Genomic DNA, 115343 nt, shown 5'->3' with positions numbered 1-115343 from the left:
AATTTTTGTAAATAATTGCTGAATAGTGAATTTACATAAATGCTTTTAGAAGTTCTTGAATTAATGGGATTGCTCCACCTATAAATTTTAAAACTGCCATTGCGATTTCCATATTATTCTCTCCTCTTTTTTCGTATTAGGATATGATAAATCTTTATAAATTCATTATAGTAAGCGCTTACAATTATTACAATACATTTTCGTATGCAATATTGCATATTTATACATTAGATCTCTATCATTCATTTTTTAATGGTACTATAGCGAGGTGAGAGTCTTTAAGGGTTCTCCTTAATAGGAGGAAATATGGAAAGAGTGCAAGCGATTTACAGTAATCAAAAATTTAAGAGTTGGGTTAAACAGGTATTAGCTGTAGGAGGAGTAATAGGGTGCTGTTATTTGGTGTTATATGTTTTCTGCTTCTTAGTTATCATGTAAATATTATACAACGAAACTAGTAGAGTCTTACCTAGAGAGGTAAGGCTCTTTTATTGTAGTACCTCGAGATGAGCAAACTACATACAATATCTATCAGGTTTTTCAGATCACTTTGTATGGTTCCTTGTTTAGAACAATAATTCCTATCATTGAAATTAAATAAACTTCTATTTAAAAGTTTGAATTTATATTGAAAACAGAATTCTATTGATAAAAAATATGTTTTTACTAGATACATATTAAAAAGACAAGTATAAATTATATTAGATTTTGGCAAAGTCTTTTTGACTTGGAAAAGGATTTAAATATTACTTGTAGATTTGATTCCTTTTTACATACTATAATCCTTATATTGCTACGTAAACATAATACAGTAATAATGATTTAAAAGCAAGAATTTTAGTAGCGGTACGTTCACACATCCATCAACTTAAGATTTTAAAGTAGCTCTTAAACAAAAAACTTCTTTTTTTAATTGATTCATAGTAAACAAGAAAGGTTGGCAAATTAACAACTAAAGAGATTTCTTCAGGTAAGCTAATAAGTAATCTATCAAAAGGTCCTTTACAAAATTTATACATAAGTCAATTATAAGATCATGTAAAATTTAAAATTATGTAAATGTTATACATTTTTGTAAAAGACATTCATTGACACTTGCGTATATAAGTAACTATACTCGTTACATCAAATTGAATGTGTGATAATACGATTTTATTATTATTACAAACATGTAAATATAAAAATAGAAAATCCCAATTTGATAAATACAATGGTAGAGGTGTTTATTTTAATGAAGCACAAATTAATTGCAACAGGTATCCTTGCAGGATCTATATTATCCTATTCTTCTAATATTTTAGCAGATACTCATAAATTCCCTGATGTTCCTGTATGGGCTGATAAATCTGTTAATTATTTAGTTGATAAACAGGTATTGAATGGTTATCCAGATGGAACTTTTGGTTCAAATGACTCATTAGACAGAGCTTCGGCTACAAAAATTATGACAAAAGTTTTAGGGATACAAATTGATCCTAATGCAAAACCATCTTTTACAGATTCACAAAACCACTGGGCTACTCCTTATATTGCTGCTGCTGAAAGAGCTGGTATTGTTAAAGGTGAAGGTAATGGAATCTTCAATCCATCCGGAAAAGTAACTCGCGCTGCTATGGCTACGATGCTAGTAAATGCATATAAACTACAAAACACACCAAATTATAACGAGCAGGTTAGATTTGAAGATTTAAAAGGGCATTGGGGAGAAAAATATGCCAATATTTTAATAGATTTAAAAATTTCTAATGGTACTGAGAACGGTTGGCAACCAAATAGATTTATAACACGTGCTGAAGCTGCTCAACTTACTGCAAAAACAGATATGTTACAACAAAATTCAAACGATGAAAAAGAGATTATTACTGCTACTTCATATGAAGATTTAAATTTAACAGTGGCTTCGAAAATTACAGCTCAAGAGATTGATAGTTTTATTGCGAAATATCATTCGGATAGTCCTTTAGTTGGACATGGGCAAGATTTTATCAATGCGCAAAATCAATATGGCGTGAGTGCTCATTATTTAGCAGCGCATGCGATTTTAGAATCTGGATACGGAAAATCAGAAATCGCATATCAAAAACATAATCTATTCGGTCTACGTGCATATGATGGAGATCCGTTTAAATATGCGAAATATTTACCAAGCTACGGCGATAGCATTGCTTATAACGCTAATTATGTACGAGAAAGATATTTAGAAGAAAGTGGTATGTATTATAACGGGCCAACATTAACTGGCATGAACGTGAAATATGCATCAGATAAAGGTTGGGCTAAGAAAATTGCGGGTATTATGGAACGTATTAAACCGTTTCGTGTAGAAGACTATACATATGCAAAAAAATTACCAAAGAATCCTGAAACATTAGATGTCGACGCATTATCTAATGAAATTCCATATAAAATGTATGCAGACGGTTCAAGCTCAAATGTTGTATCATCAGCTACTTACTATCAGGTACCTTATCCATTTAATTTAAAAATTAAAAGTAGACCAGATGTAGCTGTCGAGGAGAATAAAGTTGGTACAGTAACTTCTGGAACAACCATCTTTATTTATCGTGAAGATCCAAATGGATGGGTAGAATTCTCTTTTGAAGCGAATGGAGAAAAATACTGGACATTAAAAAGTAAATTAAGTATGTAATTAAAAAGATCTATTTCACTACTTTTAATCGATTAGATTATAATCTCATATAATTGAGAGACAATTTTTTTACTTTCTTAAAATAAAGTTATGTATACAAGAAAAGTTAGAGGATTATTTTCTCTAACTTTTCTTCGCTAGTATTTGAAATTAAAAAGATGGTGGAGTTACTCCAAATATAACAGTGACCTTGTTTAAAGAAGTGTTTTCCCATTTATGCTTTGCATAAGGTGGGATTTTAACACTATCACCTGTATTGAGAAGTAAAACCTCATCATTTAGATATAGTTTTACTTGTCCTTCCATAATAAATGCTATTTCTTCCCCTTTATGTGCCACAGGCTCCATAGATGAAGCAGTTTGAGGTAACAGATTCATTAAAGCCAATTCTAGTGATCCATCTAAATTAGGAGATAATAGCTCATACGAAACATTGCCGCTTTCAGGAAAAGTTATTTTTTTTCTTTGGTTAGCTCTTACAACTAATTCTTCTGTACTGGTATCCTCTAAGAAAAAATTAAACAATGGAATATTTAATGCTACAGAAATTAATTTTAGTGTTTGTAATGATGGATTTGTGATTCCTTTCTCAATTTGACTTAACATGGAAGGTGTTATATCAGCTAACTCTGCTAAACGTTTACTGGTTAATCCGGCACCTTTTCTAAATGCCATAATTTTTTGACCAACATTAATATTGTTCATATATGTAATCCCCTTTAAATAAGTAAATGAAATTAAATTATTATTAATTTTATTTACTTATACTTAATATATTGTTAATATATACTTAATTATAATAAATTATGATTAATTTTAAAATATCGTATGTACATATGGCAGCAGCTGCGAAAAAGTGGGAAAAAGATTTACTTAGAAATAAAGGGGCTACTATTTTTGAATATACAGCTGGTTATAGTAAAGCAGTAGAAGAAGGAGGAACATAAGTTAATAAGAATCAAATGTGCTATTTTATTAACGATGAAAAATCAAAGCATGTATTTTAAGGTAATGCAGTAGTTGCTACTCGTCTGAATAATTGATATACAAATAAAAGTTGATGGATCGCATCCTCTATTTGTATATCTACCATGTGGAGTAGGATTTGGTGGAGCTTCGTTTAGTTTAAAAATTATGGTATGGGATCATGTACATGTAATTTTTGCTGGGCTATCCATTCTTCGTATATGCTAATAGGTATGATGACCGGATTATATGATGGGATTCCCATACAAGATTTTTAATGAAAAGGATTCTAATAAGTAAAGGACAACTTAAGAGTAGACTTCAATGCTGTATTGTAAAATTTTTAAGGAAGTGAAAAAAGTATGAAATCAGCTTTAAATAGTATTATGATCTCCTCGATTTTTGCAGTAGGAGGGATCCTTTCGCTTTTGTTTAATTTAATGGGGGATCAAGATTGGATCTGGAATTGGGTAGGGCTATTACTAGCATATCTATCTTTGGGCATTTTAATCGGTTTATATAATAAAACTGTGGATCACAAAACATTTCCTAAAATACTAAAAAGAACTTTGTTTATTTCCTTTAATGTTACTATATTAGGGATAATAATAGGGGTAACATACCAACTATTAGGAAAGTGGAATCTTACTATAATGATGTATTATTGGCTGATAATTTTATTACTACATTTAATTACTGTAATAACATTAGTCATCCTAGTATTCGAAAACGGTAATAGTAAAAATTACAGCTTACTATATAGTTTTATTATACTTTTAAACATTGTCCTTACCTTAGGACCAGTATTATTTCCAGTAGTTCTAACTATTATAGGAAATGCCATGAACGTTAGTGCAGGGCACTAATTTTCACCTATATAGATTATTAAAATGATTAGTCCAAAATTGAGATTGGTTAAGTTAAAAAACTTAATAAGCTAATAGGATAGTAAAACTAAACGACATAAAGTGGAATGATTTGATAGAAAGAAGATTATAATATGAAAATTAAGCTTAAGAAAAAAAGAATTATAAGTGTATTGTTAGCTATTACATTAGTAGCAATAGGGTATTACATGTTTCAATCTATTACAAATCCTAAGCTGGTAAATGCGGAAGAGGGAAACAGTGTTCAACAAGTGAGCAGTCTACCTAAAAATGAATTAAAAAAACCAATACCTAATCGTTTTGATGGTAAAGAAAGAAAAGTTGCATATTTAACTTTTGATGATGGACCAGGAAAATATACAGCTAACCTATTAGAGGTATTAAAGAAAAATGATGTGAAAGCAACATTCTTTTTAATTGGCGATAATGTGAAAAGGTTCCCAGATTTAGTGAAACGAGAGCATGTAGAGAACCATTATGTGGGTATGCATAGTATGACACATGATTTTAAAAATTTATACACCAATCAGGAATATGTGAAGGAAATGAAAGAGGATCAATCTTTAATTAGAAATGCTATTGGAAACTCCCCGAAATTAACACGCCCACCATATGGATCAATGCCTGGATTAAATGAATCACTTCGAAATGAAGTAGTCAGAAATAATTTAAAAGTATGGGATTGGACAATTGACTCTCTAGATTGGAAATATAATAAACTACCTGTGGATGTAGCGGCCGCAAAAATTGTTCAAAATGTCTTAGCAGGTGCGACGTCTTCAAAGGAAATTGTTTTAATGCACGATATTCATCCACAATCTGTTGCGGCAGTTCCAGCAATTATAAAAGGATTAAGAGAAAAAGGGTATGAATTTGAAGCTTATGATGAGAACAATCATTTTCCAATAAACTTCTGGCATGATAGCCGGATATAAAAGTATTTATGAGTTAAATGAATGGAATAAGAAATTGATATAGGGTTTAAATATATGTAAGAGCGCGTTGATCTAAATATATACCAACACGCTCTTTATTTATTATTTAAATGTAAGTATAGGGTTTTTATCGTATATAAATAATTAAATATCTTTTATTTTTATACAATAAAAGATATTTAATTGTTATATAAATATTGAATGAATTTAATTGTCGTTTTTAAAAAACAGTAAAATTGGCACAACACTAAACGTAATGGTAGTTATAGCAAGTGTCTCTTGTATCATATTATCTATACTAGGATTTTGGGGCCTTAATAAAGGGGAGCATTGTGAAGTCTTTTAATAGTATGCTGGATAACTTGCAAAAATTAATTGGAGAAGTAAAAAACACAACACAAGAAGTTACTTTTTCTACTGATGGGATGTTACAAGTTACTAAACGAGCATCTCATATATCAAGAGAGGTTGTTCATACTTATATTTGTTATCTATCTTGTCTCTTATTACTTGTATCTTCCAACCACTTAGAAACATATTCTTGCATACGAGATTCTAATGATTGAATCGTTTCATTTGATATAGCAAGTGCTTGATCCGCATACTTATTCGGGAACATGTTGCGCAAAGTAGGTTCATTTTCAGCACCATCTCCTGGTTCACGGTAATCTTCAATGATGTAATCATCGCCATTTTTTGTGACTGTCACACGGACTGGAAGTAAATGTCCTGCTTGAGGAACTGTCTGTGTTTCGCGGTTATATCCTTGCATGAGGGAATGGAGATAGACATACATTTTTTCATCCTTCATCTCAGTTCCATAGATTACATGCGTCTCAAATTGTTTTTTTGTATGATTTAATTTGTCTTGATTCCAGGCAATGATACTTTCTGAAATAAGGGAATCTAGTTTGCTGTTTAGCGGAATCTCCGTTACATCCTTTGCATCATTTTGGACTGAATCACACCCTGTTGTAATGAAAACGAGTGTGATAATGCTTACGGTAATCATTATCTTTCTCAAAATCTTATTTTCATATGTTAATGCAAAACGTCTGCTCATCAATTCACTCCATTTCTCTTCGTGCTAATCATCCACTGACATAAATATTTTATATAACAATAGTAAAATCGTCTTCAAACTAGAAACTTATTCTATCCAAGGGAATATAATACATACTATACCATTCTTACACATAACGGGAGAGACTCTATGAGAAAAGTTATAATGTATTGTGGGATCTTTAGTATGATTCTTTTAAGCGGTTGTATCCGATTCGGAAAAGACACTACAGATACCATTTATCTCATTCCAGAAGCATACGAAGGAGACCTTTTGGTTCTATACAATGTTCCAGGAGCTGAGTTGTTGCCAGAAGAAGATGGGTTTCGTGTTGTTACTTTTTCTGCAGACGGGACCGCAGTAACATCAACACCTAATATGAAATATGGGGAAGTCAACGATACCTATTACACGGTTAACAAGGAAGGAAAGCGCACCAAACTTGACGAAAGCTGCATACGCGTTGGTTCAAATGGAAGCACTACTGAAAACATCGGTGAAGAAAATGAGCATACTTTCTCATACGCGAAATTGGAAGTCACACCTAGTGCATGCTCACAAAGCTTCTCATCATACGGGAGAGAAGTACCAGAAAATCAAGAACATCCTGTAGAGAAGAAACTGAGGGACTTACTGGTGCGTGTAAAAGAGCAGTATATGAAAGTGAAGAGCTAAATTTTAAAATTCTAAAAAGGGTGAATGGATGGATGATGTTAGGGATAGGGCTAATTGTATTAGGCATTTTACTTGTCAGCATAGTATCATACCGAGAAATAAAGAAAGCAGGGGGCGTTACCTGGATTGAAATTCTAGTCTATCCCTTTTTATTATTAATATGCGCGCTACTCGAGCATATTGATTTGCCAGGGTTTTTAATATTTTTAGGTTTGGTATGTATTGTTTTTGGTAGCTGTATGGTCATGTGCGTCAATATTCTATAACATTAAGAGCAAAGCATCTAGTTCAGTTGCTTTTTTATTTTATTTTGTAATTTTTATTTTTAATGTCTATCACACTAGTTACCCAGACATACAGGGTTCCAAGTGCTGGTAAAAAACTTAGCAAGTTGAATGTATTCTCTATAATATAGAATGAAATAAAAATGGAGGAAAAATAAATAGACAATGGAAGAAAAATGTATACGTCACGTTTTAAAGATTTTAAACTTTGCACTTTATTCACCTCAGCTTTTCTGGCATTATGTTTTAAATAAGAACCCGTAAATTTGCAGATTCTCCTGGTGATGATTTTAAAATATGTAACTCAGTTTTAATCATAGAATGTATTGAGTCACTATAAAAATCAAATATTAATTTTCTAAAGAATCCTATACAAACCTTATTGCGTTAGAAATACAGACCTAATTATAACCGTTGTAAATGGATCCAATTAGATTTCGGCCATCCCAGTATCCGCATCATAACTAGTAACACTTCCTGTCATCCCTTTTAAAATACCAACATGGACTGTTGCATCCGCACTAACTGTTACAATTTTCATCACATTCAGCTCCGTTTCGATAATATGCTTTGAATTCCCGCGTGATCATTTATTCGTTAGATAACAAAAACGCACCGTAACCCAGTGCGTTTCAGACAAATATACCTATATGTTTTACTTTGTAATTTGGAAGGAGCCACCATAATAATATGAAGTGTCTATCTTCAGTACTGCTACATATGTACCTGGTGTGTAAACCGTTGTAATTGGTGTTGTGAACCTAGAATAGTAGTGGTGTCCAGCCTCACCTGCAGAAATGGTTTTGTAGCGCTGTAATTCACCATCTCCGTTCAATCGATAAATCTTTACAACACCCACATCTTTTCCGCCTATATATACCGTCGTATCAAACGTACCACCCTGTTTTAACGTACTAGGGGCTAATTCTTGTAGATAGTCCGCATTGTGATGCAATAAGAAATACGTTTGCCATGGCCAATCATCCACAACAGCTGAAGCTTGCTTAATCGTATTTACTTCAGCGCGCGCTTTATCAGGTAGCGTACTGTCTAAAACGATAAAACCCGAAAAGGTTAAGGTACCAATTAAAGCAAATGAACATAATTTTTTCATATTAAATTCCTCCCGTTTATCTGACATTTTCATAGTCTACTTACAGGTATTAGGTTGTCATCCATTAATTGGATTGTTATTATAAAATCAATATATCACTTTCTTTTAATTTAATCAAATTAGAATTTTCTAACAAATTATGAGAATAGATAAAATTCTACCTTTCTCCGTTTTTTCTATCATACAGAAGAAAGAACAGAGGCGATAAAGAAATTTTATTCCTCTCTCTTTTCAAATTAACAACATTTCCCGTTTGTACGGTACGAGACTATATTAAACATAAAATAGACACGAAAGGGGATTGGAATTAGCGAATATTTACATGGAATCTAGGAGATGCAAGCTCAACATTTCATAACGGATCGATGGTTCCATTTCAACAGACTCCTAATCCGACAGTAATTTTGTTCTGTTTATTCATGAGGTAACGGAAGAGAATTTAGAAAAACTTGCTACAATTGCTCATCAGTATATAGAGGAGACCATCCATTGTTACAATTACGGCATTGTAGAAGAAATAGGTTAAAAGAATAAAACATACTGTTCCAAATTAATATTCCGTGTGTTTTTTGAACATATATCCCTTACTTTTATGTATATATTGAATATATAAATATATTGTGTTATGATGTTAATTAGAAACTCGCGTGTTTCAAATACAACATTTTTATCTTCTTGATGACCTCTTATCTTTCCGTAAGAGGTCTTTTTTTTATCCCTTCGTATTGCATAGCCGCTAAAATACTATGAAAAGATACTAGAGATTACTCCACTGTGATATTCTCTAGTATCTTTTCTTTATCTATATTATCTATTGTTGGGTAAACGATGAATTATTACCTTTTGTATAATTTTTATACATCCTGCAAATACGTTATTTTTTTAGTAGGCAATTAAAATTTATATACATAATGCATAGAACAGTAGTGAGGAGATAACAGGAAGTAATAAATATAAGTTTGGATGACTTCTTATTTTGTAAAACTAGGGTGTAGAAAGGATGAAACAGATGGAAGAAAAACGAATTGCGATTTTTGTAGTGGATGGCAATGTCAAAGTCGCGAGCAAACTCCGTGATGTTGTGTTAGATATTGTTGATTTTGATAATTTAGGAGAATACGTAGAGCCTGCTTTTACAGGGATATTGTATTAAGAACAGGAGGGAGTATGATTCCAAAAGAAGTAATGGTAGAATACGTCTCAATTTCCTGATTTAGCAAATCTGCTACCAACTGAAATTGTTGTTTATCCGGCTATTTGCCGCGCAGCCCGATTGGTGAGGGCTGATTAAAGTTTCACTTTATTAAATTGGATTAAGAGATTCTTGAAATGAGGTAGAAACAAAACAGCTTTGTGGGAATTAAACAAAAGGCTGTTAAAACAATTAAAGTGTTAGTTAAAAAAAGCTGATAGCTGAGCGAGAAGTAAACAATTAAAAAACTTTACTACATATGTAGCAAGTTTTTTCTTAACGTACGAAAATCTCATTATGCATTACTATTAACTTAAGATCATGTATCTTATGATGAAATTCTATCTCTCTATTCATTTATTCGAAGATTCTTAAAACTCTTGCGATAAAACGTGGATGTATTTATAATTATAGTTAGTTAAGCTAACTAATTATAGTTGGATTTTCAACACAGGAATAGTTCAATAAAAAACAAGAATCTGAAGCAAATTTGTTAATCTATAGGGCGATTCCTCAAAGAATAGAGCTGTACGCAGAATGAATTTAAAAAAACGGTAGCGAAGGGAAACTAATTAAATGGCAGCTAAGCTTGGTTTATTTATGTTATGAGTATCTGATAATGCACGAGACAAAGAAATGGTATGTCGCTAATTACTTGCTTTCTGTGCTTCTTGTGCATCATTAATTGAGAAGTAAAGTTATTAAATAAAATACATGTAAGTATAAAAGATAAAGTTGGAGAAGGTAGATAAATACGTTGGATTATTAAATTCAACGTATTTTTACAGAATAAAAGTTAGTCTAACTTATTATAAGTTAAGCTAATTTAATTAGAAGGAGGTGAAAATTGTTTACAACTTGTCTTAGTAATAACACAAATTACTTAAATATACTGATTTCTATGGAACTTAAGAAATTTGGAACAAATAACAAGGAGGGTTTAATTAATGAATAGTTCTAAAGAAAATAATCCTATTTTGGCGGTCGTTAGCTCCAGCGGTAATCAAATTCATTTCTTCAATACGAAAAATTTTGAAAGAATAGGGGTTATAGATTCTCCAGTTACAGAACCTCATGAATTATGTTTCGATTCTAAGCGTCAATTGTTATATGTAAGTATTACTTATCGCTCAGGTTTTTATAGAAATAATCCGGAAAAAAGCCATGAAATTTTAGTTATCGATATTGATCAATTTAAAGTAATTGATATCATTGATATTTCGCCGGAATTTGCACCACATGGTTTAGTTTATAATGAAAAAAAAGACTTATTGTATGTAAGTGTTGAATCTGGTGAAGGAGGAATTTTAATTATTAATCTTAACACAAGAAAAGTGCTAGATAGAATCTCTACAGAAGCAACAGGTCCACATTGGTTTGTGACGAATCCAGATGGTACAAAAGGATATTCCTCTAATAAAGAGGCGCCCTTTATATCGGTTTTAGATACACATAATAAGGAGTTAATTGGAAAAGTATCTATGCCCTATGGTAGTGAAGAACTAGCTATTTCTCCTAAAGGTAATCGAGTTTATATCCCTTCACCATGTTTACTTGGAGACTACAAAGAGGAGCAACCTACACTTAGCATCATTAATACAGAAACCGATAAAATTATAAAGACAAAATCATTTTCAGATTTAATTACTCCGGTTCATGTAACGAATGATGGGAAAGTATTGGTAGGACATACGCGTTTTCAGAATAAGAATGGAGAGAGAACAAGAAGTATGTTTTCTCCAGCACCAGGGTATGTTTCTGTTCTTGATGGAGAATCGTTAAATGTGTTAGGTACAATAGAAGTAGATTTACTCCCAATTACAATGCGTTCTTCTACGGACGGAACGGTTGGATATGTTTCTAACCTTAGATCAGGGACAATAAGTGTATTAGATTTAGTTAATTACAAGAATGTTCATACCATTGAAGTTGATCCAGGAGATCGAAATGCAGATCCTTCTGTAAATCAAGGAGCTCACGGTATAGCATATATAGAAAGGTAAAATAAGAAAACGCTATTCTTTTTGTAGAAATTTACAGAAAGTATGGCGTTTTTTATGTATCTATTAATTTCTGATGAATTCCAATTAGGTCTATTTTTTTTGCTGGTTAGGAGCGCCTGTTATTCATTATTGACTTCTGATAAATAGATTATGTTTCCATGTTAAAAGAGTAGGCAAAGTTTTTTAATGCTCGTTATTAGCTTTTGTATGAAATTAACTTTGGATAATTGATTATTGTATTCTTCTAATTGGATTAGATATTCATAATTAATTTGCAACAACCAAACTTCTTTGAAAACGAACTAAAAGGTATTTTAAATGTATGTTTTAAAACACCACTAATAATGATAACGTTTGCTAAATATAGGAGCTCCTTAAGTTTGTAAGAAGCTTACAAACCTCCTTCTTCCAATGCAACTTAAGCGTAAATTAATTTTTTGTAAATATGGAACAATGTCCTTACTTACACTGTCTATTAAGCGTTAAACATTTTTTATTAAATAAATTAAGAAAGGAATCATCATTTTTAACTAAGGGAGAAGATTGAATTGAAAAAATTATGGATGCTGCTTTTCGTTTGTTTCGCAGTTATGTTGGTAGGATGTAATAAAAACGAACCGCCAAAACAAGCATTTGAAGAATATATCAACTTATGGAATGATAGAAAATTTGCAAATATGTATGATCATTTATCAGATCATGCCAAAAAATCGATTTCTAAAAAAGAATTCACAGAAAAATATCAAAAAATCTATGAGGGGATTGGAGCTAAAAATTTAAAAGTTAAAATGAAAGGAGAGAATACGAAAGATAAAGAGCTTTTTCTTTTTGAAGTTAAAATGGATACGGATGTAGGATCAGTTTCATTCATCCACGAAGCAAAACTTGTGAAAGATAAAGAATCTTGGAAAATAGATTGGACACCGGACTTCATTTTCCCAGGAATGAAAAAAGATTACAAAGTACGTATGCAAATAGAGCAAGGAAAACGAGGAGAAATATATGATCGAAATGGAAAAGGGCTTGCAACGAATGGTAAAGCAACTGAGGTTGGAATTATTCCAGAGAAACTAGGCGAAGCAGCAGCGCAAACGAAAGGAATAGTAGCGCAATTACTTGATATGTCTATAGAAGAGGTCGAACAAAAGCTCACAGCGAAATGGATAAAACCAGACTCCTTTGTACCAATTGGCGTTTTAAAAGAGGGAACTAGACAGAATGATTATATTGAATTAGAAGGAGTTTCATCTCGCCCAGTAAATATTCGTACGTATCCATTAGGTGAAGCAGCGGCACACTTAACTGGATATATAGGAAAGGTGAATGCGGAGGAGTTAAAATCACTTCAAAAACAAGGTTATCAAGCAGATGATTTAGTAGGTAAGACCGGTTTAGAGAAAGTGTTAGAAAATAAATTGCGTGGTGAAAAGGGTGGACGCGTATTTATAGAAGATGAGAATGGGAAAGAGATTAAAAACGTAACAAAAAAAGAAGCAAAAGAAGGAGAAAATGTTACGTTAACAATTGATGCTGCAATTCAAGAAAAAATCTTTAATGAGATGAAAACTGAAGCAGGATCTAGTGCAGCGGTCAATCCTAAAACAGGTGAAACAATCGCACTTGTAAGTAGCCCTGCTTATAATCCAAATATAATAGTTAGAGGAGCATCGAAAGCCCAACGAGAAGCATGGAGTAACGACTCGAAACTACCAATGATGAATCGCTTCACACAAGCATTTGTACCAGGTTCCGTATTTAAAACGATTACAGGTGCAATTGGTTTGGAAACAAACACAATAAATCCGAAGGAAGAATTTAAAATTCAAGGATTGAAGTGGACAAAAGATTCATCTTGGGGAAATTACTATGTAACGCGTGTAAAGGATGCAAGTCCAATTGATTTTGATAAGGCAATGAAGTACTCTGATAATATTTATTTTGCTCAACAAGCTTTGAAAATGGGAAAAGATCAGTATATAAATGAATTTAAAAAGTACGGATTTCATGAAAAATTACCAATCGAATACGAATTTCCTATTTCAATCATTGCAAAAGATGGGATAAAAAATGATATTCAACTAGCAGACACGGGCTATGGACAAGGACAAGTATTAATGACGCCACTTCATTTAGCATTAACATATGCACCGATTGTGAATGAAGGGAATATTCCGTCGCCACATCTTTTAAAAGAAGCAAAAGTAGCGGGGAATTGGAAAGAAAATGTGATTTCTAAAAAGAATCAAGAAATATTAAAGAGTGCATTAATCAAAGTCATTAATGACCCTGATGGCGCAGGGAGAATTGCAAAGGTTGATGGTGTAACGCTTGCTGGTAAAACTGGTACAGCAGAACTGAAAGAGTCGAAAGAAGCAGACGGAAAAGAACTGGGATGGTTCGCAGCTTTCGATGCAAATGCACCAGACATGATTGTTACAATGATGATTGAAGATGTAAAAGGAAGAGGAGGAAGTAACGTTCCAGGTGAAAAAGTAAAACATGTATTTCAGAAATAATACTTAATTATAAGGTGAATTTTTTCACTAAATTTATTACATGTTTGCTTAACTCAAAGATATAAATTGGGAAAAATATAGAACAATTAAATTTCAAAAAAGCATTCTTTCTAATCGAGAATGCTTTTTTGCTGTGATTCTAGAAAAGTTGGCATTGCTAATGGTAAATAGAAGGGGATAGCAAATTGAAATGGACAAGTGGAGTTTTACGTTAAATTCAAAAAAACAGATTTTTATGAGTGGATTTTTATCATTGTATGCTTTACTTGTTTTTTAGTAGTATTATACTGCCTGAAAAAAGATAAACAATGGAACAAATGAAACTTGTATCTTGTCTATATATTGAAACCATAATAAAAGTGAGGGCAGTTTTATGTTTATTCAAATAAGTTTGAGGTGTGGAAATGGAACAGACGTTTATTGAAAAGTGTAATCATGATGAGCTGGACTATGTTATAAAAGACTATTGGCAAGATGTATGGAATTATTCATTTATTATTACGAAAGATCCACACTTATCAGATGATATCACGCAAGATGTATTTATAAAGGTGTTTAAAAATTGGAATTCATTTCGAAAGGAGTCATCTATTAAAACGTGGATATTAAAAATCACAAGAAATACGGCAATAAACTATTTGAAATCCTCCTATTTTAAAAGGATATCTTTAATAGGATTTTTTAGTGACGATAAGCAATCCCTGTCAGCAGAACAAGAATTTTTTAAGCAAGAAGAAATGAATGATGTGTGGAAGGTTGTATTAGAACTACCTAAAAAGCACCGTGAAATAATTATATTGGACGCAAAATATGAATTATCTTATGAAGAAATGGCTGAAACATTAGGAGTATCCATTGGAACTGTAAAATCGAGATTAAGTAGAGCGAGAAGTAAGGTTTCAAAATTAATAGGGGAGGGTAGTAGTGATGAACAATAAACAAAATCCTGACTGGTATAGAAAAATAAAAAAAGGGCCAATGGAGAATCGTAAAGATGAAGAAGAATTTATTTCTAAAATAAAGCAGTCTATATATGAAAATAATGAAGTGGATTTTGTAAAACATAAAAGACCATTTCGTAAAAAAGCATTACCTATTGTAGTTGTTTTAGTTTGTACAATGTTATTTTTCATTGTTCAACAACCTTGGCTTGATGATAATAAATCACCGGTACAAAGTAGTACTCAAATTAAGCCTAAAACAAAAGATGAGTCTGCTCAAGATCCATCATTAAAACAATTTATGAATGAACTATATCAAAGTACGAACTCGAAAAATGAAAATGAGCTGTACAAAGCGTTAAATGATGAAGTTCTATTTAAAGGGAAGAGTTATAAGAAGGATGAACTGAAGTTTGATGAAGATATTTTTCATGAGTTGCAAGTCGCTCTTACAATGGGGGGAGAGTTTGCAAATGATACAAAAAAAGTATACAAAGTACCAAGTGGATTGACAGAAAGTAACCAACCAAAGCAAGCGCATTTTATATATGCAACGGTTACTGGAAATAAAACGAAAATTTTAGCTGAACCAAAACGAGAATCACAAGTTTTATATGAAGTATCTAATGAAATGGTAAAAGCTTGGATTCCAGAAAAAGTAAATAATGATGGATATATAAAAATTTCGACAATTGATGGTAATACTGGATATGTACAGAAAGAGTACATTTTAACTGATATTAAATATTCATTTATGTTCGAAAAGAATAATGAAGGTATATGGAAAATAATAAATGTAGATTCTATATGGTAAAAGAGGAAGGTTCACTTTAATGAACCTTCCTCTTTGTTTTTATTCTCTTTTTGAAGTGTATGCCAAGACTCTAAAATTTCTGATGTAACGAGAGCGGCAATGTTTTTTTCTGAATTACTACCAGGAATAACGACAGAAACGGCAATTTGTGGATCTTCAGTAGGAGCATATGCAATGAAAAGAGAATGATTTATCATTCTTTCTTGCTCATTTGGAAAGCCTGTAATACCTGTTTTACCTGCGACGTCAAAAGGCAACTTTTTAATTTCCTCTATATTTTGACTCATTCCACCTTGCACGACACTCCAAAAGTTCATCGGGTAACGATTTGAACTTTCTAAAATTGGTTTAAACTTTTTTGTTTCCTTACCGTCCGGACTAATAATTGCACTTACAGTTTGAGGTTTATATTTATCACCTTTACTTGCCAAAGTTGCTGCATATTGAGCGAGTTGAAGAGGGGTATGCACTTCATTTCCTCCCCAAGAGGCGTTTAATAAAGCGGAGATTCCATTTTCAAACTTATTAGATGGAAGGAATTCATATTGTCCGTCTTCTTCAAAGGGTAAATCAATCCCGGTTTTAGAACGTAGGCCGAATTGTATTAAATAATCTGTCCATATATGTGCCACTTTTTCTATATTCCCATTATTTTGGTTGAATAGGGGCAGAGCTACTTTTGCTGTCATAAATGTGTTAGATGAATTAATGATAGCCTGCCTCGGTGTAATCTCACCTGTTGGCGTTCCAGGTGCATTCGTAATGTTATTTTGATTATCATACTGAAAAGTCCCTTTATCTAAATAAGTATCTTCGGGTTGGAAAAGCTTTTCGTTTAATCCAATTAAAATAGTGAGTGGTTTTATAGTAGAAGCCATATTTACATAAGATTCACCATACTTTAATTTTTGAATTGCTTTATTTTGCGAAAGAGAGTTAATGTTTTCTTTTCTAGAAGATACACGTGTATTTAATATATTTGGATCAAAAACTGCCGTGTTGGCCATAGTTAAAATTGCGCCAGTTTTTGCATCGCTTACTACAGCATAACCAGCTTTAGCATCAGGTGTTTTCTTAATTTGAGATCTTAATGCTTCTTCTGCCTTTTGCTGCAACTCAGAGTCTAAAGCTAGCCGTACATCTTTACCTTTTTGTACTTTTTGAATATTCCATAAGAATTTTTTATTATTCAATTTAAAAATAAGAGTTTTACCTGGTTTTCCTTTTAAATCATTTTCATATTGCAACTCAATCCCGCTTTTTCCAACAGCCTTATGCTTTGAATTAAGGTCATTTTCTACATACCCAATTACTTGTGAACCAATTTCGTGTTTAGGATAATATCGAATCCATTCATTTTTAATTATTACATTATTGGGTTTGTTTTTGTTTATGAATGCAAGTTCATTTTCAGTTATATCAGAGTATAACGGTATATCATTCATAGTCTGCTTTTTACAAGATTGTTGTAATTGAGATTTTATGTTCTCTGTAGAAATATCATGTTGAAATTCGCTTGAAAATTGATTAAAAAAAGCTAATGTGTTTGATGTATCTTGTTTCGATAGCTTTTCGTCATTAGAAGTGCAATATAGAGACTTAACTTTCTTATTTGTAGCTAGTATTACACCATTTTGATCAAAAATCTTTCCTCTTTCAGCTAAAGAAGTTGCGATAGTAATTGAAATGAAGTTGATTTTTAATAAAATTAGTAAAATCAAACCTACGATAGAAAAAACCGCAAAAAATCTCCATCTTTTTATATGTAACATATAACCCTCCCTTATGTAGCCTATTTCATCTTATATTTAATTATTTTTTTTGTAAATGTGGAACAACTTTATTGTTTAGGTTGTCTATTAAGTATTACAGCATGAAGAAAGGAATAATTAGCATGAAAATTTACTAGCAAGTTTATATGTAAGTTTAATAAGAGTCATTATACAGTTTAGCACTTCTAATGCAAGTGGCAAAAAAATAGAGAGAAAACAGGAAGGGAGAGTTATTAATTCCGTATCTAAACGAAAAGAAATGGTTGCTTACAAGGATTAAGCAAAAAATTGAGGCGATATTTATAACCGATTATCGGTATCTAATATATAAGGAATGCTTTTAGTATTTGTAGCAATTTCTGAAAGGATTAAATGGAGGATTTATGAAAGAACAAAAAGGCAAGAAGCAGAAGACATATATATCTATTCGATTAAATATAATGTTCCTTTGCATATTTGTACTATTCTCAGCTATAATTATGCAGCTAGGAAAGGTACAAATCGTTGAGGGAGAGGCTTATAAGAACCAAGTGGAAAGTAGTCAAAATGCAATAACTAGTATTCCAGTTCCACGTGGACAAATTTTAGATCGAGAAGGGAACACAGTTGTTAATAATAAATCTCTTCGCACAATTACGTATACAAGGGTGAAGGGAATTACGAGTGAAGATATTTTAAAAACAGCAAAAGACTTGGCGAAAGTACTTGAAATGCCTGAACAAGATATAAATAAATTAACAGATATCGATAAAAAAGATTTTTGGATGCAGTTGAATTCGAAACGTGCGGAGACAAAGATTACTAAGAAAGATATAGAAAAGTTTAAAGAAAAGGGTATAGAGGGAAAAGAGTTAGATAAAAAAATAGAAGACTTAAGACGAGGTCGTGTTACAGAGGTAGAATTAGCAGAATTAACAGCACAAGATTTAAAGGTGTTAGCTATTAAAAGTAAAATGAGTTCAGGTTATCAACTAACACCACAAATCATTAAAAAAGATGTAACAGATGAAGAGTATGCGCGGATAAGCGAAAATCTTGCGAATTTTCCAGGAGTAGATGCAACTGTTGATTGGGAACGTAATTATGTAAACGGTAATTTATTTCGTTCTGTATTAGGAAATATTACGAGTAGTGAAGAAGGATTACCGAAAGAAAATTTAGATTCTTATTTAGTACGTGGATATAACCGTAATGATCGTGTTGGAAAAAGTTATATTGAACAACGATATGAAGATGTATTACACGGTACAAAAGAAGAAGTGAAAAATATTACTGATAAATCAGGAAACATTGTTAGCACAGAAATAATCTCTAAAGGAAAAAGTGGTAATAGTTTAACATTAACGATTGATATGGAATTACAAAAGAAAGTGGAAGAAAGTATAGAGAAAAACTTGAGAGCTTTTAAGAGTTCAGAGCCACTGCTCGATCGAGCTTTTGTTGTCATGACTAATCCAAATAACGGACAAATTTTATCAATGGCAGGCAAAAAGATTGTAGAAAAAGAAGGGAAAATAGAAGTTGAGGATTTGGCATTAGGAAACATGACAACTTCGTATGAGCTAGGGTCAGCTGTAAAAGGTGCTACTTTATTAACTGGATATGAGACAGGCGCAATACATCCAGGAGATCAATTTTATGACGCGCCGATGAAATTTAAAGGTACACAAGCTAAGAAATCGTGGAATGTATCCGGATTTGGTAATATTAATGATTTACGGGCTTTACAAGTATCTTCGAATGTATACATGTTCCAGACAGCTTTAAAAATTGCGGGAGTTAATTACGTACCAAATGGCTCATTGGATATTAAACAAGGAGCATTTGATACGATGCGCTATTATTTCAAGCAATTTGGTTTAGGTGTCCCAACAGGTATTGATTTACCGAATGAAATAATTGGACAAACGAGAAAAGTAGATAGTCAACCTGGGTTTTTACTAGATTTTTCTATCGGTCAGTATGATACGTATACGCCGTTGCAATTAGCGCAATATATTTCAACGATTGCGAATGGTGGTTATAGAATGCAACCTCAAATTGTACAAGAAATACGAGAACAATCAATAAAAGAAGAGGTTGGCAAAGTTATACGTTCCATAGAGCCTGTCGTATTAAATCGAATTGATATGAAGAAAGAACATATTGATCGGATAAAAGAAGGGTTTAGATGGGTATTCCAAGAAGGTGATGGAACTGGCGTGAAATATTTCAAAAACGCGCCATATAAACCAGCAGGAAAGACAGGAACAGCCCAAACTGTATATGGTGGAGATGACCCGATTGGTAGAAATGCAAAAGGAGAACGTATGGAATGTTACAACTTAACGTTAGTTGGATATGCTCCATATGATAATCCAGAAGTAGCATTTTCCGTAGTAGTTCCATGGCTTCATGATGATAAAAATGGAATTAATTCTATAATCGGAAAGGAAGTATTAGATGTATACTTTGATTTAAAACAGCAACGCATACATGGTGAAGCTACTAGTACAAGTAGTTCTAAGCAAAATTAGAGTACTTTTCTCAGGGAAAGACCCTGTTCATATAAAGCCATTTATAAGTAAAAAAATGAAATATGAAATAAGAGATAGAGGCGTCGTAGCTACTATCTCTTATTTTGTTAATAACTCTCATACTAGCTATAATTTTTTTAGTTTATGGAACAAATTTGGTTCGGTGATTGTCTATTATGTGTACGTATAAAAAGGTGCTAAAAATTTGGAAGGAATGATGATTTTGAAAAATAAGAGGATGCTAAAAATAGGAATATGCGTTGGTATATTAGGTTTAAGTATTACAAGCCTAGAAGCTTTTACAGGAGGGGCACTGCAAGTTGAAGCGAAAGAAAAGACTGGACAAGTGAAACATAAAAATCAGGCGACGCATAAAGAGTTCTCTCAACTTGAGAAAAAATTTGATGCTCGATTAGGTGTATATGCGATTGATACTGGTACAAATCAAACAATCTCTTATCGACCTAACGAAAGATTTGCCTTCGCATCAACCTACAAGGCTTTAGCTGCAGGAGTATTACTACAGCAAAACTCAATTGATACATTAAATGAAGTAATCACATTTACGAAAGAAGACTTAGTGGATTATTCACCTGTTACAGAGAAACATGTAGATACTGGAATGAAACTAGGAGAAATTGCTGAGGCTGCTGTTCGTTCAAGTGATAATACTGCAGGGAACATTTTATTTAATAAAATAGGCGGACCGAAAGGATATGAAAAAACGCTTAGGCATATGGGGGATCGGATTACTATGTCTGATCGCTTTGAAACAGAATTAAACGAAGCTATTCCAGGAGACATTCGTGACACTAGTACAGCGAAAGCTATTGCTACGAATCTTAAAGCTTTTACGGTCGGAAATGCACTTCCAGCTGAAAAACGTAAAATTCTTACAGAGTGGATGAAAGGAAATGCTACAGGGGACAAACTTATTCGTGCAGGCGTACCAACTGACTGGGTAGTTGGAGATAAATCAGGTGCTGGTAGTTACGGGACAAGAAATGATATTGCTATCGTTTGGCCTCCAAATAGAGCACCAATTATCATCGCAATTTTATCTAGTAAAGATGAGAAAGAGGCTACCTATGATAATCAACTCATTGCAGAGGCAACTGAAGTTATAGTTAAGGCTCTTAGGTAATAGTATTTTAGTTTTCGCATTTTTAACATAAAAGTATTAAAAGTGTAAAGTTAGAAAACGACTCTTTTCGTGTGATAAGAGTCGTTTTTGTGTTCTTATTATTAAAAAGGTAAAAGTAAAAATATAACGAATATATATGACGTATCTCATATGAAATTTTATGTACTGTATTATTTTATTAATTTAAATAAATTTCAAGAAAGTATAATATAATTCAGTTAGCATATAGAAGTGTTTGATGAGAATATAAAGGAGAAAATATGAAAAAAAAGATTAATAGAATCGTAATGATTATTTGTATATTAGTAGGTTTTACAATCTTTTTATATTTACAGAACAATTTAATAAGTATAACTGAGGTTAAAATAACCTCTAGTAAAATACCATCCTCTTTTAAAGGGTATAAAATTCTACAAATTTCAGACTTACACAATAAAAAATTTGGCGATAATCAAGATGTGTTAATTCAAAAAATAAAAAGTATAGACCCAGATATTATTGCGATTACGGGTGATTTAATTGACAGTAAATCATACGATGCAGAAGTTAGTATGCAATTAATACGAGAAATTGTAAAGAAGTATCCTGTATATTTTGTGACAGGAAACCATGAACAATGGTCTGGAAAGTATAACAATTTAGAAAAAGAGTTGAAGAAATATGATGTCAATGTTTTAAGGAATGAACATGTAGGCATTCGAAAGGGTGAGCAAGAAATAAACTTGCTAGGTATTGATGATCCAGAGTTTGTTACTGGAAACCGTGATGAAGGAAATATTATAATAGATGAAATTAAAAAAGCGAAAATTGAAATGCAGCCAGATAAATATAATGTATTATTATCCCATCGGCCTGAATTTATAAAGGAATATACGAATGAGAGGTTGGATTTGGTTTTATCGGGACATGCTCATGGAGGGCAAGTTAGATTGCCATTTATCGGTGGATTAGTTGCGCCAAATCAAGGTGTTTTACCTAAATATACAGCAGGTTTATATGTAGAACAAAATACATTAATGGTAGTGAGTAGAGGATTAGGAAATAGTATCATTCCGCAAAGAATTTTGAATAGGCCAGAGATTGTAGTCGTGCAGCTAAATTAAGCTGTACGATTTTTTTATACAATAATGAGTAAAGGGGCTTTATGTATTTTGCAGGAGTTAACATTACAATTTTGTTAAAAATTTTCTACGTTACATAAAGTAACAAAATTTGACCCTGAGTGTTTGTTATAGTGTAAATAATCAAAAAACTTAAAATTTGTCGAGTGAAAATTGTGATAAGTAATTCATGTAAAAAACTTAAAGGGGTGTACACATGCATAAAGAATATGAAATTGAAGAATACACGGCGATTGAGGAACAAATACATTATTATTGTAAATGTTTATTAGTAAGTCATCCTGATCAAATAATAAAATATTTAGAAAAAAGGTTAGAAAAATATGCAGAAACATTACAATATGCCCATTTATATCCTGACACAGTTATTTTACCGTTACAGCAATTAGTTATTGAATATTCTTTAGACGTTGCTAGAATTCGGAAGTATATGAATTTAAAAACGTAAAGTGAAATTTATAGTTTAAATGAAACAGAGTCGACTTTAGGAAATGAAATTCTAATGTCGACTCTGTTTCATTGTTTAATATCGTTGATTGAACATACATACTAATCAATGAAGTTTGACATATAATTAAGCAAGGGTAAAATAAAAGTGAGTACTCACTCATTTTATTGGAAAAGGAGGATGAAACGTGCAACAACCTTCAATTATTTTACGGACTGTATCAAAAAGTTTTGGGAAAAAAGAAGTGTTACACAATCTTTCATTACAAGTTGAAAAAGCAGAGATTTTTGGTTTTGTTGGACCTTCTGGATCGGGGAAAACAACGCTCATTAAAATGATTGCAGGTATTAATGAGGCAACGAAAGGTGAAGTGCTTGTTAATAATACTAATATGCCTAATTTAAATGAAATGAAACGAATTGGTTATATGGCCCAGGCGGATGCATTATATGAAGAATTGTCAGCATATGAAAATGCAGATTTTATAGCAACGATGTATGGATTAAAGGGAAAAAGTAAAAAGACAAGAATTGCAGAGGTTTTTGAACTTGTACAATTGTCACAGTATATGAAAAAGCAAGTACAACAATTTTCAGGTGGAATGAAAAAACGCTTATCATTAGCAATAGCACTCCTCCATGAACCAGAAATATTAATTTTAGATGAGCCTACAGTGGGGATAGATCCGCTTCTTAGGAAAACGATTTGGGAAAAATTTTATGATCTTAAAAAGAAAGGCACAACGATTATTGTAACGACGCACATTATGGATGAAGCTGAATTTTGTGAGCGTCTAGGATTAATTAGAGAAGGGAAACTAGTTGCGGTTGGAACAACTGAAGAATTGAAAAAACGCGTGTCATCTGGACGGATTGAAGATGTCTTTTTGCTGGAAGAGGTGGTGCCATCATGAGAGTTACTGGTGTAATTATACGTATTATTCGTCAATTTTTTCGAGATAAGCGTTCGTTAGCAATGATGTTTGGAGCACCGATGTTATTACTTTGGCTTTTGTCACTAGTGTTTACACAGAAAGACTATATACCGCAAATTGCTGTTGTTGATATGCCTGCTCAAATAGTAAAAATGATGAAAAATCAAGAAGCGTCAATTTATGAATACAGTAAGGAAAAGGCGATTTCTGAGTTGGAAAAACAAAAGGTAGATGCAGTATTTCGTATAGAGAATGGAAAAATGAAACTTCTGTTGGAAGGTAGTGATTCGTCAAAAAATCGTGCTGTACTTCAAGTATTGCAAAAAAGCACAGAGAAGAATGATGTATCGATTATGAAACCTGAAGTAAATTATTTACATGGCTCTAAAGACTTTACGATGTTTGATGGGCTTGGTCCTGTATTAATTGGTTTCTTTACATTTTTCTTTGTATTTATATTATCAGGTGTATCTTTCGTAAGAGAACGTTTAAGTGGTACGCTAGAAAGGTTATTATCCACCCCAGTAAGAAGATGGGAAATAGTCGCAGGTTATATTATTGGTTTTGGAATCTTTGCCTTTATACAATCCATTATTATCGTAAGCTTTTCCGTTTATATTTTAGATTTATACGTAGCTGGCTCCATATGGCTAACGCTACTTATTACATGTATGCTCTCTTTAACTGCACTAACATTAGGTACGTTTTTATCGGCATACGCAAATAATGAATTTCAAATGATTCAATTTATACCGCTTGTTATTGTGCCACAAATCTTCTTTTCTGGATTGTTTCCATTGGAATCTATGAACAAGTGGCTACAAATGTTAGGGAAAGTATTTCCACTCACATACGGCGCTGACGCAATGAGACAAGTGATGATTCGGAATCAAGGGTTTACAGAGATTGCATTAGATCTTACTGTATTATTACTTTTTTCAATATTATTTGCAGTAGGAAATGTATTTGCTTTAAAGAAACATCGCAAAATATAATAATGACAAAAAGGAGCTTTATAAATGCAGAAGGATTGGCTGGAGGAATTAATAGCTGCAACTAATACGGATAAACGAAATGAACGTCAAATGCGAATATTAGAGGCGGCTGTTGATATGTTTGGAGAAAAAGGATACGCTTCAACTTCAACAAGTGAAATTGCAAAACGGGCTGGTGTAGCGGAAGGAACAATCTTCCGCTACTATAAGACGAAAAAAGATTTATTACTAGCGGTCGTAATGCCAACTTTAACTAAGTTCGCTGCACCATTTTTCGTACAAACCTTTGCAAAAGAAATATTTAAATCGGAGTATGAATCATACGAAGGACTTTTAAGGGTTGTAATTCATAATAGGTTTAAATTTGCTCAAAAACACTTTCCTATGATAAAAATATTAATTCAAGAGGTGCCATTCCAACCAGAACTGAAAAATGAAATACAGCAATTAGTAGAAACAGAACTGTTTTCACATTTCAAAAAGTTGATTGTGAAATTTCAAGAAGAAGGGGAAATTATTGAGATACCACCATCTTCCGTACTACGTCTTACTTTATCAGCTGTATTAGGTTTATTATTAACACGATTTTTATTATTGCCTGAAGAAAAATGGAATGATGAAGCGGAAATTGAAAATACGATTCAATTTATATTGTATGGATTAACTCCACGAATTTAATCGTTGAAGTGTGAATTACATACATTACTTTTAAGTAAAAATAAATCGCCTTTAAAAAGGCGATTTATTTTCATTATATATTTTTGATAAATAAGTGCTTGTTTACTAAAAACATTCTAAATCAGCGTGTTTCTTTGTCTCTTCTTCTAAGACCTAATAATCCTGCTAGTCCTAATAAACCAAGCCAAGCCCAATTATTATTTTTATCACGATTATCATTTAAATCATTTGTTGTATTTACATTTCGAGTTCTTACATCATTATTAACTCTGTCTAAGTTATTGTCATTTACTCGAGTTGAAATATCAGTGTTATTAACTCTATTCATATTATTTCCATCGTATTCAGCTTGCGCAGATGTACCTAAAAACATAATAGAGAGTGCTAAAACACTTAAAATAGATGATAATTTCTTTTTCATAACAATTCCCTCCTTTCTTAATCATTAATTTCTCCGAAGCATGTGTGTATTATTCATTTCACAATATCTAAACCCTCATTAATAGGGCGCACATTTATAGAAAATAGAGTTGAATGATTGTTAATGTATCATTGGATTTATATTTCTCATAAAAATAACTGAATCAAACTTTGCTTAAAATGTTAATCTTAGTACAATTTATATTATACGGACTAGTAATAAGGAGGTAATAAGATGCGACAATTTGCAAAACCTACAATCGTCGTAAGTAAATGTTTAGAATTTGATGCTTGTCGTTATAATGGAGAGATGATTCCAGATGTAACAATACGAAATTTGCAGCCATTTGTTACATTTATACCTGTTTGTCCAGAAGTCGAGATTGGATTGGGGACTCCTCGTGAAACGATACGAATTGTAGAAGAAAATGGTGAGAATAGACTTGTGCAACCGTCGACACGAGAAGATGTAACTGAAAAAATGGAGCAGTTTTCAAATGACTTTTTACAAATGATACCGGATGTGGATGGTTTTATTTTAAAGAATCGTTCACCAAGTTGTGGTACGCGTGATGTGAAAATTTATTCTGGTTTTGAAAAAGCGCCAGCAAAGGGAAAAGGAGCTGGCTTATTTGGCGGAGCAGTAGTAAAAAAATTTTCGCATCTTCCTATTGAAGAGGAAGGTAGATTGTCGAATTTTATTATTAGAGAGCATTTTTTTACAAGGCTATTTACAATCGCATATTACAAAATGATTAAACACAATAAAAATATGAAAGAACTTGTATCGTTTCAGTCGGATAATAAATATTTATTTATGGCATATAATCAGGTGAAACAAAAGGAATTAGGTCGTATAATTGCAAATCACAAAAATGAAAAGATTGAAGTGGTATTTGAAAACTATGAGAAGACTTTATATGAATTATTTATGCGTGCGCCCCGTTATACATCGAATGTAAATGTATGCGAGCACATTTTTGGATATTTTAAAACAAAGTTAAAAAAACAAGAAAAAGATCATTTTATAGAACTGTTACAAAAGTATGCAGAAAAGAAAATACCACTTAGTAGTTTACTTACAATTTTAAAATCATGGGCTATTCGATTTGATGAAAAGTATTTATTAAGACAAACATATTTCGAACCATATCCTGAAGCATTAGTAGAAATTTCTGATTCCGGAAAAGGTAGAGATTATTAAACAATAAATTACATAATTCGACACAAAACCTCCTATGTTGTTGTAGAACAATGTAGGAATTTTTTTGTGCATTAGTACAGAATCTGTTTTAAAATTAAGTTATGACAGAATTATAGCAATTATCTAACTAATGTTCTTGTCTTTTAAGTTGTTATGTTTGTAGTAGAAACTCGCACGCTGTCGAAACTCAATATTCGATAAGGGGTGTGTAGCGGAATGGAATTTACTCTAACTCGCGAAAAACAAATGATTAAAGAAATGGTACGTGACTTTGCTGAAAAGGAAATCGCACCGAAAGCTGTATATTATGACAAAACTGCAGAGTTTCCATATGAAACATTTCAAAAAATGGGCGAACTAGGATTACTAGGCATCCCATTCCCAGAAGAGTATGGAGGTTCAGGTGGCGATACGGTATCGTATGCGTTAGCAGTTGAAGAAATTGGTCGCGCTTGTGGTGGCACTGGTTTAAGCTATGCTGCAACAATTTCATTAGGTGCTTCTCCAATTTATTATTTCGGTACAGAAGAACAAAAACAAAAGTATTTAGTTCCAATGGCGTCAGGTAAAACATTAGGTGCCTTCGGATTAACGGAGCCGAATGCTGGATCTGATGCAGGTGGTACTCAAACGAAAGCGGTATTAGATGGCGATGAGTATGTAATCAGTGGTGAGAAGTGTTGGATTACAAACGCAGAGTATGCAAATACAATTATTGTAACCGCTGTCAATGGCGTTGAAGAGAATGGTAGAAAACGTATTTCTGCATTTATCGTGCCTACTACTAGTGAAGGATTAACGATTTCAAGTCCATACGATAAGATGGGTGTTCGTGCTTCTAATACTTGTGAAATCGTACTTGATGGTGTGCGTGTACCGAAAGAAAATATTCTTGGTGATGTAAATAAAGGTTTTAAACAATTTTTATATACACTTGATGGAGGGCGTATTTCAATCGCAGCATTGGCAGTTGGTATTGCGCAATCAGCCTTTGAACGTGCATTGCAATATGCGAAAGAACGTCAACAATTTGGAAAGTCAATCTCTAATTTCCAAGCGATTCAATTTAAATTAGCTGATATGGCGACTGAAGTAGAGCTAGCACGCAATTTAGTACATAAAGCAGCTTGGTTAAAAGATAACGATAAACCTTTCGGCAAAGAAGCGGCAATGGCAAAACTATTTGCATCGGAAGCAGCAAGCCGTATTGCGAATCAAGCAGTACAGATTCATGGTGGATATGGTTATATGCGTGAATATGAAGTTGAACGACATATTCGTGATGCGAAGCTATTAGAAATTGGTGAAGGAACTTCTGAAATTCAACGTCTCGTAATTGCTAGACATTTAGGATGTAGATAAAAGGGAGGAATCACTATGTTTCAAAAAATATTAATTGCGAATCGCGGGGAAATTGCTGTTCGTATTATGAAAACTTGTCAAAAAATTGGCATACGCACTGTTGCTATTTATTCTGAAGCAGATGAAAATGCCCTTCATGTGAAGATGGCAAATGAAGCTTACTTAGTAGGTGGACCGCGTGTTCAAGAAAGTTATTTAAACCTTGAAAAAATTATTGAAATAGCTAAGAAGACAAATGCAGAAGCGATTCATCCAGGTTATGGTTTATTATCAGAGAATCCGTCTTTTCCGGTTCGTTGCAAAGAAGAAGGAATCGTATTTATCGGTCCTTCAGAAGAAATCATTACGAAGATGGGAAGTAAAATCGAATCACGTATCGCAATGCAAGCAGCAGATGTCCCAGTAGTCCCAGGTATTACTACAAATATTGAAACTGCTGAAGAAGCAATTGAAATTGCAAAACAAATTGGTTATCCATTAATGCTTAAGGCATCCGCAGGCGGCGGAGGCATTGGTATGCAGTTGATGGAAACTGAGCAAACGCTCACCAAAGCGTTTGAAAGTAATAAAACAAGAGCGCAAAACTTTTTTGGTAACGGAGAAATGTATTTAGAGCGATATATAGCAGACGCGCATCATATTGAAATTCAGCTTTTAGCAGATACACATGGTAACACAGTGTATTTATGGGAGCGTGAATGTTCGGTGCAGCGCCGAAATCAAAAAGTAATCGAAGAAGCACCTTCACCATTTTTAGATGAAGGTACACGAAAGGCAATGGGAGAAGTTGCTGTACAAGCTGCCAAAGCACTTGGCTATACAAATGCAGGTACAGTTGAGTTTCTTGTAGATGATCAGAAGAACTTCTATTTCTTAGAGATGAATACGAGATTACAAGTAGAGCATCCAGTGACAGAAGAAATTACGGGATTAGACCTTGTAGAACAGCAACTTCTTATCGCAAGTGGAGAGAAACTATCATTTACTCAGGATGATGTAAAACGTAGTGGTCATGCCATTGAAGCTCGTATTTATGCAGAAGATCCGAAAACATTCTTCCCATCACCTGGGAAAATTACAAATTTAACATTACCGTCAAATGTACGGATCGATCACTTCTTAGAAAATCATGTAACGATTACACCTTTCTATGATCCAATGATTGCGAAAGTCATTGCACATGGCGAGACTCGTGAAGAAGCAATTTCGAAATTACATGATGCTCTAGAAGAATTAAAAGTAGAAGGTATTAAAACGAACACGCCAATGCTACTGCAAGTTTTGGAAGACGAAGTGTTCAAAGAGGGTATTTATACAACGGGTTTTGTAACGAAACAACTCGTTAAAAAATAAGATTTAACAATATTAAGGGGGAAAAAATGATGACGAAAGTATACGCATCGATGGCAGGAAACGTTTGGAAGATTGTTGTAGGAGTAGGAGATACAGTAGAGGAAGAGCAGGATGTCGTCATTTTGGAATCTATGAAAATGGAAATTCCAATCATTTCAGAAGAAGTCGGCACAGTTATGAAAATTAATGTGCAAGAAGGCGATTTTGTAAATGAAGGAGATGTATTATTAGAAATTGAATAGGGAGATATAGGGGGAAGCGAATTGAAACTACCTAATTTTGCTGTCATTAAAGAAGTCGGGCCACGTGATGGCTTACAAAATGAAAAAAAGATTGTTGGCACAAAAGATAAAGTAAAATGGATTCAACTACTTACAGAAGCAGGATTGTCGTATGTTGAAGTTTCCTCATTCGTTCACCCAAAATGGGTCCCTGCATTAGCAGATGCAAATGATGTATTTTCTGAGCTGAAAAGGGATCCAAATGTTACATATGCTGCGCTTGTTCCGAATCAAAATGGTTTGGAACGAGCTTTTTTGCAAAATGTAGATGAGGTGAATGTTTTTTTATCAGCAAGTGAATCTCATAATAAAAGTAATATTAATAAATCGATTAAAGAAGCATTAGTTGTAATTGAAGATATAACAAAACAGGCATTATTCGAAGGGAAAAAGGTAAGAGGCTATGTTTCTACTGTATTTGGATGTCCTTATGAAGGGGATATAAGTGCTACAGCAGTTGACGAATTATGTAATCAACTGTTTTCATACGGCATTTATGAAGTTTCTCTTGGGGATACAATCGGTGTAGCGAATCCATTACAAGTAGAACAAGTATTAGAACACCTATTAAAGAAGTATGATGCTTCGCAGTTTGCAATGCATTTTCATAATACGTATGGAATGGCTCTAGCGAATGTAGTTAAATCATTAGAATACGGTATTACAACGTTTGATAGTTCTTGTGGTGGACTCGGGGGCTGCCCTTATGCACCAGGAGCATCAGGTAATGTTGCTACTGATGACCTAGTACATATGCTCCATAAATTAGGAGTCCAAACGAATATAGACGAAGAAAAGTTATTGAGAGCTAGTCAATTTATTCAAAGTAAGTTAAATATCCAATTACCGAGTCATGTGTATAGAGCGCTTCAACATAAAACGATAAGTAGGTGAGTAGATGCTACAATTACAAAACATTTCCGTTGATTACGTAACACCTCACGTAGTAAAGATTTCGTTAAATCGTGCGAGACAAGCAAACTCATTATCTTTGGCATTATTAGATGAATTACAAACTATATTAACTCAAATAAGTGAAGATTCAAGCGCACGTGTAGTTATTTTGACTGGTGCTGGTGAAAAAGCATTTTGTGCTGGTGCAGATTTAAAAGAGCGTGCCGATATGAATGAAGAACAAGTTCGTCATGCTGTTAGTATGATTCGCACTACTATGGAGATGGTTGAACAATTACCACAGCCAGTTATTGCTGCTATAAATGGAATCGCACTTGGTGGTGGTACGGAATTAAGTTTAGCTTGTGATTTTAGAATTGCTGCTGAATCTGCAAGTCTTGGTCTTACTGAAACGACACTTGCAATTATACCAGGAGCAGGTGGTACACAGCGCTTACCAAGATTAATTGGAGTTGGTAGAGCGAAAGAATTAATTTATACAGGTAGACGTATTTCAGCGCAAGAAGCAAAAGAATATGGTTTAGTAGAATTTGTTGTACCAGCTAATTTACTTGAAGAGAAAGCGATTGAAATAGCAGAGAAAATTGCTAGTAATGGACCTATTGCTGTTCGATTAGCAAAAGAGGCAATTTCAAATGGTATTCAAGTTGATTTACATACCGGATTACAAATGGAAAAACAAGCGTATGAAGGTGTAATCCATACGAAAGATCGAATAGAAGGATTACAGGCATTCAAAGAAAAACGTAAACCGATGTATAAGGGGGAGTAAATATGTTAGACCAAAAACAACAATCTAATTCATTTGAAGAACGTGTTGAAACGATTAAACAAGGCGGGGCACCGAAATATCATGAACAAAATAAAGCAAAAGGAAAATTATTTGTTCGAGATCGTTTAGCGCTTCTATTTGATAATGGCGAATATGTAGAAGATGCATTATTTGCTAACTGTGAACAAACAGGCTTACCTGCGGACGGCGTTGTAACTGCAACGGGTAAAATACATGGTCGTACTGCGTGTGTAATGGCTAATGATTCTACTGTAAAAGCTGGATCATGGGGATCACGCACAGTTGAAAAGATTTTACGTATTCAAGAAACAGCTGAAAAATTACGTGTTCCGTTATTTTATTTAGTCGACTCTGCTGGAGCGCGTATTACAGATCAAGTAGAAATGTTCCCAGGGCGCCGCGGTGCAGGAAGAATCTTCTATAATCAAGTGAAATTATCAGGTAAAGTTCCTCAAGTATGTTTATTATTTGGACCTTCTGCTGCTGGTGGTGCATATATTCCAGCCTTTTGTGACGTTGTAATGATGGTAGAAGGAAATGCATCTATGTATTTAGGATCTCCTCGTATGGCTGAGATGGTTATCGGTGAGAAGGTAACTTTAGAAGAGATGGGCGGAGCTCGTATGCATTGCTCTGTATCAGGATGCGGAGATGTTTTATGTAAGACAGAAGAAGATGCGATTACACAAGCAAGACAATACATTTCATATTTTCCAAACAACTACTTAGAAAAGACTCCATTGGTTACACCTCAAGAACCGAAACAATTCGATAAAACATTAGAACAAATCATTCCAGAAAATCAAAATGCTCCTTTCAATATGAAAGATCTCATTAATAGAGTTATTGATGAAGGTTCATTCTATGAAGTAAAAAAATTATTTGCTCAAGAGCTAATTACAGGCTTAGCACGTATTGATGGTAAGCCAGTTGGTATTATTGCAAATCAGCCGCGTATGAAGGGCGGTGTATTATTTCACGATTCAGCTGATAAAGCTGCTAAGTTTATTAATTTATGCGATGCATATCATATTCCATTATTATTCCTTGCGGATGTACCAGGATTTATGATTGGTACAAAAGTAGAGCGTGCTGGTATTATTCGCCACGGTGCAAAAATGATTTCTGCAATGAGTGAAGCAACTGTACCGAAGATTTCTATCGTTGTTCGTAAAGCATATGGCGCTGGTTTATATGCGATGGCAGGTCCAGCATTTGAACCAGATTGCTGCCTGGCATTACCGACAGCCTCTATTGCGGTAATGGGTCCAGAAGCTGCGGTTAATGCTGTATATGCAAATAAAATTGCAGCTTTACCAGAAGAAGAGCGCGCTAGCTTCATTGCTGAAAAACGTGAAGAGTATAAGAAAGATATTGATATATACCACTTAGCATCAGAGATGGTGATTGATGGTATTGTTCATCCAAACAATTTACGTGAAGAGTTAAAAGGACGTTTCGAAATGTATATGAGTAAATATCAATTATTCACGGATCGTAAACATCCTGTATATCCAGTTTAAAAGCCCTATTTAGGGCTTTCTTGCTCAAAAAGTTAAGGAGGGGAAAACATTGAAACAAGCAGTTTGGTTTCCAACAGAAGAGTATAAGGAAAAAACACGTTTATATGGTTGGATGAAATCATTGGGATATGAAGACTATGAAACTTTTTATAATAAATCTATTGAGGAAACAGCTTGGTTTTGGGGAGAGGCAGAAAAAGCAGTAGGCTATCAATGGATGAAACCTTATACAGAAGTGTTAGATTTAGAAAATGGTACACCGTTTGCACAGTGGTATAATGGCGGAACATGTAACGTTGTAGAATCAGCTTTATCCCGCTGGCTTGCGGATGAAGAAACGAGAATACAGCCAGCGCTTCAGTACGAAGGGGAAAATGGAACTTCAAAATCATTTACATATGAAGAGCTTGATAACTGGGTAAGCCGTGTTGCAAATGGTTTGAAACACGCGGGTATTGAGAAAGGTGACCGTGTAACAATTTATATGCCGATGATTCCAGAAACAGTTGTTGCGATGCTAGCTGTAATGAAAATCGGTGCAATTATTTCACCAATATTCTCAGGCTTTGCGTCTGATGCAGTCATGACACGTGTGCAAGCGGCAGGTTCAAAAATGATTATTACCGCAGATGGATTTTCACGCCGAGGAAAAATTGTTTCTTTAAAAGATGAAGTAGATAAAGCTTGTGAACATTGCCCAACTGTTGAAAAAGTGGTAATCGTTCGTCATGCAGGAAATGATTTTACACCACATAACTATGACTTTTCGTGGAGTACGCTAGAAAAAGAAAAACCATTCATACATGCCGAAGAAATGCAAAGTGATGATCCATTAATGCTCATTTATACATCAGGAACGACTGGTAAGCCGAAAGGAACAGTACACACGCATGCAGGATTTCCTTTGAAAGCAGCTTTTGATGCAGGATTTGGAATGAATATTAAACAAGGTGATCGTGTATTATGGGTAACTGATATGGGCTGGATGATGGGGCCATTTCTATTATTCGGTTCACTCATTAATGGAGCAACGATGGTTATGTACGAAGGTGTTCCAGACTTCCCAGAAGCAGACCGGTTATGGGAGACAGTTGATAAATATGAAATTACTCATCTAGGTATTTCACCAACGTTAATACGAGCATTAATGGCAAAAGGTGATAAGTATGTCAATAAACATTCTTTAAAGAGTTTGGAAGTATTTGCATCAACAGGAGAACCTTGGAATCCTGATCCATGGATGTGGCTGTTTGAAACAGTTGGAAAAGGAAATGTACCAATCTGTAACTACTCAGGTGGAACTGAAATCTCTGGTGGGATTTTCGGTAATGTTCTTATTAAGCCAATAGCACCGATTAGTTTTAATGCATCTTTACCAGGAATGGCAGCTGTCGTACTGGATGATCAAGGTAAACCAATTCGAGATGAAGTCGGAGAATTATGCTTAGAGAAACCTTGGGTAGGTATGACGAAAAGCTTCTGGGAAGATGATGAACGTTACGTAAACACATATTGGTCGCGTTTTGAAAATAAATGGGTCCACGGTGACTGGGTCATTTACGATGGTGAACAATATATCATCACAGGGCGTTCAGACGATACGTTAAATATTGCAGGTAAACGTATTGGACCTGCTGAATATGAATCTATTCTTGTGAAACATAACGATGTAATCGAAGCTGCTGCAATTGGTGTACCTGATGAAGTAAAAGGTGAAGTTTGTCATTGTTTCGTAGTATTAAGAGACCATGTAACATTCACAGGAGAATTAAAGAAAGAATTAATGAGTTTAGTAAACTCTCATATTGGAAAAGCGTTGTGTCCTAAAGACATCCACGTTGTAGAAGATTTGCCGAAAACACGTAATTCTAAAGTGATGCGCCGTGTTATTAAAGCAGCTTATTTAGGAAAAGAATTAGGTGATTTGTCTTCACTTGTAAATCCTGAAGTAGTTCCGTTTATTCAGGGGTTACAGTCTAGTAAATTATAAACATAAGAAAGGATCTCTATATAAATAGAGATCCTTTCTTATGTTTATAAAAAGAGAAAAAGTGAAGTTGATGAAGAAAAATTCTACTATTAGTGTTAAGTATGTTTTATAGTTTTAATCAAAATACGATATTATGGAATGTCTACTCAATGGAGAAATACTAATTTACAACAAGGTGATAACAAAGCGTGCCTGCTTTATATGTCTGTTAAAACTTTTACGTGTTAATATATAAAAAGCTGACTATACTCAGTCAGCTTTTTATATATTACATTCTAGTATTTATTTCACTATTTGCCGGGCAGTAATGCCCCCACCTAAAAATTCAGCGAAAGTAAGGAAGTAGGTGTGGGATTAACTTTCCGGAAAAGCCCGATTGGTTCCAAAAGCCATATTCTTTCCTTTACGTTGACATTAAAAAAATTACCAATTTTTTCTTTTACAATGGCAACAAATAAAGAAACATTTACAACGACACTTATTTCGTTTAGAACCCCAATCATCATCACGATGACACTTTTCTTTAGATTTCCACCAATCATCGTCACGATGACACTTTTCTTTAGATTTCCACCAATCATCATTACAATGCTTTTTCTGAGAACTCCAATCATCATCACAATGATGCTTTTCTTTAGATTTCCACCAATCATCACAACAATGCTTTTTCTGAGAACTCCAGCAATCATTTTTCCAAGACATTCATTTCTACCTCCTTTCAATAGTGTTCATATTATTCTATGTTTTAATAAAAAAATGGCTTGTTTATTAACCTACTATTTTATCTTTATATGATAGAGTGTTTTCTACTCGATATAGAGTTCATACAAACCATGCTAATTTTTAAGAGATAGTGGAGAGAACTACTACTAGTTATGGTGTTTTCCAATAAACATTTGTTGAAGAAAGCGTTCTGATTAGAAATAATATCTTATTTTCGAGTACGCTTTTTTAAATGTATATTTCACAATGAAAAATGGGAAATCCACAAATAAAGTCTATGTATATGTGAGTTAATGGAAAAATCTAGTGTGTTTTTAAGGAGCGTCTTATTTAAAAGAAAAAAGATTTGTTTTAGAAAGTGGTGTCTAAACATTAAATGGAGTAGGACTAAATTCACGGCCGCTCATTAAACAAGCTTTTAATTAGGAGAAGTCTGTTTTTATAATGAATAATGAAAAGAAAGTATAGTACAATTGTTTGTTTTTTTCTTTTTATGTGTTTGCCTCGTACCCTTTTAAGCTAGTGGACATACTTTACTAATAGAAAGGATTAGGGGGTGAGGTATTGGGTTCTCGATTTAATAATTGTAAAAAGAAGTGTACATGTAAACAAGATGATTGTTGGGAAGTATTCGAAGAGTGTAAAAAAGAACAGCATGAGAAATGTGATAATTCTTGTGTACAAGGAATTAGAGATGAACTTAAGAAATTAATTAATCGAACAGTTCAAATTAATACAGAGGGACGTACTTATGTAGGTACTGTTTCGTCTGTAAGTTGTGATCTAGTTAGGCTTGCGGCTATTCCTGGATCGGTTGGAGTAATTATTTCCATTTGTAAAATTGAAGCAATTTTCCCACCTGTTACAACGGTTACTGCTGACTTTGATTTTAATGGTATTGATGTAGCAAACAAAGCATAATTATGCTGCTTTTTTGTAAAGCCATTCACATGAATGGCTTTATTTTAATTTCATATAAAAGGAGAATATATTCTTTATATAGAAATAAGTTTCAGGTTATAAAGCATGATGTATGAAAGGAGCAAGGAAGTGATTAAACTAGAAAGCTTTAAGAAATCTGATTTTAAACAATTAATAAATTGGATTAACTCCGAAGAATTTCTAATACAATGGTCAGGAAATGCATTCACATTCCCTTTAGACGAACAGCAATTAGAGAAGTATATAGAAAGTGCAAATACACTCGCTTTCAAAGTGGTAGATGAAGTGACCTCAGACGTTATTGGTCATATTTCGCTTGGGCAAATAGATAATATTAATAAGTCCGCTAGAATTGGAAAAGTATTAGTTGGTAATACGAAGATGAGAGGACGTTCTATAGGAAAACATATGATGAAAGCAGTACTTCATATTGCTTTTGACGAATTAAAACTACATAGGGTAACTCTTGGTGTGTACGATTTTAATACATCGGCCATTTTCTGTTACGAAAAAATAGGGTTTGTAAAAGAAGGCTTATTAAGAGAGTCAAAAAGAGTAGGAGAAACGTATTGGAATTTATGGGAAATGAGTATGTTAGAATATGAATGGAAGAAGTAGCAACAATAGTTATTTATAATTATATTATGTTAACAAAAGGGGCTTGGTGGGTATAGTGGATAATAAAACAAAAATAATTTCAATTGCAGCTGTTTCAGGGGGAGAGCTAGTATATTAAAACTGACAAAGAAACCATTTTTGAAAAAGGCCCACCTGCATTGTTTCTGAGGAATAAGAGGGTGAGCCCTAATTAAACGAAACTGAATGAATCTGTAAAAATTGTAACTAAAGTATGCATCAACAAGGTATTGAAAGGGATGAATAGTAAACTTTACAAATTATTCCATATGTAACAAAACTGGTTAGCTTCTGATTTAAGCGCTACTAAATGATTATTATTAATAGAGTTATTCGTATACATTCTGTTCTTTTGGATGTTAAGTACCGTATAATTCACATCGTTTCGTTCATTTGAAAATGTTGATTCATTTAATAGTGTAAGTGTCGAGTTAATGTTGTATTTATCAATTCGCTCTTTTTTTCCTTTGAAAAACAGTTTGATAAGATGTGGCTCATTATTAATGAATAAGCCAAGTTCAGGTGATGAACGGACGATTAAATCATCTGATTTCCAATGTGATTTACCTGGATCAAACCAGGAGATGTCTTTATTTTTAATGAATTTTTTGAATTGCTTTATAACATCAATGTAGTTTTGTTTTTTTTTCTGATCAACCGTTTGTACTAATGTTTCGAAACATTCAAAAGGTAGTTTGTTTTGATGAAATTTAATAACAGTTTCTCGTAATTGTTTCCAGTAATCAAAAGCTGGTTGATATTCAGGTTGGGATTTTAGATTTTTTATAAAGTTTGTTTTAGCTGTACTACCTTTCAGTGTGAAGTCTAAAAATTGTGTAAGCCCTACTTTAATTTCTGTCATATTACATCACCCTTCCAAACATTATTCATATAATAATAGACGAAATACCCTACATTTTTAAAGAAATGAGCTAGATGCTAGAAAACCTAATGTCCATGCACAATAGATACGGGAAAGCCAATCCGTAAGTATAAATGATGGACCATCCAATTGAAGATAAATTAGATAATGGTTACCAGGTGATAGGTTATTAATATAATCGGATAGTGAGGCGAGTTTAAAAGATAACAATATAGATTATTTAGCTTGGATTTGAGAAAAAAGTGCATGGGAATAAAGAGGGATATAGGGAAATGGGCTCTCATCAAAAAATATAAGTTGGTATCAGTATACCGTAGAGAATGAGTGTATAGAACATACAAGTAAAAGTATTGGCTAGCACACTTAAAATAAGCCGTATAAAAAGTTAATCATCGTGTGCTTTGATTATATAATGTCGGCGAAATAAATAGTGTGAAGGACAGCGATCTTAACAAGTGTTTCATGTAACGTTCATGTACTTTAATTTTTTATAATTAATCAAATTTGAATTTTGTTTGTTGTTAAGAAAAGGTGAGAAGAAAATAAAAAAAGAGGGCTAATGCCCTCTTTTTTTATTAATTTGGTAATTAATCACAGATTGGTATCCCAAGCACTCTTAGAGCTAATGCTACTTGAAGGGAAATCTCTAATCTAGCAATTTCAATACCAGCTACTGAAAGAACTAAAAAAGGTTGTCCGTTTACAAATACAACGCAACTATCCATAGTTAAGCCTCCTTTCTAGTAATCTACTATAGTATATGAATAGAACTTTAATATGTAATAGTTAAATTGTTGGATTTAATAGAATTAATAGATTAACCCATTTAAACTAAACAAACGAACACAACGAACGGAAACAGAGATGGATGTATGCCTCGAAAAACATAGGTTTTAAGACATGGGATATGAAATTCATCATATTGGTCAGCTGTCTATATGGGCGAGGCAGTTAAACTTGCAACCAGTTTCAGCAAATTTAATTGGAAGAGGATGATAGAATTAAAAACCGACTTGCATCTCAAACGCAAGTCGGTTTTTATATATAAGAAGATTTCTTAATTGAAATCCTCGGATTTTTTCTGACGTATATGTAAAAACATTAAGGTGGTAATGATTAAAAAAATCATTATAGTTTGTATAATTAAATTTTTAAACTGAAGCAATATTGTCCACGATGTAAGGGTGTCTTTAAAAGCTTGGAGTGCAGAGTACGAGGAAGGATCAAAACCATACTGTAGCAACTTTTTTGTTTCAATAAATGAAATGTTTTCTTCATCTGCATCTAATATTACTGAAATTAGTCTAGTATCTTCAAGTTTTGCTGTACTGACAAAACTATAATTACCATTAGTTGAAAAACTAGTTTGTAAGCCATCAACACCTTGAAGTTTAATGTTTTCATTAAGGGAATATATCATTTTATTCGTATTGAAAACCTGGGAATCTTTGAAGGAAAATTGGTAAGAGGTTAGTTTCGTAATATTCAATACATCTGGAAAATCTTTTATTAATCGTGCTGCTAATTTAGCTGCGTCTATTGCTGTTGTAGTTGATTGTTTATTTGTATCATTATTATTTCCAGTAGAGTTTAGAAATGGAGATGGTTGTAATAACTTTAGTTCTTTTGCTTTTTTATTCATTAATACTGTAAAGTTATCTTCATTTCCAGCAATGTGTTCTGCAAGAGCGAGTGCAGAACGATTATTCCCTGCCAGTAGCAATGCATGAAGTAAATCACGAACCGTTGTTTTATCATTCGATGTTACTTGTATAGGGCTTGTTTCTACTCGGAAAACTTCGTTACTTATTTGTACGAAGTCATCTAACTGTATTTTTCTATCATTTAGTTGCTCCAATACGATATATTCTGTCATTAATTTAGATAAAGCAGCTGATTGTACTGGAGTTTCTTCATTTTTTTTATAAACAATTTCACCTGAATTAGCATTTATTAAGATAGCTGATTTAGCTTGAATAATCGGACCATTTACATAAAGGTAAAAATATAAAACGATAAGTGCAGTAATGAAAAAAGATAATAATAAAATAGCGAATTTTTTTAAGAATTGCATAAGCGATCCTCCTATTATGACATCAATAATAGTATTGTAAAAAAGAATGCTTAATTAGGAAGAAAGAAAAGGTAAAGAATTTCTAAAGAATTATAAAGGATTATTATTTTTTGTAATTAATGGAAAAAGTTCAATTTCTTATATGATAAGAAATTGAACTTTTTATTTGTGATATTAACCTTTGTAGGGGAGTAGTTTTACAGTGAAAGTAGTTTTTTCGTCATCACTATATACTTCAATTGTTCCTTTATGCAATTCGACTATACTTTTTGCAATTGCTAATCCAAGTCCAGATCCACCAGTGTTTGTAGAGCGCGATTTTTCAACGCGATAAAAACGTTCAAAAATATGAGGTAAATCCGTACTAGGAATAGGTTGTCCGTAATTTGTTATATCAATTGTAATCATATTATTGCTTTCATAAGCAGTAAGGTCAATATAGCGACCTTCGCTTCCATAAGCGATAGCGTTTATAATAAGATTTTCAAACACACGCACTAATTTGTCACCATCAGCTAATACCATGAGCTTTTGAGATGGGAAAGAAGGTCTACATTCTATATTAGCTTCTTGAACCTGTATTCGGAATTGAACAGTTAATTGTCCAAGTAACTCTACAATATCAATGGGGACAGAATACAAGCTTAACTCTTTATTTTGAACACGTGTATATTCGAACAAGTCATTCATTAATGCATTAAGACGAGTTACTTTATCATAAATGACTTGAATATAGTATCGCAATTCCACTTCATCTCTATAATTATCATGATGAATTAAATTTACGTATCCAACTATAGAAGTAAGGGGAGTACGTAAATCATGTGATACATTTGTAATAAGTTCACTCTTTGCTTGTTCCGCTTGTCTTTCTTCATCAATTGAGACTTTTAATTGTTCAACAATTTCATTGACCCCGATTGCTAACTCTTCCAAATAATTATGATTTACAACAGAAACTTTATGATTGAAGTTTCCATTTGCAATGTAACGAATTTCTTCTATCATTTTTTTTATACAAGTTTCATAGTAAAGTTTTCTCTCGTGACGATAAAAAATGTAAAGATAGGATGAAAAAATAGAAAATAAAAACAAATAAGAAACAATCATCATCCATAAAGATTCTTTAACCCCTTTATACTTTTCATAACCAAAAATTCGAATGAATTCTTTACCGAGTTCGGTTAGAGTAAGTGAACTTTCAATTACACTCGTAACGAGGCGATAAATAATTAATTCAGTAATAGGAGTGAGTGTGATAGCTAGTAAGAGCCAAAAAATAAGTTTCCATTTAGGGATATCTTTTAATATATCAAATGCTTCATTTCTCAATTTTATAGCCAACTCCCCAAACAGTGTGAATAAATTTTTCTCCATTCATTACCGTTTCAAGTTTATCCCGTAAGTTGCTAATATGGACCATTACCGTCTTATTTGAACCATAACCATCTTCATTCCAAACGCGTTCGAAAATTTCTTCTGAACTAAATACTCTTCCTGTATTACTCGCAAGTAAATATAAAATATCGAATTCAATAGAGGTTAGTTTAATATACTCTCCATTTACTTTAACAGTATGATTATGTTTGTGTATTTCAACAGAGCGAATACGAATAATACCATCTTCATTCTTTTGCGAAGTAGCATTTTGGAAAGATGATCTTCGTAATAAAGCTTTCACTCTAGCTACTAATTCTAATGGATTGAATGGTTTGATCATATAATCATCGGCACCTGTCATAAGACCTAATATTTTATCCATATCTTCTGCTTTTGCACTAAGCATTAGAATTGGTACAGTATTATTTTCACGTACTTCCTGACAAACTTCTAATCCGTTTCGTTTTGGCATCATAATATCCAAAATCATAAGGTCAACTTCATATGTAGAAACCTTCTGCAATGCTTCATCGCCATCATAAGCTTTATAAATGTTATAGCCTTCATTTCGCAAATAAACAGCAAGTAATTCAACAATTTCTTTATCATCATCAATAATTAATATGTTTTTATTCATTTTGTAGTTCCTTTCCTTACAAATCATCAACATTACTATAATATCAAACATTTATGTACTTGTAGCAATGATTCTGTATAAAATTTCATGTAACGTATTAAAAAGGAGTAAAAAGATTAATAACGAATATAAAATAACAAAGATATTTAAATTCTGCATTATACTGAAAGTTAGTTATAAGGGGGATTTTCTATGTTATATAATGATATATATTCATTTGCTCCAACTGGAAAAATAGACAATGATATTAAAGATTTTCTACTAAAATATAATAAAGAGTTTACATATAAACATTCAATTCGTGTGGCAAATGAGGCAAAAAAGATTGCAGAAAAGTTTCACGTAGATAAAGAAAAAGCAGCAATTGCAGGATATTTACATGATATTAGTGGCATTTTTCCGAACGAGGAGCGGATTGCAGTTGCTGAAGAATTTGGGGTAGAAATAGAGGAAGCAGAAAGAAAGTTTCCTATGATTATTCATCAAAAACTATCGAGAGTAATCGCAAAAGAAATATTTAAAGTAGAAGATGAAGACGTATTAGATGCAATTTGTTGTCATACTACACTGCGTAAACACCCAACAAAGATGGATTTAGTTTTATTTGTTGCAGATAAAATAGAATGGGATCAAAAGGGGACACCACCATATTTAATAGAAATAAAAAAAGGATTGGAAAAATCTTTGGAAAAAGCTGCTTTTGTATATATTTCATATTTGTGGGAAAGGAAAGATACATTGAAAGTTATACATCCGTGGCTAGAAGAAGCATATTGGTATTTAAAAAGAATTGTACAGTAGAAGGGACAAGGAAATGCAATTAAAAGAATATATGAATCAAACATTTCCAGGAGTTACATTAGTACCGTACTTATATTCTCAGTGGGGAAATCATTTGTATTTTGATTTTGGAAAAGATAAATATCAAATTGTAGAAGGAACCGACGATTTAAATATGGAATACTTTTCTCAGCTATATACATATAATAAATTCTTATTTGAAGACATATTTTCAAAAGAAGATGTAGTGTTTGTAGTGACAAATGTTTATAGATTTAAAAAGGAAAACACAAAAACTCCACAGAAAATAAATGTATACAATAAATATATTAAGAAAAGAGATTTAAGATTTCATATAAGACAAGAAACGTTACCGTTTCTATTTGAAGATGAAGAGGCAGATTTATCTCGCTATTTGCCGGGCAGTAAGACCCCCACCTCAAAATTCAGCGAAAGCAAAGAAGATAGGTGGGGGGCGGGCTGCCCCTAAAAGCCCGATTGGTGAGGGCTGATAATCAGTGGGGGATGAACTGATTAAAGTTTCACATTATATTGTACATATCAATTTTCTTTAAAATGTCTTGCGGAAGATATTAAATATGAATCGCTTATACAAGCTGCTAATCATGAGGATTTCTCTATTTTGTATCCTCGATTTGGACGGAAAAAAGAAATTTCTTATCCAGATGTATTTCTCATAAATGCAACGAAAGATATTGTCATGTTTATGTATGATGATAGAGGATGTGAAGTAATTGCGAAGAATAAAGAAATAATACGAGATTTATATAAGAAATATAAAGAATGGATTCCAGATTATGAACGAGAAAGTATAGATAACTTATTTAAATGACAATAGGGGAAGTGAAGCGTGTAATGAAACGTATTGCAATTGTATCTGCATGGGAACCAGAACTGACGTATTTGCATCAACATTATCCGAGTGAACGTGTTGAAAAAAGAGCAGCTTGGGAATTTCATTTTCATACTATCAATGAGCTGGAAATTATATCAGTTGTAACTGGTGTCGGTAAAGTAAGCTGCGCTAGTTGTGTACAATTGTTAATTAGTGAGTTTCAGCCAGATGAGTTGTTTATGACAGGAATATGCGGAAGTTTATCAAACAAAGTGAAAAACGGTCATATTGTAGTAGCACTAAACGCAATACAACACGATGTTACTGCTGCTGGCTCAGGAGAAGATGTTTTTAATTTATATAACGGTAGAACAGCACCTATTGAAACAACAAAATCACTTGTAAGAAGAATAAAAAAAATACGATTGTATGATCCGATACATTTCGGTACATTTTTATCTGGAGATCAACGTATTCGTAGTTCAGAAATGAGATATTTACTTCATACTGTATACGGAGCATTGGCAGTTGATCAAGAAGTAGCAGCTTTCGCCTATGTGTGTCAAATAAATAAAAAACCATTTTTATGTTTAAAAGCTGCTTCAGATCAAGCAAATGATAAAACGAAAGAAGAACAAAAAATCTTTAAAATGCTAGCATGCGAAAGAGCATGTGAGCATTTAATTGCTTTTTTACGTGTTTATGAGATTAATGTAGTAAATAATAGATAGTTTGTTATAAAACAAATTAATAGTAAGTTATATGTAGGGAAATGTCCGTTCATTTCAAATTAAGAGCTGAAATTTATAATAGATGGAATATATTATATGGGTACATGTTGAGGTTAATACAAGCAATTGGAGGGCAATTTTATATGATTCAATATAAAAGGTGTAGTGAAGTAAATATTGATTTAGTATATGAAGCTTTTAAAGATGGATTTTCCGATTATATTATTAAGATGGAAGTTTCAAAAGAGGGTTTTATACAACGTTTTTTTGGACCAGAAGGTAATTTGCTAGAACATTCTTTTCTTGCTTTAGACGGTGACAAATCAGTTGGCGTAATATTAGGTGGTATAAAGGATTATGAAAGTATAAAGACTATGCGCTGTGGAACATTAGCGGTTCATCCTAATTACCGCGGTATTGGTGTGAGTCAAAAATTATTTGAACTGCATAAAGAAGAGGCGATTCAACATGGATGTAAGCAACTTTTTCTCGAAGTCATTGTAGGAAACGACCGAGCGATTCATTTTTATAATAAGTTGGGCTATGAAAAAGTGTACGATCTTTCTTATTATAATTTAAATGATTTGACTAAAATAATGAATAAAGATTGTAAGGATATTGAAGTAAAACAATTAGAATTTCCAACTTTTAAAGATGAAATTCAGAAATGGTTAAACTTCCATATAAATTGGCAAAATGATGTTGATTATATCGAAAAAACAAATAATGTATTTTATGGTGCATATGTCGATAATGACTTAAAAGGCTCTCTATGTGTAAATGAACAAGGTAAAATTAGTTTTATTTTCGTAGACAAAGTTTATAGAAATATTGGTGTTGGGATGAAATTATTAGAAGTAGCAAGAGAAGAATTAAATTTATCAAGTTTATCAATTGGGTTTCCTAACAATAATTTACTGGAGGGTTTTTTTAAGAAATGTGGATTTGAAAAGAATTCTTTAGCGCAATATGAAATGTATTTATTACTCTAAAAGCGGAAGGGATTTTTTCTGTTAAGTTGGTAAATGCTTCGCAACTATAATTTGTAATGAGAGGAATTTGTTTATCCTTAAGTTATCTTTTTAATTGTCAATTTCATGCTAATAATTTTCTTTGTATAATATTCTAATTTTATGTAGAATAGATACGATGGGAGGGGATGAAATGAATAATGGATTAAAGTTTAAGATTTTTGAATTGCATTGTCTTGTTCAAAAGACTTATTCTGATATTAAAATAGCGTGTGATATTGCTATTTATCAAGAAAACACTTCTAAATATTTAATTTCATTAGGATTTTTAAATAAATCATATATGACTTATATAGAAGCAAAAAGATTCTATCGCGAAAATGAAGAGCTTGTAAGTGTAGAATTTGATAATTTCTTTGATATGTATGATAAATTAGAAAACGAATTAAAACAAGTTATTTCAACTGAAGATAAAAATCCTTCATTGCTACATAGCAGACTTGATCAGTTTCAACAGAAAGTTGAAAATATAAATGACCTAATAAAAGTATTGCAAAATGCTCGTTAATGAGTGCTTTTTTCTTTTTTGTATAGAAATTATGTATTAAAAACATTTTAGGGATATTACATATTAAAGAGGTGGCTTTTGTTGATTACAAAAGTCATCTTTTTATGTTAGGAATAGATTGTATACATTTTAGCAGTTTCATATAAATAATAGGAATTTATACGAGGGGAATATCATGGGAAATAAAAAAGAAATAGCTATAGTTGCATTAACAACAGGATTCGTTTTAACAAGTGTAACGCCATATGGATTAGGTCATGCAGAGGAAACTGGTCAAATGCAAGTAGAAATTCAAGAGGATTCGTTCCGTACAGGTGATCTTACACAACCATCAAAAAAGGCGCCAGAGAATGTAGTGAAAGATGCACTTAAGGAAAATACGGAGCATGCTTTGTCTCCAAAACAAGTTAGTGCAGAAACAGGAGTAGATTACAAGGTTCTTCAAAAACGTGGTTCTTATGATGGAACTACACTTGTGCGCATGCAACAAATATATGAAGGAAAAGAAGTATATGGTCACCAGTTGACTGCTCACGTAGATAAAAAAGGTATTATTAAAAGTATTTCAGGAGATAGCGCACAAAATTTAACACAAGAAGGTTTAAAGAAACCTATTAATTTATCAAAAGAAGAAGCAAAACAATATATTTATAAAAAGTACGGAAACGATACTAAATTTATTTCTGAGCCAGAAGTTAAGGCAGTTATTTTTGTTGATGAAAATCATGGACAGGCTAGCAATGCATATCAAGTTACATTTGCTGCTACAACACCAAATTATGTATCTGGAACTTATTTAGTGAATGCTCATAATGGTGAAATGTTAAAAGATATGGTACAAGAATCAAGTTTGAAAATAAGTGAAGAGTATGTTCAATCCGTTAAGGAAAATAAAACTAGCAATTTTACATCATTAACTGGAACAGGAAAAGATGATTTAGGCGTAACTCGTACATTTGGTATTTCTAAACAGACCAGTGGGAATTATGCGCTTGCTGATTACACAAGAGGACAAGGAATTGAGACATATGATGTAAATTATAGAGATATTACAAATGAAGAAAGTTATTATCCTGGTATACTAGCAACTAGCGTTTCAACAACATTTAATGATCCAAAGGCGGTAAGCGCTCATTTCTTAGCAACAAAGGTATACGATTTTTATAAAGAAAAATATAAGCGTAATAGTTTTGATAATAAAGGAAACAAAGTAGTTTCAGTTGTACATGCATGGGATTCTGGAGGAACAAATGATCCTGAAAATTGGGAAAATGCATTTAGTACTAATATTAATAACATTAGTATGCTTTTATATGGAGATCCTATGGTAAAAGCGTTCGATATAGCCGGTCATGAATTTACACATGCAGTTACATCAAGTGAATCTAACCTTGAATTTTCAGGAGAATCTGGGGCAATTAATGAGGCATTATCGGATATTATGGGAACGGCTATAGAGAAATACATAAATAATGGGGAATTTAACTGGACAATAGGAGAACAAACTGGATCGATTTTTCGTAATATGAAAAATCCAACTGCAATTAATTTTTCAGATGGACTACCGTATCCTGATGATTATAGTAAATATAATGATTTAAATGGAGAGGATTATGGAGGCGTTCATTTTAACTCAAGTATTATTAATAAAGTTGCGTATTTAATTGCACAAGGTGGTACTCATAACGGTGTAAATGTAAATGGCATTGGTGAAGATAAAATGTTTGATATTTTCTATTATGCAAATACTGATGAATTAAACATGACTTCTAATTTTTCTGAATTGAAATTGGCATGCCTTAAAGTGGCAACTAATAAATATGGAACGAACTCAATTGAAGTTCAAGCAGTCCAAAATGCTTTTGATGCTGCAAAAATTATAGAAAAAGTGAAAGAAAACGAAAAAACAGCAGAAAACCAAGCTCCAGAGTTAACTGTACCGTTTACGATTACACTACGTGTAGGAGATACGTTTGATCCAATGAGAAATGTAAAAGCTGTTGATAAAGAAGATGGTGATTTAACAAATAAAGTAAAGCATAAAGGCGATGTAAATACTTCAAAACCAGGTACATACATTGTGGAATACTTGGTTGTTGATTCTAAAGGCGGGAATGCAACGGCTATACAGACTGTAATTGTAGAGGGAAATGGAGAAATATCAGATTTAGAACCTAAATTAACAGTGCCTGTTGGAGCGATACTTCATGTAGGAGATTCATTTGTTCCAATGGCAGAAGTATTAGCTATCGATAAAGAAGACGGTGATCTCACTTCTAAAATTAAAGTTGATGGTGAAGTAGATACATCAAAAGCCGGTACTTACGTATTAACGTACACGGTTACAGATTCTAAAGGTCATGAAGTAACGGCGAAGCAAACTGTAACGGTCAAAGTTAGAGAAGAAATTAAAAATGAAAAACCAATACTAAAAGTACCTGCTACAACTTCGATTACTGAGGGTGATCAATTTGATCCGTTGATAGGAGTATCGGCTACTGACAAAGAAGACGGTGATCTTACTTCTAAAGTAGCGTATAAAGGAACTATAGATACAACTAAAGCTGGTATTTATGAAATAATATATAGTGTCAGAGATTCCGTGGGTAATGAGGTAAATACAATACAAAAAGTATTAGTGAAACATAAAGAAACTAGCAAAGCAAATGGCCTTGCTAATAAGACAAATAAGAGTAATATTTCAAACAACAGTAATAGCGATAAAAAAGAATATACATATAAGGAGCTTCCAAAGACGGGTGTAAGTACAAATAACAACAGTGCAGAAATCGGCATATTGATGATTATTTCGAGTACAGTACTTACTTTGGTTCGCAAATTTAGAAAGATGCAAAAATAATAGTAGGGATTATTCGTTTGAAGAAAAGAGTTCATTATCCAGAAGAAATAAAGTAGAAAGTAAGTAAAACAAAATATGGATTTTTTACTTAATAAGATTTTAGTAGTTAAGCGGTGCATTTGGCTTCTATAAAAATTTGTAGTTGGATTATGTTCTGTCTACAAAACTACATTACATAAAAAACACGTTATTATTCTCATTAAAATAAAAGAATAGTAACGTGTTTTTTGGTTTGGAAAAAGCATAAATCCTATAGTTCATGAATCTGGGAGTGCTTCTAATCTGCCATTGATGAGTTACTGAAAACATTTTGTTTTAATGGAAGTTTCATTCTAAATGACAACATGAGAATTTCGATATTTACCAGGTGTTTCATTTGTGAATTTTTTGAAAATTTTAGTGAAATAACTTTGGTCGCTAAAATTAAGCGAAGCGCATATGTCTGATAAGGGATAGGTGGTGAAAGTTAATAATTTCTTTGCTTCTTCGATTCGTTCACGTTGAATGTACTCAATTAATGAAATACCGACTTCTTTTTTAAATAATATAGATAAATAATCTGAATTTACATTTGCAAATTTAGCAAGTTGTTTAACAGATATTGGATTGTAAATATTTTTTAAAATATAGTTTTTGCAAATAGCAATAGTCTGTGAATATTGCTGTGTTTTTTGTGCCTTTACACGGTCTGCAAAGGTACAAAAAGCATTTTTTAATAAATCCCAAACAGATTTTTTATCTTTTAAATCTTCTGTTCTTTGAATGTGTAAATCATAAATTTTGTAAGCAATCCCAGATGGAAGTCCCCCTTTTATCGCATATCTAGTAGCGAGCGTGATGGATGAAATACAAATGTTTTTATGACGTCTTAATTGATGGAATGAAGATAAAGATGAAAGAGTCTCTTGTTGGAATTCGTAATAATATTTGAGTACGGTTTCTTTATCCCCGTTTTCTATAGATCTAAGTAGTTGCTGCTCTATATATAAATTATGATAAATGGATTCGTCTTTTTGCATTGAAATATATACATCTTCGTTTAAGATTCTGCTATGACTTATATGAAGTGAGTCACTATTATTTGAAAAGGTGCTTACATCTGAATTTTTTGTATAGAGAATGTTATAGAACAATATTGCTATATTTATAAAGAATTTTTGATCTTTGACTGACAATGAAAAATAATGGTCTCTTGTTCTTTTATAATTCGGAATAAAATTAAGGTTACTATCCGCTTTACTTGTAGAAAAGTTTACATGTGCCAAGGGCCCGATAATAACAGTACCGTTTACCATATAATCGCTCTTTATGTGAATTAAAATGAAGTGCCCTAGATGTTCGTGAGTTCTGAAGATGGGGGAATTATATGTATCATTTCTCTGAAAAAGCACATGTAACTGTTCTATTTTTGATGTATACAACGAGTGTGAATCATTTTTTGATGTAAATTCTAAAAGAATATTTTTGTTACAATCTAAAAAACAAACTGGAATTTCAAAAGATTGGAAAAACATATTGCAAATGTACTCTATCTCAACTAGACTGAGCTTTTTAGTCATATTCTTCCTCCTTACAGTTATGCGTAATAGTTAAATAAACATATATTCCTTTTTTCATAAGTAGAAACGGAAAACCTTTATTAATAAAAAATATAAATAAAAGTTATAAACTTCTAAGAATAATACCATAATTTAACATGAATAGCACATATTATTTGAATATACAGGTAATAGTTTTGGACAGTAGCGTAAAATATGAATCGTCACACTTATTTGTTGGTTATTACTTATATGTATTAAAAATGATTAAGGTTGGATTTTAAATAGGGATAGGAAGTGAGAAATTAATAGATTGACAGTAAGTGACTAGTCGAAATTAGCAGTGAAAGCTATTATGTAACAAATGTAATGATTTTTGAAGTAGAGATATAAGTGTAATTTAGGGGCGAAAATTACATATATCATGTGGAGAGACAACGTAATAATAGAAGATAAGAAATGTGAATAAGTGATTGTAAACAATGGATTGTTGGACGACTATGTTTTATGTTATTCGTTTAAATCTGATACTTGGCACACTATTGCTTTTAAGAAGGTAATAGTAATAAAGAGATTTTTAAAATGATAGAAGTAGTAAAGGGGATAAGAGAAATGAAAAAAATATTTAGTGTGCTTTTAGTGTTATTCTTAACATTTTCTACATGGTCTAGTGTATTAGTAAAGGCAGATTCACCATCTAAAGGTACTTTAACGATTCATAAGTATGAACAAGAAAAAGATGGAGCGCAGGGACTAGAAGGTGACGGTTCTGCAAATCAAGAGGTGCCAAAAGATGCGAAACCATTAAAAGGTGTAACGTTTGAAGTGAAAAAGGTTGCGTCTTTTGAAAAAATTTCAAACGATGGGAAAATCGTGAAAGAAGATGTGAAACCTGTAATGGGAGCAACTCCAACGCAAGTAGTAACAGATGATAACGGACAAGCTGTATTAAAAGATCTTCCGCTAGGACGTTATGAGGTGAAAGAAGTGGCAGGACCTCCACATGTTAATCTAAATCCCAATACGTATACAGTGGATATCCCATTAACGAATAAAGAGGGTAAGGTGCTAAACTATGATGTTCACATGTATCCTAAAAATGAGGTTAAACGTGGTGCAGTGGATTTAATAAAAACTGGTGTAAATGAAAAAGCATTAGCAGGTGCAGTATTCTCTTTATTTAAAAAAGACGGTACAGAAGTGAAAAAAGAGTTAGTAACAGATGCTAATGGTCATATTCGCGTGCAAGGATTGGTGTATGGAGAATACTATTTCCAAGAAACAAAAGCTCCGAAAGGCTATGTAATAGATCCAACTAAACGTGAGTTTTTTGTTAAGAACTCCGGAACAATTAATGAAGATGGAACTATTACTTCTGGTACAGTAGTTAAATTAGAAGTGAAAAACTATGAAGAACCAATAATTGATAAAAAGATTAACGGAAAATTGGAAGCGTTACCAATCAATCCGTTAACTAATTATAATTATGATATTAAAACATTAATTCCAGAAGACATTAAGGAATACAAAAAATATGTGGTAACAGATACTTTGGATAATCGTTTAGTGATTCAAGGAAAGCCAATCGTGAAAATTGATGGAGCAGAAGTAAATGCAAGCATTGTAGAGGTAGCTATAGAAGGTCAAAAAGTAACAGCTACAGTAAAAGATTTCACAAAATTAGATGGTAAAAAAGAATTTCATTTGCAAATTAAATCTCAAGTAAAAGAAGGAGTACCATCTGGTTCGGAAATTTTAAATACAGCAAAAATTGATTTTACAAATAAAAATGATGTAATTGGAGAAAAGGAATCTAAGCCTGTAATTGTTGTTCCAACAACTGGAATAATTGAGTTAACAAAAATTGATGGTGCTAATAAGAATAAATTAAAAGGTGCAGAGTTTGTACTTAAAGATAAAAACGGAAAAATAGTTGTTGTAGCAGGAAAAGAAGTAACAGGTGTATCAGATGAAAATGGTGTTATTAAATGGTCTAACATTCCATATGGAGACTATCAAATTTTTGAAACGAAAGCACCAACATATACAAAAGAAGATGGTACAAAAGCTTCTTATCAATTATTAAAAGACCCCATTGATGTAAAGATTAGCGAAAATAATCAAACGGTTAAATTAACAATTGAAAATAATAAAAGTGGATGGGTTCTTCCGGTAACGGGTGGCATAGGAACGACTCTTTTTACTGTAATAGGTCTTACGTTAATGGTTACAGCGGCATTTGTTTTCTTTAGAAAAAAGTCTGCTAATAATTAAGATTTTAGGAACATGTAACTATGGGAAAAGGGGAGAAGCAAAATGCTTCCCTCTTTTCGATATTTAAGCATATACAGAGGTGGAGATATGAAACGAAATCTTGTTTTGGGAGGTATTTTTTTATTTGGATTAGGAGTTTTTTTATATCCTACTATTAGTAATTGGTTGGCGACTCGTGCACATTATTCTGAGATTAGCTCTTACGATAAGAAGATCAAAGCGCTACAAAAGAAAGAAGTCGAACGTAGGGAAAAAGAAGCAGCCGAATATAATAAACAAGTTCACACTTCCACGAAAACATTTACTGATCCATTTTCTGAAAAAAAAAGTAATCATCAAGCATATGCTGATGCGTTAAATTTAGGAGATGTAATGGGGTATATTGAAATATCGAAAATTAATATAAAACTGCCAATCTATCAAGGGACATCTGAGGAAGTATTGAGCCGCGGGATAGGTCATTTAGATTTTTCTTCGCTCCCGATAGGTGGAGAAAATACGCACACTATTTTAACAGGGCATCGTGGTTTACCATCAGCAAAATTATTTACAGATTTAGATAAGTTGAGCGAAGGAGATCTTTTTTATATTCATTCTTTAGACAAAGTTCTTGCTTATAAAGTAGATCAAATTAAAGTAGTGTTACCACACGAAACGGACGATCTACAAATTGTAGAAAATAAAGATTATACAACTTTAATTACGTGTACGCCTTATGGAGTAAACACTAATAGATTGCTAGTTCGAGGTGTGCGTGTGGAGTTAAACGAGAAAGAAAAACAAAAAGTGAGTACAGAGATATTTATATTTAATAAGTGGACTGTAATAGTTCCAATCCTATTGTTATGTGTGTTTCTAGTCGCAATTTATAAGAAAAGGTTAACTCGATAGAATGTATTTATTTATCCTGCATTAATAGGCAGTGGGACAAGTATATAGGGGATGAAGTAAATCCTCATTGATAAACATGTCATTATATTCGACTATAGAAAAAACATGGTAAAGGTGGGAACAAAGGAATTGAGGCTACGATTAAAGCTGGTAAGTATTCATTTTATTGTTTTGTTAATATTAAGTGTAAGTTTTGTCGTATATGTACCACAAGAAGCATATGGATCCACGACAAACTTAGAAGGTCTAGGTGATATATCGCGTTATAATGCTGTTGTCTTTGGTAACCATAAAGCAATAGGTGGCGACATTGAAGGAGCAATCGCAGTTCAAGGTGATATGGATGCATCGGGGTATACGATTGTAGGTGCTGCTGCGGGAACATCTAATATAGTAGGTGGAAAATGGGTTGATGAGGGATATCCATCCTTGTTATTGTCTGGGAAATTTAAGAAATCAAGAGAAGAATCTTTTATCATTCAAAACGGAATAGCCGTAATGACAAAAGAGAGTGATCCAGATCGCATCATACAATCTTCTTATAATCGTATCGTCTATAAAGAAAAACTAGAAATTGACGCGAGATTTAATGAATTTCGCAATATAGTGAACCAAGTCAGTAAAAATGCAGGTCAATATAAAACGAATACCCCAATTCCAAATATGAGTCATGGAATCGGAAAAGATATAAACAATCCTAATATTTATGTTTCATCAGAATTGACAGGGAAAATCAATTTAGATATAAGAGATGTATTTTTACCGAGTGCTAAGGACAAAGATTTTATTATTATGTATTCGGATGCAACAGAGGTTACATTTAAAAATGGGTCTATTCTATATGACACGGACAATATTGGAAGGGCTACAGATATAGTTCCTACATCACAACCATATTCTCCTAATTCCCCGTTTACTGAACTATACGGGAAAGTGATTTGGGTTTTTCCAAATGCGAAAAAAATTACAACAGAAGGATATGGTGTTGTTGGAAGTGTGATTGCTCCCAATGCTGTATTAGAAACAAAAGGCGGTTCGATTAATGGACAAGTATTTGTAGGTGCGGTACAACAAACTGGTGGATTTGAATTTCACAATTTCAAATTTAACTGGCAACATTGGAACAAGCCTAGTACAGGAAAAGTAAAAATAAAAAAAGTTGATAGTAATAATGATAATAAAAAATTGGTGGGAGCAAAGTTTAAAATTGAAGATTCAAAAGGAAAAATAGTTGGAGAACTAGTAACAAATGAAGAAGGAGAAGCGATATCAAAAGACTTACCAATAGGAAACTATACCCTTGTAGAAATAGAAGCACCAAAAGACTATGAATTATTAAAAGATGATATAACTGTAAAAATAGAAAAAGATGTAGTAGTAGAAATTAAAATAGGAAATAAGAAATTGCCCGATCCAATGGGGAAAATGAAGTTAGTGAAAGTAGACATAAGTGATAAAAATAAAAAGCTAGCAGGGGCAAAGTTTCATATAGAAGATTCAAAAGGAAAAATAGTTGGAGAACTAGTAACAAATGAAGAAGGAGAAGTAATATCAAAAGACTTACCAATAGGAAACTATACCTTGGTGGAAGTAGAAGCACCTAAAGGTTACGAATTATTAAAAGATAAAATAGCTGTAAAAGTAGAAAAAGATGCAGTAGTAGAAATTAAAATAGGAAATAAGAAATTGCCCGATCCAATGGGGAAAATGAAGCTTTTGAAAGTAGACATAAGTGATAAAAATAAAAAACTAGCAGGGGCAAAGTTTCATATAGAAGATTCAAAAGGAAAAGTAGTTGGAGAGTTAATAACAGATGAAAAAGGAGAAATGATATCAAAGGACTTACCAATAGGAAACTATACCTTAGTGGAAGTAGAAGCGCCTAAAGGTTATGAATTATTAAAAGATAAAGTAGCTGTAAAAATAGAAAAAGACACAGTAATAGAAATTAAAATAGGAAATAAGAAATTGCCCGATCCGACTGGGCAATTTGAAATTGAGAAAGTTGATGATAGGGATAGTGAATTAAAACTAAAAGGTGCTATATTTCAAGTGTTAGATAAAGAAGGGAAAGAAGTTAGTAGATTAACAACGGATGAAAAAGGAAAGGTGATTTCCAAGCAATTAGCAATTGGAAAGTATACAATTAAAGAAATAAAAGCACCAAATGGATACATGTTACTTAGAGATCCAATAGAAATAGAAATTACAGAAGCGGTAAGGGTACAAAAAATAACAGTGAAAAATATGAAAAATAATTGGGTGATCCCTAATACTGGTGGGAGCGGAACAATAATTTTTTACGTGATTGGTATTATGCTAATGTTTGGTGTGCTATATTTCTGTAAGAAAAATCGTATATTATGAACTAATTTTATAGAGTTAGACAGATCGTTGCGTCAGAGAGTTTTTAGGGCATGAGTTCGGTATTGTACTGGACTCATGTTACTAAATTTGTTGAAGGAGGAAGGATAATAGTAAACATAGAATATATTAATGAATTAAAATGTTTAAGAGGTGAACATGGTGGCAATAAAACAAGACGAAATTAAAGTAGTTGTCGGGGCTGGAGTGTTTAATAATAATCCGGGTTGGATTCAAACGCAAGAAGATGAACTTAACTTACTAGATAAAGCTACGTGGAAAGAAAGATTTGAATACAACTCTATTTCAGCTATTTTAGCTGAGCATGTATGGGAACACCTTACTTTTGAAGAAGGTGTAAGAGCAGCTGAAATTTGTTATGCATTTTTAAAACCATCTGGTCATATTCGGTGCGGAGTCCCTGATGCATTCTTTCAGGATGAGGCATATCAAAATATAGTTCAAATAGGGGGACCCGGTCCGAAAGATCATCCAGCAGCAAGTCATAAAATCGTTCATAATTATATAACATTAACGGAAATGTTTGAAACTGCTGGATTCGAGGTAGTTTTACTTGAATATTGTGATGAAAATGGTCGGTTTTATTACAACAAATGGGATGCAAACGACGGTGTTATTTTCCGTTCGAAAAGGTATGATTCTAGAAATAAAGGCGATAAACTTGGTTTTCCATCGCTAATTGTCGATGCGATTAAGCGTTAATCATTCAACAAAACAGGAGTTAATCCTATGATTTCATAAGTCGCAAATGCGGCTTTTTTATTTGTACGTAAATCTATATTTAATTTTTAATATTATATAACTGGATTTAGAAAATATTTAAGTTTTTCTCAGCACCATTCACTTTAAATTAACACTTCGTTGTCATAAATATTTATTTTATATTTATATTCGTGTAAAATGAAGTGAGAACATATATTCTGTATAAGGAGGCAATCAAAATGATAGCTGAAATTGGGAAACTAACTGATGGATATATTGTAAAATTTGAACGTGAATTTCCATATACGGTAGAGGAAGTTTGGTCTGTATTAACAGAAAACAGTAAGCTGAAAAAATGGATGTCCAATTTACAGATTGAAAGCCTTAAAACTGGTGGAATAATAAAGTTCGACATGATGGACGGTTCATTCATAAACATTGATATTTTAGAATGTCAACTAAACTCAGTACTTGAATTTACTTGGGATAAAGACCGTGTCCGATTTGAAATACATAAAGAGGAAAATGGTACTCTTTTACTTCTTAAAGAGTACATTCATGAATTAACAGATCATACACCGAGAGATATAGCTGGTTGGCATATTTGTTTAAATCTTTTTTCTTACGTTTTAAAAGGAGAAGAGAAAGAATTTTCTAAAGATGAATGGCAACAATGGTTTGAAATATACAAGGATAAGATTCATGAAGCGAGAGGATAATTGCATAATAGGTGATATTCATTATGTAATTATTATATTGTAAAAATGCTTTTGTGAATAAATAAGAATAGAGGTTAATATGAAAGTAAATCAATTAATTGCTAATAACATAAATAAATTAGATGCAACTATACCGTTTAATAAATCGTTTGGAATTGCTGGTTTATCTGGATCGGGTAAAACAACTTTTTGCCAAACAATTGGTGAAGAATCAAAAAAACGATTAGTTTCTTTATTGCCAAAGGCTGAATATCAATATTTATTTCCTAACATTATGGAAACAAATTTTAGTGCCATTAAGATGGAAGAAATACCTTTAGTACTTTTTCTAGGAAAATCATCGATTTCGTCTAATCCGCGTTCAACGATTGGTACTCATACTGGTGTTTTTACAGAGGTTCGGGAAAAACTTGCTGAGGTATTTAATCTTTCTCCAGAGGTCTTTTCATTTAATAATCAATTAGGCTGGTGTACTGGTTGTAAAGGCCGTGGTACTACAAAAAATGTTGAGTGTAAAAAATGTAAGGGAAAACGTTATAGTGAAGAAATTGAACAACATGAAATTGATTTGTTGGACAAGCCACATTCAATCTCAAATATTAATGATTTAAGTATTGAATCTATTCTTTCACTAGCAAAAGAGTTAAATATTAGTGAAGAAAAACAGCATATACTGCAAAATATTATTAATATGAACATTGGTTATTTAACATTAAATCGAATTATGGGTACGTTATCAGGTGGAGAGTTAACACGACTTTATTTGGCCGAATTCATGGCAGTAAGTGAAAATGCTGTAATTATTATTGATGAGATTTCAGTTGGACTTGATCATGAAACTTTATTACAAATTTTAGAAGAGATTAAACGATTAGGGTGTAAAAATCAAATTTGGCTTATTGATCATTCAGATACAGTACTAGATACAACTGATGAGCAATTGTTCTTTGGACCTGGTAGCGGAAAATATGGCGGGAAAATTGTGGAAGAATCACCAAGACCAAAGTCAATACTGTGGGATCGAAATAAAGAAATACCAACAGAATATTATACATTCTATGATTTATATTGCCGTAATATCCAAATGGCTGAGTTTCAAATACCTAAAAACAGGCTTGTAACAGTTACAGGAGAATCAGGATGTGGGAAATCTACACTTGTCAACGAATGTCTAGCTACAGATTTTTTGAAACGATATCCAAAAGATAAATTAGTTATGGTAGGACAAGACCGAAATCAATCAATTACAAGTCGATCAACTGTAGCAACTTTCCTAGATATTAAAAAGAAACTGACAAAGTATAGTGAAGACATTGATGATATTTTTGAGCGCTCGATTGAGGATATTATTGATGAACTTCCAAATGAAGATATCGCTTATAAACGTTTGAGCCTACTAATTAAATTAGGGCTTGGCTATTTAACATTAGAGAGAAAAACACAAACATTATCGACAGGTGAGTTTCAATGTGTTCATTTAGTTTCGGAATTATTTGCAAACACTAGAAATCCACATACATTATTTATTTTTGATGAGCCTTCAAAAGGTTTATCACAAAATATTTTAAATCAATTTATCGATAGTATTAGAGGTATTCTGCAAGATGAATCAGTTTCGATCATTATGATTGAGCATAATCGTTACATGTTAGAAAGCTCTGATTATATAGTTGATTTTGGAAAAAGGCAGAATGAATCTATAGAGCATTTGGATGTTGTCAATCATGAGGATTACTATCGTCAAAAAAGTAATGTGAATAGCACAGAGAAAATACACATCTCTTCAATGCTTAAGCAGAAAAAAGGGGTTCACTATTTAGAAGAAAATCATATTAACTATTTTAAAAATGCCGAAAATATTTATAAGGGCGGTATTTTTAAAAGTTTATCATCAATGGCTAGGTTAATTTATGGTGAATATGAATCTGATACAATCGCACCTGCTATTGCTATTGATCTTGAAAGACATTTATATAGTCAATATAGTTTCTTATATGAGATTGGTGGATTAATTAATCATATTGTAGCTGCTCATCCAATTAATAAAGATACGAGAAGTTTTGATTTCTATTCACAGGACAATCATTGTCCATCTTGTTCTGGACGTCTTCAAATTGAAGTTTTTGATAAAGATATTGCCATTCAAGATAAAAGTGTTCCATTTTGGGATGGGCTATTCGATCCAGAAATCATGAAGGTATTAAAATTTTATCAGCATGAAAAAATAGAATTTCTATTCGAAGAAATAAAAAATGAGCTTGATCACGATTTGTCAAAGAGCTATAATGATATGTCAGAAGAAGAAAAGCATACGTTTTGGTACGGGTATTTTGAAAAATCATTTTATGATAAAAAAGGAAAGACACGCAGAACATGGGTAGGATTTAATACAATTATTGGTGGATATATTGTTATTTCAAAAGCACCTATTAAAGAAGAAATTAAAAGTTCAAAAAAAATGATGAAATGTCCAATTTGCGAGGGGACGGTTTTAAATCATCATAAACCACTTAAATTTGATAACGTAGATATTCGTGAAATAATTAATCAGCCTATTAATGAAGTAGTGAAAACAGTTGGTGATTTACCGACACTTGTTAAATTGAAGTCTATTGTTGGTGGCGATATGGTATTGACAGAAGATGTTTCTTTATTGCCAAGAAAAGCACAAGTCGCACTGAAGATGTTTGAATTAGAACAAGCAAGCTTTTCAAACTATGAAATGGTGTTACAAAATGTCTTACCATTCTGGGGTGAAATAAAAGGAAATATCGAATCCATTAGTGTTAATAATCAAGTAACTGTTTGTGATTTCCCTAATGTTTATGAAACGAGAGAAAACATTATAGATAAGTATTTCACAAATGGTAAATATAAAAAACTTACGTATGTATACGAAGCGTTTGGATACAAAAAAATAGTTACCCAAATTAATAAAATTAAAAAAAGTAATCCATGTCCATTTTGTAAAGGTAAGAAAGTGATAACCGAAGATAATCTACATGATGGTGTCTTTAAACTAACAATTCCATGTGTAACTTGTAATGCAAGTGGTATTAATGACGAAGGGTTAAAAGAAGTTGTCGAGGGCGTGGATGTACAAACGTGGTTAACTGGAAAAGTTAGTGATGTTGTGGATGAGAGCTTATTAACAGAAGCTGTTGGGCAAATACCAATTTTTAATCGTATTCGTGAGTTGGATAAACGAGATATGATGGCGGTTTATGAATGTCTTGAGAAAAATAACTAATGGTTATCAATTGCAGTAGTCATAAAAACAGGAATATAGGTTTTTAATTATATAAATATAACATGTTAAATTGTTATTTAAATCGTTAAAAATAGTTGACCCTCACATAATGTCATTGTTTATGATGAAGTTGAGCTTCAAAGTAGATGTAACTTATAGGAGGAAATCATGTTTAAAATAGGGGATTTTTCGAAACTATCTTCCATTAGTATACGTATGTTGAGACACTACGATAAAGTGGAATTATTACAACCAGTAAAAGTCGATGAGCAGAGTGGATATCGATTTTATTCAGCTGACCAATTAAAAAAAGTAAATCAAATTCAAACATTAAAAGCTATGGGGTTTAATATTGCTACCATCAAAGAAATAATAGAATGCGATAATATAGATAGCATAAAAGAGCAATTTTTAAATCGTAGTGCTCAAATTAAAGAAGACATGAATAACCTCCAAAAACAATTACGTCTCCTCGAAGACTCAATGAAAACGATGAGAGAGGATGTTGTTGAGATGAATTATCATGTTTCAATAAAAGAAATTCCAGAAAGAACTGTAGCTAGTGTTAGAAAGATTATTCCATCGTATAATTGCGAAGGTGATTTATGGAGTGTATTAATGCAAGAAATTCAAATGAAAAATATTAGTATTGCCCATCCGAGTTATAGTATTGCGGTTTTCCATGATCGTGAATACAAAGAAAATGATGTAGATATAGAAATACAGCTAAGTATTCTAGGTAAGCACGAAAATACAAAAGACGTTACATTTAAAAATATGAAATCAACCAATGTAGCTTCTATAACAGTTAATGGAAGTTATGAACAGATGACAGCTGTAAATGAGGCTGCGGCAAAATGGATTGAGACAGAAGGTTACAAATTAGCAGGCCCGATGTTTAATATTTATCATGTGAGCCCAGCGATGGAATCGGATCCTAATAAGTGGGTTACAGAAGTTTGTTATCCAGTTAAATAATGATAAAGAAAAAAGGCATTAATTATATGCCTTTTTTCTTTGGAAACTTATCCATAAATATCAAGACAAATTACTTCGAGATTCGATTCGTCAACTACTAGCACAATTTTATTTGCAAATGTACAAAATGAGCGGATTGTAATGAATCATCTAAAAACCAACCAGTTGGTACTAAAGTAATGTAATCATCTATTTGGAAATTTCAGCAATGTTTAAATGAGCAACAAAAGCCACCGTAATAAGGGGCTTTTGTCTTAAATAATTTAATGATATGTGTACCCTCCATCAGGAAACAATACATTACCCGTAGTAAAACTATTTTGCATTAAATATAGGACAGTATGTGCAATTTCATCATTATATCCAGCTCGTTGTACAAGTGAAAGAGATTTATAAGCTTCGTAAGCAACTAGTCTATTTTCATTTTGTTCATTTTCTTTTTGTATTGTTCCAGGAGAAACCACATTAACTCTAATAGGAGCTAATTCCACAGCTAAAGCCTTCCCTAAACTTTCAATAGCACCATTGCAAGCTCCATAAGCAGGTGCGCCTTTAAGTGGTCTTTGACTAAATGCACCGGACATTAACACGATAGATCCAGAGTTTGAAAGAAAAGGAATTGCATATTTTACGGCATAATATTGAGGCCAAAACTTTCCGATGAAGCTACTTTCAGCAATTTCCTCTGTAGAGGTAATTGGTCCAAGTGTGTAAGAGGCTCCCGGTGTGAATAAATGATCAAAGTTCCCAACTGTCTTGAAAAAAATTTGTAATTGCTCTTTATTTTGATTATCCAATATATAAGTTTGAAGATGATTGCTATTTATTAATTTTTTAGCAACTTTTAATTTTTCTTCCGAACGCCCTGCAATAATAACATGTGCTCCTTGTTCAATTACTTGTTTTGCCGTTGCCAATCCAATACCAGAACTCCCGCCAATGATAACAATACGACTATTTTCTAATGTAGTAATAGACATATTTTAGCCACTCCTTTAATAAAAAATTTAGAATATAACTGTGCTATGCTTTTATTATTCGCTAAAAGGGAGCAAGTGAAAAGTACGCACTTTATATGTACATAGTCGTAAATTTCGTACTAATCGCTATTTATGCGGATAAGTAATTGGAAAAATCGCTAAATATGGTTTATCCCGCATTAACGGGCAGTAAAACTCTCACCTCAAAGTTAGGAAAATGCAAGGAAGTTAGGTAAGAGATCAATTGCCCGTAAAAGCCCGATTGGTTCAACTAATAATCAGTTTGGGATGAACAAAACCCTCACTGATTAAAGTTTCACTTTATGATATCTGAGGAGAGGTGAGAAAAATGGATTTACAAGAACCGAAGTTAAAAGGGGTAATAGCAACATTACAAATAATCGGTGGGAAATGGAAGCCACTCATTTTGTTTATTTTGCTAACAGATGGAATGAAACGTTTTGGTGAATTAAAGCGATTGATACCAGATATATCTCAAGGGACGTTAGCGAAGCAATTACGTGAATTAGAGCAAGATCAACTAATAAAACGCGAAATTTATCAAGAAATACCACCTAAAGTAGAATATAGCTTAACTGAACATGGAAAAACAGTCAGTACTGTTTTGGATAGTATGTGTAGTTGGGGAAGAGGGCATTTAGAATATATAGATAAAGATAAACCATAAAAATGTTATGTAAACTTATTGTAGTGTGAAGGGAAATGTTGTTTTAATAATTTGTATTTTATAATATATAATTAAGGAGTGTCGTAGGTTATTATACATATTTAATTTATTTTTACAAAGGGGAAGTAATAAGATGAACGAATTAGAGTATAAAAGCTTCTATGATAAAGTAGGAAGATTAAATGGATGGGATTTTAGTAAAATAAAATGTGAAACTGTAGGAGATACATGGGACTTTTATAGTGAGGTAAAAGAAAGGTGTAAACCATCACATATTTTACTTGATGTTGGTACAGGCGGAGGAGAAAATGTACTTAATATAGCATCTTCGGCTAAATTGTTAGTTGGAATAGATAATTCTAACGGCATGATTGAAACGGCACATTCTAACTTGAAAAAATCAGGTGTACAAAATGTTGAGTTTCTTCAAATGGGTTCTGAAGCTTTAACATTTCCACATGCACATTTTGATATTGCTTCAAGTTGTCATGCCCCGTTTCTGGCATCTGAGTTAGCAAAAGTAATGAAAAAGGGTGCCTTTTTCTTAACACAACAAGTAAGTGAGAATGATAAATTAAACCTGAAAGAAGCATTTGGTAGAGGACAATGCTTAGGTGAACGGGATGGTACTTTAAAAGAAAAGTATATGAATGAACTTATTAGTGCAGGATTTGATCTCGTGCAAGTACGTGAATATGATGTTACTGATTATTACAGTAGGTCTGAAGATCTCATTTTCTTATTAAAACATACCCCTATTATTCCTAGATTCGGAGAACAGGAAGAGGATTTTACTATTTTACAAAAGTTCATTGATACGTATAGTTCTGAAAAAGGGATTCGTACTAATTCAAAAAGATTTATGATTATTGCTGTAAAACCTTAATGTATTTTATCGTAAAAGTTGCTTTTCATTTAAGGAAAGGCAGCTTTTTTATATGGAAACAATGCAGGGGAAATTTGAAAAAATAGAAATAAGTAAAGTGTTAATTAAAAAACGAAATATGGAGGATATTTGTTTTGAAACGTTAGTGTACTAGCAATAAAAGAAGCTAACATATTCATACTAAAGTTGTAGTTTCTACATGAAAAATCCATCCTTCCGTTTGATTTTATCTATTTATAAGTGTAATACAATACGAATAGATAATAAGAAACAAGGGGGAATGTAACGTGATTACACATATATTAGATATAAAATTACAAACGGTTTCCATAGAAGGGGTAAAACAAGTTTATAGGGACATATTATCTTTTCCAATAAAAAAAGAAACAGAATCATTTATTCAATTTAAAGTAACACCGTACACTACAATTAGTTTTCAAGAATTATATGAACCAATTGCACCTGCGCACTTTGCTTTTGAGATTCCATATTCAAAATTTCATGAAGTTGCAAGATGGCTTGAAAAGTCTGGATTACTCATTGTAAAATGGAAAGATGGTCATACAATTGATGAAGAGAGCGGCCGATTCAACTTATATTTCAGAGATGGCGATGGAAATCTTCTCGAAATTATCGCGCATAGTTATGTTAAAGAAGATGTATTAGTACCACACTCACCTTTAAACATTTTATACGTAAGGGAAATTGGTCTTCCTGTTAAAAGTGTACCTGTTTTTACGGAATGGTTAAAATCAAATCTAAATATGAAAACGATGGAAGATGGGGATATTTTTAACTTTGTTATAGGTGGCACTGCATATATCGTCGCGACTTGGTGGCAGAGACCTTGGATTCCAATCGCAATGAAAGCTTTACCACCGAAAGTTCATGTTTCTTTCGGAACACCGGATTCAGCATTTTTACAGCACATCCAAAATAACTTTAAGAAAAATAATGTTCCCTTTGAATGTAAACATAATGAAGTATCATTTATTGAGCAGGGATATTCATTTTCTATTGTGTATACACCAGAGTTTCATTCCAATATTCCTAAAGAACTAAACTTACCACTTTCTATTTAAGGATAGAAAGTGGTAAGTTTTTTATATCTTCGTGAAGAAGGTTTTCGTTATGATTAGAGTGAATGCAAAGAAAAGGATTAAGCATTATTCAAACTTATTTTAAGGAGAGAAATGAAGTGAATCTAGGTAATCCAATTGCAAAAGGGAATACTGCAGAAATTTATTTAACTGATAAGGTTGTAAAATTATTTAAAGATTACCTCCCAGATACAGAGTCTATGAATGAAGCAAAAAAACAAAAATATGCTTATTCATGCGGGCTGCCAGTTCCAAACGTATTTGAAGTGACAAAGATACAAAATAGACAGGCAATTATTATGGAACATGTAAAAGGGGACAACATTGGTGATCTTCTGCTTAATAATTTAAATGAGGCAGAGCGTTATATCGGCCTTTGTGTTAATGAGCAAAAAAAGATCCATGCTATACATGTGAATACAGATGAAATGGAGTTAATGAGGGAAAGGTTAGAGCGTCAAATTAAATCTGTGCATAAATTGGATGAACGCAAAAAGAAGGATATATTACAAAAATTAGAATCTATTACATTTGATTTTAGGCTATGTCATGGAGATTTTCATCCATTTAATTTGATTTTGAGTAAGGAAGAGAAAGTGAAAGTTATAGATTGGGTAGATGCTAGTTCAGGTGATATTCGCGCAGATGTATTTCGAACATACTTGTTGTACTCACAATCTTCGGTAGAATTAGCTGAGATGTATTTACATATATATTGCATTCGTACCGGCATATCAAGAGATGAAGTTTTTCAATGGGCTCCTATTATTATTGCAGCTAGATTTTCTGAAAAAGTATCACCGCAAAATGAAGTGTATTTGAAAAGATTATTGAATCAGTATTTATAAGTCATAAAAAAGGTTGTCAGCTAATTAATAAATGCTGTTGTTTAACCAAAGTTTCCTTGTAGTTAAACAACAGTATTCTTAAATATTGATATAGGTATTCTTATTTTCGATCTTCATCCTATAAAGGTTCATAATCCGTACTTGTTCCTCCGTTAATTCATCTTTATCCCAATACATATGCATTAAGCTATATTCAAAAATCTCCTTTAATTTAATAAATAACGGAAACTTGTCTTTCATCTCTTTTGGTAGCTCATTTTCCTCTTGGTAGCCTTCAAATAGTGCTTTTGTAATAGAATACTCATAGTCAACGATATTCCCATTTCCAGCAAATGAATATTCTATTGCACTATAAATAGGAACGGCTAAATCGAATATGTAAAAATGTTTTTGGAATGAATCCAAGAGAATACCAACTTAACAAAATGCCTATTCAATCATTTGTTAAACTAAATTTAAATAAAGAAGGGGCGTTTAATATGAATATTTCTAGAAAAATAGAGGTTGAGCAGTTACGAAATAGGAAGAGTGAGCTATTTGATAAAGAGGTACTTAACATATTAAATGGTCAAGTTATGTATGAAGAATTTAAAAACGAAAAGCTAATGGGTGATTCTGATTATGCACCATTTAATGAGGCAATGTGTGTGAACTCGGCTACTACTCAAGTTTTTAATGAAGAGTTTATTAAAACAAGAGCGAAAGGACATAACAGTTCAGTAGAAAGTTATATAAAAAAGTTATAGATCCGTTAGAAAACCTTTTTACGAAAAAGTATAAATGTATTGTTCTATGGTTTGGTGAAGATATGTTTTGCCAAATGAACCTACTTACCATACTTTCTCACCTTGAACAGTCTGCTTATGAAGGGAAGGTATACTTAAATAGCTTTAGAGAGGATGAATTTAAAGTAAATCAAATTGAACTTGAATTGGGGAATTATTCTTCTATATACAATGAAGTATTAGTAAACCATAAAAAGACCTCTCATAAGGTACCACCTGTAATGTATCAGGCTATAGACTTATTTTTAGAAATGTTAACAGAAGATAATGCAGTAATGAAATTCATCTCTAAAAATAAAGATTTATCAACTCGTGAATTATTAATAAAGTTGTTTTATCTTTTTCCAACAATCGGATATGGAGATACTCAGTACATAGAGCTGATTAATAAAATAAAGAAGAAAGCTACACCAAAAATATAGGTGCAGCTTTCTTCTTATAATTGCTCAAGTAATTCTAATTCTTTTTCTACAAATAGCATTAGTTCTTTAATTGTTTCACCAGAAAAATCAAAACGAATACCGGCTGCATCATACACTTCTTTTATAGATTGCGAGCTTCCTAGTGATAATGCCTTTTTATAATTTTCTAGCGCTTGCTTAGGATCCTCTTTATATTGTTTATACATTTGTAATGCACCAAGTTGGGCGATCGCATATTCAATATAATAAAATGGTACTTCAAAAATATGGAGTACAGGTAGCCAACTCGTTGCTATCCAGTTTTCGTAGCCATCAATATGTATGACGCTAGACTGATAATGTTTTTGAAGTTGTAAGTATTTTTCATTTCTTTCTTCAGAAGTATGACTTGGATTTTCATACAGCCAGTGTTGAAATTGATCGACAATAAGCATAATAGGTAAATATGAAATAACATCTTTAAAGAAGTTAATTTTTGCTTGTTTTAAATCTTTTTTGTCTGTATAGAAGGTATCCCAATAATTAAGCGAGAATAACTCCATTGTCATACTGGCTAGCTCAGCTGTTTCAGCTGGAATTTCTATATACTGTCGTAATTTTAATGGTTTTATGAGTTCGTTATGAATACTATGACCCATTTCATGTATAAAAGTGACAATATCATCTTGTGTATAATTTAAGTTCATAAAAATATAAGATAATTGTGAAGCTGGTAAGTACTCACAAAAGCCACCAGCTGCTTTTCCTTTGCGGCTTGTTAAATCAAGACAATTGTGTTTATACATTCGGTTTAAAAGTGCTGAAAATTCAACATCTAGTTTATTAAAGATATGAGTGCTCTTTTCAATTAAATCATTTTCATTTGCAATAGGTTTAAGTACTTTTTGATCTGGAGTTACAGCTGATACATCCCACGGGCGAAGCGTATCAACTTGCAGTTTATCTTTTTTCTCTAGCAATATTTTATCTTTAAGAGGCACAACATACTTACGTATGGATTCAGCTAGTTCATAGCAATCTTTCGCTGAATAATCAAAACGCTCGTATTTTTTGAACATATAATCGCGATAATTCTCTAGTTGAATATTTTTTGCTTTTTGATGGCGAATTTCAATTAATTGATTTAATATGTTTTGGAGTTCTTTTTCAACAGATAAAAATTGTTCAGAAATAATGGTTTTTGCCTTTTTACGGGTGTCACGATTCGAATCTTGTAAATAGGATTGTAATTCTGTTATCGTTTTTTCTTCTCCGTCCCAAATTCCACTTAATCCTCCAGTAATTTCAAAGTACTCTGTGACTAATTTGTCTTCCTGTATTTCTAATTCGATATTTTCCTCACAAAATAACTTTTGAGCATTTTTTATTTTTGTATCTAATAAACCATATACGTTAGAATCTAATTCCATTCGAAAAGGTGACTCTAAATATTTATTATCCAATAAATTTTGGTACCGCTTTAAAAGTGGCTTTACAAATTGTTGATCATGTTCAAAAGTATCCTTTATTTCTTCATCATCCGTATTACATTGAAAGGCGATGTAATGTGATCTTAATTGTTCTTCGATGTCCCAAATTACTTTTGACTGCTCTTTTAACCAATTTTCAAGGTCTAGTTTTGAAGAAATCATTTTATTTAATAAAGTCGAAAGAGTTTTTTCCAATTGTAGTACATTACTAATATCAATCGTATTTACACGTTGCATTATATATCCCTCACTTTTTATTTATTCATAGAGATATTCTATTTATTAATTGTAATTCCCTTGTTAAGTGGGGTAAATGTGAAATAATGTTAAATTTAAATAATTAAAGAAGGTATTTATATGTCAAAGTAAAAAGTTTATCGTAAATGAAAATATATGGAGGGGTGCTGCATGAGAAAGGGAAAGAAGTTACTTGTATTTTTATTTCCACTTGTTTTATCCCGCATTAACGGGCAGTAAGATCCCCACCTCAAAATTCAGCGAAAGAAGTTAGGTGGGGGGATCAACTGCCCGTAAAAGCCCGATTGGTTCAACTAATAATCATTGGGGATGAACAAAACCCCCAATGATTAAAGTTTCACTTTATTATGTGCCTGTGAGAATGAGATTGAAGATGCTAAAAGTGAAGAGTCTATAGTGATGGATATTGCTACAGCCGCGGTAAAGGAGGAATCTTTTTTTAGTGCTGCTATAAGAGATGAAAAAGAAAGAATATTAGATTTAGAGATTGCTGATAGCGAAGATAGTAACGAAATAAAAAATGATATTAATAAAAGATTGGTGATACAAGGTGTAACGTCTTATAAAATCAATATAACTCAAAGAAATAGAGAAGTTGTAAAGGCAGAGAGTAGATGGAATCAAGTTTTTGGGCATATATTTGATGACGTATTCAGAAAAAATGGATATGAAGGGTTTGGTATTCAGCAAATAAATTATAAAAAGAATCAACCTGTTACCATTGATATAAAAACTAAGCTTAGCGATGATGAAGTAGGGGCGAGAGAACTTGGACAGAAAATAGAAAAAGAAGTTGAAGGGGTACTTAAAACAGAAGCAGTAAAGAAATGGATTGAAAATGATTCATATGCTATTGGGATTTACGATATAGATGATCGGAAAATTAACTAATTGAGGAATGAATGCTATATGAATAGAGAACCGATGTAATTAAATATAGAATTGCTGGAGGAGGTGTAATATGTATAAGTATTTACATATTTTAAATGACATAGAAAATATGATTCAAAATGGAGAAATAAAAGAAGGGAAGAAATTACCGTCTATACGGTCACTCGTTACGCAATATGAATGTAATAAGGCAACAGTTATACGTGCGCTTCATGAATTAGAAAAGCGTCACATTATATATTCTGTCCCTCAAAGTGGATACTACGTTGTTAAGAAATCTGGGAGTACCATAGAAAATAACGAGATAATTGATTTCGCTTCTTCAGCACCAGATCCAGATGTTTTCCCATATTTAGATTTTCAGCATTGCATTAATAAGGCTATTGATACTTATAAAAATGATTTGTTCGTATACGGAACACCGAAAGGGTTACCATCTTTAATTCCAGTCATTCAAAAACAGTTGGCAAATTATCAAGTGTTCACGAAAGAAGACAATATTTTTATAACGTCAGGTGTGCAGCAGGCGCTTGCTATATTAACTTCTATACCATTTCCGAATGGAAATGAAACTGTATTAATTGAACAGCCAACATATCATCTATATATTGATTATCTAGAAATAAATAAAGTTCCTGTAATCGGTATTAAACGTACGAATGAAGGTATCGATTTGAATGAATTGGAGCAAATATTTCAAACTGGAAAAATAAAATTCTTTTATACGATACCGAGATATCATCATCCGCTTGGAACTTCTTATTCTAAAGATGAGAAAGAAAAAATCGCACTATTGGCTAAGAAATACAATGTATTTATAGTGGAAGATGATTATTTAGCAGATTTAGAAACTGATTCAAAAGCAGATCCGTTATATAGCTTGGATAATTGTAGTCATGTCATATATTTGAAAAGTTATTCGAAGATTATTTTTCCTGGTTTAAGGGTTGGAGTTGCAGTCATCCCACCATCCATTGCAAATGCTTTCTATACATACAAAAAGATACTAGATATTGATAGTCCGATGATTTCTCAAGCGGCTTTAGAAATTTATATAAAGAGCGGTATGTTTGAACGTCATAAAAGTAAAATTAATTCTTCCTACTACAATAGATCAATAAAACTAGCAGAAACATTAGAAAAAGTGCAAAATGAAGATCAATCATTATTTACATATAATAGACAAAACACATTTGGAATACACACTTGTTTAGAAATGCAGAAAAACACAGTTACAGAAACACTTATACAAAAATTAGGTGACATGCAAATAAGTGTCGATACTATTGATAAGAATTATATGAGGAATTTTCCTAAAGAAAAACTGTTAAAGTTAAATGTTTCGAATGTAAAAGAAGATAAGATTGAAGAAGGTATTCGTAAAGTAATTGAGGAAATCAACCAATCAAGACACTTGAATTTTCAGTTTAGAAAAGAATAATTTGAATTAGGAGGTTTGTTGTGAGGCGCCAAATAATTCTCTTGTTTGTGTGTGCCGCTATAATAATTGGAGCTATAGTTGTGACTAAATATTATAAAAAAGATGACCAATGCATCGCGGTTGGTAAGTATTCAAGAGGTATTATCGTAGATCAAAATAACGAACCTATATCTAATGTGAAAATATATGAAGATTCAATTGAAGAAAGTAAGGAACGCAGTATTTCAAATGCACAAGGTGAATTTGAAATACTAGATGGGGTTTGTGGTGAGATTGTTTTACAATTAGTTACTCCAGATGGAGAAATCTATACGAGAAAATATGATAGTAAGTATATACCACAAGTAATAGAACTGAGTTATAAAAAGTAAGGGGAATTACATGTAACCATTACAAGGAACTGAGTTTAATTAATATTTTTTAGAGCACTCAATAGCTGAGTGCTCTTTTTATTTATGACATAAGTGTTTAAAATGGAAATAAACTACCAATTAATGATACTCTTAAAGTATAGCTTTTATTTTGAATAGGAGGGCGATGGAGTCTATGGCGGTACGTATAGTCGATGATTTACAGCAATTATCATTGTTACTTATGTTTTTAAGTACACTCATATTTTACAGATACTTAAAGAAGGTTAAACGAGAGAGAAAACTGACTGGCTTTGAATGGACAATGTATTTTGTCACTCAATTTGCGACATTAATTTGGGCAATTACTTATTTTATTAAACACTTAGCTGAATCATAAATACTAATCAATCTAGTTTACTGTTATCTATTTGGGATATAAATATAGTCCGTATCTAAATCAATGACAACATTGCTAGTGACGTCTTCTTGTAGTAACTTTGGATTTTTTTTGTAATAATATCGTACACAAAATAAGCGTAGCAGATCCTCATTAGATATCTCTTCATTTCTTACATTTAAATACATCGTTATTAATTCGTTAATAGAACAGTTACGGCCAATAACATACTCGTTTATTCTATATCCATCAAATTCAATTATCATGTTATCACTGTTGGGTGCTAGCCAACGTTATAGCTTTAATTTTGGATGAATCTATTATACATTGTTTGAAATTTAGTGAGAATATATTTTTATAAAGTGAGAGGATATGAATGGAACAGTATAAGTTAGTTTTAGAAGGTGCGAAACAACTTAAGTGGGAACCGGGTAAAATTAGATCCATACAGGACGATGAAATTATTGTTAAAACAATTGCAGGAGCTATAAGCATTGGGGCCGAGTTACCACAGTATAATGGATCCGATGTTACGGATACGAATCCTTTTTATCCAAGAAAAACTGGATATGAAAGTTATGGTGAAGTGATTGAAGTTGGTAATAAAGTAACACATGTAAACGTAGGCGATAAAGTAGTTTTTTTTATGGACATGAAACAATAGGGATAGTTAAGGGGCATAAAGTAATTCGAGTGCCTAGTTCTATACAACCTAAAGTTGCTTTATTATCTATTCTTTCGTGTGATGCCGCTAAAGGAGTATTGAAACTAAACCCGCAACAGGATGAAAAAGTACTTATAACTGGAATGGGAGTTATTGGTTTACTCGCTTGTTATTTCTTAAAATACTATGTAGGCGTTGAGCACGTGGATGTTGTTGAGCCTAATAAAAATAGAAGAGATTTTGCAAAGAATTTTGGTGCGAAAAACATATATGATTCAGAAGAAAAAATAATAGAAACATATAATTATGGTTTCGAATGTTCTGCTACAAATAGTGGATTTCATGCATTGCAAAAAGCTCTTAAAACTAATGGACAAATATGTATACTTTCTGATGGTAATAATGAGATTATTGCATCAGACGGGATAAGCTCGTTTATACATGTCGAAGATGCTGCAAGAGCTACTATGCTAGTTCTTAATTGGCCTTCAGGAATCATAAATATTGTAGATGATTATCCAGCAACTAGTAAAGAATGGTTACCGATATATGCAGCAGCGATAGGGGCACCTAAGCCTAAAGTTCAAGATGGGAAAAATAGTTGGGAAAGAGGAGCTTCAAATAATAAGGCACGTAAAGAGTATGGATGGACACCTGTATTTCCATCATGGTCTGAAGGGTTTAACAATTTGATAGGGAAGTAAAATACACTTTTAATAGGAATGATAGTAATATCCACCATTAAAGGATTGGGTTATTATGAATATAATTTGGGAAAGTATTATATTAACTCTTACAGGAATAATTGTTTTGAAAATGACAGGTAGTACATCTGTCAGCCAAATGACAAGAGCTGAAATAATTATAGTTGTTTCAATTGGCCGTATTATTGTAGAACCTGTATTAAGTAGAAAAGTAGTCCCATCTCTATTTGCAGCTATCATATTTGCAAGCATACTACTTACCATTCATTTCTTTGAATTGAAATCAAGGAAGGTGGAACAATTCCTAAATGGAAGTAGCATTATAATTGTTGAAAACGGAGAGATTGTAAAAGAGAATTTGATGCAGGCAAAAATGTCAGAACAACAACTTTATATGCAATTAAGAGAAAAAGGGATTCATGATGTGAAGAGTTTACAGCAAGTTACAGCGGAACCGAATGGGCGTATTGGCTATCAATTAATAAAAGAAGCACAACCAATAACTTTAGAAATGTTAGAAAAAATATTAGATCAGTACAATATAAAAAGATGATTTCTCATGAGAAACAGCCAATACTACAATAAAAATATTGGCTGTTTTTTTATTTTCTATAAACGTAAGGGTTAATAAAATAGGGTAGATTTTTAACCAATCTTTATATTAGATATAGGCTTATTATTATGCTATATTCAATGGAGCTACGATGACTAAGGTAAGTGGTATGAATAGAAGAAAAAACTTTATAGCAAATACAAAAATGCTTTTAATTTGATACTAAAAATGGATTGAAAATAAGGAGATAGATACATAATGGAATTTTGGGAATCAAGTTTTATTGAAAAACAAACGATGTGGGGATTTGAACCTACAGAATCTGCAATTTTGACAAAAGATTTTTTTCTTGAAAAGAACGTTAAGGATATATTAGTTCCGGGTATTGGTTATGGAAGAAATGCAAAGGTTTTTATCGATAATGGTATAAATGTAACAGGTATTGAAATTTCAAAAACAGCCATTGATTTAGCAATGCAAAATGGCCTAGAAGATATTAGTATCTATCATGGTTCGGTAAATGAGATGCCTTTTAATAACAAATCGTATGATGGTATATACAGTCATGCACTTCTACATTTGTTGAATAAGCAAGAGAGAGAGCAATTTATTAAAGGTTGTTATAATCAGCTAAAATCAGGTGGATATATGGTTTTCACAACTGTTTCTCAAAAAGCCCCAATGTTTGGGAAGGGGAAACAGTTGGATAAAGACTATTTCGAAATAATGGAAGGCGTAAAAATGTTCTTCTATAATTCTGAATCTATAAAACGAGATTTTAATAAATATGGACTAGTACAAGTTTCCGAAATTGATGAACCAAATAAGAACATGGAGAATAAACCTTCAATAAATTTCTTAATGATAAAATGCCAGAAAGAACTATAAATAAAAGTTTTTAAATATTTCTAAAGATATTTATATATTGATTATGCACAAATATAAAGGACAAGCATATAGTATAAATACCTCTTAACTTTAAGTAACCTTAACTTTCGTTAATAGGGTATCTCAAAATCCCCGAAAAGAGCACTTGCGGAAACAAGTGCTCTTTTATTTGGAATTTTAAACCATAAATATTGCATAAAATGTTAAACTTGAAAAGAGTACTTTTTTTATTTAAAACTGTAGTATATGAATGGAGTGTTATTGAATGCAAACAAGAAAAGCATATCTATATGTATTTGACACGATGTCTGATTGGGAATACGGACATTTAATTGCTGAACTTAATACAGGAAGATATTTCAAAAAAGATGTAGCGCCTTTTAAAGTAGTAACAGTTGGAATAAATAAAGAAACGATTATTTCAATGGGGGGCTTGAATATAAAGCCGGATATTTCCCTAGATGAATGTATCCTTGAGAGTAACGATCTATTAATTTTACCTGGAGGGAATACTTGGAGTGAAGAAATACATAAACCTATTTTGAAAAAAGTTGGTGAAGCCTTAAGGCTTGGTACAATTGTGGCTGCCATTTGCGGTGCAACTATAGGTCTTGCAAATTACGGTTACTTGGATTCTATAAATCACACAAGTAATAATTTAGATTATATGAAAATGGTTTGTCCTACTTATAAAGGAGAAAATTTTTATGAAGTAGGACCTGTAGCATCCAGTGAAAATCTTATTACTGCATCGGGTGTAGCACCTCTAGAATTTGCCATGGAAGTATTAAGGAAATTAGATGTATTTGCGCCGGATACACTTCATTCATGGTATAAATTGAATGAGACTCATGAAGTGGAATATTTCTTCCAGTTAATGAATTCAATTAATAGCTGAGTAGTATTTCGAATGAAAATTATATTTTAGATGATGCGAAAACTAATAACAAAATAAAAGGTAAGGGTATTCCTATGAATATATGAGGAAATATTCTTACTTTTTATAGTGTTATTTCTGAACGACAAACGTAATGGCATTTGTTTTTAATTGAACGTGTCTTTCATTACGAACTATATTATAAGCTAATTCCTTTATTTCAACTTTTAGTTTTTTCCATTCTTTATAAATGCTTTTTAAAGCACTTATCATTTCTTCGGTTGAAAGATTAATTTCAATTAAAGCTTCTAATTCTTCATTCGTTATTGAATCAATTTCTTGTATGTTAGAGTTAATAATTAAACAATTAATACCGCCGTTTTTTGTACCTCTTTTCATAGATTGGAGTACATTTTTAAAATCTTCTTCTGATTTGACATGTTCCAAACTTGATACTGCAACGATATAGTCATAAGTATTAGATCTAATATGATAGTTTTCAATTGCTGTTTGTTCTGTTTTTATAACCTCGAATACGTCATGTTCTTTGCTATAAATTTGTAGCTTTGTTAAAGCGGAATCAAGTAAATCAACACATGTAACAGTTCCGCTAGCATTTTTAATCTTTTGTGCAATTGGAATGCTATTTCTACCGACGCCAGAGCCAAGATCAAGCACTTGTAATTTGTTTTTCTCTTCAAAGTAGTCCATTAAATCCATAACTGTTTTAACCGGCTTGTGAAGCCAAGATCCAGTTTCAAATAGTTTATATTGTTCATAGCAAAGATCGTGATATTCCTTTTCTTCTTGTCTTATGTAATCGATACGGTTCATATTGTGTCAGTTCCAATATTTTCATTACAAAATGAATAGGTGGGGCAGCCTTTAACATTTGTTTGAATTCGAAAAATACCACCAGCATGTGGATACTGTTTTAATTCGTCATCCGTCATTCTTGTTCTGGCTGTTGTAACATATAAATCAGTTAAGTTAGGCCCACCAAACGTACATGATGTTACATATAACGCAGGAATTGGAATACTTAATATTTGTTCTCCAGTAGAGGGATTCCATCTAGTTATTTTTGAACCTCCCCAATGTGCAATCCATAAACAACCTTCTTCGTCAATTGTCATACCATCAGGTAGACCTTCATTTTCAGAGAAAATGATTACATCACTTGGATTATGAATTTCTCCAGTACGTATATTATATTGATAGCGAACCACTTTTTTAGTAGGTGTATCTATAAAGTAAAGGTATGTATGATCAGGTGACCAAGCCATTCCGTTTGAAGTATTTACATGTTAAATTTTTTTCTCTACACTCAAATTATTATGTAAACAATATAAGGAACCTGCAGCATTAATACCGTATGTATCTGTAGTACCTGCCCAGAAACGACCAGCGGGATCACATTTTCCATCGTTAAAACGATTTTCTATTAAATGTTGTTCGGGGTCAAAAATATGTGTCAGTTTTTCTGTATTTACATTAATAGAATAAAAGCCGTTTTCCATAGCTAAGAGTAGTACATCCTCTAAATATGGAACAACACAGCCAATTTGTTGATTGAGAGCAATTACTCGGTTCGTATTAGCGGTAGGATTGTATATGCATAATTTTCTCTCCATAATATCAACCCAATATAAAAGTTGCTTTTTTTCATTCCAACATGGTCCTTCAGCTAAACTTGCTTTAGCATCTAAAACGAATTCTATATTACTGAACAAGATGTTCACCTCGCGTTATAAGATATTAATATAATTCGATAAGAATAGAGGTAAACCTTTTAGTCAAAGGATATTAAAATTTATAATGTAGAAAAATGACCTTCTCACAAGTGATTAAAAAAGTGTATAAACAAGGAGAGGAAAATGCATATGATGTTTTATGAAATTGTTTGCTTTTCTTGTAAGAATATATTTCGTGTTTACGAAGGTAGTGAAAAATATAAGCGATTTAAAGAGAAACCAAAAGGGGCATATTGTTGTGATGAGTGTAGCCACAAAATTCAATTAGAAGCGATAAAGAATTTTTTTAGATAATTTTACGATTTCGATTCGGAAAAGTTTGACAATAAAAGTGTTATAAATTATCATATTAAAAAACTAATATTTAAGGCATAGAAGAGAAGAGTAGTTAAGAAAGAATACGTACAGAGAGCTCTGGTAGCTGAGAAAGAGCGGTATACATCTTAACGAAAAAAGACTTGGAGCTGCGCAAGGAACTAATTTATTTAGGGATGGTGCGACGGGTTCTCCCGTTATAGAGATAGGGTATAAGCATATTTTGCCGTACCTGAAGAGGTTAATATGGTGACATATTAACAAACTGAGGTGGTACCGCGAAGCTAACAACTCTCGTCCTCAAGATGAATAATCTTGGGGGTGAGAGTTTTTTTGTTGCATAAAACTGGAAATTAGAAAACAAAAAAATAATTGAGGTGAGTAATATATGCATTGGGCGTATGAAGTAGCACATGAATTAATTAGGAAACATCCAAATAAAGAAACGTTTGTTTGTGCATCTGGAATTAGTCCGTCAGGTTCTGTTCATATTGGGAACTTTCGTGAAATCGTAACGACTTATTTCGTAGTAAGAGCACTTCAAGATTTAGGGAAAAAGACTCGTTTTATATTTTCGTGGGATGATTATGATAGGTTTAGAAAAGTTCCAAAAAATATTGATCCATCTTTTGCAAAGTATATTGGTATGCCATACTGTGATATTCCAGATCCGTATGGATGTCATAACTCGTATGCGGAGCATTTTGAAAAAGAGTTTGAAAAATCGCTTCAAGCATTTGGAATTGGAGTGGAATTTATTTATCAACATGATGAATATAGAAGCGGAAGGTATAACGAAAATATATTAGAGGCTTTGTATAAACGAAAAGATATATATGATATTTTAATGGATTTTAAAACTGGAGAGTGTAGTGAAGAAGAGCGAGAGAGCTTTTATCCAGCTACATTATATTGTGAGAGGTGCGGGAAAGATACAACAACTATTACACATTTTGATGAAGTATTAAAAACAATCCGGTATGAATGTGAATGCGGAAATGAAAAAGAGTTATCCGTATTAAATACAAATAAAATGAAACTAAATTGGAAAATCGATTGGCCGATGAGATGGATGATAGAGGAGGTTGTTTTTGAGCCGGGTGGCAGAGACCATTCATCAGAAACGGGTAGTTATAATGTATCAAAAGAAATTGCAAGGAAAATATTCAATCGTGAAGCTCCTCATTATGTTGCTTATGATTTTATTGGAATTAAAGGCAATCATGAAAAAATGTCTAGTTCTTCAGGAAATAGTATTACACCTAGTGAGTTGTTAAAAGTGTATTTACCAGAAGTAATTCTGTTTATGTTTGCAAAATATAGACCAAACGCAGCTTTTCATATCGGTCTTGATGAAGATGTGATTCGCAATTATACAGAATATGAGCGATTGAAAGATAGTTATGAAAATAAAACGCTCAAAAATGAAGATTTACTTGATGCAATTAAACTTTCTAGAGTTACTATCGGGTTTAAAGAATATCCGAAATTTAATCAAGTAGCAGGAACGTTACCATTATTAAATTTTGATTCAACTATTTTACAGGGGATATTAAAGAAAATAGATAGGAGCTATGCATTAGATGAAATGAGAGCGGTGAGTAATCGCACAGAGTATTGGATAAGAAATTTTCAATCTGAAAAATTAATTGCGGTAAATCAAGAGAGAAATACAGAGTTTTACAACACATTGGATGAAAGACAGAAAGAATGGTTAGTAGAAGTTTGCGATATACTTCGTTCTAACAAAGATTACTCTCACTTAATGGAGCAATTATATGCGATTTGTCATCATGAAAATAAAAAAATAATGAAAGAAAATCAAAAACAATTATTCACTATTATATATAAGCTCATTATGAATCAATCAAATGGTCCTCGTATACCATTATTAATACATGTAGTAGGCATAGAAAATTTCATCACACTATTAGATTTCTAAAACACAGTTAAAAGCAACGCAAGTACCAAAATTTCTAAGTACTTGCGTTGCAAATTTTACTATCGTGAATACATTTTCGGACATTCATCACCACTTGGTTCATAAAAACAATGGCTTTTAAACTGTCCTACAAATGGCTGATTATACCATTCAGGCGGACAAGCTCCAACTGGACGGAAATACCAAAGAGCCCATCGTGCAGGCCAGCGCCATTGACCTTGTAAAACTTTTCGTGCGATTTCTTTTTCTGATTCACGAGCGCGTTGATAAAAATATCCATATTGTACTGCTTCAAATCCGCCGGGGCTTTGATATACAGCGTCTCGTACGGTACGGAGTTGTTTAAAATCTAAGCAATCACAAAATACACGGTTTACTACAACGCATCCAACTAACTCCTCACCTTGGCGACCTTCGCCTTCAGCTTCAGCACGAATTAATCGAGCTAGTAAATCAACATCACTTTCGTTGTATGGAATAAGGGGCATAGTGATACCACCTTTCTGTTATAGTAAAGAGTGTATGTTATAAAACAATCTGCGTGCTTTTTTACATGAAAATAACATTTAATTTTAAGAGGAGCTTGTATAAAAAAAGCTAATTAGTAATAGTAGATAAATATAAAAGGGAGAGGTATTATGTATCGAATTCATAAAGACCATATCATTTACTCAATGTCACCAGAAAATAAGCCGTGTATGGAAGTAGAAATTGGGAGCAATCTTGTATTTGAAACATATGATTGCTTTGAAAATCAAATCGATTCTGAAGATGTTGTGTTACAAGAATTAGATTGGAACCGAATTAATCCAGCGACTGGACCTGTATATGTTAAAGGAGCAGAACCTGGCGATATATTAGTCGTAACGATTGAAAAAATTGAAATTGCAGAGCAGGGCGTTTTAACTACAGGTGCAAACCTTGGTGTAATGGGTGATGAGTTAAATGAAAATACAGTGAAAATTGTCCCAATACATAATGAATATGTTTTGTTTTCAAGTGAACTACAAATCCCGATTAATCCAATGATTGGGGTAATTGGTACTGCACCGAAAGAAGAGAGCATTTCATGTGGCACACCGCATGATCACGGCGGGAATATGGACTGTAAAGAAATTAAAGAAGGAACAACACTACTACTACCAGTTAATGTCCCAGGAGCACTATTAGCATTAGGTGATTTACACGCAGCAATGGGTGATGGTGAAATTGGTGTTAGTGGTGTAGAGGTTGCTGGTGAGGTAACGGTAACAGTTCAAACGATAAAAGGAAAACAATGGCCATTACCAATGGCTATTCAAAAAGAAAAAATGATGACGATTGCTTCAGAGAAATTGTTAGATGATGCAGCAAATCGTGCTGTACGTAATATGGTGACATTTTTACATGAAGAATTAGCAATGTCTAAAGCTGATGCAACGCTTTTATTATCGGCAGCAGGTAATTTAAAAGTTTGCCAAGTTGTGGATCCGCTGAAAACAGCGCGTATGGAACTAGGAATGGATTATGTGGAGAAACTAGGATTTACTTTTAGTAAATTTCATATTAAATAGATAAGGGACGAAAAAGGATACTTTCGTATAAAAGCATCCTTTTTTTAATTTACTGATTTTGTGAAAAGAGGTAGTATTTATTTTATATAAGTATATTTGAGATTGTGGATTAAAAAGGAGTTCAATAATGGTCAAAATTATGATTGTAGAAGACGATATGAAAATTGCAGAACTATTATCGACACATGTTGCGAAATATGGTTATCAAGGAGTTATTGTATCGGACTTTCAAAATGTATTAAACATTTTTTTAGAAGAACAACCAGAGTTAGTTTTATTAGATATTAATTTACCGAGTTTTGATGGGTACTTTTGGTGTCGTCAAATTCGCGGAGTTTCAACATGTCCGATACTATTCATTTCGGCTCGTGAAGGTACGATGGATCAAGTTATGGCGTTAGAAAACGGTGGCGATGATTTTATTCCGAAGCCTTTTCATTATGAAGTTGTAGTGGCGAAAATTCGTAGTCATTTAAGACGTGCATATGGAGATTATGCACCGAAACTAGAAGAGCGAATGATTGAGCAACAAGGCCTTTGTTTATATCCTGAAAGGCTTGTATTGAAACTTAGAAACGACGAAATTGATATAACGAGAAACGAAGCTATTTTATTAGAGACATTAATGAAAAATTATCCGCGTGTTGTGAGTAGAGAAGTGTTACTTAATAAATTATGGGATAGTGAATCTTATGTTGATGATAATACATTAAGTGTAAATACAACACGTGTGCGTAAAAAGTTACAAACGTTACATATAGAAGGTGCGATTGAAACGATTCGTAGTGTTGGATATAGATTGCACATTACTTGGGATAATGGTATAGAAAAATGATAAGGTTGTTTATACGTGATCATATACCAGTTATTTGCTTTACCATAATTCAACTACTAGCTATATTTCTCGTATATTGGTTTGATGGGCATAATCATATTACAACGGCGTTATACGCAATGTTTCTAGGTGTTTTCTTTATGGGAAGTTATTTAGTGTTTCGTTATTTTACACATCGTTCTTTTTATGAGCGCCTGGCAAACCCGATGCAATCTTTAGATGAATCTGTTCAAAAATCTGATTTTGCAGCTGTATCGGCTGCTCTTCAAGAACTACTTGAGGTGCAATATCGACATTATCAAAATCAGCTGCAAATACAAGAGAGAAAAAATAATGACCATTTAACCTTTATGAATCAGTGGATCCATCAAATGAAAACACCTTTATCTGTAATAGAATTAATTACACAGGATGAAGTAGATTCACGTTTTGAAAGTATAAATGAGGAAACAGACCGATTAAAAAAGGGATTGGAAATGGCTCTATATGTCGCACGATTAGAAGCGTTCACACAAGATTTTTATGTAGAAAGGGTACAACTACATAAAATAGTGAATGATTCGGTACATGAACATAAACGTTTCTTTATACGGAATTTTGTATATCCAGAGCTTGAAATTGATAAGGACATTACTGTAGAAAGTGATGTGAAATGGTTAAAGTTTTTAATCGGACAAATACTATCGAATGCGATTAAGTATTCATCAGGTAGTAGAGAAAAGATTAAAATGAAAGCTTGTAAGGAAGGTAATACCGTTATACTTGAAATTGCTGATAATGGCGTAGGTATACCGAAGCAAGATTTACCAAGAGTATTCAAACCTTTCTTTACAGGAGAAAACGGTAGAGATTTTAAAGAATCAACAGGAATGGGGCTATATCTTGTATATGAAATTACAAAACAATTAGGACATAGTGTGGAAATCCATTCAGAAGTTGGTAAAGGTACGGTAGTGCGATTAATATTTTTTAATGTGTAAAAAGTAATCAAGGCTAAAGAACTTTGGAGATAAGTTTTTTAGCCTTGTTTTGTACCCTTGATAACATTGGAGAATGAAATATTCTATAAATAAGAGAGGCAAAATGAACCCAATAAGAATAAATGTAAGACTACATACATGAACCATTTTTTATAATAAAAATAGAATCTTATAGAAGTTGCGAATGATAGGAGGCTTGAAATGGATATTCGTAAAATGAAATATTTCATAACGGTGGCAGAAGAATTAAACTTTAGTCGTGCAGCAGAGCGTCTTATGATGGCACAACCGCCTTTAAGTCAAGAAATTCGAAAATTGGAAGAAGAATTAGGAGTTCAACTTTTTCACCGGACAAAAAGGATGGTTGAGCTTACCGAGGCGGGGAAAGTCTTTTTAGAAGGTGCTAGGCAAACATTACTTCAAGTAGATAGAACGATTAAAGAAACACAGCTTGCAGATGAAGGGAAAATCGGGCATTTAATCATCGGTTTTGTCGATTCTACAGAAACAGTTATGGGCATATTAAAAACATTTCGAGAACGTTTTCCAAAAATTCAGCTCATATTACGTGAGATGACAACAGACCAACAAATAAAAGCGCTTTACGAAAAACAAATTCATATTGGATTTATTCGTTCGGAGCAAAATAATGAAATATTATCTTCTGAAGTTTGTTCTGAAGAGTGTTTAAAGTTGGTTTTGCATGAAAATCACCCTTTCGTTTCGTTACCTAATATTTCAATCAAATCATTAGTGGAGGAACCATTCATTTTATTTCCTCGTCATTTCGGTACAAATTTTTATGATTTAATTATTAGTTACTTTTGGAAATATGGGGTAAGTTTAAATATTGTTCAAGAAGCAGTTCAAATGCAAACGATTGTAAACTTAGTTGCAGCTGAAATGGGGATTTCTGTCGTTCCATCCTCGGTGGAAAGCTATAAAAAATCAGGAGTGATGTATAAAGATATTCTAGAAAATACACCGGAAATAAATTTATATGCTGGATGGAGGAAGGATGAAAAGTCTGTCGTGTTAAAGAACTTTTTAACAGTTGTTAGAGAGGTTTATATGACTTCCCACAGCCCATCTTTATAGGATGGGCTGTGGGAAGTTGGCAAGGGGTGTTTATTTATAGATAAAACTTACTCATGATTCAACCTGTTTTACTAGTATCATACTCAGCGAAACCTTTTAATACACTGTCAATCTGATCCATAATTTCAGGTTGCAATTTAACACTAGAAGCAATTACATTTTCTCTTATTTGTTCCGGATTTGAAGCACCAATAATTGCAGAAGAAACAGCTGGATTTTGTAATACCCAAGCAACTGCGAGTTGAGATAAGGTAAGGTTAATTTCTTGTGCGATAGGTTTAATTTCCTGGATAGCGGTAAGCACATCATCACTCATCCAACGTTGCACGAGTTTGTCAAAAAACGGTTTTCCAGCATCGGAGTTAGCACGCGATTGATTCGGTAATGGTTTACCAGGTTGATATTTTCCTGTAAGAATACCTTGTGCAAGTGGCGACCATACGATTTGGCCAAGTCCCTCACGTTGACATGTTGGAATCACATCAGTTTCAATAACTCGCCATAACATCGAATATTGAGGTTGGCTAGCGATAAATGGAATGTTCAATTCGCGTGCAAGTGCTGCACCACGGGTAATTTGTTCTGATGTCCATTCGCTTACGCCTAAATAGAGAACCTTACCTTGTCTTACAAGATCTGAGAAAGCTAACATTGTTTCCTCAAGAGGAGTTGTTATATCAAATCTATGTGCATAATAAATATCGATATAGTCTGTCTGTAATCGTTTTAACGATGCATTACAATTTTCTATAATATGTTTTCTTGATAATCCACGATCATTTTTTCCAGGACCGGTCGGATGGCATACTTTTGTACATAGTTCTATACTTTCTCGGCGTATACCTTGCAAAGATCGGCCAAGTACTTCCTCAGCTATCGTGTCCGAATAAACATCAGCAGTATCGAACGTTGTAATTCCAACATCTAGTGCGGCTTTTACACAATCATTTGCAGTATTTTCGTTTACTTTTCCACCATGGTTTATCCAGTTCCCGTATGCGATTTTACTTACTGTTAATCCACTGTTTCCTAGTTTACTAAATTCCATTGTAGAACCACCCCTTAAAAATGATACCTTTATTATAAGAACTGAAATTTAGTATGTATAATATATGATTTATGATGAATTTATATAAAATTTATATAAGAGGGAATGCTTACAATTTTATTGCTAGGGAAAGCTAAAGCAAGTAGTACAACAAATGTGGTTGATACTTGTTCGATATGAAGTGAAGAAATAATGAATAGACCTTAAAAGAAAGCAATCTTTTTTAGCAGCACAAATAATTGCATTTACTCATACAGTACTATTATGGTACAATATGGTTACTAATGAGGGAAAGGAATGATGGGTGGACGATGATTAACTAATCTTATTTTTAAATGTTGAAATTCAATAAATTTCAATTTCTAAAAAATAGGATTAGTCTGCCCGATTTCCATACAACGGTATTGCTATTTATGTTGCGTAATAGCTTATTTGGGTGTAAATATTTTAACGACTAATCCTGCCAAATTTATTTGGGAGGATTTTTTTATTCTCCCTTAATGAAAGGGATCGGTATTATGAAAGAACTATTAAAATTAAATGATGTTTATGTTGAAATAAAAGAAAATATGTTGTTAGAGAAAATGAATGTGACAGTAAAACAAGGGGATGTTATCGGATTAATTGGTAAAAACGGTGCTGGTAAATCAACGTTACTTCAATTAATAAATGGAAAGATTGAGCCTTCAAAAGGGATTGTTGAATGGCAGCAAATGAATATGACAACCGCATATGTTGAGCAAGAAATAGAATCTTTTATTAGTAACGATGTAATTGCAAAAGAAGCAGAACTGCTTGCGAAATGGGGCGTGCCAACGAACGATTTTCATACTTTAAGTGGTGGTGAAAAGTTAAAAATTCGATTAGCAAAAGGATTTGCTAAAAATCCTAATGTCTTAATATTAGACGAACCGACAAATCATTTAGATGAAATGAGTACGGAATTTCTCATTAAACAAATAAAAAATATGAAAGGTACAGTTATCGTTGTATCGCATGATCGATATTTTTTAGATGTTGTTGCAACAAAAATATGGTCAATTGAGGACAAAAAATTAATTGACCATAGTGGTAATTATACAAGCTACATGAAAGCACGTGAGCAAAGAAGGAAGTCGCAGCAGCGAGAATATGAAAAGCAGCAAAAAAAGATAGAACAAGTAGAAACACATATAAAAGAATTAAGTTCATGGTCACAAAAGGCACACGCGCAGTCTACAAAACAAGAAAGTTTTAAAGAGTTTTATCGTGTAAAAGCGAAACGAATGGATGCGCAAGTGAAGTCAAAAAGAAAACGTCTCGAAAAAGAGCTGGAGAAAACGAAAGTAGAACGTGTGAAAGAAGAGTATTCAATTGAGTTCTCTATTCAAGCGAGTAAAAAAGTAGGAAAACGCTTTTTAGAAGTAAAGCAATTAAAAAAAGAATTTAATGGAAAAGCATTATTTGAAAACGTTAATTTTACAATTCAGCACGGTGAGAAAGTTGCAATTGTTGGACCAAACGGTAGCGGGAAAACAACATTACTGAAGATGATTATGGGAGCGGAAACTGCTGAAGGAGAAATATGGATTTCACCATCTGCAAACATCGGTTATTTAACACAAGAGGTTTTTGATTTGCCACTGGACAAAACGCCAGAAGATTTATTTTTTAAAGAGACGTTTGAAGAAAGAGGAAAAGTCCAAAATTTAATGAAACATTTAGGGTTCCAAGCTTCTCAATGGAAAGAGCCGATTGAGCATATGAGTATGGGAGAAAGAGTAAAATGTAAGCTAATGGCTTATATTTTAGATGAAAAAGATGTACTCATTTTAGATGAACCGACGAATCACTTGGATCTACCTTCACGTGAACAACTTGAAAATACATTAGCTGAGTATAACGGAACATTAATAATTGTTTCTCACGATCGATATTTTCTAGAGAAAACAACTAACATAAAACTCGTGTTTTTAAACAATACGATACAAAAGCAGCTAGAAGAACCTACTAAAACAAGAGATAATATTGAAGAGCTACGTTTAACGTTAGAAACAGAGAGACAAGAAGTATTAGGGAAATTAAGCTTTTTAACTTCTAACGACAAAGAATATAAAGAACTTGATGAACGATTTATAGAACTTACGAAGCAGATAAAGGCGTTATAACGTAAGTAAGGGGAATTAACATGGGAGAAGAGAGTTCAACTAAGTTATTTAGAATAGATTGTGGAGATATATACTTGCAAGGGTTTATGGTCAAAGATGCAGAAAGTATTTATAAAATAGCCAATCAACCGGAAATAGAAAAGTTTTTACCAGACTGGAAATCGACGAAAGAACAAAGGGTGGATTGGATTGCAAATTATGAAATACCAGCAAACAAAGCATTTCTTGAGGCAGTGAAAACTACGAATAACATAGATAATCATATGTTAAAGCTAGGAATATTTAAGGAAGCTACAAATGAATGCATTGGATGGTGCTGCACAGGCATGAAAGAAGAACTCCCTTCACCAAACAGAGAGATAATGTATGCTATCTCAAATAAACATCAAAATCATGGCTATGCTACAAAAGCGACTAAAGGCTTAATTGACTATTTGTTTAAAGAAACAAATTTAATTGTCCTTAACGCAATTACTTTAATTAACAATGTACCATCAAATAAAGTTATTAAAAAATGCGGGTTTACTTATTTGAGTGAACACAAGATAGCAAATCAACTATATAATCATTATGTATTGAGTAAATCTGAATGGATAAAAAATATTGTGCAGTAAAAGGAATTAATACGAAATCATAAAAAAGCTTAGAGCTAAAACTCTAAGCTTTTTTATATTCATTTTATCCCGCATAGGTACCTTAATCTTTATCATTCACGAATGTTTACACATTTTAGTAATAAGTAAAAAAGGGGATATTAGCTTAACATTTAGTAAAAGATTTTTTGTGCTAAATACAAATGCAGTCTTATCCAAAACGAGATTTTGGGTCTTTATGAGCTTGCCTATTATTGTATTATCAGTAGTACCTGCCATGATGTCGTTCTTTGTATCAGGAAATATTAAATCAATTTTATTATTTATATGTTGGATAAACACATTCATTTCCGCCTCAGATATTTACAATTCGTTTTTGATTGCAATGAAACCGAAGCACTCATTTTTTTTGCAGAGGTTATTATAAAGTGAAATAGTATTTAATGGGTAACTCAAATATGCTTTAACTACATACAGCAGTTAAAATATAATATTTGAAAGTAAAAAGACCGATAAAAATCGGTCTTTTCATATTAATAAAATTAAGATTAGAAAATAGCATTGTAATTCAAACCAATATGCAAATATTATAAGATAGATATGCTTTGTTTATAGATTGAAAATAGGTTTATTATCAGTTTTTTTAGAAATCTTACAAGCGTGTAAGATAAATGAAAGATGAATCAATATGAGCTGTAAGACAATTCATTTACACTCTATAGTGAGCGGTGGAAATGAAGGGAGAATATAAATGGAAATTTTGCAGGCAAATAGTATTAGTAAAGTATATAGAGGGAAAGTACCTTTTAAAGCATTAGTAGATATTGATTTATCAATTCAAGAAGGTGAATTTGTAGGAATTATGGGCCCGTCAGGTAGTGGGAAAACAACGTTATTAAATATGGTATCTACTATTGATTCTCCATCATCGGGAGAAATATTTATTAATGGTACAAATCCTTTCCAATTATCATCAGAAGAATTAGCGTTATTCCGCAGAAAACAATTAGGATTTGTTTTCCAATCATTTAATCTTCTTAGCACACTTACTGTAAAAGAAAACATCGTATTGCCGATGACTTTAGATGGTGTTTCTGTGCAAGATATGAACAAACGAGTGGAAGAGATTGCACAGAAATTAAACATTACAGATATATTGAGTAAAAGAACGTTTGAAATATCAGGGGGACAAGCTCAAAGAACAGCAATTGCTCGTGCGATCGTTCATAAGCCGCAATTGTTACTTGCAGATGAACCAACAGGGAATTTAGACTCTAAATCTTCAAATGATGTAATGGAGATGCTTGATACTCTAAATAAAGAAGAAAAAGCAACGATGATGTTAGTTACACATGATCCGTATGCAGCGAGCTTTTGCAGCCGAGTAATCTTTATTAAAGATGGTCAACTATATAACGAAATTTATTGTGGTGAAAGTAGGCAAACTTTTTATCAAAAGATTATGGATGTCCTTTCTTTGTTAGGAGGGAAAAGGCATGACTTTTCGTCAGTTCGCATTTAATAATATTTTTCGCAATAAGCGTACATATGCTGGCCATTTTTTAAGTAGTGCATTTTCTATTATGATTTTCTTTACGTATGCTCTTTTATTATTTCATCCTGATTTACAAGGTGAGTTGAAATCGACAAGTGCAACAATAAGTGCATTTGGTACATTGGGATTTTCAGTTTCGCAAGGATTGATTTTTGTATTTTCATTTTTCTTCATTCTATATTCAGTTAGTTCGTTTTTAAAGACGCGTAAGAAAGAATTTGGTATTTTAATGATGCAAGGTATGTCAATGAGACAGCTTAAGAAATTATTATTAATTGAAAATATGTTGATTGGACTTGGTTCAATTTGTATAGGGATTTTCATTGGACTCATATTTTCTAAACTAGTCTTATTGATAAGTGCAAGTGTATTAATGATTAATAATGGTTTACCTTTTTATATACCAGTGCGGGCTGTATTATTAACAGTTATTACATTTCTTTTCTTGTTTTTAATTGTTTCATTATTTACATTTAAAATGATAAAAGTAACGGAACTTGTGGAACTTATTCGAGCAGAGGAAAAGCCAAAACCTGAACCGAAATCTTCAGTTTTATTATCGATACTTTCTTTAATTAGTATAGGGTATGGATATTTTTCAGTATTTCGCTTCATACCAAGTACCAATTTTATTACGCTTGGAATAGGTGTGCTTCTAGTAATTATAGGAACGTACTTTTTATATACACAGTGTAGCGTGTATATACTGCACCTTGCTAAAAGGAGAGAATCTTTCTTTTTAAAGAGAACAAATATATTAACATTTTCTGAATTAATTTACCGTATGAAAGATAATGCAACGATGTTTTTTATAGTATCTATAGTTTCAGCAGTTGCATTTACAGCAATTGGTACAACAGCCGCAATTGGAAATAGGGATTTGGTAAGGATGACAAATCCGTATACATTTTTGTATGGAAGTTTTGAAAATGACAAAGTATTGAATAAAAATCTTTCTATTATAAAAAAACACCTTTCTGATGCTAATATTCCGTATCGAATGGCTTCATCTTCATATATATACACAGAAAATGGCGTAAATGTAATGAAGTTAAGTGAATACAACGATCTTGCTAAAGCACTAGGCTATCAACAAGAAACAATTGAAAAAGAAGATGAAATTTTATTAATTCCTGGAGTCGTATCACAAAAACAAGAATTTAAAAATGGCGAGTATAAAAAGAATATAGAAGTCATTCAAGGTGATTGGACAAAGACATTTCATGTGAAAAAAGCTGTAGAAAATTTAGTTTTACCACATGATTCTAGAACTATTTATATCGCTGTTCAAGATCAGGTATATGATGGAATACCTCTTACTAGTGACCCAGTTAATAAAGAAATTCCATATCGTACTTATGGATTTGTTGTAGATGATTGGATAAAAACGAAAGAGATTTCAAATCAATTAAAGAGTATATTCGATAAAAATCTTAGGGACAGAGATTTCTACTTTGAAGCTTTAACATTAAACTTGTTGGAAGCAAAGCAAAAGAATGGTTTATTACTTATGGTAAGTATTTTAGTTGGAATCGTCTTCTTTACATTCGCCGCTAGTTTTATTTATTTCCGATTATATACAGATTTGGATCGCGACCAACAGCAATATAAAATGATTTCGAAAATGGGATTAAGTAAAGGTGAGTTGAAAAAAGTTGTAACGAGGCAGTTATTATTAATGTTCTTTTTACCAATTTTCGTTGCAGTGATTCATACTGTAGTTGCTTATATAGCATTACAGCAATTAGTCGATTTTTCTATCATAAATAGCTCTATCGTTATTTTAATTTCATTTATATGTATACAAGTTTTATATTTCTTTATAACCCGTTGGCGTTACCTGCAAAAGCTTTATAAGGTTATGGAGCAATAGAATTTATTAGCTTGTAAGACTACACTAAAGTATGTGGAAAAATGAACTGTATGATGAAAGGAATCGTGATGAAAAGAATATTAACTATTTTTATGTTAACTATAATACTTTTAATAAGCTTTAGTGCATGTTCTAAAAAGGACAACTCATTTCCTGCAAACGGTGTATTAATTATTGGAGATGAAAATAATATTTCACCAATTATTAATCGTTATCAGGAAATTACGGAAGAAAATGAAGTGTTTTCTGTGAAAAAAGGGGAAGTTGGAAATGGAAATGTCTTAATTTTAAATGAATCTACAGCACAAGCATTGATTAAAGAAAAACTTTTTCGAAAACAAGATAATGGCTCCAATTATATTATAGATACGTTACCGAAATTCCCAAAAGAAGGGTCACTATTATTTACAAGTGAAGACGATAAGACTATGAAAAGTATTAAAATAGGAGGGGAAGAGATTCCTGTTACATACGATAGTGATGCTTGGATAGGTAACAATCGTAAATATTCAACGGAATGGTATATGATTGTAGCAAAAAATAGTGTGTATAAAGAAATAAAGGCAAATGAAATGAAAATGCATCTTCTTCATTTGAAAAAATCTCTAGGTGACGAAAAACCTAAAATGTCGACAGATAATACATTGGTTAATGAAAATGTTAAAGTAAAAAAACTAATTAAAGGTTTGGAAGGAAAAGTATCTTTCCAGTTTGTAACGATTGGAGAAAAATCATAAAAAAAGAGTTCGAGGTTGATAGAAACTTTATCACCCCCGAACTCTTTTTAGTTTGTAGACCAATCAAATATTATGCTTTACATTACTTCATTTAATCGAGTCTCGTTTGTTTCCTCAATCGCATTTGAATTTTGAACTGAATTATTTTGGGCTTCTTTTTCTTTACGAGCCTTTTGTAGCATTTCAAGGATGATCCATAAAGGAACACCTTTATCCTTTAACATCTTCCATAAATCTAATTCATTAAATTTATGCTCAGGCTGTTTCATTTCTTTTTCAGATGAACGAATATCAAACTTGATAGGATCATTTACTTTCTTACTTTCCAGTTTAGTAGAAGAGATAGTATTATGCTCAAGAGTAGATGGAGTTATTTTAGTAGGTTGAGATAATGTATGAATATTTGATCCGATTTGCATGCTTTTTCCTCCTTTTCAAGCAATGAGATTAGTTTTCTTATGGTTTTTAAATCTTTTTAACATGAGGAAACTATATCTAATTATAAATTCAAATAAACAGATTTACAAGTTGTATTGTAAAAAGTAAATGTTCACTTGAATTAATATTTATCAACAATTGTATATGTTTTCTATATATACAACGTATATAAAATACTTTACATTATGTTTAAGTTGTTAAAACATTCTGTTAATTTTTAGAAGAAAAATGTAAACGTTTTATTAGGGGGAGAAAGTATGGGGAAGTTATTTTTAAAAATATGTTTTTTCGCATTAGTGACCTTATGTTCATTCGCAGCGAAAATATCATATGCTGAAGAGAGGCAACCAAATAATTATCCTATCATATTGGTGAATGGATTTGCTGGATGGGGTAGAGAAGAAATGCTTGGCGTAAAGTATTGGGGTGGTGTTCATGATATACAGGAAGATTTGAAACGAAATGGTTATACGGTACATACCGCAGCTGTTGGACCTGTTTCTAGTAACTGGGATCGTGCATGTGAATTGTATGCGCAAATTAGCGGTGGCACAGTAGACTATGGTGCCTCGCATGCTGAGAAACATGGACATAATCGTTTTGGCAGAACTTATAGTGGTTTTACGCCGAATTGGAGTGAAATAAATAAAGTTCATTTAGTTGGGCATAGCATGGGTGGACAAACGATTAGAACATTAGTACAGCTATTAAAAGAAGGTAGTTTTGAAGAAAAGAATTATGCGAAAAATCACCCAGACACCAAAATATCACCACTATTTGAAGGTGGAAAATCATATGTTCATAGTGTTACAACATTAGCAACCCCTCACAACGGTACAACACTTGCGGATGGTAGTCTTCTGCTGCCGTTCGTTAAAGATTTACTCATTACAGCTGCGAGCTTTGGAGGAAACAATAATTTATCTTTATATGATTTTAAATTGGATCAATGGGGTATAAAGAAGATTGCTGGAGAGTCCTTTTTCCAATATAGTAATCGTATTCTAAATAGTTCACTTTGGAAAAATACAAAAGATATAAGTCAATGGGATTTAAGTACAGATGGTGCAAAGGAGTTAAATAATTGGGTAAAGACGCAACCGGATGTTTATTACTTATCTTATAGTGGACATGCATCACAAGCAGCACCTATTACAGGTTTACATTTGCCTCATATAACGATGAATAAAGTGTTGATGGGGAATGCATTTTTCTTAGGTTCTTATGCGAGATATGAAGAAAACCGTCCGTTAGTTGATACTTCTTGGTGGCAAAATGATGGTGTAGTAAATACAAATTCTATGATTGCACCAATTTCTAATGTTGCTGTAAATAATCATGAGTCATTACAGGTTGGAAAATGGAATCATATCGAAACGAAAGCGAATTGGGATCATCTCGACATGGTAGGATTAAGTGTTTCAGACTCGTTAGGTTTTTCTAGCATTCAAGAGTTTTATAGAACAATTGCTGAAAAGCTATCACGTTTACCGAAATAAGTAATAATAAAGCGCTCTCGATGGAATTCGAGAGCGCTTTATATTATATTGAAAGAGGGGTTTGGTAGAAAAATATGGGGGGATATTATGAAAATTCAAGTTGTATTATCAGGATACGGAACAGTAGGCAGAGAGTTTATAAAATTATTAAATGAAAAGTATTCATATATATATGAAACATATGGGATTCAATTAGTTGTAAGTGGCGTATTAGGAAGAAATATTGCAATACATAATGAAGACGGCTTATCTCTTCATCATTTATTGATGTATGGTGGCGGTACCGCTGCAATTGAAAAATATTTAGAGTATCATCCGAAGGAACGTGCAACAACTAGCATAAGTGGTACTGTATTGGTAGAATCAACAGTTACAAATCTTAAAGATGGAAATCCAGGGAAACAATATATGAAACAAGCGATTGAGAAACAGATGGATATAGTAGCAATTTCAAAAGGTGCACTCGTTACAAACTGGAGAGAAATAAATGAAGCAGCAAGAGGCGTAAATGTACGAATTCGATATAGCGGTGCAACAGCCGCTGCACTACCGACGCTAGATATCGGACAATTTAGTTTAGCCGGTTGCAGTATTGAAAAAATAGAAGGAATATTAAATGGAACAACTAATTATATTCTTACGAAAATGTATGAGGAAGATATGACATTTGAAGAAGCACTGAAAGAAGCGCAAAATAAAGGAATTGCTGAGACAAACCCTATATTAGATATAAGTGGTTCAGATAGTGCGTGTAAATTGTTACTTTTGACAAACAGCTTAATGGAAACAGAGAAAACACTTACTGATATACATATAAAAGGAATCGAGCACGTTACAAAACAGCAAATACAAAATGCTAAGGAACAACATAAAATTATTAAATTAATAGCATCAATATATAAGGATGAGGGTGGCAATGTGAATTTAAATGTTGAACCGTGCGAAATAGAAAAAGATCATCCGTTAGCAAAAGTAAATGGGACCGAAAAAGGAATTACGTTCTTTACAGATACGATGGGACAAGTTACTACAATTGGTGGGGCTTCTAATCCACGAGGCGCTGCAGCTGCAGCTTTAAAAGATGTAATTAACTTATATCGAAAAGACTTGTAAGACCGTACCGCCCTTTATAAAAAATACATATGTCGTGGACCTTTTGTGAATGAAATAAATATGCAAAAATGATTGCAGGGGGTAAGGAATTGTTTAAGGATTTTAAAGTTGTTAAAGATCGTCCCGTTTATATTCAATTGAAAGATTATTTGAAGAAGATGATTATGAAAGGGCACTTGCTCGGGAATCAAAAAATCCCATCAACAAGGGAACTAAGTGAATTACTAAGTGTGAGTAGAAACACTGTACTTGCTGCTTATGCAGATTTAGAGCAAGAAGGACTCATTTATGCAGTTAAAGGAAAAGGGAACTTTGTTGCGAAGGTAGATATATCTAACACTTCGTCTGTTGAAATAGATTGGAAAAATAAACTTAATACAGTGACCGCATTAGCGGATGAATTAGATTTAATGAAACATGGTGTTCGTTGGGAAAAGGGAATGATTGTTTTTAATAGTATAGCCCCGGATGAGAAGCTATTTGATGTTGAAAACTTCAAAAGAGCTTTTCTTACTCGTATGTCCATTGAAGGGGACATCGTATTGAACTACGGATATGCAAAGGGATATAAACCGTTAATGAATTATTTACTTCATTACATGGAAATGAAAGGTGTAGACATTTCGAATAAAGATATTCTAATTACAAATGGATTTACAGAAGGATTGGATATTGTACTTTCTTCTTTATCAAAAAAATCCGGTCGTGTCATTTGTGAGAATCCAACTCACCACGCTGCACTAAAGCTGTTCCGTTTACATGGACTTGAAGTTCATGGGATTGATATGAATGAGGATGGTATTGATACGAATGAAGTTGAAAAAAGCTTACGTGAAAAAGATTTTGATTTTGCTTATTTAATTCCTTCTTATCATAATCCAACCGGTATTGTTACGAGTTCAGAGAAAAGAACGGAATTGATGAGGTTATTCTCGAAATATAAGGTTCCTATTATAGAGGACGGATTTAATGAAGAATTACGTTATTCAGGTTCACATTTAGCTCCCTTATTAACTTTTGCTGGAGCTGGCAATAATGTGATTTATATTAGTAGCTTTTCAAAGGTACTTTTCCCTGGTTTACGTGTAGGTTGGATTATTGCAGATAAAGAGCTGATTCATTATTTAGAAAGCGTAAAAAGAGCAAGAACAATCCACACATCTACGTTAGATCAAGCGGTTCTATTTCAATATTTACATGAGGGATATTTTGAGAAATATTTAAAAAAGGCAAGATCGGTTTATAAGAAAAAATATGAGTTAGCTGTCGGCGCGTGTAATCAGTTCATTCCTTTCAAAAGAATGACTGGAGATGGTGGACTTCATTTATTTATAGAGCTAGAAGAGCATATGAATGCCCGCACACTTTTACAAAAGTGTTATGAGAAAGGCGTTACGTTTTCACCTGGAGATGTTTTTTACTCTGATGGAGAAGGGGCGAACACTTTCCGATTAGGGTTTTCGCGCTTGAAAGAAGAAGAAATAGTTCGGGGAATTAAAATAATTGGTGATACATTAAAAAATGAAATTTGGAGTTGAGAAAATGAAAATCGGTGTTATTATGGGCGGGGTATCGTCTGAAAAACAAGTTTCAATTATGACAGGGAATGAAATGATTGCTCATTTAGATAAAAATAAGTATGAAATAGTCCCAATTACATTAAATGAAAAAATGGATTTAATTGAAAAAGCGAAAGACATTGACTTTGCGTTGCTCGCATTACACGGGAAATATGGAGAAGATGGGACAGTTCAAGGAACACTGGAGAGTTTAGGGATTCCTTATAGCGGAAGTAATATGTTATCTAGTAGTATATGTATGGATAAGAATATTTCGAAAAAGATTTTACGTTATGAAGGTGTAGAAACACCAGATTGGATTGAACTTACAAAAATGGAGGATCTAAAGCTTGATGAGTTAGATAAGTTAGGATTTCCATTAGTGGTAAAACCAAACTCTGGCGGATCGAGTGTCGGGGTGAAAATCGTTTACAATAAAAATGAATTGATCTCAATGCTAGAAACTGTATTTGAATGGGATTCTGAAGTAGTAATTGAGAAGTATATAAAAGGTGATGAAATTACATGTTCCATTCTGGATGGAAAACAGTTACCTATAGTTTCAATTCGACATGCAGCCGAGTTCTTTGACTACAATGCAAAATATGATGATACTAGTACAGTTGAGGAAGTTATCGAACTTCCAGCGGAAATTAATGAATGTGTAAATAAAGCGTCACTGGCTTGTTATAAAGCATTAAAATGTAGTGTTTATGCAAGAGTTGATATGATGGTGAAGGATGGAATTCCATATGTAATGGAAATTAATACATTACCAGGGATGACACAATCAAGTTTATTGCCAAAAAGTGCAGAAGCAGCGGGAATTAGTTATAGCAAACTATTAGATATGATTATTGAAACATCATTAAAAGTTAGAAAAGAAGAAGGGTTTTAAGGGGATTATATAACTAATTCTTTTGACAGTTTCACGAAGTATGCTATGATGAATACATTATAAAAACAAAATATTTATCCACTAGGGGGGCCTTTTATAGGCTGAGATCAAATGTGATTTTGAGACTCTTAGTACCTGATCTGGTTAATGCCAGCGTAGGGAAGTGGGAAAGACGTTGCTATTTAATGAGTAAATAAATACTGTCAATTTCACTTTCTTTACGCCTGTAAAGAAAGTTTTTTTATTTTACAGCTTTAATAATTGTGGATAAATACTTATATTTTATACATTATTGGAGGGATTTAAATGACTTTTTCACAATCATTACGTAAAGAAGTAGATTCAATTTGGGAAGCGAGTTTTAACCATCCTTTTGTAAAAAAACTTGGTGAAGGAACGTTAGATTTAGCTAGTTTTCGCTATTATGTGCTTCAAGATTCATATTATTTGATTCATTTTGCTAGAGTACAAACTTTAGGAGCTGCAAAAGCTCTTGAATTAGAGACGACAGCTCGTATGGCACATCATGCTCAAAATACATATGAGGCCGAGTTATCTTTACATGAGAATTTTGCTAAAAAGCTAGGGATAACAAAAGAAGAAAAAGATAATTTTATTCCTGCGCCAACTGCATATGCGTATACTTCACATATGTATCGTGCTGCGTATGAAGGGCATTTAGGAGATATCATTGCAGCAATTTTACCTTGCTATTGGTTGTATTACGAAATTGGGGAACGTTTAAAAGAATGTCAGCCGGAAGAGCCAATTTATAACGAATGGATTTCTGCTTATGGATCTGATTGGTTCCGTACGCTAGTTGAAGAACAAATTACACGGTTAGATACTATTGCTGAAAAAGTAACAGAGGCAGACCGCAAGCGTATGAAACAGCATTTTATTATTAGCAGTCAATATGAATATTCATTTTGGGAAATGGCTTATACATTAGAAAAGTGGCCAGTGGATACAGACGTAAAAGACGTAATTGGATAAAGAATAGAAGTAATGTTAGAGATAGGTATGATCCATACCTATCTCTATATTTTTTCTTGTCAAATTTGCGTAAAGTCATTAGTGCTACGGATATGGTGAAATAGAATATCGATAATTTAGCTCATTTAATTGTCTACGCATTAACTGGATAAACTTCTGTCACATTTATTTTACAATTAAAGAACGTAAATGTTGGTGGTATGAAGTTAAATAAGAAAAGAAACCCGAGCTGTTAGCTGTAACGGAGTTGTTTTTTCTTTGCAGGAATTTCTAAGTTAACATGAAGTGCTGTTCATACAATATGCAAATTTGCATATTGTATTTTTTTGAGTTCTTTGTGTGTTAAAATCAAATATAGAGATATGGAAATATAAAGAAGCAAAAGCAGGAATATCTAATGAATTTTGAGAGGTGTTATATGTTTACAAATAAGAAATTAATTCGATTTGGTTTATCGTTGTTTGTATTTTTAGGGATAATTAATTTTACAATCAGCTATTTCCAAACATATCTTGAAACAGCAGCAGATATTAAATGGGTAATTCCAGAAATTTGGAAAACTATTTTACTAGATGTTCCTCAAGGTATACTTGTTCTTTTAGGCGCAATTGCATTATATGATTTCACAAAAGAGGCATCACAAAAAGACGCATCAATCTAAGTGTGTCTTTTTTCAATTAGAAATTTCATAGAGAGCTTTGCTGGAGAAATAGAATAAAAAGCCCTAATTAGGGCTTTTTTCTTTATAGGAATTTCTTAACCGTCATAGAAACCGGTTACTTAGAGGTGTTATAGCAAAGGCATTTACAGTACAAGAAAATCTAAGTGATATATGGAAATATATAGGATTTGTCCGCGTGATTATTGAGAAATTAATTGAGCTTAGTAAGTATGAAGATATGACGCTAGAATTTATATTTTATAATTTCTATTTATAAAAATGAGCCCATAGTAAAAATAGGTATATGAACAAGGTGCATCATCTAGTGATAAGTCATACTTTGTTGGTGTACGTATTGAACTTAGTTTATAGCGCTATCTCTACTTAGATGTAACGAACAGAAATATAGGGAAGCATCAATGAGGTTGTATTTTATAAACGGAGGTTATGAAAATGAATCAGTTTCAACAAGAAATACAAGCGTTAAGCCTTAATGATTACCGATCTGGAAATATTGTCTATTGGGACCAGCAAAATCAATATCCATATTACTATATTGAAGATGCTGCTCGTCGCTGTGGGGGTTGTGGTCGTTGTGGCGGTTGTGGCGGAGGTCGTTGTGGCGGATTCCGTTGTGGTGGATTCCGTTGTATTGGTTGCTTCGGTTGTTTTGGTTGCGGAGGTTGTGGCGGTTGCTCTAACTGTTTTGATGGTTTTAGTGGTACTACTGATACTACTGGTACTATTATAACGTATGAATATTGATTGCATTTATCCTGCTATTTGCCGGGCAGTAAGACCCTAAAAAAATTCAGCGAGAGCAAAGAGAAGTTAGGTGGCCGGCTGCCCATAAAAGCCCGATGGATGAGGGCTAATTAAAGTTTCACCTTATCAATTAAAAAACATTAGTTTTATATATGTACGTGCCGACAAAGAATATAGTCATTATTAATGGATATATTCAATCATTCAAGTGAAAGAGTAACAATAAGATATATAGGTGTAATCAAGATGTGATGGATAAAGCAATGACTAGATTTAAAATCTAATCATTGTTTTTTTCTTATGGTTTTATCATTAAATATCTGTCTAGTTTGGGCATTGCTTCCTTCTAGCTAATGATTTTATTACAACCGTGTAAGGTTAATGTAATGTTAATCGATAGTAAAATAAGTTGCTTGAGTGTATTTTAAATAAGATTAAAAAGTACTGTTTATCTATAAAATAATTGGGTAAATAATATGTAATTAGGAAGTGTATGAATATGGTTGAACTAAAATCTATTTTCCATTCGTATAAAGTAAAGAGAAAAATAGCTAAAGATTTATACGGAAAAAGAGATGAATTGACACTGTTATTAAATGAATTTAATAATATGAAATGTACAGTAACATCTGAAAAGAAGAAAAATAATATATTATCTCGTTTGCAACTAATTTATCAAAATATAAAATTAGATAAGCAGTATCCTCTATCAGTTTCTTTTGATAGTAAATTATTGGAGCGATTAGAAAAAGAATCTCTACATACTATTGAGGATGGTGTAACATGTCTACATTTAATGTTAGATATGAATTATGAAAAAATAAAACAATATGGGTCGAGTACAAGTAGGTCATTCGTTCCATTATCGCAGTCTTCTATTTGTCTTGCTGATTGTATTTGTTTAACAGGATTTATAGTAGGTTTACTAGGAGTAATTTCATTTGGAGGGTTCATGTTATCTATATGTTCAACTACATAACGCTTGATATTTGTAAAAAGAGCACCGATTTAAGGTGTTCTTTTTTGGTTTTTCTGTAAAGTTATTGTAAATGATAAGTACAATATATTATATATATTATATAATTTAAATGTATTAAATTACGAATACTAAGAGGTGTTGTAGATAATAATTACTTTTAATTTTTAAAAGAGTCGGTTTGATAATGTTTTATGTAGATAGTTTTTACTTTTCTTTTAAATACTTTGTTTAAATGGATTAGATTAAGTAACTTTTGTTCTAGCTTTTTGATAATCAAGACAACTGAAGAAAGGAAAGAATCATTTTATGAAAAAATTAAGGTTGTTAACATTTGAAAATATAGTAGAACCTCTTTTAAATGAAAAGGTATCATTTATATACTTTCCTATTGAATGGCTGGACATCGTAGAGATACATTATAAGACGTTTTTATTAACGAGTAAGTTGAAACGTTTGAATGAAAGACTGTATGATATGTTTTCTGATATATTGTTTATTCAGCATAATCCGTACGTATTAAATGAAAATACACCATGGATTGTATCAAAAGAACCTATTAAACAAGAGCAGCTCAATTATATTTTTCAAAGTTGGTATGAGATTATTCATGATTGGAAACCAAATAAATTAGTAGAGCCACCAAAATATGAATGGCAATCCGATTTGATTTCTAATTTGCCAGTACTACATGATAATGAAACGTATTCTAAGTGGGTGCCCGCTTTAATCTCACATATTTTTTGTGAGCGTCCTATATATTTAGAAAATACAAATGCAGAAGAAATCTATTTTTCTCCTCTTAGATCACAAAATATTTGTGAGGCGATGTCAGGGCCAATAAAAGATGAAAAAACACAAGATTTTTTCTCCTATGTATATCGATTCGAATGCATAACCCGTGGTGGTGAGAACGCTCCATTATTAAATATTTCAATAGGGATTCGGAGATTTTATCAAGAATATAAGATGATAGGTCAAACAAACCTTGATATGATAACGTTTGTTTGACTTTTTTTGATAAAATGCAAACATTTTGCAAACATAGGTTATCCAAAGATACTTTTACTGAAGTTTTTAACTGCTTCTTCCTGCATATTCGGTAAAACATGAGAATAGACACTTAATGTCATTGAAATATCTGTATGACCTAATCTCTCACTGATGATTTTAGGGTTAACTCCTTGTTTTAATAGTATAGTTGCGTGTGTATGCCTTAAATCATGGAATTTAATTTCTTTTATACCTACTTTGTGTGTCGCCCTAATGAAACTTTTTCTGAAATGTGCTCTTTTTATGATTCTTCCAAACTCATTACAATTTATTAAATCTTGATCTAGATAAGCAGAACCAAACCTTAATTTCTCTTTATTAATTAAAATCTTATGTTTTTTTAAGGCTGCTATTGTTTCATTAGGTACAGGAATTGTGCGTTTTGACGAATTTGTTTTTGCAGTTTTTTTGATTTTATTGTCATGACCAGATGTTTGGTTTATTGTAACGGTATGTTTTTCAAAATCAATGTCCCGCCATCGTAAACCTAGAACTTCACCCAGACGCATACCTGTAGTTATTGCAAGTAGATACCCAATGTGATATCGTGATTCTTGTGAATGAGCTAAAAATTTTTTTACTTCTTCCTCTGTCCAAGTCTGGATAGGGGTTTTTTCTTTTTTAGGTATCTCAGCAAAATCTGCTGGATTTCGAGAAATAATATTTTGTTTTACAGCTAGGTTTAAAGCGCTTTTTAAAATTCTATGCATAAGCAGAATAGAATTGTTTGCAATCCCTTTATCTATCGCAGTCTTATAACATTTTTGAATGTGCATAACATTTAATTTATGGAGCGCGACCATTCCTATACTAGGTATAACATGTTGGTTGATAAATGCCCTATAGCCAGCAAAGGTACTCTTTTCTATGCTCATACTTTTAATTTCTAGCCAATGATTTAGGTAATCTTTTAGTGTAACTTTAGATGGCTCTATAAAAGTTCCTTCATTCAACTCTGTAATTTTCTTTGCCACATCAGCCTGTGCTTCTTTTTTTGTCTTATACCCAGAAAACCACTTCTGTCTTCTTTTTCCTGTCTCTGGATCAGGTCCGATATCAATAACGATACAGTACTTATTTCCTCTTTTTCGAATATGTCCTTTCACTTAAAACACTCCTTCATTTGTTTTGAATCATGTTGTATAAGTCTAGTTGTAATTTTGCTGCTATGAAAATTACATGTTTGGACATATCAGCGATGGATATATTTTACCATATAAAAATAAATTCAGTTATAGGATATGGTTTTGGGTGAATTTATACAATTTGTTTAAAACTAGAATTTGAGATAATAATGTATTTTTTGTAAAACATTTCTTATTTTTATACTATAATATTAATAAGTGTTGATTTTTAAGGAGGGACTTAATTTGGATAAAATTAGAGTGAAAAATTTAAGGACTTTATTAGATACAGGTAAAGTAGATATAAAACCATTGACATTATTAGTGGGTAAAAATAGTTCTGGTAAAAGTACCTTTTTAAGATTTTTCCCATTAATGAAACAAACTTTGGAAACAAGAACCAATGAACCAATATTATGGTATAGCAGTAGATATGTAGATTTTGGAAGTTTTCAAGAGAGTCTTAATTTCAAAAATAAGGGCGAAACTATAGGTTTTGAATTTGAGTTTAAAATTCCTAAATTATATATGAAATATGCAGTGGGGAGATATTATTCAGAGCCAACGTTTTATAGAACGAGAGCTAAAGAATTTAATGAAGAAAAATTTTCTTTTAATGTAGATATTGAATGCGCAGAAGAATTTATAAAAAGTATAAACATAGGTTTTGAGGATCATACAATACATTTGAAATTTAAAAGTAGAGGGGAGATTGCTAAACTAATTATCAATAATATAGATTATAGTGATACATCTTACCTTGCACTTTATTTGAGGGAATCTACTAATATATTACCAAATATTTTCTATAGAAAAAGTGAAGAGAATGAAGAGTTTAACAGTATTCTTTATTTAAATGATTATTTTTCTAATCGGTTAATGAAAAATTTTAAAAAATTAGCTTCTGGTAACACAGGGAATGAAACCATAAGGGAGTTAATAAATGAATTGGTTTTAGGAAGTTCTGAAGATATATATAGTTCTTTTAGTAAGCTAAAACCGAAAGCGAAAACACTTGCGGGTAAATTAAAAAAAATAAGTAAGGAAGACGCATTGTTTGAAGAAATAAAGAATAATTTATTAGGAAAGTATGTAAATGAGTTACTTGAAATGTGTAATAAATATTTCGAAATAAATTTTTCGAATACAAATTATATTGCACCACTTAGAGCAAGTGCTGAAAGGTACTATAGGATTCAGGGCCTATCAGTAGATGAAATTGATCCTCAAGGCACAAATATCCCAATGATGATACATAATATGAACGAGAGGGATAAAGAAAGTTTCATCTCATGGACTAAAAAGAATTTTAACTTTGAAATTATTACGACCTTAGAAGGTGGACATACTTCATTAAAGTTAAAGTATGATAGTGATTCGGAAGAGATAAATTTGGCGGATACGGGTTTTGGGTATTCTCAATTATTACCGATAATACTTGTAATGTGGCAAGTTGTTAATGTAAAGGATAGTTACCAAGGTATAAAGAGAATGACTTTAAAAATGTTACTTAAAAAGTTCGAGGATTCTATGCATACTATTGTTATTGAACAGCCAGAATTACATTTGCATCCTGCTTTACAAGCTAAATTAATGGATACTTTTATACAGATAATTACAATGGCACAGGAAATGCGTATAAATATAAAAATTATTCTTGAGACTCATAGTGAAACGATTTTAAACAGAATAGGATACCTGATTGCTAAAAAGAAGTATAACTTGCACCATGATTTAATTAATGTTCTTATTTTTAATAAGGTAGATACCTATCAAACAAAATTAACTAGTACTGGTTATGATGAAAGAGGACGTTTACTTAGCTGGCCTATTGGTTTTTTCAGTCCGGAGGATCTGTAATGCTTATAAAAATTGATGATACAGTAACTGAGTTTATAAAAAGTAATAAGAACAATTTGAATAGGGATAGTTTAGAAGTCAGAGCTTTAAATAATATTGCAACGGCATTTCAACAAGGTTATCATGTTATTTCTGCTTCCTTTGAGACGTTGGAAGTTTTGGCGAAATTAGATTTATTAGATCACAATCCACAACGTATATATCATAAGTTATTTGAAAGATTTACGTTCCTCCCAGCTTATGAAGATTTTTGTTGTAGTTATATACTTGTTAAGAGTAATGAGTTTGAATTCAATAAAAATGAAAATCAACATAATAAGATGATATATGAAGTGCCTTTAAATAAATTCGTACAATTAAGTAGATTATGGCCGACTGTTCTACTTTCGGAGGATTATAGCGATTGTCAATTCTATGAGAAGCTTGCTCATAAATATATAGAAGAGAATAAGTCGGAAATAAATGTAAATATAAACCTGAATTTATTATCTGGCGGAGGTGTAAGATCGTACGCTGTATACGAAGGTGAAATTAACAAGGGGTCTATAGTATTAGCTATTGCTGATAATGATATGAATCATCCTAAAGCTAAGAGAGGGGAAACGATAGTTCAGTTAGAAAAGGTATATAAAAGGCATGAAAAAACCTCCATTATAGATTTATATGAGTTAAATGTAAGGGAAAAAGAAAATTTAATACCTCCATCTATGTATTTAATGTGTTGTAATAATAGTTCTAAAGATATTTTGATAGAGTTAGAGAAAATAGAAAATTCACAAGAACATCAGACCAAATTAAAGTATATTGATATAAAAGATGGGATAAAGGTGAAATCAGTAAAAGATGAACATTATAAAAAATATTTTCGTGAGTTATTTGAAGTAGTGAATTTAATCGGTTGTTCATTGGAAGAAATAGATCAAAAAAACAATAAAGAAGTATTAATGCCTGGAATTGGCGGTAAGCTTGAGGACTTTATTAAAGATGTTTTCGAAGACGGCCTAGAAATAAAATTAGAGCAAAAAAAATTAGTTGCACAAAAAATAGATTCTTTAGATGATATTATACAAAAAATGGAATACGATATTCTTAAAAAGAAAAATTTAATTGATAATTTACCCGACTTTTTAAAAGATGAATGGCATACATTATGCAATAAAATAATATCGTGGGGATGTTGCGAACATCCAATTGCTTAAATTTTATGTAAATAACGATTTACTTAAGTGTACATATTTCATTTTTAGCCAATAAAAAAGCCACTCAAATGAGTGGCTTTTTGCCATTAAGTTATCATAGTTTTACCAATAACATAACGTTGAAAATAGAAATGTTAAAAAGATTATAATATTTAGGTTCCTGTTAGTAGTTGTAATATGAAATTCTAACAAATTCTTGATAGAATTTTGTTAATTTTGCGTCTCTAATTGCATTGTTAAATCAACGTGTACGTACACTTATTTGAACAGAAATAGCTACCAGTTATCACATGCAATATTGCATAATTTATTCGGATGTCTAAGAAACTAGGTATATCTTAATATCTTAAACTTTCTCAAGTATTTTCAGAATATAAGAGAATAGATGTTTGGGTTATTTGTGATAGAATATTCTTAATAATATAATTTGACGGAACGAAAAAGACCCATAGCGTGTGTAATTGTGCTGGGAACACTTTTACACCGTTTGCCCTAATTGTAGTAGGGAAAACATTTGCCATGAGCCTTTCAGTTACGACTATGCGTAACATATATGGCTAGTATAACACAACTTTTAGATGTAATTCATCATTTAAGGTGCGTTTTCATGATAGGGAAGTGTGTCTTGTTCCAATAAGGGGGACAAAACATGTGGAAAGCTCTAAATCAAATTGAAAAAGAGTTATGTGCAGCTGGAATAAGGAAAAATAAACTAGCAAATTATTGGGGAGTTAAGCCAAGTACTGTTACAAAAGTTTTTAAAGGTAACACAGACATGAGTTTTGGCTTCCTTTCTAAGACAGTCATCCTATTAAACAAAGGCATACAGGTTCAAGAAAATTTATTAACAGATTATATATATATAACGAAACCAAAATCAGAAAACTTACGTGAGGCAATGGAGGATTTAGCTTTAAGGGGAAAGTTTAATCTATTAATTAATATTATAAATAGTGAATCACAATCAAAGGTAGCAGAAAATAGAGAATTTGCTAATGTGTATCGAATTATATATAGACGATATATAGGTGAAATCGATGCTACACAGTACCATAAGGCATTAAGCCTCGAAAGTAAATCAATAAGAACCTCAGAGATGGAAGTATTAATTGAAATTTTATTATGTCAGGCGCAATATCAATCGGGTAATTTTACTTCTTTAAATGAGCGATTAAAATCTCTTGAAATAAAAATAAATAAAATAAGTAATAGGTACATTCGAGAATGTTATAAATTACGATATAAAGAAGCCATTGCCGTTACTTCATTGCAGGGTGGTGAAGTCATTGAAGCAAGGAATGTTAGCATGGAACTATTAGATGATCTTGAATGGGATAACTTTTTTTCTTTTCCAAAAGTAAATGCATATTTAAAGATAGGTGAATCGTATATTTTTTCAGCGGATGAATATGAGAAGGCAAAATATTATTTGGAAAAGACTCTTGAAGTGATAGGGGATAGTAAGATAAATGGAATTGAGAGAAAAAGAAAAATGGTGCAACATACATTATCATTTCTAAAGATTCATCATGATAAAGAAATTAGTAGCTTAGATGTTGTTCATTCAGGTGAACTAGCATATTTAAGGATTAAACAAGGTAAGAGGATTGAAGCGAGAAAACTATTGAATCAATTAAAAGAGAAGAATGGAAGATTAACAGACATACAGACTGCATATTTAGGTTTAACATATGAAGGTACTAAAAAAGAAGAGTTAATGAAACGTTCTCTTTTGATGTGTCAAAAATCAGGGAATATATTTTATTCCAATTTACCAAAAATACACTTGGGTTTAATTTGAATAATTGGTATAATTGTCTTCGGAAAGAGGTGAAATAATGAAAAAAATAATTACAATCATTCCTGCGCTATTAATAGCTGCTACATTATTCATTAACACTGATTCTATAAAAGAAAAACCTAGTACAAATGATTCAAAACCTACAATTCAGCACATGATGGTTGACCCTGGTGGCGGCTGGTAAAATACATAATAAAGGTTTATATATATTACAAATGACATCGTCTTAATTGACGATGTCATTTGTAGTTTTAGGAGAAATTTCTTTTTTTGCTGAAAGAAGAAAAAAGAAATTATTGTAAAAAAATACAAAAATCCAAAGAGGGAGATCGAAGAAGATGAAGAGCGAAGAAGGGGAAGTTAATCTAATTAAACAAGCTTTATTACTTTTGCAAGAAGAGGATAATCCAAAAGAGAAATTATTTTCTATCTGTTTGAGTGAATCCAAAAAAGAAAAAGTCATGTAAAAAAGACTATCTAACTTTTTTGGATAGTCTTTTTACACTACATATTGCCTTTAGATTTTTCGTAGTTCACAAACATCTCTAATTGCTCTAATGCTTTTTTTCGTTGTTCTTCAGGTAAGTCATTAATGATCTGAAGAATTTCGTGTGCTTCTTTTGTTAACTGTAAGTCTTCGCCTGCTGTTAAATCTGGTGAATCAGATAAACCTAACAAATAATCTGTTGTTACTTTTAAATAATTTGCTATCTTCTGAAGTGTACGTGTACCAGGTGCTTTTTTTCCCTCGACATAATTATAAACAGAAACATGACTAACACCAATTGCATCAGCTAACTGTTGTTGGGTGATGCTCTTCTTTTCAATTAATGATTTCAATCTCTCATGACTAAACATTATAAAAAAACACCCCAAGTTTATTTTATATGAAATTATATTTTTCTTAATTACTATTATGGTGTCACACTGTCATTATATATTAACTATCAGTTAAGTGGAAAGGTAATTTTTTTGAAAAAAGTTTTTGGAAACACTTGAACTTAACTTTAGGTTAAGTTATTATGTAATTAACAACAAAAACGTAAGAGAGGAGTTGTTTATGAAAACTCTAAAGCAGCTACGTGTAGAACAGGGATATACATGTAGGGAAGTAGCTGAAGCCGTGGGTATTACTGAAGTTTATTATTGGTATATAGAAAACGGGAAGCGTCGACCTTATTATGATTTAATTGTGAAAATTGCTGAGTTTTTTAAAGTGAAGTTAGATACAATTAAAATTTTTTGTCCATAACTTAACCTTAAGTTAAGTTATGTTTGGTTAAGTAAATTAGAAAGGAGCAAAACAAAATGGGATTAGATCAAATCATTAAAGAGTCAATCCGCGAAGTTGTTCGCGAAGAAATTCAAGCAGCTTTAGCTTCATTTCAACAACAATCACAACCAAACAAGGTAATGAGGGTGAAAGAAGCAGCTGCTTACCTCAATATAGCAGTTTGTAGAATGTATGAATTAGCAAATCACCCACATTTTCCAGTGATTAGGGAAGGACGTAAATTACTTTTCTTGCAAAAGGATTTAGAAGCTTGGCTTGAAGCACAAAAGGAGGTGATTTAGTGGAAGATACAACATCATTAGCTATATTAGCGATATTAATTGCATGTGGTTCATGTTTGTTTTACATAACTTATGAGCCGATAAAGCAATGGGCTTGGAGTGATGTGAAGCAAAGTAAAAAGACCCATGGCAGTGGGTCCTTTTCAAAAAATAAGTTGTTATAAGTATACCATGGAAAGTAGGGAAATAGCACATTGGTTTTATGAAAAGGGGTGAAAGCTATGAACAACAAGGTATTACAAATAGGGCAAATAAATTTTCGTGGCAATGTTATAGATCATGGATGGTTTAAAACACTTACATTAGATAATGGTAAACCTAATATTGTTGCGATTACTATCTTAGGAGAAATTGTTTATTGGTATAAACCTACTGAAGTAAGAAGTGAAGAATCTAGTCAAGTTCAATATAAACAAAAGTTTAAGGCAGACACGCTTCAAAAGAGTTATCAACAATTAGCGGATTCATTTGGATTTACAAAAAGACAAGTAAAAGAAGCATGTGACTTTCTGAAAGAACGTGGACTTATAAAAATTGAATTTAGGACGATTCTTGTTAACGGAACTAGGTGTAATAACGTTATGTATGTTGAACCTGTACCTGAAATGATTCAGAAAATATCTATTATGTATTGGGGAAATGGTAACCCTCCTACACTGAAAAGTAATAGCCCTATTACTTTAGAAAGCAAGAGGGTCTTACATTCTAAAGCAATACCCTCCTACGATAAAACGGAAGAGTCTCTTACACTAGAACGTAAGACAAATACAGAGATTACTACAAATATTACTACAGAGATTACTACAAATATAAATGATGATGATGCTACTTCATCTCAGAAATTAATTGATCAAGAATTTAAAACTAGTTACAACTTTTTACTTGAAAAGGGAATCCCGTTAAGTGAAATTGCAATTCAAGAATTAGGTGAGTTTTGCGATAGATTCGGTAATGAATTAGTTATTCACGCTGTTAATAAAGCAATTGATGAAAATGTACCAAAGTGGAGATATATTCGCAGTATTTTAAGCAGTTGGGAAAAGGAAAAAGTAAAAACATTAAATGATGTTGCTGCTTTAGATACTCGATTTGAAATGAGTAAGAAAAACAACAAACGTATTGGTAAAGGTTATTTCAAACGAACGGAAGTTGTACCGGATTGGTTACGCAAACAAGAAGAACAAGAGCCAATACAGCAGCCACAGCAAACTCAAAGCGATGATCTTGAAGATAATAAGAAACGTTTGGATGAGATTCTAAATAAATATAAAAATACTAAAGGAGAGTAAGGTATGAAAAACACAGGCGTTGCAAGAAAAGTGGACGAGCTAGGGCGTGTAGTAATTCCAGTAGAGTTACGCAGAACTTTAGGGATTGCCGAAGGAACGGTACTAGATTTTTATGTCGATGGTGAAAACATTGTTTTAAGAAAATATGAAAAGTCATGCTTTGTAACGGGTGAAGTATCTGAATCCAACATTGAATTGTTAGGTGGCCGAATGTTTTTGAGTAAGAAAGCTGTAATCGAGTTACTGGACCTCCTTCAAAAGAATGTGACGGAACATGCCTAAACAACTAAATATTTTTGATGTAGAACCAGAAATCTGTCAGTTTGATGTAAATAAAGCAAATGTAAAGAGGGGACCTGGTCGGGTTACATATGCAGATGTACGCGTTCATGTTCCCAAGAACGCTAAATGTACGGATGAATTACCACGTACAACTAAACAAGATGATCGTTATGACATCTTTGAACACTATACAATGGCAATTTGGAGATTTCAACGATCTATAGATAAGTTTTTTAATTGGGATGCAGCCGAAGAATTGTGTAAGGCAGCAAGGGATAAAAAAGAAATAATCCCGGTACGGATTTACTTAGAAAGTGGATTTAAGCCAGATGTTGTCGAGTACATGAAGTGAGAAAAAGGGAGAGGAACATATGAAAAAAGAGATTGATGTTACAAGTAATAAAGTATATGTGGTTACGGATGGAAAAATCCTTTCTTTTGATCCACCGGCAAGTGGGTATGGTGAACAAGTTGTAATTTGGGTTAACGGTAAAGTTGGTCATGTTAAAACTACCTCCAATGAAATGATAAAGTAATTAGCTTTTTAAAGGAGTGTTTGAAATGTCGGCTTTTAAAGTTCGGATTGCTTTAGAAGAAGTGGATTTCTTATGGGATCAAAGAGAGGTTTTCCAGTTTCGAGAGCTTTGGAATAGTAACTACACACTTTTAGAGATTTCGAAAAGGTTTAAAAGAAAGCAAATAGAAGTAGCAGCACTTATTTTAGACCAAGTGGATAAGTTTAAGATCCACAAAAGAAAAATGGGTTTAGGAGAAATTGGTGACAAAAAAGTTCGGAATAAAAAGAAAAAAGAACTACCACCATACGTCTACATTGCTTTAGATGAAGTAAATTATATTTGGGATGAAGACGATATAGAGCTTTTTAAGGATCTGTGGATGAAGCAGCTTGGCATTGAAGAAATAGCAAACAAATTAAGAAGGCATCAAATTGAAATAGCAACATTAATATTGGATCAGTTCGGTTTAGAATACATGCTTAATTGTTTAATAGATACGAAAAAAAGAGTAGCTTAATTAAATTAGTGAGGGAGCGAATGGAAATGAACTTAACTAAAATATTCGGAATGCAAAAGGTATTGGATACAAGAATCGTTAAGGAACATGGGTTGGAAGGCAAAAATTTATTTTACAATATGATCCTTGCTTTACAAGTTGAAATTGGAGAACTTGCAAATGAAACTAGATGTTTTAAGCATTGGAGCAATAAAGGGCCAAGTGAAAAAGAAGTTATTCTGATGGAATATGTTGATGGTTTACATTTCATAGCCTCATTAGGCAACGGTATTGGCTTTAATCCTAATGAATATAGTGCGGAATTTTTAAAGCACAACGCAAATGTTTTTTCTGCAAGTTCGTTAGTCAGTCAATTTAACAATGTATATGAAGCTGTATCGGAATTTCGTGCAACTCAAGATAGGGAGCTGTACGAAGAATTGCTATATTCCTACTTAGGATTAGGTAAGAAATTAGGATTCACATTTGAAGAAATTGAGCAAGGTTATTACAAGAAGAATGAAGTAAATCATCAACGTCAGACTAATGGGTATTAATCGATGAAAGGTGTATGCATAGATGTAGACCATTCAGCGCTACTGGGAATAAATGAAGAATATTTTTTATTCTCAGCAAAGCCTAATCATTACTATGTCAGCAAATTCAATCGTAAGGAATCACATTTTGGATGTTATCCAGCAGAGAGATTTAAAGCGGTGGAAAACGAGGTTTGGACACCAGAACCGCAAATTAATACGCCTAATTTAGATGAAAGTAAATTCTATAAAGCTCAATTGATTTGGCGAAAAAAAGGCTATAAAGATAGACCGCTTAAGGATTATATTATAAAGCCTAGAGGTACACATTGTTTCTTTTGGCATGATCGAGAACGAAAAAAAATATGTGGATGTTTTCCGATACATTGGTTTGCTAATTTTGAGGAATTAGCAGCGGAACTAGAAGAAGTTAAAGAAACACCAAAGCAGGAACTTGTTTCATTGTTAGAAAGACCTGGTGGTCAACTAGCATTCTTTTAAAATCTGAATTTTATTAAGAAATGGAGTTTGTAATGAAAAGAGCCATGAGTTGTGAAGGCTCATGGCTCATTGTATAAGGGTAAAGTCGTAATGACTTTATAAAAAAATAATACCACGAATATCCAAATAAATACAATAAAAGTAAATTAAATGGTATGAAATTTGAATTTTATTAAGAAATGGGGAATGAGAAATGGCTATTGAAGCACATAAATGTAACGTTAAAGGATGTAATGGTCTTGTAGTTTTTGAAAATGCTGATTTTGATTTGCAAAATCCTGACACAATTAAAGGAGTTTATGCACTTGATGATCCTACTTGTAACGTTTGCGGAAAAGAATTTCTAGTAGTACCTAGCTATTCTGTCATTGATCTTGATGTAGAAACACAAGAATTTGAAGAAATTGAACCAGCTTGTATTACTGAATGGCAGAATCAAAAATTTTAACCAAAGCGTTATTTTAAAATTAAAGAGCACCCAGGGGAGCGCTCTTCGATCAAGACAATATTGAAAAATACTCGTAATATATGTAATCTTTTTAGCTTTGTGAGATTAATCAAAAGTTTTTTGACTTGTTTTTGGATGGTATTACATTTTGTTCTATTTTTTCGTAAAGATTAAGTAATTTTTTGATGAATGTAATTTTCGGTGTTAACCAATATGAAAATAGCGCTGAAATAATTCCTATTAAAGCTCCTGTTATGACATCGAAAGGATAATGAACTCCTACCCAAATACGAGAAATAGCTACGCAGAATGCAAGTACAAGCCATAACCATCTAGCCTTTTTACGAATAAGCCAGAATGAAAAACAAATTGAAAAAAATAGAATCGTATGGTCGCTAGGAAATGAATTATCTACTGCATGATCGACAAGTTTATTAACATTAGGTAATACTGCAAATGGTTGATAATTCAAATGCAAATTCCCTGCTAATTTTCCAATTATTTCAGCAGTTACGAAAGCAACCATCGCTTGAATAATCATCATTTTGTTTTTTCTACATTGAGTAAACCAATAAGCCATAATAATTAAACCTAAAAAATACACCATATATTCCGCCACAAATACCATAGTTGAGTTTAGGGATGAATATGACTTCCCTAAATCATTGATTGCTCGAAAAGCATCAATATTTAATTGAGAAAAAGACATTTTTAAGTCGCTCCTTACTGTGTGTTTATAACTTTATAAGGAAAATTATAGTAAAGAGTTTATAGTGAAAAAATTGATTTCAGTGACATTAGTATTACAAAATTGTAAGGATTAGCTCATTAAAGATTTTTAATAAAATAGTTATT

At 32.4% G+C, this 115343-nt stretch carries 112 protein-coding genes, 7 pseudogenes, 1 riboswitch and 1 other annotated feature; of the genes and pseudogenes, 94 read left to right on the top strand and 25 right to left on the bottom strand.

Annotated features, from left to right (window positions below; translation table 11 throughout):
• Positions 1–31 precede the first annotated feature (31 nt).
• Positions 32–218: pseudogene (locus ACYFX0_RS21230) on the bottom strand (hypothetical protein).
• Between the two features lie 1013 nt (positions 219–1231).
• On the opposite strand from ACYFX0_RS21230, the gene ACYFX0_RS21225 reads away from it, so the two are divergent.
• A complete protein-coding gene (locus ACYFX0_RS21225; protein ID WP_000680992.1) occupies positions 1232–2650 on the top strand; it encodes an S-layer homology domain-containing protein in 1419 nt (472 codons plus the stop codon).
• A gap of 150 nt (positions 2651–2800) precedes the next feature.
• Here ACYFX0_RS21225 and ACYFX0_RS21220 read toward each other — a convergent pair whose 3' ends face one another.
• The gene (locus ACYFX0_RS21220) at positions 2801–3355 is read right to left on the bottom strand and encodes a helix-turn-helix domain-containing protein (RefSeq protein WP_001059815.1); all 555 of its coding nucleotides are present in this window, start codon (positions 3353–3355) and stop codon (positions 2801–2803) included.
• A gap of 101 nt (positions 3356–3456) precedes the next feature.
• Between ACYFX0_RS21220 and ACYFX0_RS21215 the strand changes: the two genes are divergently transcribed.
• The 3 genes from ACYFX0_RS21215 to ACYFX0_RS21205 all read left to right on the top strand — a co-directional run bounded on the left by ACYFX0_RS21215 (position 3457) and on the right by ACYFX0_RS21205 (position 5438).
• Positions 3457–3597 carry a hypothetical protein gene (locus ACYFX0_RS21215; protein ID WP_003260087.1) on the top strand — a complete coding sequence of 47 codons (141 nt, stop codon included), beginning with the start codon at positions 3457–3459 and terminating at the stop codon, positions 3595–3597.
• A 381-nt stretch (positions 3598–3978) separates the two neighbouring features.
• Positions 3979–4482 (top strand): DUF3902 family protein, encoded by a 504-nt coding sequence (locus ACYFX0_RS21210; RefSeq protein ID WP_000833540.1) that lies wholly within the window; start codon positions 3979–3981, stop codon positions 4480–4482.
• 134 nt (positions 4483–4616) lie between these two features.
• The gene (locus ACYFX0_RS21205) at positions 4617–5438 is read left to right on the top strand and encodes a peptidoglycan-N-acetylglucosamine deacetylase (RefSeq protein WP_106082171.1); all 822 of its coding nucleotides are present in this window, start codon (positions 4617–4619) and stop codon (positions 5436–5438) included.
• Positions 5439–5925: 487 nt separating this feature from the next.
• On the opposite strand, the gene ACYFX0_RS21200 is transcribed toward ACYFX0_RS21205, so the two are convergent.
• Positions 5926–6501, bottom strand: coding sequence for a hypothetical protein (locus ACYFX0_RS21200; RefSeq protein WP_000091044.1), 576 nt, complete (start codon positions 6499–6501; stop codon positions 5926–5928).
• 150 nt (positions 6502–6651) lie between these two features.
• Here ACYFX0_RS21200 and ACYFX0_RS21195 point away from each other — a divergent pair, with 150 nt between their 5' ends.
• A complete protein-coding gene (locus tag ACYFX0_RS21195; RefSeq protein ID WP_001233342.1) occupies positions 6652–7176 on the top strand; it encodes a DUF6843 domain-containing protein in 525 nt (174 codons plus the stop codon).
• 32 nt (positions 7177–7208) lie between these two features.
• Entirely contained in the window at positions 7209–7442 is a 234-nt protein-coding gene (locus ACYFX0_RS21190; protein ID WP_106082172.1) for a hypothetical protein, read from the top strand.
• A gap of 673 nt (positions 7443–8115) precedes the next feature.
• Here ACYFX0_RS21190 and ACYFX0_RS21185 read toward each other — a convergent pair.
• Positions 8116–8574: a DUF5065 family protein gene (locus ACYFX0_RS21185; RefSeq protein WP_106082173.1), complete on the bottom strand. Its 459-nt coding sequence runs from the start codon at positions 8572–8574 to the stop codon at positions 8116–8118.
• Between the two features lie 1000 nt (positions 8575–9574).
• Between ACYFX0_RS21185 and ACYFX0_RS21180 the strand changes: the two genes are divergently transcribed.
• The 5 genes from ACYFX0_RS21180 (at position 9575) to ACYFX0_RS21160 (ending at position 16040) form a co-directional block, all read left to right on the top strand.
• The gene (locus tag ACYFX0_RS21180; protein WP_000812115.1) at positions 9575–9727 is read left to right on the top strand and encodes a hypothetical protein; all 153 of its coding nucleotides are present in this window, start codon (positions 9575–9577) and stop codon (positions 9725–9727) included.
• A 986-nt stretch (positions 9728–10713) separates the two neighbouring features.
• Positions 10714–11769 (top strand): beta-propeller fold lactonase family protein, encoded by a 1056-nt coding sequence (locus tag ACYFX0_RS21175; RefSeq protein WP_001088901.1) that lies wholly within the window; start codon positions 10714–10716, stop codon positions 11767–11769.
• Positions 11770–12317: 548 nt separating this feature from the next.
• Positions 12318–14285, top strand: coding sequence for a penicillin-binding transpeptidase domain-containing protein (locus tag ACYFX0_RS21170; protein WP_000737760.1), 1968 nt, complete (start codon positions 12318–12320; stop codon positions 14283–14285).
• Positions 14286–14689: 404 nt separating this feature from the next.
• Complete coding sequence (locus ACYFX0_RS21165) at positions 14690–15223, top strand: RNA polymerase sigma factor (RefSeq protein WP_000438327.1); 534 nt, start codon at positions 14690–14692, stop codon at positions 15221–15223.
• Entirely contained in the window at positions 15213–16040 is an 828-nt protein-coding gene (locus ACYFX0_RS21160; RefSeq protein WP_106082174.1) for an anti-sigma factor, read from the top strand. The genes ACYFX0_RS21165 and ACYFX0_RS21160 overlap by 11 nt, the downstream gene beginning before the upstream one ends.
• An 11-nt stretch (positions 16041–16051) precedes the next feature.
• Here the strand turns inward: ACYFX0_RS21160 and ACYFX0_RS21155 are convergent, their stop codons facing one another.
• Positions 16052–17812 carry a peptidoglycan D,D-transpeptidase FtsI family protein gene (locus ACYFX0_RS21155; RefSeq protein WP_106082175.1) on the bottom strand — a complete coding sequence of 587 codons (1761 nt, stop codon included), beginning with the start codon at positions 17810–17812 and terminating at the stop codon, positions 16052–16054.
• A gap of 383 nt (positions 17813–18195) precedes the next feature.
• On the opposite strand from ACYFX0_RS21155, the gene ACYFX0_RS21150 reads away from it, so the two are divergent.
• From ACYFX0_RS21150 to ACYFX0_RS21120, 7 genes are all read left to right on the top strand, one after another.
• Positions 18196–20328, top strand: a complete 2133-nt coding sequence (locus ACYFX0_RS21150; protein WP_106082176.1) for a peptidoglycan D,D-transpeptidase FtsI family protein — start codon at positions 18196–18198, stop codon at positions 20326–20328.
• 217 nt (positions 20329–20545) lie between these two features.
• The gene (gene bla / locus ACYFX0_RS21145; protein ID WP_142399146.1) at positions 20546–21472 is read left to right on the top strand and encodes a class A beta-lactamase Bla1; all 927 of its coding nucleotides are present in this window, start codon (positions 20546–20548) and stop codon (positions 21470–21472) included.
• A gap of 260 nt (positions 21473–21732) precedes the next feature.
• Positions 21733–22575 (top strand): metallophosphoesterase, encoded by an 843-nt coding sequence (locus ACYFX0_RS21140; RefSeq protein ID WP_106082178.1) that lies wholly within the window; start codon positions 21733–21735, stop codon positions 22573–22575.
• A 214-nt stretch (positions 22576–22789) separates the two neighbouring features.
• Positions 22790–23041 (top strand): hypothetical protein, encoded by a 252-nt coding sequence (locus ACYFX0_RS21135; protein WP_000548621.1) that lies wholly within the window; start codon positions 22790–22792, stop codon positions 23039–23041.
• 187 nt (positions 23042–23228) lie between these two features.
• The gene (locus ACYFX0_RS21130) at positions 23229–23954 is read left to right on the top strand and encodes an ABC transporter ATP-binding protein (RefSeq protein WP_001187074.1); all 726 of its coding nucleotides are present in this window, start codon (positions 23229–23231) and stop codon (positions 23952–23954) included.
• Positions 23951–24970 (top strand): ABC transporter permease, encoded by a 1020-nt coding sequence (locus ACYFX0_RS21125; protein WP_001266715.1) that lies wholly within the window; start codon positions 23951–23953, stop codon positions 24968–24970. Before ACYFX0_RS21130 ends, ACYFX0_RS21125 begins: the two co-directional genes overlap by 4 nt.
• A gap of 24 nt (positions 24971–24994) precedes the next feature.
• Positions 24995–25648, top strand: coding sequence for a TetR/AcrR family transcriptional regulator (locus ACYFX0_RS21120; protein WP_001168192.1), 654 nt, complete (start codon positions 24995–24997; stop codon positions 25646–25648).
• 121 nt (positions 25649–25769) lie between these two features.
• On the opposite strand, the gene ACYFX0_RS21115 is transcribed toward ACYFX0_RS21120, so the two are convergent.
• Positions 25770–26069, bottom strand: a complete 300-nt coding sequence (locus ACYFX0_RS21115; RefSeq protein WP_063224864.1) for a WGxxGxxG family protein — start codon at positions 26067–26069, stop codon at positions 25770–25772.
• Between the two features lie 234 nt (positions 26070–26303).
• Here ACYFX0_RS21115 and ACYFX0_RS21110 point away from each other — a divergent pair, with 234 nt between their 5' ends.
• The 8 genes from ACYFX0_RS21110 to ACYFX0_RS21075 all read left to right on the top strand — a co-directional run bounded on the left by ACYFX0_RS21110 (position 26304) and on the right by ACYFX0_RS21075 (position 35489).
• The gene (locus ACYFX0_RS21110) at positions 26304–27272 is read left to right on the top strand and encodes a YbgA family protein (RefSeq protein WP_106082179.1); all 969 of its coding nucleotides are present in this window, start codon (positions 26304–26306) and stop codon (positions 27270–27272) included.
• 216 nt (positions 27273–27488) lie between these two features.
• Entirely contained in the window at positions 27489–28634 is a 1146-nt protein-coding gene (locus tag ACYFX0_RS21105; RefSeq protein ID WP_000397282.1) for an acyl-CoA dehydrogenase, read from the top strand.
• 15 nt (positions 28635–28649) lie between these two features.
• Positions 28650–29987: an acetyl-CoA carboxylase biotin carboxylase subunit gene (locus ACYFX0_RS21100; RefSeq protein ID WP_106082180.1), complete on the top strand. Its 1338-nt coding sequence runs from the start codon at positions 28650–28652 to the stop codon at positions 29985–29987.
• Positions 29988–30013: 26 nt separating this feature from the next.
• Positions 30014–30229, top strand: a complete 216-nt coding sequence (locus tag ACYFX0_RS21095; RefSeq protein WP_106082181.1) for an acetyl-CoA carboxylase biotin carboxyl carrier protein subunit — start codon at positions 30014–30016, stop codon at positions 30227–30229.
• A 21-nt stretch (positions 30230–30250) separates the two neighbouring features.
• Positions 30251–31162, top strand: coding sequence for a hydroxymethylglutaryl-CoA lyase (gene mvaB / locus ACYFX0_RS21090; protein ID WP_000775428.1), 912 nt, complete (start codon positions 30251–30253; stop codon positions 31160–31162).
• 4 nt (positions 31163–31166) lie between these two features.
• Entirely contained in the window at positions 31167–31955 is a 789-nt protein-coding gene (locus tag ACYFX0_RS21085) for an enoyl-CoA hydratase (RefSeq protein ID WP_000939799.1), read from the top strand.
• A gap of 2 nt (positions 31956–31957) precedes the next feature.
• On the top strand, positions 31958–33499 hold the full coding sequence (locus ACYFX0_RS21080; RefSeq protein WP_063675383.1) for an acyl-CoA carboxylase subunit beta: 1542 nt from the start codon (positions 31958–31960) through the stop codon (positions 33497–33499).
• Between the two features lie 49 nt (positions 33500–33548).
• A complete protein-coding gene (locus ACYFX0_RS21075) occupies positions 33549–35489 on the top strand; it encodes an AMP-binding protein (RefSeq protein ID WP_000806483.1) in 1941 nt (646 codons plus the stop codon).
• A gap of 317 nt (positions 35490–35806) precedes the next feature.
• Here the strand turns inward: ACYFX0_RS21075 and ACYFX0_RS21070 are convergent, their stop codons facing one another.
• Positions 35807–36178, bottom strand: coding sequence for a hypothetical protein (locus tag ACYFX0_RS21070; RefSeq protein ID WP_042992790.1), 372 nt, complete (start codon positions 36176–36178; stop codon positions 35807–35809).
• 598 nt (positions 36179–36776) lie between these two features.
• Here ACYFX0_RS21070 and ACYFX0_RS21065 point away from each other — a divergent pair.
• Positions 36777–37133, top strand: a complete 357-nt coding sequence (locus ACYFX0_RS21065; protein WP_000535572.1) for a hypothetical protein — start codon at positions 36777–36779, stop codon at positions 37131–37133.
• Between the two features lie 105 nt (positions 37134–37238).
• The gene (locus ACYFX0_RS21060; RefSeq protein WP_000990084.1) at positions 37239–37772 is read left to right on the top strand and encodes a GNAT family N-acetyltransferase; all 534 of its coding nucleotides are present in this window, start codon (positions 37239–37241) and stop codon (positions 37770–37772) included.
• 271 nt (positions 37773–38043) lie between these two features.
• Here ACYFX0_RS21060 and ACYFX0_RS21055 read toward each other — a convergent pair whose 3' ends face one another.
• Positions 38044–38652, bottom strand: coding sequence for a hypothetical protein (locus ACYFX0_RS21055; RefSeq protein ID WP_106082182.1), 609 nt, complete (start codon positions 38650–38652; stop codon positions 38044–38046).
• A 608-nt stretch (positions 38653–39260) separates the two neighbouring features.
• Positions 39261–39398: a DUF3956 domain-containing protein gene (locus ACYFX0_RS21050; RefSeq protein ID WP_000376554.1), complete on the bottom strand. Its 138-nt coding sequence runs from the start codon at positions 39396–39398 to the stop codon at positions 39261–39263.
• A 181-nt stretch (positions 39399–39579) separates the two neighbouring features.
• On the opposite strand from ACYFX0_RS21050, the pseudogene ACYFX0_RS21045 reads away from it, so the two are divergent.
• Positions 39580–39669: pseudogene (locus ACYFX0_RS21045) on the top strand (DinB family protein); the annotation flags it as partial.
• A 61-nt stretch (positions 39670–39730) separates the two neighbouring features.
• Here the strand turns inward: ACYFX0_RS21045 and ACYFX0_RS21040 are convergent.
• From ACYFX0_RS21040 to ACYFX0_RS21030, 3 genes are all read right to left on the bottom strand, one after another.
• Positions 39731–40747 (bottom strand): D-alanyl-D-alanine carboxypeptidase family protein, encoded by a 1017-nt coding sequence (locus ACYFX0_RS21040; RefSeq protein ID WP_106082183.1) that lies wholly within the window; start codon positions 40745–40747, stop codon positions 39731–39733.
• A 174-nt stretch (positions 40748–40921) separates the two neighbouring features.
• Positions 40922–42079, bottom strand: a complete 1158-nt coding sequence (locus ACYFX0_RS21035; protein ID WP_001243314.1) for a sensor histidine kinase — start codon at positions 42077–42079, stop codon at positions 40922–40924.
• A complete protein-coding gene (locus ACYFX0_RS21030; protein ID WP_001038808.1) occupies positions 42069–42764 on the bottom strand; it encodes a response regulator transcription factor in 696 nt (231 codons plus the stop codon). Before ACYFX0_RS21030 ends, ACYFX0_RS21035 begins: the two co-directional genes overlap by 11 nt.
• A gap of 192 nt (positions 42765–42956) precedes the next feature.
• On the opposite strand from ACYFX0_RS21030, the gene yqeK reads away from it, so the two are divergent.
• The 6 genes and pseudogenes from yqeK to ACYFX0_RS21000 all read left to right on the top strand — a co-directional run bounded on the left by yqeK (position 42957) and on the right by ACYFX0_RS21000 (position 49530).
• Positions 42957–43565: a bis(5'-nucleosyl)-tetraphosphatase (symmetrical) YqeK gene (gene yqeK / locus ACYFX0_RS21025; protein ID WP_017763190.1), complete on the top strand. Its 609-nt coding sequence runs from the start codon at positions 42957–42959 to the stop codon at positions 43563–43565.
• Between the two features lie 13 nt (positions 43566–43578).
• Positions 43579–44397 (top strand): annotated as a pseudogene (locus tag ACYFX0_RS21020) (DUF3885 domain-containing protein).
• A complete protein-coding gene (locus ACYFX0_RS21015; protein ID WP_002082744.1) occupies positions 44394–45131 on the top strand; it encodes a phosphorylase family protein in 738 nt (245 codons plus the stop codon). The pseudogene ACYFX0_RS21020 and the gene ACYFX0_RS21015 overlap by 4 nt, the downstream one beginning before the upstream one ends.
• A gap of 143 nt (positions 45132–45274) precedes the next feature.
• The gene (locus ACYFX0_RS21010; RefSeq protein ID WP_106082185.1) at positions 45275–46123 is read left to right on the top strand and encodes a GNAT family N-acetyltransferase; all 849 of its coding nucleotides are present in this window, start codon (positions 45275–45277) and stop codon (positions 46121–46123) included.
• Positions 46124–46295: 172 nt separating this feature from the next.
• On the top strand, positions 46296–46670 hold the full coding sequence (locus tag ACYFX0_RS21005; RefSeq protein WP_001059022.1) for a hypothetical protein: 375 nt from the start codon (positions 46296–46298) through the stop codon (positions 46668–46670).
• Between the two features lie 175 nt (positions 46671–46845).
• Positions 46846–49530, top strand: a complete 2685-nt coding sequence (locus ACYFX0_RS21000; protein ID WP_106082186.1) for a M4 family metallopeptidase — start codon at positions 46846–46848, stop codon at positions 49528–49530.
• Positions 49531–49862: 332 nt separating this feature from the next.
• Here the strand turns inward: ACYFX0_RS21000 and ACYFX0_RS20995 are convergent, their stop codons facing one another.
• Entirely contained in the window at positions 49863–51089 is a 1227-nt protein-coding gene (locus ACYFX0_RS20995; RefSeq protein ID WP_000162844.1) for a helix-turn-helix domain-containing protein, read from the bottom strand.
• Positions 51090–51680: 591 nt separating this feature from the next.
• Between ACYFX0_RS20995 and ACYFX0_RS20990 the strand changes: the two genes are divergently transcribed.
• The 7 genes from ACYFX0_RS20990 (at position 51681) to ACYFX0_RS20960 (ending at position 62267) form a co-directional block, all read left to right on the top strand.
• The gene (locus ACYFX0_RS20990) at positions 51681–53342 is read left to right on the top strand and encodes a SpaA isopeptide-forming pilin-related protein (RefSeq protein ID WP_166669683.1); all 1662 of its coding nucleotides are present in this window, start codon (positions 51681–51683) and stop codon (positions 53340–53342) included.
• Between the two features lie 87 nt (positions 53343–53429).
• Positions 53430–54233 carry a class C sortase gene (locus tag ACYFX0_RS20985; RefSeq protein WP_003278332.1) on the top strand — a complete coding sequence of 268 codons (804 nt, stop codon included), beginning with the start codon at positions 53430–53432 and terminating at the stop codon, positions 54231–54233.
• Positions 54234–54362: 129 nt separating this feature from the next.
• A complete protein-coding gene (locus ACYFX0_RS20980; protein WP_106082188.1) occupies positions 54363–56600 on the top strand; it encodes an MSCRAMM family protein in 2238 nt (745 codons plus the stop codon).
• A 156-nt stretch (positions 56601–56756) separates the two neighbouring features.
• Complete coding sequence (locus ACYFX0_RS20975) at positions 56757–57320, top strand: class I SAM-dependent methyltransferase (RefSeq protein ID WP_133964183.1); 564 nt, start codon at positions 56757–56759, stop codon at positions 57318–57320.
• Positions 57321–57559: 239 nt separating this feature from the next.
• Positions 57560–58039 (top strand): SRPBCC family protein, encoded by a 480-nt coding sequence (locus ACYFX0_RS20970; RefSeq protein ID WP_000559842.1) that lies wholly within the window; start codon positions 57560–57562, stop codon positions 58037–58039.
• A gap of 79 nt (positions 58040–58118) precedes the next feature.
• Positions 58119–61289: an ATP-binding cassette domain-containing protein gene (locus ACYFX0_RS20965; protein ID WP_106082189.1), complete on the top strand. Its 3171-nt coding sequence runs from the start codon at positions 58119–58121 to the stop codon at positions 61287–61289.
• Positions 61290–61457: 168 nt separating this feature from the next.
• The gene (locus ACYFX0_RS20960; RefSeq protein ID WP_074790125.1) at positions 61458–62267 is read left to right on the top strand and encodes a MerR family transcriptional regulator; all 810 of its coding nucleotides are present in this window, start codon (positions 61458–61460) and stop codon (positions 62265–62267) included.
• A gap of 263 nt (positions 62268–62530) precedes the next feature.
• On the opposite strand, the gene ACYFX0_RS20955 is transcribed toward ACYFX0_RS20960, so the two are convergent.
• Positions 62531–63247: an SDR family oxidoreductase gene (locus tag ACYFX0_RS20955; protein ID WP_000029094.1), complete on the bottom strand. Its 717-nt coding sequence runs from the start codon at positions 63245–63247 to the stop codon at positions 62531–62533.
• A 349-nt stretch (positions 63248–63596) separates the two neighbouring features.
• Here ACYFX0_RS20955 and ACYFX0_RS20950 point away from each other — a divergent pair, with 349 nt between their 5' ends.
• The 4 genes from ACYFX0_RS20950 (at position 63597) to ACYFX0_RS20935 (ending at position 66769) form a co-directional block, all read left to right on the top strand.
• Positions 63597–63935 carry a winged helix-turn-helix transcriptional regulator gene (locus ACYFX0_RS20950; protein WP_000365520.1) on the top strand — a complete coding sequence of 113 codons (339 nt, stop codon included), beginning with the start codon at positions 63597–63599 and terminating at the stop codon, positions 63933–63935.
• Between the two features lie 133 nt (positions 63936–64068).
• On the top strand, positions 64069–64821 hold the full coding sequence (locus tag ACYFX0_RS20945; protein ID WP_247727942.1) for a class I SAM-dependent methyltransferase: 753 nt from the start codon (positions 64069–64071) through the stop codon (positions 64819–64821).
• 287 nt (positions 64822–65108) lie between these two features.
• Positions 65109–65903 (top strand): VOC family protein, encoded by a 795-nt coding sequence (locus tag ACYFX0_RS20940; RefSeq protein ID WP_000627905.1) that lies wholly within the window; start codon positions 65109–65111, stop codon positions 65901–65903.
• A 116-nt stretch (positions 65904–66019) separates the two neighbouring features.
• Positions 66020–66769: an aminoglycoside phosphotransferase family protein gene (locus ACYFX0_RS20935; protein WP_106082190.1), complete on the top strand. Its 750-nt coding sequence runs from the start codon at positions 66020–66022 to the stop codon at positions 66767–66769.
• A gap of 78 nt (positions 66770–66847) precedes the next feature.
• Here the strand turns inward: ACYFX0_RS20935 and ACYFX0_RS20930 are convergent, their stop codons facing one another.
• Positions 66848–67174: an aminoglycoside phosphotransferase gene (locus tag ACYFX0_RS20930; RefSeq protein ID WP_106082191.1), complete on the bottom strand. Its 327-nt coding sequence runs from the start codon at positions 67172–67174 to the stop codon at positions 66848–66850.
• Here ACYFX0_RS20930 and ACYFX0_RS20925 point away from each other — a divergent pair.
• A pseudogene (locus tag ACYFX0_RS20925) lies at positions 67165–67976 on the top strand (AraC family transcriptional regulator). The gene ACYFX0_RS20930 and the pseudogene ACYFX0_RS20925 sit on opposite strands and share 10 nt — an antisense overlap.
• Before the next feature lie 14 nt (positions 67977–67990).
• Here ACYFX0_RS20925 and ACYFX0_RS20920 read toward each other — a convergent pair.
• Positions 67991–69682, bottom strand: coding sequence for a M3 family oligoendopeptidase (locus ACYFX0_RS20920; protein WP_001190030.1), 1692 nt, complete (start codon positions 69680–69682; stop codon positions 67991–67993).
• A 420-nt stretch (positions 69683–70102) separates the two neighbouring features.
• Here ACYFX0_RS20920 and ACYFX0_RS20915 point away from each other — a divergent pair, with 420 nt between their 5' ends.
• The 4 genes from ACYFX0_RS20915 to ACYFX0_RS20900 all read left to right on the top strand — a co-directional run bounded on the left by ACYFX0_RS20915 (position 70103) and on the right by ACYFX0_RS20900 (position 72785).
• Positions 70103–70594 (top strand): DUF4030 domain-containing protein, encoded by a 492-nt coding sequence (locus ACYFX0_RS20915; RefSeq protein WP_074790134.1) that lies wholly within the window; start codon positions 70103–70105, stop codon positions 70592–70594.
• Between the two features lie 70 nt (positions 70595–70664).
• Positions 70665–72035, top strand: a complete 1371-nt coding sequence (locus ACYFX0_RS20910; RefSeq protein WP_000280114.1) for an aminotransferase-like domain-containing protein — start codon at positions 70665–70667, stop codon at positions 72033–72035.
• 20 nt (positions 72036–72055) lie between these two features.
• Positions 72056–72406, top strand: coding sequence for a hypothetical protein (locus ACYFX0_RS20905; RefSeq protein ID WP_001254186.1), 351 nt, complete (start codon positions 72056–72058; stop codon positions 72404–72406).
• A 175-nt stretch (positions 72407–72581) separates the two neighbouring features.
• The gene (locus tag ACYFX0_RS20900) at positions 72582–72785 is read left to right on the top strand and encodes a hypothetical protein (protein ID WP_000290889.1); all 204 of its coding nucleotides are present in this window, start codon (positions 72582–72584) and stop codon (positions 72783–72785) included.
• Between the two features lie 23 nt (positions 72786–72808).
• On the opposite strand, the gene ACYFX0_RS20895 is transcribed toward ACYFX0_RS20900, so the two are convergent.
• The gene (locus tag ACYFX0_RS20895; protein WP_015945790.1) at positions 72809–73051 is read right to left on the bottom strand and encodes a hypothetical protein; all 243 of its coding nucleotides are present in this window, start codon (positions 73049–73051) and stop codon (positions 72809–72811) included.
• Between the two features lie 110 nt (positions 73052–73161).
• Here ACYFX0_RS20895 and ACYFX0_RS20890 point away from each other — a divergent pair, with 110 nt between their 5' ends.
• From ACYFX0_RS20890 to ACYFX0_RS20870, 5 genes are all read left to right on the top strand, one after another.
• Positions 73162–73449: an alcohol dehydrogenase catalytic domain-containing protein gene (locus tag ACYFX0_RS20890; protein ID WP_044784345.1), complete on the top strand. Its 288-nt coding sequence runs from the start codon at positions 73162–73164 to the stop codon at positions 73447–73449.
• 29 nt (positions 73450–73478) lie between these two features.
• Positions 73479–74153: a zinc-binding dehydrogenase gene (locus ACYFX0_RS20885; protein WP_003258674.1), complete on the top strand. Its 675-nt coding sequence runs from the start codon at positions 73479–73481 to the stop codon at positions 74151–74153.
• Between the two features lie 55 nt (positions 74154–74208).
• Positions 74209–74706, top strand: a complete 498-nt coding sequence (locus tag ACYFX0_RS20880; RefSeq protein WP_001021710.1) for a DUF421 domain-containing protein — start codon at positions 74209–74211, stop codon at positions 74704–74706.
• A gap of 258 nt (positions 74707–74964) precedes the next feature.
• Positions 74965–75594: a class I SAM-dependent methyltransferase gene (locus tag ACYFX0_RS20875; RefSeq protein WP_106082192.1), complete on the top strand. Its 630-nt coding sequence runs from the start codon at positions 74965–74967 to the stop codon at positions 75592–75594.
• 265 nt (positions 75595–75859) lie between these two features.
• Complete coding sequence (locus ACYFX0_RS20870) at positions 75860–76492, top strand: type 1 glutamine amidotransferase family protein (protein ID WP_001194778.1); 633 nt, start codon at positions 75860–75862, stop codon at positions 76490–76492.
• A gap of 111 nt (positions 76493–76603) precedes the next feature.
• On the opposite strand, the gene ACYFX0_RS20865 is transcribed toward ACYFX0_RS20870, so the two are convergent.
• A complete protein-coding gene (locus ACYFX0_RS20865; RefSeq protein ID WP_001079446.1) occupies positions 76604–77305 on the bottom strand; it encodes a class I SAM-dependent methyltransferase in 702 nt (233 codons plus the stop codon).
• Positions 77302–78204, bottom strand: a pseudogene (locus ACYFX0_RS20860) (SMP-30/gluconolactonase/LRE family protein). Before ACYFX0_RS20860 ends, ACYFX0_RS20865 begins: the two are co-directional and overlap by 4 nt.
• Positions 78205–78348: 144 nt before the next feature.
• Here ACYFX0_RS20860 and ACYFX0_RS20855 point away from each other — a divergent pair.
• On the top strand, positions 78349–78519 hold the full coding sequence (locus ACYFX0_RS20855; RefSeq protein ID WP_000551042.1) for a DUF2197 domain-containing protein: 171 nt from the start codon (positions 78349–78351) through the stop codon (positions 78517–78519).
• Positions 78520–78588: 69 nt separating this feature from the next.
• Positions 78589–78845: a binding site (T-box leader), on the top strand.
• Between the two features lie 83 nt (positions 78846–78928).
• Positions 78929–80482, top strand: coding sequence for a lysine--tRNA ligase (gene lysS, locus ACYFX0_RS20850; RefSeq protein ID WP_016098563.1), 1554 nt, complete (start codon positions 78929–78931; stop codon positions 80480–80482).
• Positions 80483–80541: 59 nt separating this feature from the next.
• Here the strand turns inward: lysS and ACYFX0_RS20845 are convergent, their stop codons facing one another.
• Entirely contained in the window at positions 80542–80970 is a 429-nt protein-coding gene (locus tag ACYFX0_RS20845; RefSeq protein ID WP_001128402.1) for a cell wall hydrolase, read from the bottom strand.
• A gap of 150 nt (positions 80971–81120) precedes the next feature.
• On the opposite strand from ACYFX0_RS20845, the gene ACYFX0_RS20840 reads away from it, so the two are divergent.
• The 4 genes from ACYFX0_RS20840 (at position 81121) to ACYFX0_RS20825 (ending at position 84948) form a co-directional block, all read left to right on the top strand.
• Positions 81121–82035 (top strand): acetamidase/formamidase family protein, encoded by a 915-nt coding sequence (locus tag ACYFX0_RS20840; protein ID WP_106082195.1) that lies wholly within the window; start codon positions 81121–81123, stop codon positions 82033–82035.
• A gap of 127 nt (positions 82036–82162) precedes the next feature.
• Positions 82163–82870 (top strand): response regulator transcription factor, encoded by a 708-nt coding sequence (locus ACYFX0_RS20835; protein WP_000238995.1) that lies wholly within the window; start codon positions 82163–82165, stop codon positions 82868–82870.
• Entirely contained in the window at positions 82867–83850 is a 984-nt protein-coding gene (locus ACYFX0_RS20830) for a sensor histidine kinase (protein ID WP_106082196.1), read from the top strand. Before ACYFX0_RS20835 ends, ACYFX0_RS20830 begins: the two co-directional genes overlap by 4 nt.
• 201 nt (positions 83851–84051) lie before the next feature.
• Positions 84052–84948, top strand: a complete 897-nt coding sequence (locus tag ACYFX0_RS20825; protein ID WP_460271943.1) for a LysR substrate-binding domain-containing protein — start codon at positions 84052–84054, stop codon at positions 84946–84948.
• 58 nt (positions 84949–85006) lie between these two features.
• Here the strand turns inward: ACYFX0_RS20825 and ACYFX0_RS20820 are convergent, their stop codons facing one another.
• On the bottom strand, positions 85007–85996 hold the full coding sequence (locus ACYFX0_RS20820) for an aldo/keto reductase family protein (protein ID WP_000395988.1): 990 nt from the start codon (positions 85994–85996) through the stop codon (positions 85007–85009).
• Positions 85997–86514: 518 nt separating this feature from the next.
• On the opposite strand from ACYFX0_RS20820, the gene abc-f reads away from it, so the two are divergent.
• From abc-f to ACYFX0_RS20790, 6 genes and pseudogenes are all read left to right on the top strand, one after another.
• Positions 86515–88143, top strand: coding sequence for a ribosomal protection-like ABC-F family protein (abc-f, locus tag ACYFX0_RS20815; RefSeq protein WP_002082721.1), 1629 nt, complete (start codon positions 86515–86517; stop codon positions 88141–88143).
• Between the two features lie 20 nt (positions 88144–88163).
• On the top strand, positions 88164–88757 hold the full coding sequence (locus ACYFX0_RS20810) for a GNAT family N-acetyltransferase (RefSeq protein WP_000503550.1): 594 nt from the start codon (positions 88164–88166) through the stop codon (positions 88755–88757).
• A 55-nt stretch (positions 88758–88812) separates the two neighbouring features.
• A pseudogene (locus ACYFX0_RS20805) lies at positions 88813–89173 on the top strand (DUF3267 domain-containing protein); the annotation flags it as partial.
• A 314-nt stretch (positions 89174–89487) separates the two neighbouring features.
• The gene (locus tag ACYFX0_RS20800) at positions 89488–90258 is read left to right on the top strand and encodes an ABC transporter ATP-binding protein (protein WP_000404445.1); all 771 of its coding nucleotides are present in this window, start codon (positions 89488–89490) and stop codon (positions 90256–90258) included.
• Positions 90233–92164 carry an ABC transporter permease gene (locus ACYFX0_RS20795; RefSeq protein WP_000144184.1) on the top strand — a complete coding sequence of 644 codons (1932 nt, stop codon included), beginning with the start codon at positions 90233–90235 and terminating at the stop codon, positions 92162–92164. Before ACYFX0_RS20800 ends, ACYFX0_RS20795 begins: the two co-directional genes overlap by 26 nt.
• A gap of 53 nt (positions 92165–92217) precedes the next feature.
• Positions 92218–92901, top strand: coding sequence for a lipoprotein BA_5634 family protein (locus tag ACYFX0_RS20790; protein ID WP_231130553.1), 684 nt, complete (start codon positions 92218–92220; stop codon positions 92899–92901).
• Positions 92902–92978: 77 nt separating this feature from the next.
• On the opposite strand, the gene ACYFX0_RS20785 is transcribed toward ACYFX0_RS20790, so the two are convergent.
• Positions 92979–93320, bottom strand: a complete 342-nt coding sequence (locus tag ACYFX0_RS20785) for a DUF3914 domain-containing protein (RefSeq protein ID WP_001165517.1) — start codon at positions 93318–93320, stop codon at positions 92979–92981.
• Between the two features lie 276 nt (positions 93321–93596).
• Here ACYFX0_RS20785 and ACYFX0_RS20780 point away from each other — a divergent pair, with 276 nt between their 5' ends.
• From ACYFX0_RS20780 to ACYFX0_RS20735, 10 genes and pseudogenes are all read left to right on the top strand, one after another.
• Positions 93597–94838 carry an esterase/lipase family protein gene (locus tag ACYFX0_RS20780; protein WP_106082198.1) on the top strand — a complete coding sequence of 414 codons (1242 nt, stop codon included), beginning with the start codon at positions 93597–93599 and terminating at the stop codon, positions 94836–94838.
• Positions 94839–94925: 87 nt separating this feature from the next.
• A complete protein-coding gene (locus ACYFX0_RS20775) occupies positions 94926–95951 on the top strand; it encodes a homoserine dehydrogenase (protein WP_000701766.1) in 1026 nt (341 codons plus the stop codon).
• Between the two features lie 89 nt (positions 95952–96040).
• Positions 96041–97489, top strand: a complete 1449-nt coding sequence (pdxR, locus tag ACYFX0_RS20770; protein ID WP_000471637.1) for a MocR-like pyridoxine biosynthesis transcription factor PdxR — start codon at positions 96041–96043, stop codon at positions 97487–97489.
• A gap of 4 nt (positions 97490–97493) precedes the next feature.
• Positions 97494–98408: a D-alanine--D-alanine ligase gene (locus ACYFX0_RS20765; RefSeq protein WP_460271938.1), complete on the top strand. Its 915-nt coding sequence runs from the start codon at positions 97494–97496 to the stop codon at positions 98406–98408.
• Positions 98409–98481: 73 nt separating this feature from the next.
• Positions 98482–98587: riboswitch (TPP riboswitch) on the top strand.
• 127 nt (positions 98588–98714) lie between these two features.
• A complete protein-coding gene (tenA, locus tag ACYFX0_RS20760; protein WP_460271936.1) occupies positions 98715–99404 on the top strand; it encodes a thiaminase II in 690 nt (229 codons plus the stop codon).
• A 397-nt stretch (positions 99405–99801) separates the two neighbouring features.
• Complete coding sequence (locus ACYFX0_RS20755; RefSeq protein ID WP_002082716.1) at positions 99802–100065, top strand: DUF3937 domain-containing protein; 264 nt, start codon at positions 99802–99804, stop codon at positions 100063–100065.
• Between the two features lie 453 nt (positions 100066–100518).
• Positions 100519–100830, top strand: a complete 312-nt coding sequence (locus tag ACYFX0_RS20750; protein WP_142399144.1) for a heterocycloanthracin/sonorensin family bacteriocin — start codon at positions 100519–100521, stop codon at positions 100828–100830.
• A gap of 152 nt (positions 100831–100982) precedes the next feature.
• Positions 100983–101114 (top strand): annotated as a pseudogene (locus ACYFX0_RS20745) (site-specific integrase); the annotation flags it as partial.
• Between the two features lie 209 nt (positions 101115–101323).
• Positions 101324–101809, top strand: coding sequence for a hypothetical protein (locus ACYFX0_RS20740; protein ID WP_002082715.1), 486 nt, complete (start codon positions 101324–101326; stop codon positions 101807–101809).
• Between the two features lie 306 nt (positions 101810–102115).
• The gene (locus ACYFX0_RS20735; RefSeq protein WP_460271933.1) at positions 102116–102817 is read left to right on the top strand and encodes a pPIWI_RE module domain-containing protein; all 702 of its coding nucleotides are present in this window, start codon (positions 102116–102118) and stop codon (positions 102815–102817) included.
• A 38-nt stretch (positions 102818–102855) separates the two neighbouring features.
• Here the strand turns inward: ACYFX0_RS20735 and ACYFX0_RS20730 are convergent, their stop codons facing one another.
• Positions 102856–103965: a site-specific integrase gene (locus tag ACYFX0_RS20730; RefSeq protein ID WP_460271931.1), complete on the bottom strand. Its 1110-nt coding sequence runs from the start codon at positions 103963–103965 to the stop codon at positions 102856–102858.
• Positions 103966–104229: 264 nt separating this feature from the next.
• Between ACYFX0_RS20730 and ACYFX0_RS20725 the strand changes: the two genes are divergently transcribed.
• The 5 genes from ACYFX0_RS20725 to ACYFX0_RS20705 all read left to right on the top strand — a co-directional run bounded on the left by ACYFX0_RS20725 (position 104230) and on the right by ACYFX0_RS20705 (position 109310).
• A complete protein-coding gene (locus ACYFX0_RS20725; RefSeq protein ID WP_460271929.1) occupies positions 104230–105843 on the top strand; it encodes an AAA family ATPase in 1614 nt (537 codons plus the stop codon).
• The gene (locus ACYFX0_RS20720) at positions 105843–107042 is read left to right on the top strand and encodes a hypothetical protein (RefSeq protein ID WP_460271927.1); all 1200 of its coding nucleotides are present in this window, start codon (positions 105843–105845) and stop codon (positions 107040–107042) included. The genes ACYFX0_RS20725 and ACYFX0_RS20720 overlap by 1 nt, the downstream gene beginning before the upstream one ends.
• Positions 107043–107691: 649 nt before the next feature.
• A complete protein-coding gene (locus ACYFX0_RS20715; protein ID WP_460271925.1) occupies positions 107692–108843 on the top strand; it encodes an AimR family lysis-lysogeny pheromone receptor in 1152 nt (383 codons plus the stop codon).
• A 37-nt stretch (positions 108844–108880) separates the two neighbouring features.
• Positions 108881–109027, top strand: coding sequence for a complement C1q protein (locus ACYFX0_RS20710; protein ID WP_098617943.1), 147 nt, complete (start codon positions 108881–108883; stop codon positions 109025–109027).
• Between the two features lie 154 nt (positions 109028–109181).
• Positions 109182–109310: a hypothetical protein gene (locus ACYFX0_RS20705; RefSeq protein WP_460271923.1), complete on the top strand. Its 129-nt coding sequence runs from the start codon at positions 109182–109184 to the stop codon at positions 109308–109310.
• Positions 109311–109347: 37 nt separating this feature from the next.
• Here the strand turns inward: ACYFX0_RS20705 and ACYFX0_RS20700 are convergent, their stop codons facing one another.
• Positions 109348–109701, bottom strand: coding sequence for a helix-turn-helix domain-containing protein (locus tag ACYFX0_RS20700; protein ID WP_000491236.1), 354 nt, complete (start codon positions 109699–109701; stop codon positions 109348–109350).
• Positions 109702–109903: 202 nt separating this feature from the next.
• Here ACYFX0_RS20700 and ACYFX0_RS20695 point away from each other — a divergent pair, with 202 nt between their 5' ends.
• From ACYFX0_RS20695 to ACYFX0_RS20645, 11 genes are all read left to right on the top strand, one after another.
• On the top strand, positions 109904–110095 hold the full coding sequence (locus ACYFX0_RS20695; RefSeq protein WP_071735810.1) for a helix-turn-helix domain-containing protein: 192 nt from the start codon (positions 109904–109906) through the stop codon (positions 110093–110095).
• A gap of 56 nt (positions 110096–110151) precedes the next feature.
• Positions 110152–110418, top strand: coding sequence for a helix-turn-helix domain-containing protein (locus ACYFX0_RS20690; protein ID WP_000522030.1), 267 nt, complete (start codon positions 110152–110154; stop codon positions 110416–110418).
• Positions 110418–110582, top strand: coding sequence for a hypothetical protein (locus tag ACYFX0_RS20685; RefSeq protein WP_086398373.1), 165 nt, complete (start codon positions 110418–110420; stop codon positions 110580–110582). Before ACYFX0_RS20690 ends, ACYFX0_RS20685 begins: the two co-directional genes overlap by 1 nt.
• 57 nt (positions 110583–110639) lie before the next feature.
• Positions 110640–111707 (top strand): DnaD domain-containing protein, encoded by a 1068-nt coding sequence (locus ACYFX0_RS20680; RefSeq protein ID WP_460271920.1) that lies wholly within the window; start codon positions 110640–110642, stop codon positions 111705–111707.
• Between the two features lie 3 nt (positions 111708–111710).
• Complete coding sequence (locus tag ACYFX0_RS20675; protein ID WP_460271918.1) at positions 111711–111989, top strand: AbrB/MazE/SpoVT family DNA-binding domain-containing protein; 279 nt, start codon at positions 111711–111713, stop codon at positions 111987–111989.
• Positions 111982–112341, top strand: a complete 360-nt coding sequence (locus ACYFX0_RS20670; RefSeq protein WP_460271916.1) for a cell division protein SepF — start codon at positions 111982–111984, stop codon at positions 112339–112341. The genes ACYFX0_RS20675 and ACYFX0_RS20670 overlap by 8 nt, the downstream gene beginning before the upstream one ends.
• 19 nt (positions 112342–112360) lie before the next feature.
• Positions 112361–112525: a DUF3954 domain-containing protein gene (locus ACYFX0_RS20665; protein WP_000711472.1), complete on the top strand. Its 165-nt coding sequence runs from the start codon at positions 112361–112363 to the stop codon at positions 112523–112525.
• A 25-nt stretch (positions 112526–112550) separates the two neighbouring features.
• Entirely contained in the window at positions 112551–113024 is a 474-nt protein-coding gene (locus ACYFX0_RS20660) for a sugar ABC transporter substrate-binding protein (RefSeq protein WP_460271914.1), read from the top strand.
• Between the two features lie 20 nt (positions 113025–113044).
• Positions 113045–113560 (top strand): dUTP diphosphatase, encoded by a 516-nt coding sequence (locus ACYFX0_RS20655; RefSeq protein WP_098299563.1) that lies wholly within the window; start codon positions 113045–113047, stop codon positions 113558–113560.
• 3 nt (positions 113561–113563) lie between these two features.
• Positions 113564–114040 (top strand): hypothetical protein, encoded by a 477-nt coding sequence (locus tag ACYFX0_RS20650; RefSeq protein ID WP_460271912.1) that lies wholly within the window; start codon positions 113564–113566, stop codon positions 114038–114040.
• Positions 114041–114233: 193 nt separating this feature from the next.
• A complete protein-coding gene (locus ACYFX0_RS20645) occupies positions 114234–114488 on the top strand; it encodes a hypothetical protein (protein WP_000963458.1) in 255 nt (84 codons plus the stop codon).
• A gap of 109 nt (positions 114489–114597) precedes the next feature.
• Here the strand turns inward: ACYFX0_RS20645 and ACYFX0_RS20640 are convergent, their stop codons facing one another.
• On the bottom strand, positions 114598–115197 hold the full coding sequence (locus ACYFX0_RS20640; protein ID WP_088020378.1) for an undecaprenyl-diphosphatase: 600 nt from the start codon (positions 115195–115197) through the stop codon (positions 114598–114600).
• Positions 115198–115343: the final 146 nt, after the last annotated feature.

The organism is Bacillus sp. NEAU-Y102 (genome assembly GCF_054788175.1).
Note: the sequence above shows the minus strand (reverse complement) of the source record. Positions and strands in the feature narration are given on the sequence as shown.

Coding starts and splice junctions, on each gene's coding strand:
- ACYFX0_RS20870 (WP_001194778.1), top strand. CDS start 75,860: ATGCAAACAAGAAAAGCATATCTATATGTATTTGACACGATGTCTGAT.
- ACYFX0_RS20715 (WP_460271925.1), top strand. CDS start 107,692: ATGTGGAAAGCTCTAAATCAAATTGAAAAAGAGTTATGTGCAGCTGGA.
- ACYFX0_RS20960 (WP_074790125.1), top strand. CDS start 61,458: ATGTTTAAAATAGGGGATTTTTCGAAACTATCTTCCATTAGTATACGT.
- ACYFX0_RS20645 (WP_000963458.1), top strand. CDS start 114,234: ATGGCTATTGAAGCACATAAATGTAACGTTAAAGGATGTAATGGTCTT.
- ACYFX0_RS20720 (WP_460271927.1), top strand. CDS start 105,843: ATGCTTATAAAAATTGATGATACAGTAACTGAGTTTATAAAAAGTAAT.
- ACYFX0_RS20795 (WP_000144184.1), top strand. CDS start 90,233: ATGACTTTTCGTCAGTTCGCATTTAATAATATTTTTCGCAATAAGCGT.
- ACYFX0_RS20920 (WP_001190030.1), bottom strand. CDS start 69,682: ATGCAACGTGTAAATACGATTGATATTAGTAATGTACTACAATTGGAA.
- ACYFX0_RS20950 (WP_000365520.1), top strand. CDS start 63,597: ATGGATTTACAAGAACCGAAGTTAAAAGGGGTAATAGCAACATTACAA.
- ACYFX0_RS21125 (WP_001266715.1), top strand. CDS start 23,951: ATGAGAGTTACTGGTGTAATTATACGTATTATTCGTCAATTTTTTCGA.
- ACYFX0_RS20710 (WP_098617943.1), top strand. CDS start 108,881: ATGAAAAAAATAATTACAATCATTCCTGCGCTATTAATAGCTGCTACA.
- ACYFX0_RS20735 (WP_460271933.1), top strand. CDS start 102,116: ATGAAAAAATTAAGGTTGTTAACATTTGAAAATATAGTAGAACCTCTT.
- ACYFX0_RS21215 (WP_003260087.1), top strand. CDS start 3,457: ATGATTAATTTTAAAATATCGTATGTACATATGGCAGCAGCTGCGAAA.
- ACYFX0_RS21085 (WP_000939799.1), top strand. CDS start 31,167: ATGCTACAATTACAAAACATTTCCGTTGATTACGTAACACCTCACGTA.
- ACYFX0_RS20705 (WP_460271923.1), top strand. CDS start 109,182: ATGAAGAGCGAAGAAGGGGAAGTTAATCTAATTAAACAAGCTTTATTA.
- ACYFX0_RS20765 (WP_460271938.1), top strand. CDS start 97,494: ATGAAAATCGGTGTTATTATGGGCGGGGTATCGTCTGAAAAACAAGTT.
- ACYFX0_RS20830 (WP_106082196.1), top strand. CDS start 82,867: ATGATAAGGTTGTTTATACGTGATCATATACCAGTTATTTGCTTTACC.
- ACYFX0_RS20700 (WP_000491236.1), bottom strand. CDS start 109,701: ATGTTTAGTCATGAGAGATTGAAATCATTAATTGAAAAGAAGAGCATC.
- ACYFX0_RS21160 (WP_106082174.1), top strand. CDS start 15,213: ATGAACAATAAACAAAATCCTGACTGGTATAGAAAAATAAAAAAAGGG.
- ACYFX0_RS20840 (WP_106082195.1), top strand. CDS start 81,121: ATGTATCGAATTCATAAAGACCATATCATTTACTCAATGTCACCAGAA.
- bla (WP_142399146.1), top strand. CDS start 20,546: ATGATTTTGAAAAATAAGAGGATGCTAAAAATAGGAATATGCGTTGGT.
- ACYFX0_RS20695 (WP_071735810.1), top strand. CDS start 109,904: ATGAAAACTCTAAAGCAGCTACGTGTAGAACAGGGATATACATGTAGG.
- ACYFX0_RS21040 (WP_106082183.1), bottom strand. CDS start 40,747: ATGCAATTCTTAAAAAAATTCGCTATTTTATTATTATCTTTTTTCATT.
- ACYFX0_RS21010 (WP_106082185.1), top strand. CDS start 45,275: ATGATTCAATATAAAAGGTGTAGTGAAGTAAATATTGATTTAGTATAT.
- ACYFX0_RS20650 (WP_460271912.1), top strand. CDS start 113,564: ATGAAAGGTGTATGCATAGATGTAGACCATTCAGCGCTACTGGGAATA.
- ACYFX0_RS20845 (WP_001128402.1), bottom strand. CDS start 80,970: ATGCCCCTTATTCCATACAACGAAAGTGATGTTGATTTACTAGCTCGA.
- ACYFX0_RS20825 (WP_460271943.1), top strand. CDS start 84,052: ATGGATATTCGTAAAATGAAATATTTCATAACGGTGGCAGAAGAATTA.
- ACYFX0_RS20665 (WP_000711472.1), top strand. CDS start 112,361: ATGAAAAAAGAGATTGATGTTACAAGTAATAAAGTATATGTGGTTACG.
- ACYFX0_RS21030 (WP_001038808.1), bottom strand. CDS start 42,764: ATGAATAAAAACATATTAATTATTGATGATGATAAAGAAATTGTTGAA.
- ACYFX0_RS20855 (WP_000551042.1), top strand. CDS start 78,349: ATGCATATGATGTTTTATGAAATTGTTTGCTTTTCTTGTAAGAATATA.
- ACYFX0_RS21055 (WP_106082182.1), bottom strand. CDS start 38,652: ATGACAGAAATTAAAGTAGGGCTTACACAATTTTTAGACTTCACACTG.
- ACYFX0_RS20875 (WP_106082192.1), top strand. CDS start 74,965: ATGGAATTTTGGGAATCAAGTTTTATTGAAAAACAAACGATGTGGGGA.
- ACYFX0_RS20955 (WP_000029094.1), bottom strand. CDS start 63,247: ATGTCTATTACTACATTAGAAAATAGTCGTATTGTTATCATTGGCGGG.
- abc-f (WP_002082721.1), top strand. CDS start 86,515: ATGAAAGAACTATTAAAATTAAATGATGTTTATGTTGAAATAAAAGAA.
- ACYFX0_RS20800 (WP_000404445.1), top strand. CDS start 89,488: ATGGAAATTTTGCAGGCAAATAGTATTAGTAAAGTATATAGAGGGAAA.
- ACYFX0_RS20995 (WP_000162844.1), bottom strand. CDS start 51,089: ATGACTAAAAAGCTCAGTCTAGTTGAGATAGAGTACATTTGCAATATG.
- ACYFX0_RS21100 (WP_106082180.1), top strand. CDS start 28,650: ATGTTTCAAAAAATATTAATTGCGAATCGCGGGGAAATTGCTGTTCGT.
- ACYFX0_RS21180 (WP_000812115.1), top strand. CDS start 9,575: ATGAAACAGATGGAAGAAAAACGAATTGCGATTTTTGTAGTGGATGGC.
- ACYFX0_RS21225 (WP_000680992.1), top strand. CDS start 1,232: ATGAAGCACAAATTAATTGCAACAGGTATCCTTGCAGGATCTATATTA.
- ACYFX0_RS21000 (WP_106082186.1), top strand. CDS start 46,846: ATGGGAAATAAAAAAGAAATAGCTATAGTTGCATTAACAACAGGATTC.
- ACYFX0_RS20775 (WP_000701766.1), top strand. CDS start 94,926: ATGAAAATTCAAGTTGTATTATCAGGATACGGAACAGTAGGCAGAGAG.
- ACYFX0_RS20640 (WP_088020378.1), bottom strand. CDS start 115,197: ATGTCTTTTTCTCAATTAAATATTGATGCTTTTCGAGCAATCAATGAT.
- tenA (WP_460271936.1), top strand. CDS start 98,715: ATGACTTTTTCACAATCATTACGTAAAGAAGTAGATTCAATTTGGGAA.
- ACYFX0_RS21060 (WP_000990084.1), top strand. CDS start 37,239: ATGATGTATGAAAGGAGCAAGGAAGTGATTAAACTAGAAAGCTTTAAG.
- ACYFX0_RS21080 (WP_063675383.1), top strand. CDS start 31,958: ATGTTAGACCAAAAACAACAATCTAATTCATTTGAAGAACGTGTTGAA.
- ACYFX0_RS20990 (WP_166669683.1), top strand. CDS start 51,681: ATGAAAAAAATATTTAGTGTGCTTTTAGTGTTATTCTTAACATTTTCT.
- ACYFX0_RS20785 (WP_001165517.1), bottom strand. CDS start 93,320: ATGCAAATCGGATCAAATATTCATACATTATCTCAACCTACTAAAATA.
- ACYFX0_RS20965 (WP_106082189.1), top strand. CDS start 58,119: ATGAAAGTAAATCAATTAATTGCTAATAACATAAATAAATTAGATGCA.
- ACYFX0_RS20865 (WP_001079446.1), bottom strand. CDS start 77,305: ATGAACCGTATCGATTACATAAGACAAGAAGAAAAGGAATATCACGAT.
- ACYFX0_RS20790 (WP_231130553.1), top strand. CDS start 92,218: ATGAAAGGAATCGTGATGAAAAGAATATTAACTATTTTTATGTTAACT.
- ACYFX0_RS20895 (WP_015945790.1), bottom strand. CDS start 73,051: ATGATAATTGAATTTGATGGATATAGAATAAACGAGTATGTTATTGGC.
- ACYFX0_RS21200 (WP_000091044.1), bottom strand. CDS start 6,501: ATGAGCAGACGTTTTGCATTAACATATGAAAATAAGATTTTGAGAAAG.
- ACYFX0_RS21185 (WP_106082173.1), bottom strand. CDS start 8,574: ATGAAAAAATTATGTTCATTTGCTTTAATTGGTACCTTAACCTTTTCG.
- ACYFX0_RS21220 (WP_001059815.1), bottom strand. CDS start 3,355: ATGAACAATATTAATGTTGGTCAAAAAATTATGGCATTTAGAAAAGGT.
- ACYFX0_RS20910 (WP_000280114.1), top strand. CDS start 70,665: ATGTATAAGTATTTACATATTTTAAATGACATAGAAAATATGATTCAA.
- ACYFX0_RS20970 (WP_000559842.1), top strand. CDS start 57,560: ATGATAGCTGAAATTGGGAAACTAACTGATGGATATATTGTAAAATTT.
- ACYFX0_RS20820 (WP_000395988.1), bottom strand. CDS start 85,996: ATGGAATTTAGTAAACTAGGAAACAGTGGATTAACAGTAAGTAAAATC.
- ACYFX0_RS20675 (WP_460271918.1), top strand. CDS start 111,711: ATGAAAAACACAGGCGTTGCAAGAAAAGTGGACGAGCTAGGGCGTGTA.
- ACYFX0_RS21140 (WP_106082178.1), top strand. CDS start 21,733: ATGAAAAAAAAGATTAATAGAATCGTAATGATTATTTGTATATTAGTA.
- ACYFX0_RS21115 (WP_063224864.1), bottom strand. CDS start 26,069: ATGAAAAAGAAATTATCATCTATTTTAAGTGTTTTAGCACTCTCTATT.
- ACYFX0_RS20985 (WP_003278332.1), top strand. CDS start 53,430: ATGAAACGAAATCTTGTTTTGGGAGGTATTTTTTTATTTGGATTAGGA.
- ACYFX0_RS20655 (WP_098299563.1), top strand. CDS start 113,045: ATGGAAATGAACTTAACTAAAATATTCGGAATGCAAAAGGTATTGGAT.
- ACYFX0_RS20945 (WP_247727942.1), top strand. CDS start 64,069: ATGAACGAATTAGAGTATAAAAGCTTCTATGATAAAGTAGGAAGATTA.
- ACYFX0_RS20880 (WP_001021710.1), top strand. CDS start 74,209: ATGAATATAATTTGGGAAAGTATTATATTAACTCTTACAGGAATAATT.
- ACYFX0_RS20890 (WP_044784345.1), top strand. CDS start 73,162: ATGGAACAGTATAAGTTAGTTTTAGAAGGTGCGAAACAACTTAAGTGG.
- ACYFX0_RS21195 (WP_001233342.1), top strand. CDS start 6,652: ATGAGAAAAGTTATAATGTATTGTGGGATCTTTAGTATGATTCTTTTA.
- ACYFX0_RS21110 (WP_106082179.1), top strand. CDS start 26,304: ATGCGACAATTTGCAAAACCTACAATCGTCGTAAGTAAATGTTTAGAA.
- ACYFX0_RS21165 (WP_000438327.1), top strand. CDS start 14,690: ATGGAACAGACGTTTATTGAAAAGTGTAATCATGATGAGCTGGACTAT.
- ACYFX0_RS21070 (WP_042992790.1), bottom strand. CDS start 36,178: ATGATTGCTGGAGTTCTCAGAAAAAGCATTGTTGTGATGATTGGTGGA.
- ACYFX0_RS21210 (WP_000833540.1), top strand. CDS start 3,979: ATGAAATCAGCTTTAAATAGTATTATGATCTCCTCGATTTTTGCAGTA.
- ACYFX0_RS21050 (WP_000376554.1), bottom strand. CDS start 39,398: ATGGATAGTTGCGTTGTATTTGTAAACGGACAACCTTTTTTAGTTCTT.
- ACYFX0_RS21190 (WP_106082172.1), top strand. CDS start 7,209: ATGATGTTAGGGATAGGGCTAATTGTATTAGGCATTTTACTTGTCAGC.
- ACYFX0_RS21105 (WP_000397282.1), top strand. CDS start 27,489: ATGGAATTTACTCTAACTCGCGAAAAACAAATGATTAAAGAAATGGTA.
- ACYFX0_RS20755 (WP_002082716.1), top strand. CDS start 99,802: ATGAATTTTGAGAGGTGTTATATGTTTACAAATAAGAAATTAATTCGA.
- ACYFX0_RS20750 (WP_142399144.1), top strand. CDS start 100,519: ATGAATCAGTTTCAACAAGAAATACAAGCGTTAAGCCTTAATGATTAC.
- ACYFX0_RS20690 (WP_000522030.1), top strand. CDS start 110,152: ATGGGATTAGATCAAATCATTAAAGAGTCAATCCGCGAAGTTGTTCGC.
- ACYFX0_RS21015 (WP_002082744.1), top strand. CDS start 44,394: ATGACAATAGGGGAAGTGAAGCGTGTAATGAAACGTATTGCAATTGTA.
- ACYFX0_RS21205 (WP_106082171.1), top strand. CDS start 4,617: ATGAAAATTAAGCTTAAGAAAAAAAGAATTATAAGTGTATTGTTAGCT.
- ACYFX0_RS21175 (WP_001088901.1), top strand. CDS start 10,714: ATGAATAGTTCTAAAGAAAATAATCCTATTTTGGCGGTCGTTAGCTCC.
- ACYFX0_RS20680 (WP_460271920.1), top strand. CDS start 110,640: ATGAACAACAAGGTATTACAAATAGGGCAAATAAATTTTCGTGGCAAT.
- ACYFX0_RS21150 (WP_106082176.1), top strand. CDS start 18,196: ATGAAAGAACAAAAAGGCAAGAAGCAGAAGACATATATATCTATTCGA.
- ACYFX0_RS20915 (WP_074790134.1), top strand. CDS start 70,103: ATGGATATTGCTACAGCCGCGGTAAAGGAGGAATCTTTTTTTAGTGCT.
- ACYFX0_RS20740 (WP_002082715.1), top strand. CDS start 101,324: ATGAATATGGTTGAACTAAAATCTATTTTCCATTCGTATAAAGTAAAG.
- ACYFX0_RS21135 (WP_000548621.1), top strand. CDS start 22,790: ATGCATAAAGAATATGAAATTGAAGAATACACGGCGATTGAGGAACAA.
- ACYFX0_RS20900 (WP_000290889.1), top strand. CDS start 72,582: ATGGCGGTACGTATAGTCGATGATTTACAGCAATTATCATTGTTACTT.
- ACYFX0_RS21120 (WP_001168192.1), top strand. CDS start 24,995: ATGCAGAAGGATTGGCTGGAGGAATTAATAGCTGCAACTAATACGGAT.
- ACYFX0_RS21095 (WP_106082181.1), top strand. CDS start 30,014: ATGATGACGAAAGTATACGCATCGATGGCAGGAAACGTTTGGAAGATT.
- ACYFX0_RS20660 (WP_460271914.1), top strand. CDS start 112,551: ATGTCGGCTTTTAAAGTTCGGATTGCTTTAGAAGAAGTGGATTTCTTA.
- ACYFX0_RS20780 (WP_106082198.1), top strand. CDS start 93,597: ATGGGGAAGTTATTTTTAAAAATATGTTTTTTCGCATTAGTGACCTTA.
- ACYFX0_RS20835 (WP_000238995.1), top strand. CDS start 82,163: ATGGTCAAAATTATGATTGTAGAAGACGATATGAAAATTGCAGAACTA.
- yqeK (WP_017763190.1), top strand. CDS start 42,957: ATGTTATATAATGATATATATTCATTTGCTCCAACTGGAAAAATAGAC.
- lysS (WP_016098563.1), top strand. CDS start 78,929: ATGCATTGGGCGTATGAAGTAGCACATGAATTAATTAGGAAACATCCA.
- ACYFX0_RS20670 (WP_460271916.1), top strand. CDS start 111,982: ATGCCTAAACAACTAAATATTTTTGATGTAGAACCAGAAATCTGTCAG.
- ACYFX0_RS20975 (WP_133964183.1), top strand. CDS start 56,757: ATGGTGGCAATAAAACAAGACGAAATTAAAGTAGTTGTCGGGGCTGGA.
- ACYFX0_RS21005 (WP_001059022.1), top strand. CDS start 46,296: ATGAATAATGGATTAAAGTTTAAGATTTTTGAATTGCATTGTCTTGTT.
- ACYFX0_RS20810 (WP_000503550.1), top strand. CDS start 88,164: ATGGGAGAAGAGAGTTCAACTAAGTTATTTAGAATAGATTGTGGAGAT.
- ACYFX0_RS21155 (WP_106082175.1), bottom strand. CDS start 17,812: ATGTTACATATAAAAAGATGGAGATTTTTTGCGGTTTTTTCTATCGTA.